This is a genomic window from Mesoflavibacter zeaxanthinifaciens subsp. sabulilitoris (assembly GCF_014191595.1).
GTDB lineage: Bacteria > Bacteroidota > Bacteroidia > Flavobacteriales > Flavobacteriaceae > Mesoflavibacter > Mesoflavibacter zeaxanthinifaciens.
This window is the reverse complement of sequence record NZ_JACHWV010000004.1, coordinates 115,344-230,686: the sequence shown is the minus strand read 5'-3', so window position 1 is coordinate 230,686 and position 115,343 is coordinate 115,344. Positions and strand designations below refer to the sequence as shown.

The window sequence follows — 115,343 nt, the reverse complement described above, 5'->3', positions numbered from 1 at the left end:
GTTGTCTTTCAGCATAATTTAATCCAGGATTAAATACGCCTTGACCATTTTCGTCTAACTTATAAGTAGCTAAAGCGCCTTCGCCAAAAGTCTCTCTAATTTTAGATCTTGAGGCATCCAAACCAACATTAACTACAGCTTTTAACTCAGGTAAAAAAGGCATAGTGTAATCAAACTCTATGTTTCCTAAAAATCTAAATGCTTTTTCAGGTCTTTCACGTTGCTCAAGTAACGCTAGAGGATTGTATTGTCCATCAATTAAATTAGGGTTTGTAGCGTTTAAGTTAGTATAAAACCCGTTAAATATACCTGAAGTGTTATAAATTGGTTTTGTTGGGTCAAATACTAATGCGCCACCTAAAGCACCACCAGCATCTGTTGCATTTTTCTCTGCCCAAGTTAATTTAGCGTTTGTATCAATTTTTAAATTATCGTCTAAAAGTTGAGGTGATAATTTAAATGAAGCGCTAAATCTTTCGTAATCATCTGTTCTTACAACACCTTGTGCGTTGTTGTAACCTATTGAAGCTCTAAAAGGAGTGTTTTCTCCTAAATTAGCTCTAGCAGAAAAGTTAGTGTTAGATGTAAATGCTGTTCTAGTTATAGCATCTCTCCAGTTAGTGTCATAAATAGCTCTATCTCCATCAGGAGTATTTAAGATATAACTAATAGGTTCGTTTGTTGTAACAGAACCAACTGGTACACCAAGACTGCCTACTAAATCTGGATGATACTCTTGTATAAATCTTACATAACTATCACTATCCATCATATCTATACCTTCTCCAGCGCTACTAGCAGTTACTGTAGTAGAGAAGTTAAATTGTGGTGCTCCAGAAGTTCCTCTTTTTGTAGTAATAATAATTACACCGTTAGAGGCACGAGAACCGTAAATTGCTGTAGCAGATGCATCTTTTAATATCGTGAAGCTTTCTACATCATTAGGATTTACTAATGATAAAGGGTTACTTACACCTGCTGGGTTTTGACTACCTACAGGAATTCCATCTATCACAATTAATGGACTACTATCTGCATTTAAAGAGGCTCCACCTCTAATTCTAATATTAGGAGCAGAATCTGGTGATCCACCACTATCTGTAATTCTTACACCTGCTGCTTTACCTTGAAGTAATTGATCCGTAGATTGAATGGCTCCTTTGTTAAAATCGTCAGAAGAAACCACATCTACAGATCCAGTTAAATCTTCCTTTTTAACACTACCATATCCAATAATTACAACCTCTTCTAGTTGGGCTGAATCTTCAACTAAAGCTACGTCAATTCTTGCTTGACCTGTGTAAGCGACTTCTTGTGTAAGAAAACCTACATAAGAAAAAACTAAAACGTCACCGTTACTAGCCTGTAAGTTATAATTACCGTCAAAATCCGTGACTGTACCTTTAGTTGTGTTTTTTATTAAAACATTAACTGTTGGTAAGGGTAATGAAGTTGCTTGCTCTGTAACTGTACCAGTCACAGTACTCTGTGCCATCATTAAGGATGGGATAAGAATAAAAACAAACAATAACCCTTTAAAAATTGTTTTCATACAATTGCTATTAAATTATTTTATTAGTCTATTTTTTAAGTATATTTTTACTTCTCGTTATAAAACTATGTAAAATTTATGTTAAATTGACGTAACTCCTTTGTTAACAGGTTACTCAAACGTTTTCGTGTTGAAAACTTTTGGTTATTTGACAAAATAGACCATAAAATTTTGCAAAAATCACATTTAGAGCGTGTTTTAAATTGCATCTTCTTAATTTAGAGTAGATAATTTATAAAATTCTCAATACAAAAACAACTAAAACAAATTGATTAACAGTATCTAAGATGAAAAAAAAGGTAACATTAAAGCAAATAGCTAAAGAATTAGATGTATCTATATCTACAGTGTCTAAAGCATTAAAAAACAGTATTGAGATAAGTGAGGATACAAGACAAAAAGTGCAAGCTTTTGCTAAACTCTACAATTATAGACCTAATAATATTGCTTTAAGTTTAAAAAATAGAAAAACAAAAACTATAGGTATAATTATACCAGAGATTGTTCATCACTTTTTCTCCAAAGTAATAAGCGGTATAGAAAAAGAAGCATTAAGTAGAGGTTATAATGTTATTGTTGGTTTGTCTAACGAGTCTTTTTCTAACGAAGTAATAAATATGGAGATGTTGGCTAATGGAAGTATAGATGGATTTATACTTTCTGTGTCAAAAGAAACAATGTTACTTCAAGATTACCATCATTTAACTGAAACTATTAATCAAGGTATGCCAGTAGTGATGTTTGATCGTGTGATAAATGAAATTAATTGTGATAAAGTAATCGTAGATGATTTTGAAGGCGCAGTAAAAGCTACTAATAAACTTATTGAAAATGGTTGTAAAAAGATTGGTTTAATTACAACAAAGGATTATATAAATGTTGGAAAATTAAGAACCCAAGGGTATTTAAAAGCGTTAGAAGATCATCAGATTTTTCCAGAACCAGACTTTATCTTAAAAGTAGATGACGAAAAACTTTCAGAAGAAAATCTTGAAAGTTTGGAGAAAGAAATAGAAAGCTTTTTTAAAGCAAACAAAAATCTAGATGGAATAGTTGCAGTTAACGAAATCTATGCAATTACTGCAATGAAAGTTGCTAGAAAGTTAAAAATAAAAATACCTGAAAGTCTTCAAGTAATTGGTTTTACAGATGGTGTATTGTCCAAGCACGCTGTGCCAAGTCTAACGACAGTTAGTCAGCACGCAAGCCAAATGGGAGAAAAAGCAGCAGAACTTTTAATTAATAATCTAGAGAGAGAAGACGAAGAAGAGGTATACGAAACCTTTACAATTCAAACAGATTTAATAGAACGAGAATCTACAAAATAAGATTTTTAACATATAATCTTAAAATGTTTTTTATCTTTACGGCAATCAAAACTTATATTTTTACTTCTCACCTTTAAGTTTTGATAGGTTTTTTCAGCTTATCAAATAGTATAAATTTAATAATACTATAAATGAAAAAACAGAAGTTAGGATTTTGGGAAATCTGGAACATGAGTTTTGGTTTTCTTGGGATTCAATTTGGATTTGCCTTACAAGGCGGATTTATGTCTAGAATATTTCAAACACTAGGAGCAAGTAAAGACGAAATCCCTTTGCTTTGGATTGCAGCACCATTAACAGGGTTAATAGTACAGCCAATTGTAGGGTATTTAAGTGATAAGACTTGGCATCCAAAATTAGGAAGACGTAGACCTTACTTTTTAATAGGAGCAATACTAAGCTCTTTAGCATTATTTTTTGTGCCATATTCTCCTGCGCTTTGGGTAGCAGCTGGTTTTTTATGGGTTTTAGATGCCTCAATTAATGTGTCTATGGAACCATTTAGAGCTTTAGTTGCAGATAAATTACCAAATTCACAAAGATCTTATGGTTTTGTAGTACAAACATTAATAATTGGTATTGGTACTTGGATAGCTAGTAACTTACCTTGGATGGTATCTCAATTTGGTGTTAGTGACTCTGCAGATTCTGGTGTAATAACAGATACTGTAAAAGTTGCTTTTGCTATCGGAGCTTTTGTTTTTCTACTAAGCGTATTATATACCATTTTTACAACTTCAGAATATCCTCCAGAAGATATGGAAGAATTTGAGCGCGAAAAAGCTCAAAAAAGCAACTTTATAAAAGACATAACAAACAATATTGGAAGTATGCCAACCACCATGAAAAAACTTGGAGTTATTCAATTCTTTTCTTGGTTTGCATTTTTTACCATGTGGAGTTTAGCTAATCCTGCACTTACAGAACATGTGTTTCATACTCCAGCACCTATAGAAACTGCTTTTGATATGGCAGACAGTGCACAAAAACTAGCTTTTGATACTGCAAACACAGCATTTCAAAAATCTTCAAATTTAGTAGGTTCTGCAATGGGTATTTATGGCTTGTCATCTATGGCGTTTGCTTTACTACTAACTTTTTATACTTCCAAAAGAAGAATTAATAGAAAATTTGTACACATGGGTTCTTTAATATTAGGAGGTATAGGTTTTTTAATGATGAATATAGCAACTCCTGAAACCCTAAAATATTGCTTTATTCTTATAGGTTTTGCATGGGGAAGTATTCTTTCAATGCCATATGCTATGTTATCTAGTAGTGTAGACCCTAAGAAAATGGGAGTAATCATGGGGATATTTAACATGTTTATTGTAATTCCTCAAATTATTGCCGCACTTGGTGGTATTAATTTTATCTCTGGATTATTAGGTGAAGAAGCAATAAATGCTATGACAGTTGCAGGTATAAGTTTAGTTATAGCTGGACTTTGCAATCTGTTAATTACAAACAAAAATGCAATTACATATCAAATAGAAGAGAATTAAAATGAATAAAAAAGGCTTCATATTCGATTTAGATGGTGTTATCGTAGACACAGCAAAATATCACTTTTTAGCTTGGCAAAAACTAGCAAAAAGTATCGGTATTGATTTTTCGCACGAACAAAACGAACAACTTAAAGGTGTAAGTAGAGTTAAATCTCTTGAAAAAATCTTAGCATGGGGAAATAAAACTATTTCCGAAGACAAATTTAATGCCTTAATGGCATCAAAAAATGATGATTATTTAAGCTTTATAGCAAAAATGAATCACGAGGAAATTCTTCCCGATGTACCAAAAGTTTTAAACTATTTAAAAACACAAAATCAACCTATTTCTTTAGGATCGGCAAGTAAAAACGCACGTCAAATTCTTGAAAAGGTAGATTTACTAAATCAGTTTGATGCAATCGTAGATGGTAATGACGTAAGTAAAGCAAAACCAGATCCAGAAGTATTTTTAATTGCAGCAAAATTATTAAACGTAAACCCAAAAGATTGTATTGTTTTTGAAGATTCGGTTGCAGGTGTTCAAGCTGCAAATACAGCAAATATGATTTCTATAGGTATAGGGGAAGAAAACGTATTACATGAAGCAGATTATGTCTTTTCAAATTTTACCGAAATAGACACTGCATTTATAGATAAATTAATAAAAAGATAAATTATTCATTAACAATGAATCAAGATTATATACAACCAAACAATTGGTCAATTATAGAAGAAGGATTTGACGTAGATCGCGTAAAATCTTCAGAAAGTTTATTTAGCATCGGTAATGGCGCAATGGGTCAACGTGCTAATTTTGAAGAGCAATACTCAGGACCAACCTTTCAAGGTAGTTATATTGCTGGCGTGTATTATCCAGATAAAACTCGTGTTGGTTGGTGGAAAAACGGATATCCAGAATACTTCGCTAAAGTACTTAACGCACCTAGTTGGATTGGTATTAACGTGACAATTAATGGAGAAGTTTTAGACCTTTATAAAGCAAAAAATGTAGACAACTTTCGTAGAGAATTAAATATGAAAGAAGGCTGGCTATCTAGAAGTTTTGAGGCAACACTTCAAAATGATTTAAAGGTAGAAGTCAACATCGTTCGTTTTTTAAGTTTAGATTTAGATGAAGTTGGTGCAATAAAATTCAACATAAAACCATTAAACGGAAGCGCAGCTATTCAGTTTCAACCATGTATAGATAGCGGTATTACTAACGAAGATTCTAATTGGGATGATAAGTTTTGGAATACCACAAATGTTGAAGTTATAAACGATCAAGCATTTATAGAAGCGCATACCATGAAAACTAATTTTCATACCTGCACCTTTATGCAGTCTCACGCGTTTATAAATGATGAAAAGCAAGATATTGCGCCAGAAGCAACTTCAACAGAACAAACAATTGCATTTTCATATAATGTAAAAGTTGATCAAAATCAAACTGCAAGTTTAGTAAAGTTTGGTGGTTATACCGTAGATAGAAATTATGAGAAGGATCAATTAATTCAGGCAGCAAAAACAGCATTGTCAAAAGCTAACACAAAAGGTTTTGATTCACTTTTAGAAGACCAAAAACAAGCTTGGGCAGAGATTTGGAAGATGTCAGATATTACTATAGATGGTGATGTAAAAGCACAACAAGGTATTAGATTTAATATTTTTCAGCTTAACCAAACCTATTTAGGGAAAGACTCTAGATTAAACATTGGTCCAAAAGGGTTTACTGGCGAAAAATATGGTGGTAGTACCTATTGGGATACAGAAGCGTATTGTATACCGTTTTACATGGCAACCAAAGATCAAAAAGTAGCTCGTAACTTATTGCAATACCGTTATAATCATTTAGAAAAAGCTATAGAAAACGCTCAAAAATTAGGGTTTAAAAATGGTGCTGCGCTTTATCCAATGGTAACCATGAATGGTGAAGAATGTCACAACGAATGGGAAATTACCTTTGAAGAAATACATCGTAATGGTGCAATTGCTTTTGCCATATTTAATTATTACCGTTATACAGGCGATTATAGCTACATTCCAGAAATGGGATTAGAAGTACTTATTGGTATAGCTAGATTCTGGCAACAACGTGCAACATTTTCTTCAGACAAAAATAAATACGTTATTTTAGGAGTTACTGGTCCAAACGAATACGAAAACAATGTAAACAATAACTGGTACACTAATTATATAGCAAAATGGTGTATAGATTATGCTTTACAAAATATTGAAAAAGTAAAAGAAGAATTTACTTCAGATTATAACAGGATCATGGATAAAGTTTCTTTATCTCCTAAAGAAATGGAAACTTGGCAAGACGTTGCAAACAACATGTATTTTCCTTATTCAGATAAACATAATGTTTACCTGCAACAAGATGGCTTTTTAGATAAAGAATTAATCACGGTTGAAGATTTAGAAAAATCACAAAGACCAATTAATCAAAAATGGAGTTGGGATCGTATTTTACGTTCTCCTTATATCAAACAAGCAGATACATTACAAGGATTTTACTTCTTCGAAGATCATTTTACAGATGAAGAATTAAAACGTCATTTTGATTTTTACGAGCCATTTACAGTACACGAAAGCTCACTATCGCCATGTGTGCATAGTATTCAGGCAGCAAAATTAAATCAAATGGAGCAAGCTTATGCGTTTTATTTACGAACATCACGTTTAGATCTTGACGATTATAATAAAGAAGTAGAAGAAGGGTTACATATTACCAGTATGGCTGGTACATGGATGAGTATAGTTGAAGGTTTTGGAGGTATGCGAGTTAAAGACAATAAACTTCATTTTGAACCAAAAATCCCAAAAGAATGGGATGCATATTCATTTAAAGTAAACTTTAGAGATACAATTGTTAAGGTTACTATTTCTCAAAATGAGTCTAATTTTGAATTAATCTCAGGACAACCTTTAGATATAATAGTAAACAATCAAGCTAAAACTGTACAATAAACATCATTATTAATACATCAAAACAAATGAAATTACTAAAACCATTAATCATATTACTTTGTCTTTCTGTAAGCGTTGTAACTGCGCAACAGTTAACATCACCTAATGGCGAGTTAACCATGCAATTTTCACTTCAGGAAGACGGAACACCAACTTACAAATTACAATACAAAAATCAAGAAGTTATAAAAGAAAGTCGTTTAGGGTTTCATCTTAAAAACGATAAAAAATCATTGTTAGATGATTTTAAAGTTACAGATACTAGTACATCTACTTTTAAAGATACATGGCAACCGGTTTGGGGAGAAGTTAAAGAGATAACTAATCATTACAATCAGTTAAAAGTAACTTTAACACAAAATGAAACAGACCGAATTATGGTTGTTAATTTTAGGTTGTTTGATGATGGTTTAGGGTTTAGATACGAGTTTCCTACGCAAAAAAACTTAGTGTACTTTACCATAAAAGAAGAACGTACACAATTTGCAATGACAGGAGATCATACTGCATTTTGGATTCCTGGTGATTATGACACGCAAGAGTACGATTATACAAAATCAAAACTTTCAGAAATTAGAGGCTTATTTGATAAAGCAGTAACAGGTAACGCCTCTCAAGAACAGTTTTCTAAAACAGGTGTACAAACAGCTTTAATGATGAAAACCGATAAAGGTCTATACATCAATTTACATGAAGCTGCTTTAATTAATTACTCTTGTTTATCATTAGATCTAGATGATAAAAACTTTATTTTTAATTCACACTTAACACCAGATGCTAGAGGCGATAAAGGTTATTTACAGTCACCAACAAAAACACCTTGGCGTACAATAATAGTAAGTGATGATGCTAGAGATATTTTAGCCTCAAAACTAACCTTAAACTTAAACGAACCTTGCGCAATAGAAGACACATCTTGGATTAAACCAGTAAAATATATTGGTGTTTGGTGGGAAATGATTACAGGTAAAAGCTCTTGGTCATACACCAACGATTTGCCATCAGTAAAATTAGGTGAGACCGATTTTACAAAAGTGAAACCAAACGGAACTCACGCAGCAAACAATAAAAACGTAAAGCGTTATATAGACTTTGCAGCAAAACATGGTTTTGATGGTGTTTTAGTTGAAGGTTGGAATGAAGGTTGGGAAGATTGGTTTGGTCAATCTAAAGACTATGTATTTGATTTTGTAACACCTTACCCAGATTTTGATGTAGAAGAAATTCATGCTTACGCAAAATCTAAAGGCGTAAAAATGATCATGCATCATGAAACGTCTTCGTCTGTAAGAAATTACGAGCGTCACATGGATGAAGCATACCAGTTTATGAAAGATAACGGTTACGATGCTGTAAAAAGTGGTTACGTAGGTAATATTTTACCTCGTGGCGAGCATCATTATAGCCAATGGATTGTTAATCACTATCAATATGCTATAGAAAAAGCTGCAGAATATGAAGTTATGGTTAACGCACACGAAGCGGTTAGACCAACAGGTATTTGCAGAACATATCCTAACTTAATTGGTAATGAGTCTGCAAGAGGAACCGAGTTTCAGGCATTTGGTGGCTCTAAACCAAACCACGTTACCATTCTACCGTTTACACGTTTAATTGGTGGACCAATGGATTATACTCCAGGTATTTTCGAGATGGATATTAGCAAACTAAATCCTGATAATAATTCGCACGTAAATAGTACCATTGCAAACCAATTAGCTTTATATGTAACCATGTATAGCCCATTACAAATGGCTGCAGATTTACCAGAGCATTATGAGCAGTTTATGGATGCGTTTCAATTTATAAAAGATGTTGCAATAGACTGGGACGAGAGTATTTATATAGAAGCAGAACCAGGAGATTATTTAACTGTAGCACGTAAAGAAAAAGGGTCTAATAATTGGTTTGTGGGTAATGTAAATGGTAATAATCCAAGAAAATCTACAATTAAATTAGACTTTTTAGACAAGGACAAAACATATACTGCAACAATTTATGCAGATGCAAAAGATGCACATTATAAAACAAATCCTCAGGCTTATAAAATTTCAACTAAAAAGGTAACTAGTAAGTCAAAAATTTCTCAGTTATCTGTTCCTGGTGGTGGATATGCAATTAGTATTATAGAAAATAAATAAGATGAAATTAACTAAAAACATAGTGCTGTTTTTTGCAATGCTAACATTATTTTTTTCATGTAAAAATGAAGAAGACGAAGCATTAAATACTAAAACCGAAACAGTAACAGAAATTAAAAATGAAGTAAACCGTGTAGAGCCGCCACATTGGTGGGTTGGTTTTAAAGAGACATCACTTCAGTTATTGGTTCATCATCCAAATATTTCAAAAGCAACACCAAGTATATCTTATGCTGGTGTTGCTATTAAAAAAGTTAATAAAGCAGATAGCCCAAATTATCTATTTATTGATTTAGAAATTTCAGAAATAGCAAAATCAGGACAGTTTAATATTAATTTTAAATTTGAAGATGGTACTAAATTAGTACAAACCTATCAACTAAAAGACAGAGACAAAGCAGTAGACCAATTTGTTGGTTTTGATAGTAGTGATGCTATTTATTTAATCACGCCAGACCGTTTTTCTAACGGTAATCCAAATAATGATAGTATAAAAGGTCTAAACGAGCAAGATGTAGATAGAAGTCACGACTACAAACGTCATGGTGGTGATATAACTGGGATTACTAATCATTTAGATTACATTAGCGATATGGGCTTTACACAAGTTTGGTCTTGTCCACTGCTAACAAACGATATGGAAAATGGCTCATATCATGGATATGCAATTACAGATTATTATCAAGTAGATCCTCGTTTTGGGACTATGGAAGAGTACATTAATCTATCTCAAAAAGCTAGAGAAAAAGGTATGGGAATGATTATGGATCAAGTCGCAAATCATTGCGGAGTTTCTCATTGGTGGATGAAAGATTTACCGTTTAAAGATTGGGTCAATCAGCAATCTAAATTTGAAAAAAGAGAACCTTTAAATAATTCTAATCACAGACGTACCGTTAACCAAGATTTATACGCATCAAATCAAGATAAAAATGAAATGACCGAAGGTTGGTTTGTCCCAACAATGCCAGATTTAAACCAGCGTAATCCTTTTATGGCTAAATACATTACGCAAAATAGCATTTGGTGGATCGAAACTTTAAAGCTTAGCGGAATTAGACAAGATACCTATCCATATCCTGACAAAGATTTTATGTCTAGTTGGGCAAAACAAATAATGACAGAGTATCCTAACTTTAGTATTGTTGGAGAAGAGTGGAGTTATAATCCATTACTTATTGGGTATTGGCAAGCAGGACATAAAAATAAAGATGGCTACAATGGGCATTTAAAATCGACAATGGATTTTGCAATGAACCAAAATATTGTAGACGCTTTAAATCAAGACGAAGCTTGGGATCGTGGTTTGATTAAAATGTACGAAGGATTAGCTAACGATTTTAGTTATACATCACCAAAAGACATCATGATCTTTTTAGATAATCATGATAAAAGTAGAGTTTTTACTCAGTTTAATGGTGATATAACAAAAACTAAAACAGCATTAAGTTACATGTTAACCTTACCAAGAATACCTCAAATCTATTACGGAACAGAAATTTTAATGGACGATTTTGAAAAACCTGGTGATCATGGATTAATTCGTACAGATTTTCCTGGCGGTTGGCAAGATGATGCTGTAAATGCGTTTACAGGTAAAGGGTTAACAGAAGAGCAATTAGATATGCAACGCTATATAAAAACATTACTTAATTATAGAAAAGAAAGTAATGCCATACATAATGGTAAAACCATACATTTTGCACCATTTAATGGGACTTACTTTTTATTTAGAATTGCAGAAGATGAAACCGTAGTTCATATCATTAATAAAAACGAAAATCCAATAACAATAGACTTAAACCGTTATAACGAAGTTGGATTAAAAGGAAAGACGTTAACCAATATCGTTTCTGGTCAAACTATAATTTGGGAAGACACAATTCAACTTGATAAAAAAGGAAGCTTAATACTAACAACTAAAAAATGAAAAATATAGTTGTCATATATTTTTTAACGCTATTTGTATGTTTTTCTTGTAAAAAGGAAAACGAAAATCCTATTTTAGGAGAAGAAGTTGTGACCTTTAAAATCAACAAACTTCCAGAAAACCATAATTTTGAAGAAGACATTTTTATTTCAGGAGATTTTGAAGGTTGGTCTGGCGGAAAAGACCAATTTAAGTTGAATAAAAAAAATGAAATTTACAGTATTTCTATTCCTAAATACAGAGAGCAAATCAACTTTAAATTTACTAAAGGAAATTGGGAGTCTGTAGAGTGTCAATTAGACGGAAACCCAATAGAAAATAGAACTTATAGTTTTGACGGTAAAGACGAAACTGTAAACGTTGAAATTGTTAACTGGAAAACAGGAGAAATTACTGAAAGCCCTTCAACCGCATCAAAAAATGTATCCATTTTTGAAGACAATTTCTTAATGCCTCAATTAGATAGACAACGTACTATTAGAGTTTATTTACCGCCAAATTATCATAATTCAGAAGATAATTATCCTGTACTCTATATGCATGATGGTCAAAATGTATTTGATAAAAAAACATCATACAGTGGAGAATGGCAAGTAGATGAAACTTTAGATAAATTATACGAAGAAAAAGGCTTTAGTATAATCGTAGTAGCAATAGATAATGGAGGAGAAAAACGTTTAAATGAATACTCTCCTTGGAATCATCAAAAATTTGGTAAAGGTCAAGGTATGGACTATGCAAAATTTATAGTCAATACACTTAAACCAAAAATAGATAAAACTTACAGAACAAAAGCCGATAAAAACAATACAGCAATTATAGGGTCGTCTATGGGCGGATTAATTTCACACTATACAGCTTTACAATATTCAGATGTTTTTGGTAAAGCAGGCGTGTTTTCACCTTCGTTTTGGTATTCAGAAGAAGTTTTTGATTTCAGTAAAGAGCATTCAAATATTAAAGATTTAAGACTATACTTTTTAGCTGGCGGAAAAGAAGGAGGTAATCCAACTTTTGAAGGTATTAGCAAAACCGCAAAAGATATGGACATTATGATTGAGCTTTTAAAATCAGGAGGATTTCCTGCTCAAAATATTAATTCTAAAATAGAACCAGAAGGTAAACACAACGAAAAACTTTGGAAAAATAGCTTTGAAGAAGCTATAACTTGGTTATTCAAACTATAAAACAAATAAATAATACATATGAAAAAAATATTCCTATTAGTTGTAATAACTATGTTTTTTGCTTGTAAAGAAGAGCAAAAACAATCTATAGCAACAACGAATCAAGAAGACACATTTAAACCTATTACAGAAGAAGATATAGAAAGCGGAATTATTTACGAAGTCAATATACGTCAATACTCACCAGAAGGCACATTTAATGCGTTTACTAAAGATATACCTGTTTTAAAAGATTTAGGTGTAAAAGTGATTTGGGTAATGCCAATAAATCCAATCTCTAAAGTTAAAAGAAAGGCTACAGATGGTCAATTTACTAGCGATATTGAAGATGAAAAAGAACGCGAAAAATATTTAGGTAGTTACTATTCTGTATCAGATTATAAAGCCATAAATCCAGAGTTTGGTAATCTAGAAGATTTTAAAAATTTAGTAGATACTGCACATGATAATGGAATTTATGTAATTGTAGATTGGGTACCAAATCATACAGGTTGGGATCATCCATGGATTACTGCTCATCCAGATTGGTACACTCAAAACGATAAAGGAGAAATTATAGATCCAATCAATCCTGAAACAGGTGAATCTTGGGGATGGACTGATGTTGCCGATTTAAATTATGATAATACGGAGATGCGTAAAGAAATGATTAACGATCTAAAATATTGGTTAACCGAAGCTAATATTGATGGTTACCGTATGGATGTTGCGCACAAAGTGCCACAAGATTTCTTTGAAGAAGTGACTAAAGAATTAAAGCAAATAAAACCTGTTTTTATGCTTGCAGAAGCAGAACAACCAGCATTGTTAGAAAAGGCATTTGACATGCAGTATGCTTGGGAAGGACATCATTTATTAAATGAACTAGCTAAAGGAGAAAAAAATGCTGACGATTTTCAAGCGTATATTAAAAAGCAAGATACAGTGTTGCAAGACGATGATATCAACATGAACTTTGTAACTAATCACGACGAAAATTCTTGGTCAGGAACTTTAAGAGAACGTATGCCAAATAATAAAGAGCTATTTACAGCTTTAATTTATACCATGCCTGGTATGCCTTTAATTTATTCTGGGCAAGAGTATGATTTAGATCACAGATTATTGTTTTTTGAAAAAGATAGCATCCCTAAAACTAAAGGAGATTACTTTACGTTATTACAACGTTTAGGCGAATTAAAAAATACGAATTTAGCCTTAAATGGAGGTAAAGACGCAGCTGCTTACAATGCAATAGACGCAGGACCAAGTGTGATTGCATTTAGCAGAACAAAAGATGATGATGAGGTTATTTTTGTTGCAAACATTTCAGATGAAAGTATTAAAACAAACGTACCTCAAAAAGGAAGTTATTTAGATTACATTGCTAATCAACCAACCCAATTAAAAGGCGATGCAATTGAGTTAGCACCAAACACATACAAAATTTATGTAAAGCAATAGTTTTACACTATTTATTTGAATTTTAAAAAGCGCCTTTTTAGGCGCTTTTTTTATAAAGGAAAGATAGATTTAGGAATGGCATGAAAACCAGTTTTATTAATCTCGTTTTCTATCGTAATAACCTCTACTAATTTAGAGGTTTGTACCGTAAATTGTTTTGGGTAGGTATCTGCATCTATAATAACGTTTTCTACACCGTCAACTCTTAAAGCAGCGTTTTTAATTAACTCTAAATCTTCAAGTTGTTTTGCATTGGTTTCAAATACTTTCCCATGGTTACCAGGGATAACGTTTTCTGATATTAAACTCATGATAATTGTTTTAGATTGGCTAGTTAGCTAACCATTTATTAAGTATCATAAAGTTACAAAATGTTAAAATACACTATTCCTAATTATTTTAACATTTGCGTTAAAATGCTGTTATATTTTAATGTTTTTGATAGTTTTTAGGTTGAAAATTTCACCAATAATAAATAGAAATACGATAGAATATTCAATACCAATTAACCACAAGTTTTCGGTATTATCTTTATTTGCATATGCTAGGTAACTTAACACGATAACTAAGCTCCAGACTATTACATATTTGTAGTTAGAAAACACCGAAAGAAGTACCAACGTAGCTAAATACCATGGATGAACGGTAGTGCTTAATAAAAAATAAACTGTCAAGCCTAAAAGCATGTTAACTATTAATTGTTGCATATTATTTACTTTTCTAAACAAAGCTAAAGACCAAACAATTATAAAAATTAAAAAAGCTAAGCATTTACCAATAATAGCAATTTGATTATATCCAGATATACTGTACCCAATAGCTCTTGCTATGTAATAGATACTAGCATTAAATTCAAAATTATTAAACCAAAGCGCTGTTGTTTTAGAATAATTTGTAATAAAATCTGAACTTATAAAGGGTGAAAATAATAATAGTACAGTAATACCAATAACAGCATAAAAACCAATTAAGGATTTTAAGTTGTGGTGTTTTAAAAACCATTTTATAAAAAATGGTAATAATAAAACAGGTATTAATTTAGTTGAAATTGCAAATGCAAAACATAAAGCAGACCAAAACCATTTGCCTTTATGAAGAAGGTAAAGACTAAATATGATAAAAAATATCATAATGCTTTCAAAATGCAAATTACCAGTTAATTCAATAATAATTAAAGGATTTAACGCATATATAAAAATAGAATTTTCTGGAAGTTGAAAAGCTCTTAATAATTTTCTTCCATAAAATATCACTCCAATATCAGCAAGGATAATACATATGCGCATTCCAATTATAGAACTTAGTATACTGCTTCCCGGAAACCAATTACCAAGCACAAAAAACAACTGATTAATAGGCGGATAATTACTGTTGTTACCTTGACTAAGCCAGCCCATACCATCGTAAAGTTGTTGTTGGTTGGACATTTGTTGTGCTAAGTTTTGATTAACAATTTCGGTAGCAGAATATAGGTAAGGATTGATACCTAATTGATTGAGATATCCATCCCAAATAAAGCGATAAAAATCTTGAGATAGATTTGGAGTTGCTAATAAAAACACAAGCCGGCATAAAATGGCTGCTACAAGTAAAAACTTAAACTTACCACTAGTTATTTGTATTAATTTATAACTTACTATAAATAAAGCTACATAAAGCGTTATAAGCTTAATATAGTCTGTCCGTGCTAAATTGTAGGCAAAACTAAAATAGAATAATAAACAAGCAAACGTAAGAAGTATTGAAATCTTATTTAGTTTGAAAAATGTTGTATTTATTTGCATTACTCAAATATAGCTAATAAAGCTGTAAAGTAAGCTTTATAGTAGGTTTAGGACTTGTTGTTGGCAAGTACATGCGTTAGCGATAGTAATGGTTAGCTTTTGGCGAGGCTTGCATCGAGCCAAAACTAGTAATGGATAGCGCGACCACTTGTGGTAACGCCCAAAAAATCTAAGCTTTTGACGTTAAAGACTTAAAGAATACAAATCCAAAACCAATTGTAAGCATTAAGTGGAAAGGGAATAATCCAAAATCACCACCTTGATCACCAACTATGAATGCGCTGTACATTCCGAAAGCGAAATAAAGCATTAAAAGACCTTCAAAAACAACGTTAATACTAATGTTTTTGCGTAAATATTTATTGCCTTTCCAACTATCTTTAAGTGAACTAATGTTGAATTTTGGTGTACGTACAAACTCGCTTCGTTTACCAATATGTCCTTCTAAAACTGCAATAGAATTATGTAAAGAAAAGCCCATTGCGATAGAGAAAAACGTAAAGAACATACCAATATATTTGATAAAATCTTTAAACGTGTTACCATGACTACGTTTGTACATAATCCAATAACAAACAAAAAAGATAATTGTGCTCATCACAAAAAAGCTCATAATGTAAAAGTATGGTCTTAAATGTGCGTATTCGTTTTTAATGTAAAGCATTGGTATACTTAAAATACCAACAATTAATACGTTTAAAAACATGGTACTGTTTAATAAGTGTAAAATACCGTGTAATTTGGTTTTAGCAGAAATATTCTTGCTAGTTAAAACGCGCCAAAGCATTTTTCTAAAGTTTTCTGCGCCACCTTTATTCCATCTAAATTGTTGTGATCTTGCTGCACTGATAACTACAGGTAATTCGGCTGGTGTTTCGACATCTTCTAGATATTTAAATTCCCAGTTTTTAAGCTGTGCACGGTAACTTAAATCTAAATCTTCAGTAAGTGTATCGCCTTCCCAATTTCCTGCATCAATAATACAATCTTTACGCCATACGCCAGCAGTACCATTAAAGTTGATAAAATGACCTTTACTATTACGTCCAACTTGCTCTAATGTAAAATGTGCATCTAAAGCAAATGCTTGTATTTTTGTTAATGTTGAATAATCACGGTTGATATGAGCCCAACGTGTTTGTACAACACCAATTTTATCATTTTTAAAATATGGGATTGTTTTTTGTAACCAATCGTGTTCTGGTAAGAAATCGGCATCAAAAATGGCAATAAATTCTCCTTTTGCAATTTCTAATCCTTCTTTTAATGCGCCAGCTTTAAACCCTTGTCTGTTGGTTCTGGTAATATGTTTGATGTCTAATCCTGTTGCTGCAAGCTTTTCTACGTGTGCTTTGGTTGTAATTACGGTTTCGTCTGTAGAATCGTCTAAAACTTGAATTTCTAACTTGTCCTTTGGATAATCTATTAAAGCAATGTTGTCTAATAATCTGTCCATAACATACAACTCGTTAAATACAGGAAGTTGTATGGTAACGTAAGGTACTTCTTCTGGATTATTTAAATTGAATTTTGGACACTTATCTTTTTTACGTTGAGCTGCTAAATAATTAAACATTAAGTTTAATTGCGCTAACGCGTACATGAATATTAAAATTAGCGAAATGCTGTAAATAACTATTAATGTGGTTTCTAAAATCACTATTTAAAACTATATTTGAAAATCCAGGACAAAATTTTTATGCCTGCAAATATACTACCTTTTATGGTTCCTGAAACTTTTGAGACACCAATTCTATTTCTGTAGTTTACAGGTACTTCTGTATAACTAAGTTTTTGCTTTAATGCTTTTAACTGCATTTCTACTGTCCAACCGTACGTTTTGTCAACCATATTAAGGGCTAACAGCTTTTCGTACTTAATAGCTCTAAAGGGACCAAGGTCTGTAAATTTAGCCTTAAAAAAAAGTGACATTAATTTGGTTGCTAGCCAATTTCCGAAGATTTGTTGAGGTGTCATAGCACCATCTTCTCTTAATTCTTTAACACGACTACCAATAACTAAGTCAATATTATCTTCAATAATAGGAGCAATTATTTTAGTAAGTTCTTCTGGATAATCACTATAGTCACCATCTAAAAATACAATAATATCAGGTTTAGATTTTTGCTTAGAGATGTAGTCCATTCCTTTTAAACACGCATAACCATAACCTTTTCTGTTTTCAGTTAATACGGTTGCACCTGCATGTTTTGCATTAACTTCTGTAAGGTCTGTAGAATTGTTGCTAACTACAATAACTTCTTCTACTAAAGAAGGAATGTCTTGTATAACATTTGCAATTGAGTCTTGCTCGTTAAAAGCAGGAATAATGACTTTTATTTTGGGCATTTAGGCATTTAATCTTAGCGCAAAAATACAATTGTTTTTGGATTATTTGTTATTTATTAAATCCATTAAATCTACATCGTTTCCAAGAAGGATTTCGTTAGGGTTAATACGACCTTTCATGCTGTCGTTTTCTAATTTTAAAACACCTCTTGGGCAAACAGCACTGCAAATACCACATCCAACGCAGCTTGATCGTACAATGTTTTCGCCTTTTTGTGCATAAGCACGGACATCAATTCCCATTTCGCAATAGGTAGAGCAATTTCCACAAGAAATACATTGCCCACCGTTGGTAGTAATTCTGAATTTTGAAAATAAACGTTGCTGAAATCCTAATATTGCCGCCATAGGACAACCAAATCTACACCAAACACGACTGCCAAAAATAGGGTAGAAGCCTGTACCAATAACACCAGAAAATATAGAACCGATTAAAAATCCGTAGCTTTTTCTTAAACTTTCAGATTTAAATAAAAATAACGAATTGTCTTTACTAAAATAGTGCAAAGCAAATAACGCCATGATAATTACAAAGTAGCCAATAGCACCATATTTAGCGTCTTTTGCTAGTTCATTTCTTTTAAAAATCATTGTACCTGCAAAAATGATAGTTAAAAAAGAAGCAACAAAAATTAAAAACGACGATTTTGTAAGCCAATATTTGCTGGTATCATTACCCAAATAACTGTGTATTACAGCTGTAGTCATAAGTACAACAAATACTAAAACCGAGTGAATTACCCAACGCTCTACCTTCCAAGCAAATTGAGATTTGTCGCTTAATTGTCTAAAGCTATCACCAGCTGTTTCGGCTAATCCACCACAACCACAAACCCAAGAACAGTACCAACGTTTACCGTATTTGTAGGTTAAAATTGGCGTGATAATAAATATTGAAACAATCCCAAAAATTAGCATAGCTAATCCAATATTTCCAGCGCTTATAAAAGCTTTAATACGGTAACTTTCAAAATTATAATAATTAAGAGGCCAAATATTTTTTAAATCGTAGTACGGTAAATCACTGTTCATCACGTACATAAATTCAGGAATTAAAAAGGCAAAAGCCAATTGAAAAAACATAACCGAAATAGTCCTGATTTGCTCATAGCGATTGTGTCTATATTTTAAAATGAATTTATAGCCAAAGACCAAAATCGCAACCGTGTACAACGTACCATAAACAAACCATTGGCTGGCGTTTCTTCCGCTTAAAAGCTGACTTAACAGATCAAAAAGCGCTACTAAACCTGTGTTTTCTTCACCTTTTTGCCCTAAACCTAAATATTGCGGATAAAAATAAAGTACGATGTAAAATAAGGTTAAAACAACACCAATTAACCAACCAATTAGTCCTCTAGCGGATAAAGATTTAAACCAAACACCATCATTTTTTATGCCTTTAGATTTGTCTAAATACAAGCTGTTAGAAAACCAAATAGCGCCAACAAACATTAGGCTTAAAGCGATAGTTAGAGTAATTGCTTTATTAGGAAATTGAACGTTAAATAAAGCTAAAGCCAAAATGAACAAACCAAGTATACAAACTGCTGAAGCTGTTTTTTGAGTTTTTGTTAATCCATAAGAATTAGCCAAAGACATGCTGTAATTTAATTTTAAGCTCATGTTAGTTAGTTTGTAAAGTGTTATTATAGCTTGCTTTTATCTCGTTTTCAAATCGCTTATAGAATTCTGGATCAAAATTGGCTACTTCTAAATGATTAATCACATAGTCTAAATCGCGTTTTTCGGTGAGCCATTTGTCAAAAACTTCGTGTCGCATTCTTATGCCAAAGGTATTGATGCCTAAGAACTCGTTAGTGTCTCTGTGATAAGCTATGGTCATACATTTGGTGTCGTCTTCATGTTTCCAATGAAAATGAGCTTCGTAATCCGGTTTTCCTTTTTTACCATGAACCCAACCATAGGTTTGGTATTCAATATCTAAAAATTTTGCGCTGTTAAACCAATGTCCTGGCTTATATTCTAGTTTATTGCCGCAAATAGTTTGCGCTAAAGTTTCGCCCATCATGCGACCTGTGTACCAAACTGCTTCAATTGGTCTGCGGTTACCTATAGCCTCACGTTGTTCGGCACAGTCACCGATTGCATACACATCTTTAATGTTAGTTTCTAAAAACCGATTGACTAAAACGCCTTTATTGGTTTCAATATTGCTTTCTTTTAAAAATGAAATATTTGGTGTTACACCTGCAGTTAAGCCTACAAAATCACAAGGAATTTCTTCGCCAGTTTCTTCAATGATGATGGATTTTACTTTTCCATTTTCACCCGAAATGATTTCTTTTAAATTAGTTGAAAGTCTTAAATCTATATGATGATTTTTAATGTGTCTGTTTATCATTTGGCTTTCGCCTTCAGGTAAAACGCTATTCCAAAAACTGCTTTCGCGAACTAAAAATGTTACCGGAATATTTCTGGAATTTAGCATTTCTGCCAATTCAATACCAATTAATCCACCACCAACAATGACGGCACGTTTACAAACTTTATTGTTTGGTGCGTAGATTTCAAGATTTTCTAAATCTTGCTTGCTGTATAAGCCTTGTACACCTTTTAGGTCTTCACCTGGCCAACCAAACTTGTTAGGTTTGCTACCTGTTGCGATGACTAATTTGTCATAACTCATTTGATCGCTTTCAGCAAAATGAAGTGTTTTATTGTCGGTATCAATATTATTAACATAACCTTTTTTTAAGTCAATATTGTTTTTCTTCCAAAACCAATTTTCATAAGGTTGTGTGTGTTCAAACTTCATGTGTCCCATATATACATACATAAGCGCAGTACGAGAGAAAAAATAATCGCTTTCAGCAGATATAATGGTGATTTTTTTATCAGATAATTTTCTAATGTGTCTTGCTAAAGTCACGCCAGATATACCATTACCTATTATGGCTATGTGTTCCATACAATTAGTTTAGTTAGGCTTTAAGTCGAAGCATTTGTTAAAACCTTAATTACATTATTCAACTTTGTTTAAATTTATAAATAAATTAACAGTTATGAAGCACTTTTCACTTTTGTGTATGGTCTTATTATTGGTTTCGTGTAGTATGACTTTGCCTAAAACAGAAAAAATTAATGGTGTAAGTTTTGTGGCGTCTCGCGATAGTATTTCAGAAAAACATACCAAACCAGTTCTAAATTTAAATGCTAATTATGCTGCGATTATGCCTTTTGGATTTGTTAAAAGTTTAGAGCATCCAGAAATTATTTATAATACCGATAGACAATGGTTTGGCGAAACTGATAAAGGTGTAAAGCAGTACGTTAAAACACTTAAAAAACAACAAATTAAAGTAATGATAAAGCCTCAAATTTGGGTTTGGCGTGGCGAATTTACAGGTTTTATAAAAATGAATACTGAAGAAGAATGGCAAGAACTAGAACAGACTTATGAAAACTTTATTTTAGATTTTGCAAAAGTAGCCGAAGACATCAACGCCGAAATGTTTTGTATTGGTACAGAACTTGAAAATTTTGTATCACATAGACCAAAGTTTTGGACGCAATTAATTAAAAAAATTAGAACCATTTACAAAGGTAAACTTACATATGCAGCCAATTGGAACGAGTTTACAAAAACACCATTTTGGTCAGATTTAGACTACGTTGGAATAGACGCGTATTTTCCTGTAAGTGATTTAAAAACACCAACTGTAGAAGATTGTTTGCAAGGTTGGAATGCGCATTTACCAGATATTAAAAATGTACAAAAAAACACAAAAAAGCCTATTTTGTTTACTGAATTTGGTTACCGTAGTTTTGATTTTTCTGGAAAAAAACCATGGTTAACCGGTAATTATGAAGCAACTCCAAATCTAGAAGCGCAAGTAAATACCACAAATGCTTTATTTAAAACCTTTTGGGAAGAAGATTGGTTTGCTGGTGGATTTGTTTGGAAGTGGTTTCATAATTACGAGCAATCTGGCGGCGCAAAAGACAATATGTTTACACCACAAAACAAACCTACAGAAGAAATTATTAGACAGTATTATAAAAAATAATCTATGAGAACATTAGTTATTGGAGATATACATGGCGGATTAAAAGCGCTAATTCAACTATTAGAACGTGCAAATGTAATAGAAGAAGATCGTCTTATATTTTTAGGAGATTACGTAGATGGTTGGAGCGAATCTGCTCAAGTCATTCAATATTTAATAGCATTGTCTAAAACTAATACTTGTATTTTTATAAAAGGAAATCATGACGCTTGGTGCGAAGATTGGCTTAGAGAAAACTTGATTAATCAATCTTGGTATCAACATGGCGGAAAAGAAACTATTGAGAGTTATAAAGCTTTTTCCGATGAAGAAAAGCAGCAACATTTACAGTTTTTTGAAGCAATGCAAATGTATCACTTAGATGAACATGATAGGCTGTTTATTCATGCAGGATTTACATCTGTTCATGGTGTTGAAAGAGAATACCAAATTGAGAATTTTTATTACGATCGTACACTTTGGGAAATGGCAATAACCATGGATAAACGCATTGAAAAACACTCAGAATTATACCCAAACCGATTAAAACACTACACTGAAATTTTTATTGGTCATACACCAACTATCAGGTTTTCTCAAGATCAACCAATGCATGCTGTTAATATCTGGAATGTAGATACTGGCGCAGCACTTACAGGTAAGTTGTCGGCAATAGATTTGGATACAAAACAGGTGTTTCAAAGTGATGAAGTTTACAAAATGTATCCTAACGAATCTGGAAGAAATACTAATCCATATCGTTTAATTAAAAGAAAAAAATAATTACCCAATATTTTCTTTATAATATTCGTGTAATTCACTAGCAGAAGCGCCAAACCACTTTTTTAAATATATCATCCAAAAATGATATTGAAGTTTAAACACACCATGTTTTTTATATAACCTTGAAGAGGTAATTATAGGTGAATTAATTACAGTAAATTGATTGCAATCATATAACTGACTTATAAAAATATTGTCTTCGTAAATAATATAAGACTCATCAAAACCACCAATTTTATTAAACAATGCTTTTGAAACAAATAAACTTTGGTCGCCGCCACGACACGCTTTAAAATTAAATTTTGTAAACCAACCAGCCAAAAGTAACCACCAATGGTTACTATCAAATTTTAATCTAAAACAACCTGCGTAGTTACCCTTTTGTATTTCATTTAAAATGAATTGATCAAAGTGTTCAGGAGGAAAAGAATCGGCATGTAAAAAATATAATATAGTTCCTGTTGCAGCTTTTGCGCCAACATTCATCTGTTTGGCGCGTCCTTTTTTAGAATTCAGTAAGATAATTTTTATTCTATCTTCAGCGTCAGTTCGAGTGAAATTTTCTGTTGAAAATTTTGTATCGAGAACTTTTCTAGCATCTCGATTCAATTCTTCATTACAATCAGAACCACTTGATGTGACGTTAATCATTTTCTTAACTATTTCAACCGAATTATCAGTGCTTCCGCCATCAACAACAATAAGTTCTAATTGGGTTTTTTGTTTAGCGTTTTCAATAAGGTGTTGAAGCAATTTGCCAATGTGTTCTGCTTCATTTAACATAGGAATTATGATAGAAATTCTATTCATTTAAATTCCAATTATAATCTTTGTAGTTAATTTTTGCGTCTTTAGAAATTGTAGGTGAAGTGTATAGATTTATAAAATCAATAACAGTTCCGTTAGTTTCAAAATCTTTGCTAAACCACTTGAAAATTTTAGAGAGTTTTAATTGATTTTTAGTGATTTCATTTTTAGTGTTATCCGCCAGAAATGCTTTAGTAGCTTTAGTTAATTGAGCATCTAAAGTATTTGCTTTAAAAGCTTTGTTTTGAAGTTTTGGACAAGAAATTGATGCGCAAACAATAGCAAAATGAATTCGAGGCTCGTTCATTTTTCTTAGAATATCATGTTCAATTTCATCTAAATTATAACTGAGATTTGCAGTTTTCCATAATCGCTGTTTCCAAGGATTTTTTATGTCTTTGATAGATTTTATTGGGTAATGACGCACAATTAAATCTACAGTCAACGCATTGTATAGATTAATCCAGTAGGCTAATTTTTCATTTTTAGTAGCGCTATCTGAAGGCGTATTTTTAGATAAATATGATATGTAGTCTCTAAGTTTTACAGAATCTTTTTTGAAAGACTTGTAATTTACTTCTCCAGATTCTGAAACATGTTTAGATAATAATTCTGACCATAATTTATGATCTAAATCTTGAGAAAAACCAAAAAACGTCCAACTAAAAATAAATAGATAAATAAAGTGTTTCATAATAGTTTTTTATTTTTTAGTTAAACGTTTTTAATGGTTAAATGTCGATTATCGACTAGCAGCATCCGCCACCATCGTAATGGAAGGTAGATTCACTAATAAAAATATCATCTCTACCAAGACTAGCTAAAGCACCAGCAGTTTTATCGCAAATTGCCAATGGTTGGTTTTTTAATAAAACGTGACCAGCTTTATCGTCAAAATAATCGTCTTCACCATAATAAATAGCTGCTTTACCTGTGAAAATGCAAGGTCCATCTGTAGGCATTGGATCTTTTATAGCGGCAACTTCTATAGATTCTATATAGATTAGCTCGTCTGTTGGGTAATGTTTTGGATCTAAAATACGGTATGGTTTTCTGGCTCTAATTTCGATAGTTCCAAAACCAGCATCGGTTAAAGCTTTTACATACTCAGCAATTGGTAAACTACCGCTTAAACAAAGTGCGCGTAATCTTTCGTCGTTGCGTAACGTATCATTCATTGGTTGCTCGCAAGTTGGATCACTCATCACTAAACGACCATGAAGTTTTAAAACACGGTACATTTCGTCTATTGCTTTCTTTAATTCTTCAGCTTTAAAAATATTGAATAAGCAGTTTTGCGCTGCAACATCAATGCTGTTATCTTCAACAGGTAAGTTTAAAGCATCACCTTTTTTAAGGTCTACAAATTCACTTTTAAACCAAGGGTTTTGTGCTTCGGCTTCTTTAAAATTTTTACGTGAAGCGTCTAACATTTCATCTACAACATCTACACCAATAACACCGTTTTTTTGACGAGAAAAATAGGCGAATTGCAGTAACTCCATTCCGCCACCAACACCAACGTAAAGTATTTTTGGGCTGTTAGTTAAATCTCGAGGATGAACGGTTGATCCGCAACCGTAATTCATCTCTTGCATGATTTTTGGGATTTTTAATCCTGGTAATTCCCAAATAGGATTTGTAGTACAACATAAGCCAACATCTGGTGTTAGTGCAGCTTCTTTGTAAACGTCTTTTGTGGTGTTTAAGTAACTCATAATCTATTTTCCTGCGTAGGCAGGATTTTTTTTAATTGTTAATATCTTTTAAACGTTCATTTTGTCTTGATACAAAACGAACCAAAAAATCATATTGAAATGAGGAATTTTTTATTCCTTTTAGAGGAATAAAAACCTAAAATTAAATCTAAATTTTCTCCAAGGTTTCAAAAATTATTAACGATTTAATTTTAATATTCTGCATTTCAAAACTCAATGTTAAACATTGAATAGGATTAGACTTTTTATCAAAAAAAAGTTATCCCAATATTTTAAGTTTTCTATCTTTTATCTTCAGTATTCAGTGTCAGTTTTGAATGCAAACTTTCTGCTAAATACTACCAACTATTAAAGTGTTTCTATTAATTCTTTAAAGATTGTAATCATATCAGGTTCGGCTTTATTTGCCATAGCTATGATTTCTTGTATATCTACTGGTTTTAGATTGTCAGGATCACATTCGTCTGTCAACACAGAAACAGCAGCAGCTTTTAAATTTAAGTGATTAGCGACTATAATTTCTGGAACGGTACTCATCCCAACAGCATCTGCACCAATTAATTTTAGCATTCTGTATTCTGCACGAGTTTCTAATTGCGGACCAACAACACTAGCGTAAACACCTTCGTGTAAAGTTATGTTGTTACGCTTAGCAATGTCTTTAATTTTAGCGTTAATTTCTAGATTGTAAGGTGCACTCATATCTGCAAAACGCTCGCCAAGTGCTTCTACACCTTGAAAAGCTAAAGGCGAACTACCTTGTAAGTTAATATGATCGTCGATTAGCATAAGTTCGCCTTTTTTAAAATCTAAATTTATAGCTCCAGCAGCGTTAGAAACTAACAAAGTGTTTATACCTAATTTTTCCATCACTCTAACAGGATAAGTTACATCTTGTAAGGTGTACCCTTCGTAAATATGAAAACGACCTTGCATGACAATTACTTTTTTGCCTGCTAGTTTGCCAAAAATTAATTTGCCTTTATGAAACTCGACTGTAGCAGTAGGGAAGTGCGGAATATGATTATAACTTACTTCTGCAATGGTTTCTAGATGACTTGGTAATTGTCCTAAACCAGTGCCTAAAATAATCCCTATTTCTGGTTGTTCAAATCCTTTATCTTTTAAATAATCTACAGTTTTATTAATGTATTTTATCATGGTTTAATTAATGCTTTTAAATCGTTATATTTTTCTATGTCTTCGTAAATGTCAATATCGTTTAAGGTCTCTAACAAAAATACATTTTCTTGCTCTAAATTGTCTAAAGTTTCTTTTAAAACGCTACTTGTTCCCCAATTTTTATTTTGAAATAATTTAGCGTATAATTCCTTCATTCCTAATAAATAATAACCGCCATCTTCGGCAGGTCCAAGCACGACATCATTGTTGTCTAACGCATCAAACGCTTGGTTAATGTGTTCTGGTTTTAAGTCGTAAAGATCGCTGCCAACTATGATTATTTTTTTATAATCATTTTCAAAACCGTGTTTAAAGGCATTTGCCATTCTTTGACCTAAATCATTACCGTGTTGTTGGTGTTTTTGGTAAATAGAGTTATCCCAAACGTCGTTTTCTCTAATTTTTACAGAATAATAGACAGCTTTATCGCAGTTTAATGGTCTCAACACACTTTCGGTATGTTCTAATAATTTTTTATATATCGCTAAAGCGGAAGGATTGCCAATAGTTTTAGCTAATCTAGTTTTTACCTTTCCTAATTCTGGATTACGTGTGAATGTTATGATGAGATTTTTCTGATTCATTTAAAATACTTTTTCACCTTTAGTTAACCATTTAGACCAATTTTTGTCGTAAACATGTACTTTTTCGGTTGCTTTTTCATTTAAATCAAAAACTGAAAAATTGTTATTTTTCCATTCAAAAATACCACCATACAAATTGAAAACATTGGTGTAGCCTTCATCTTTTAATTGCTGAGCAATTTTTGCAGATCGTACACCAATAGAGCAATACACGACAATCATTTCGTTTTTATCAGAAATAAGTTGAGTTGTTTTTTCTATGTCGAAATTTTCAAAATCTACAAATACAGCATCTTTTAGATGACTTACTTTATATTCTTCAAAACTTCTAGCGTCCAAAATTTTAGCTTTGGTTTTTGGCATAGCTAACTCTTGTACACTAATGTAAGGTATATCAGAACGATTGTGTTTTTTCAATACATCATTTAAAGTTTTTTGTCCAAAACTTTGAACTCCTATTAAGGTAAATATGTATAAAAAAACTACCTTCATTTTAAGCTACAGTACCTTGACAACTACTTCCTGCACCAGCAGTACAACCATAACAATGTTGAGAAATTATGATATCTCTGTTTTGTAAAACTTCTTCATTATAGTTGCTAATATGTTTGGTTTTACTAGCGACTTTTAAATCTAGCATTTGATTAAAATCGCAGTCGTATAAATAACCATCCCAACTTACAGATAGTGTATTTGTGCACATTACATTTGCTACAGCCGAAGGATTAAATGCATCTACTAAAGCGTACATGTAATCTTCATAATTTTCACTAGCAATTAGGAAATCTAAAAAGCGGCTAATAGGTAAATTAGTGATTGCAAATAAATTATGGAATTGAATACCAAAATCTTCAAGCAAAGCCTTTTTAAAATCTTTTTCCATCGCAGCTTGATTAGCCGGTAAGAAAGCGCCAGATGGATTATAAACTAAATCTAATTTTAGATTGCTGTCTGGCATACCATATCCAACAGCATTTAAATCTTTTAGAGCTTGTATGGATTGGTCAAAAACACCTTCGCCACGTTGTTTATCTGTTTTTCCTCTTGTCCAGTGTGGCATTGACGATACTACATGTACGTTATGTTTTTTAAAGAAGCCTGGTAAGTCGTGATATTTTTTGTTAGCACGAATAATAGTAAGGTTAGATCGAACTATAAAGTCTTTTACACCAGCTTTAGAAGCTTCTTCTACAAACCATCTAAAATTAGGATTCATTTCTGGTGCGCCACCAGTAAGGTCTAAAGTATGTGCACCAGTAGATTTTATAACGTCTAAGCATTGTTGCATAGTTTCTTTCGTCATAATTTCCTTTCGATCTGGTCCTGCGTCTACATGACAATGCTCGCAAACTTGATTACACATATATCCTACATTAATTTGTAAGATTTCTAAAGGTTTTGGTTTAAGGGGGAATTGATTGCTTTCTGCAATTTTATCTTTAAAAGTGGGTAATTCGCCATTAGCAAAGATACCATTAGACAAAATTTCTAACTGTTTATTTGTATTTGCTAATTCACTATCGCGTTTATGTAAAGATTGGGTTTTTAATTTAGACATAAATTAACCTTCTAATTTATTTACTTTATTCATCATTTGTACACCATGCACTAAAGATGCGCCACCACGAATTGCGCCTGCAACATGTAAGGCTTCCATCATTTCTTCTTTAGTGATTCCGCGTTGTAAACCGTCTCCAGTGTATGCATCAATACAATATGGACATTGAATTGTGTGAGCAACAGCTAAAGCGATTAAAGATTTTTCTCTTTCAGATAATGCGCCTTCTTGAAAAACGGTATTGTAATAATCGAAAAATTTTGAACCAAGCTCTTCGTTCCAGTCAGAGATTTTTCCAAATTTTCTTAAATCGGCAGGATCATAGTAAGTTTTTGACATAATTGGTGTTTGTATTTAGTTACGTAAAAAGTGAAATTACAGTTTTATGTCGAAAAAAATATTGGCTTATTACATTTTTTTTAAAAGAAGATTGTAAAAACCAAAAAACCCGAACAATTTGTTCGGGTTTTTAGTGGTGGTGCCTCCAGGAATCGAACCAGGGACACAAGGATTTTCAGTCCTTTGCTCTACCAACTGAGCTAAGGCACCAGTTGCATTATTGCGGATGCAAATATATATTCATTTTTAAAACTGACAAAACAAAAAATGGAAAAAATAAAATTTGTTTTAAAACTTTCATTGTTTGAATGTGTATTTGTCTCTAATTCAATATTATAAATAAATTAAGAAAATTTATGATTCGGTTTTGTAAATTTGGCACTTTTGGTAATTGTATGAACTTAATTATTGACGTAGGAAATACTAGTATAAAGCTTGCTGTTTTTGAAGAAGAAAAACTTTTGATAAAAAAGGTTGTTTTGGAAGAAGGATTGATTGAAGCAGTAAATAATCTGAATAAAGATTATAAAAATATAAAACATGTAATAGTATCTTCTGTAGGGAATTTGGGAGAAGACATAAAAGCGTATTTAACTAAAAATCATCAGGTTTTATATCTTTCACATCAAACCAAAATTCCTTTTAAAAATTTATATGCAACACCAAATACATTAGGTATTGATAGAATAGCATTAATAGCAGGTGCTGTAAATCAATTTCCTGATAAAAACGTATTAGTTATAGATGCTGGTACATGTATAACGTACGATTTTATTAATTCTAAAAATGAATATTTAGGTGGTGCTATTTCGCCAGGATTAAGAATGCGTTACAAGGCTTTACATAATCAAACAGCCAAATTACCGTTATTAGATACTGAAGCGATTGAAAGTATTATAGGTAATACAACCAAAACATCAATTAATAGCGGTGTTGTTAATGGATTAACTGTAGAAATTGATGGAATAATAGCTCAATACAAAGAAAAATTTAGTGATTTAACAATAATTTTAACAGGCGGAGATGCTAATTTTTTGTCTAAACAATTAAAAAGTAGCATATTTGCCAACTCAAATTTCTTGCTGGAAGGCTTGAATTTTATTTTACTCAACAACATAAGCGAATGATAAAAAAACTTTTAATAGTTTTTATTGCATTAATAGCAATTCAAAGTAAAGCACAACAAGGAGGCGGATCTCCATATTCTTTTTATGGAATAGGAAGTTTGAAGTTTAAAGGATCTGTAGAGAATAGAAGTATGGGAGGAATGGCTGTCTATAAAGACAGTATACATATTAACTTTACAAATCCAGCAACTTTTGGAGATAATAATATTGCTAGTTTTAAAAATGAAAGTAGACCTGTAAAGTATACAGTTGGAGGAAGCCACTCTGCATCAACATTAAAATCAAATTCTAGTAGTGATAAATCTAATACAACATCTTTTGATTATTTAGCACTTTCTGTGCCTATAAATAAGTTTGGTTTTGGCTTTGGACTTTTACCTTACAGCTCTGTAGGTTATAAATTAAACAACTTTTTAGATAATGGTAATCCAGAAGCTAGATATGAAGGAAGCGGAGGCGTTAACAAAGTATTTTTATCTACAGGATATCAATTAACAGAATCCTTAAGTATTGGTGCAAATGCAGATTATAACTTTGGTAATATAGAAAACTCAACGCTTGTTTACGGATATAACACAGAAGGAGATTTATTATCATATCACTCTAAAGAAACAAACTCTTCTAGCTTAAGCGGTTTAAGTTTTAATTTTGGATTGCATTTTAGAGAGATGATTTCAGATAAACTAGAAATACAATCTTCTTTTACTTATGCGCCAGAGTCTAATTTAACATCAAAAAACGAAAGACTATTTTCTACAGTAACAATAAATTTTGATGATGGTACCGAAACTTTTATAAATCAATTTGATGCAGACTTAGAAGCAAATAATTTAGATGAAACAACATTAACGTTACCATCTAAGTATAGTATTGGCGTTGGTTTAGGACAGCCACGTAAATGGTTTGCAGGTATAGAATATACAGCACAACAAACTAGTAAATTTAACAATCCACTTTACGCAAACACAGGTACGACTTTTGAAGACGCATCAAAACTATCTATCGGTGGATTTTACATACCAGAGTATAATGCGTTTTCAAGTTACTGGAAGAAAACAGTTTACAGAGCAGGATTGCGATTTGAAAATACTGGTTTAAATATCAATAATCAAACTATAAACGAGTTTGGCATGTCTTTTGGAGTAGGATTACCAGTAGGAACACCAAGAACACCATTTTCTAATGCAAATATAGGGTTAGAGTTTGGAAGACGAGGGACAACAGATGCTAACTTAATAAAAGAAAACTTTGTTAATATCAATATAAGCTTATCGTTAAACGATTGGTGGTTCCAAAAAAGAAAATACAACTAAAACAAGATAAAAATTAATAATTATGAAAACTAAGATTACATTACTAATCGCGCTATTTTTTAGTTTAAGCTTTGGTTTTTCTCAAAACGAACAAGAGTGTGGTACAAAATTATCTTTAATGGCAGAAGCTGCTAAAGCTAAAAACTATGAAGCTGCATATGCGCCATTTAAATGGTTAAGAGAAAACTGCCCAAAGTATAATCTTGCTATTTATCAATACGGAGAGAAAATTTTAGAAAATTTTGTTGAAACTAAAGAAGATAAAAAAACTTACATCTTAGAATTAACAGAGATGTGGAATGATAGAGTTCAATACTTCCCAAGTAAAACTGAAGCGGGTAAAGTAATGGTAGACGCATGTCTTCTTAAGTACGACAATAAAGAAGCTTTAGGTTTATCTACTCAGCAATTATATGATTGTTTTGATAACGCTTACAAAACAGATAAAGAAAACTTTACTAGTACAAAAGGTCTTTATTTATACTTTAAGTTAGCTGTAGATTTATATGATGCAGGAAGTATGACAGCACAACAGTTATTTGATAAGTACGACGACGTTGCAGAAAAAATAGAATACGAAGTAGAGGATAACACTAACAAGTTAAACAAGTTATTAGCTAAAAAAGATGCTGGTACTGCTTTATCTAAGAGAGAAGCTAAGTATGAAAAATATCATGGTCAAATGATTGATGCTTTTGGTAAAGTAGCAGATGGTATAGACTCTCAATTAGGTAAAAGAGCAAATTGTGATAATTTAATACCGCTTTATACTAAAAACTTTGATGCTAATAAAGATAATGCAGAATGGTTACAAAGAGCATTAAATAAAATGTATCAAAAAGAGTGTACAGATGACCCATTATTCATTAAAATTGTTAATAGAAAATATGAGTTATCTCCAGATGCAGATACAGCATACTACTTATACTTAAAAACAGGAGAAGAAAGATATTTAACAGAGTCTTTAAACTTACAAACAGATCCGTTTAAAAAGTCTAAGTTAGTTAAGAAGATTGCATTAGGTCTTAAGAAAAGAGGTAGCTTTGGTAAAGCAAGACAATACTTCCAAGAAGCATTAAGTCTAAATCCATCAGATAAAACACCTCATATCTATATAGCTTCTATGTATGCTAGTAGTGCAAATAGCTGTGGTGATACAACTTTTAATAAGCAAGCTGTATTCTGGTTAGCTGCTCAAGAGGCTTCAAAAGCAGGTAGTGCTGGAGCTAAATATGCAGAGAGTTATAATGCAAAAGCACCTTCTAAATCTCAGATTTTTAACGAAGGTAACCAAGGTCAGACTATAAAAATTGGATGTTGGATTGGTAGAAGTGTAACAGTACCAAGCTTATAATGCAAAATCAAAACTTACATATCATAAAAAACTCAGTCATAGCATTTGCTATGACTTTGTTTTTTGCATGTAAAGGCAATTTAAAGGACATTAAAAAAATGGATATGTCTGCTAACGAGCCTGTAGGTATTTCAGATAGTATTAATGTAAAATATACAGATTCTGGTCGTTTAGCAGCTAATTTAATAAGTCCAAAAATGTACGATTATAGTAATCGTAATTTTTCCTATAGCGAATTTCCTGATGGAATTTTACTTTACTTATACGATAAGCAAAATCAAAGAACAACAATTATTTCAGATTATGCTATTGTTTATAACGAAACAGATTTAATAGATTTAAGAGGTAATGTTGTTGCTGCAACTCCAGAAAAAGATACACTTTATGCAGAGCAATTATATTACGACCAAACCAAACAATGGTTATTTACAAACTTACCTGTTACCTTTAAATCTAAAGATTACGTAACTAATGGCGAAGGTTTTGACTCTGATAGAGATTTTAATAAAGCCGAAGTTTTAGGAGTTACCGGTCAATTTGCAGTTACAGAATAATTGTAGCACCTTTTACTTTTTTAGTATCTTTACAGCCTAAATTATAATTCATTACATGAAATTATTTAAATTATTTCAATACGCATATATCGTATTTGCAGTATTGTTTGTTTATGATGCGTTTGCAGAATACAATAGTACAGGACAAGTAAAATACCTTTCATTATTTTTAGCGGCTTTAGCCGTATTTATGTTCTTTTTTAGAAAGAAATTCAACAATAAATTTGATAACAATAAATAATGGTAACTTCAATAATAATTATTGTTTGTTCATTATTGCTATCGGCTTTTTTTTCGGGTATGGAGATTGCTTATGTGTCTTCAAACAAAATTCATATAGAAATTGAAAAAAAGCAAGAAGGGTTTTTAGCGCAAATACTAACAAAAATTACTGCTAAACCTTCAAAATTTATCGCAACTATGCTTATTGGTAATAATATAGCATTAGTTATTTATGGGTTGTTTATGGGCGATTTGTTGGTGCAATGGTTTCAAAGCTTTTTACCTTCAGAAAGCGGATTAGTAACCTATTTGTTAACCGATTTAAACTTGCTGACCCAAACCATAATTTCAACATTAATTATATTGTTTACTGCAGAGTTTCTTCCAAAAGTATTCTTTCAGATTTATGCTAATTCACTATTAAAAATACTAGCATTTCCAGCGTATTTGTTCTATGTGCTATTTACTTTTATTTCAGATTTTGTGATTTGGATTAGTGATGTGGTACTAAAAAAATTCTTCAAAACAGAAGGCGATCAAGTTCAACTAGCTTTTACAAAAGTAGAATTAGGTAACTATATTAGTGAGCAAATGGAAAGCGTAGAAGAACATGAAGAAATTGATACCGAAATTCAAATTTTTCAAAATGCTTTAGAGTTTTCCGAAGTAAAAGCACGCGAAGTTATGGTACCTCGTACCGAAATTACAGCGCTAGAACTTCATGATTCTGTAGACGATTTAAGCAAATTATTTACAGAAACAGGCTATTCTAAAATTTTAATTTATAAAGAAACTATAGACGAAATTTTAGGTTACGTCCATTCTTTCGATTTATTCAAAAAGCCAAAAAATATAGGCTCTATGATTATGCCTATAGAGCTGGTTCCAGAAACCATGCTTATAAAAGACATCTTAAACGTACTTATCAAAAAAAGAAAAAGTATAGCAGTTGTGGTGGATGAGTACGGTGGTACATCTGGTATTATGACTGTAGAAGATATTGTAGAAGAATTATTTGGAGAGATAGAAGACGAGCATGATAGCGTAGATTTAATTGAAGAACAAAAAGACGAAGATAATTTTGTGTTTTCAGCAAGATTAGAAGTAGACTACATTAACGAAACCTATAAAATAGACTTGCCAGAAGGTGAGAATTATGAAACTTTAGGCGGTTTAATTGTAGACTTTACAGAAGAAATTCCGCAACAAGACGAAATCGTAACTATTGACAATTTCGAATTCAAAATATTAGAAGTATCCAATACAAAAATAGATTTAGTAGCCTTAAAAATTAAAGAAGAAGATTAGCTTCAACTACATGAAAATCTTGATAATAGCTGCTTAATTTATTATTTGATTATTTATTATAAAAAGTACTTTTATTATTGAATAGAAAATGGTATTTTCGCCCACTATATTTCATAAAATTTATCATAGAAAATGGCAATTTTAAATAAAATAAGACAGAAAACAGTTGTATTAATTTTGGTTATCGCGTTAGCCTTATTCGCATTTATTTTATCAAGTTTATTTGATAACAAAGATGCATTATTTGGTAAATCTCAAGACGTAGTTGCAACCATTAACGGTAAAGACATAAGCAGAGTAGAGTTTATGAGTCTTGTAGAACAGCAACAACAACAAATGGGTGCAAACGCAACTTCAACTCAGGTAATGAACCGTGTATTTGATGCTAAAGTTAGAGAAGCTGTTATGGAAGGTCAGTTTGAAAAGTTAGGACTATCTATAGAAACTGATCAAATGAGAGATATTTTAAAAAATGCATTATCTACAAGCCCAGAATTTTTAAATGAAGCAGGTATATTTGATGAGTCTAAATTAAAAGTTTACATAGATAACTTAAAATCTACATCAGCTCAAGCATACCAAAACTGGGTAAATTATGAGCAGCAATTAGCAGTAGGAGCATTACAAACAGATTACTTTAACATGGTTAAAGCTGGTGCAACTGCAACTTTAGCAGAAGGAGAGTTAGATCATAAATTAGCTAATGATAAAGTAGATATTAAATATGTGCAAGTACCTTATAGTTCTATAGCAGATAGTACTGTTAAAGTATCAAAATCTGAAATTAAAGATTACATTTCTAAGCATAAAAAATCTTACGAGACAGAAGCTAGTAGAAGTTTTCAATATGTATTCTTTAAAGAAGAAGCATCTGCTGAAGACGAAAAGAATATCCAAAATAGTTTAAAAGAATTATTAAACGATAGAGAAGTTTACGATGAAAATGCAGAAGACAAAAAACGTACAGAAATTGGTTTTATAAACACAAAAGATGTAGAAGATTTTGTTAATGCAAATTCTGACGATATAAAATATAACGATAGATTTTTAAAGAAGTCTGCTTTACCAGAAACTATTGCAGATACAATTTTTAACCAAGAGATTGGCTTTATCTATGGACCATACAAAGAAGGTAACTACTATAAATTATCAAAACTAGTAGATAGAACTACTTTACCAGACTCAGCAAAAACAAGACACATTTTAATACCATTTATAGGAGCTTCAAGAGCGCCAGCAGATGCTAAACCAAAAGCAGAAGCAGAAGCTTTAGCAGATAGCTTATTAACAGTTTTAAAATCAGATAAATCTAAATTTTCTGAGTTTGTTACAGAATATTCTACAGACCAAGGAAGTGTAAACAACGAAGGTCGTTACGACTGGTTTGCTTACGACAGAATGGTGCCAGAATTTAGAGACTTTGCTTTTGAAGGTAAAACAGGAGATTTAGGTGTAGTAGAAACTGCATTTGGATTACATATCATTGAAGTTGAAGGTCAAAAAGGATCTTCGGATATGGTGAAAGTAGCAACTATAGCTAGAAAAATTGAACCATCAGAAGATACTAACGACAAAATATTTAGAGATGCTTCTACATTTGAAGTAAACTTAGAAAATGCAGACTTTGCAACATTAGCTAAAGAGTCTAGTTATGATGTAAGACCAATGACAGCTAAAGAATTAGACGAAAGTATACCTGGTATAGGTAACCAAAGACAAATTGTACGTTGGGCTTTTGAAGAAGGAACAGATGTAGGGGACTACAAACGTTTTACAGTTTCTGGAGGTATAGTTATTGCACAATTAACTTCAAAATCTGAAGCAGGGTTAATGAGCGTAGAAGATGCGTCTGTAACAGCTTTACCAGAGATTAGAAAAGAAAAGAAAGCTAAGTTAATCATGGATAGAGTAAGCGCAACTACTTTAGAAGAGTTTGCAAAAGCAGAAAATCAAAATGTAAGAAGCTCTGTAGCTATCAACATGAAAAACCCAACAATTTCTGGTGCTGGTAATGAGCCAATGGTTGTTGGTACAGCATTTGGATTAAATGAAGGAGAAACTTCTGGTTTAGTAAAAGGAAATACAGGTGTATTTATGGTACAAACAACTAAAAAGACACCAGCAACAGAGTTAGAAAACTATCAGCCTTTTGCAAATCAAGTAAGTACACAAAAATTAAATTCTGTACAAAACAGATTGTACAATGCTTTAAAAGAAGCAGCTGAAATTGAAGATAACCGTGCTAACACAGTACAGTAATTTTTAAATAAAAATACTATAAAAAAGCCTCTTGAAAATCAAGAGGCTTTTTTTGTGTCCGTTCTCAGCATTAAAATAAAATTATAATACCATATCAGTATAGCTTAAAATGGTATCAAACCCTTTGCTTTTAAAATACTCAGTTGGATTGTTTTTTGAAGCCACTAAAACAAAATCTCCGCCCCAAGCACCAAGACTTTTTATACTTCCTCCAAAATTTTCAAAAAGTAATTGCTTTATTGGTGTTTGATTGGTTACAGAAGCAATAATCTGTTCATGTTGGTCTATTAACGATTGAAACTTCTCTAAAGTCTCACAAATTATAATTTGTTCTGTAATTGCATTTATTTTAGAAATGGTTGTTTCTAAATTGTTTCTATTAGCTTTGTAATGTGCAATACCATCTCTACTATTTTGTTTTTTATTTAAGTGAACAAAATATAGATTATTTTTAAAATTAGGATTAAAATTTAAAGTTTCAATAACTCTTTTTTTATCATTTAATTGATAAGTTAAAGCTAAGTCTTCTTGTGCGCACGCAATGTCGTAACCACTACCGCCAAACGTTAATTCTAGTAATTTATAAGCATCAACATTAGCCCAGTTAGCGATATTATTAATTAAAGTTGAAGATGTGCCTAATCCCCAATTTTTAGGAAATTCTAATACAGTTGAAACTTTAAAACCTTCATATTTTAAAAAATCAGGATTTAACTGTTTTACAGCCGTTATAATTTGTAATAATCGATCTGAGATTTCAGGATTAGTTGTGTTTTCAATTGAAACAGTTTCATTTTGAAATGAAAATTTTGCACTAAACCAAACGTTTTTATTATGGTCTAAGCTGTTCCATGTTAGTTTATTTTTTACTTCTTTTTCAACATGAAGTGATTGTCCAAATACAGTAGGAACAGCTAATGCTTTTGCATCATCAAGCACCACATATTCTGCGGTTAGTAATAATTTTCCGTGACTGTAATAGGTCTGCATATTTTTTTCGTTATCTATTATTAAGCTGTGTTGATTGGTGGCTGAGCGTAGTCGAAGCCACTTTTTGAAATGACTTTCATTTTTACATTCAGCTAATTCAGGTAGCTTTTCAAAATTTCTATTTATTAAGGCTGTTTTTTTATTTCTACTCCAACCCTGAATTTGCTTTTCACGATTAAAAGCATCATCAATTCTGTCAAATTCTTCTAAAAATACTAGTTTAACTGGTAATCTTTTTTTAGTGTGATTAGCACCTTGTCCATTGTTGTGTTCGTTTAATCTTTGTTCAATATTAATCGTACTTCCTGTGTAAAAGGAACCATCTGAGCATTCTAATATGTAAACAAATCCATTTGGCATTATCTATTGTGACTTCGACTACGCTCAGTCACCGATTTTTATCCTCTTAATTTTTCAATCTGTTCTACAACAGCGCTATGCGAAACAGTGTTGTTTTTAAAATGATTGATTATAGTTTCTTTTTCTTGTGGTGTTGCTTCAAATTGATTTAAAATATTCATTAAATGCATTTTCATGTGTCCTTCTTGAATACCTGTTGTTGTCAAGCTTCTTAAAGCAGCAAAGTTTTGCGCTAAACCTGCAACTGCTACAATTTGCATAAGTTGCTTTGCAGTAGGATGATCTAACAAATTTAAAGCCAGTTTTACTAAAGGATGTAGACTTGTTAATCCGCCAACAGTACCTAAAGCTAACGGAATTTCCATCCAAAATGTAAATACACCATTTTCAACTTTAGCATGTGTTAAACTAGAGTATCGACCATCTTTTGATGCGTAAGCATGTACACCAGCTTCTACAGCTCTAAAATCGTTACCTGTAGCCAAAACAACCGCATCAATACCATTCATTATACCTTTATTGTGTGTTACAGCTCGGTAAGGTTCGATTTCGGCAATCTTTACAGCTTGTACAAACTTTTCGGCAAAGGTGTTTGGGTCAATATCTTTTTCGGACAAATCTTCAACTTTGCAACTTACTTCAGCTCTAACTAAACATTCAGGAACGTAGTTAGATAAAATACTCATCACAATTTCTACAGGTTCTGCAAGTTGTGTTTCAGCTTCGGTTTTAAATGTTTTTGCAAACTGTTCTAAACACGAATTAATAAAGTTTGCACCCATTGCATCTAACGTTTCAAAAGTTGCATGCAATTGGTAGTAATTATCTAAATCTGTAGTTTTATCTATAAGTTGAATGTCTAAAATACCGCCACCACGTTTTTCCATGTTTTTGGTAATTGGCTTGGCATCTGTAATTAATTTCGACTTTATTTCATCAAAAAAAGAGGTTAAAGCTTCCTTTTTACCTTTATACATAAAATGAACTTGGCCAATTTTTGTTGTGCTAATCACCTTCGTTTTAAATCCGCCACGCGTTTGCCAAAATTTTGCAGCTTTACTTGCAGCTGCGACTACAGAGCTTTCCTCGATAGCCATAGGAATAGTGTAAATTTTGTCGTTAATCACAAAATTAGGAGCAACGCCAAAAGGCAAGTAAAAGTTAGTTAAGGTATTTTCTATAAACTCGTCGTGTAACTGTTGGAGTTTTTCGTCAGAGTTCCAATATTGCTTTAAAGCTTGTTTAATAGAGTCGTTTTTAGAAAAATGATGAGTTACTAACCAATCAATTTTTTCGGTTTTTGATAGTTTAGAAAATCCAGAAACTAATGCTGCCATGTAATTAAATTTAGAAATGCAAAGATACTATACTGAAGTTAACATTTTAAGTTTGGTGTAAAAATTGATGTTATTGATGTTTTTAAAGATAGTTTAAGCTGAATTTACTGTTAATATTTACGGTTTTTTGGCTAATTTTTAGTAAACTTGACATCCTTTTATTAAATATTTAATTTTAGATGAAAATATTCAAAATTCTTTCCCTTTTTTTAGTTTTAGCAACATCTGCTTTAACCGCTCAAAACAAGCAAATTACATTAGAAGAGATTTGGAACGGTACCTTTAGAACAGAAGGTTTACAAGCGTTACACTCTATGAAAAACGGTCAACAATATTCCGTTTTAAATTTTGATAGAGCCAATCGTGCAACAACTATAGATATTTACGATTATAAAACGTTAGAAAAGACTAAAACTTTAGTAAGTTCTGCAGATATAGATGCTATACCTTACTTTACAGATTATACGTTTAGTGAAGATGAAAGCAAAGTGCTTTTAGCTACAGAAGAAGAGTCTATTTTTAGACGATCTACTTTAGGTAAATATTTTGTTTTTGATACAGAAACAGGAAAAACAACTTTAGTAACCGAAGACAAAATACAAGAACCAACATTTTCTCCAGATGGGACAAAAATAGCTTTTGGTTTAAACAATAACTTGTATGTAAAAGATTTAAATTCTGGTAAAATTACTCAGTTTACTACAGATGGCGAAAAAAATAAAATCATCAACGGAATTACCGATTGGGTTTATGAAGAAGAATTTAGTTTTGTTCGCGCTTTCGATTGGAATGCAGATAGCAACAAAATAGCATTTATCAGATTTGACGAAACTGATGTTCCAGAATTTTCGATGGATGTTTATGGTGAAGATTTATACCCAACACAATCGGTGTTTAAATACCCTAAAGCAGGAGAGAAAAACGCAGAAGTGTCGCTTCATATTTATGATTTAAAAACAAATAAAGCTGAAGAAGTTAAAGTGAATAAAGCGTATAACGATTTTTATATTCCACGTATTAAATGGACCAACAATCCAGATATTTTAAGTGCGCAATACATGAATCGTCACCAAAACGAATTAGACCTTTGGTTTATCAATGCAAAGAAAAATCAATCTGAAATTGTTTTAGCTGAAACGGATAAAGCATACATAGATGTGACATTTGATTTAACATTTTTAGAAGATGATAGCTTTATTTGGACAAGCGAAAAAGATGGATATAACCACATTTATCACTATGATAAAAACGGAAAGTTAATCAACCAAGTTACCAAAGGAAATTGGGAAGTAACCAGTTACTACGGTTATGATAATAAAACAGGTAGAATTTTTTACCAATCTGTAGAAAACGGAAGTATTAACAGAGATGTTTATGCTATAAAATTAAACGGAACTAAAAAGCGAAGATTAACAGATAAAACAGGAACAAACAATGCAGATTTTAGTGCAAATTTCACCTATTTTATCAATACATTTTCAAATGCATCAACGCCATATTTATATACTTTAAATGACGCAAAATCTGGTAAGGTTTTAAAAGTTATTAAAGATAATAGCGATTTAAAAAATCAATTAACAGATTATCAATTATCAGAAAAAGAATTTTCTACAATAAATGTAAATGGTAATGACTTAAACATGTGGATGATTAAACCTGCAAATTTTGATGCTTCAAAACAATATCCATTGTTCATGTTTCAATACTCAGGACCAGGATCGCAACAAGTAGCTAACCGTTGGAACAGTGCTAACGATTATTGGTATCAACTATTAGCTCAACAAGGTTATATAGTTGCATGTGTTGACGGAAGAGGAACAGGATTAAAAGGAGCAGATTTTAAAAAAGTAACTCAAAAGGAATTAGGAAAATACGAAGTTGAAGACCAAATAGACGCTGCAAAATTATTAGGTCAAAGAAATTATATTGATGCGTCAAGAATAGGAATTTGGGGCTGGTCTTATGGTGGTTTTATGTCAAGTAACGCCTTATTTAAAGGTAATGATGTCTTTAAAATGGCAATAGCAGTAGCACCAGTAACTAGCTGGCGTTATTACGACTCTATTTATACAGAACGTTACATGACAACACCACAAGAAAACCCAAGTGGTTATGACGAAAACTCACCAATTAACCATGTAGAAAAATTAAAAGGCGACTTTTTATTAATTCACGGATCAGGAGACGATAATGTACATGTACAAAATACAATGCGTATGGTAGAAGCGTTAGTACAAGCTAATAAACAGTTTGAATTAATGATTTACCCTGATAAAAATCATGGTATTTATGGCGGTAATACAAGATTACAGTTATATACTAAAATGACAAACTTTATAAATCGTACATTAGGCGATAAACTTTAAATAAAAACTAACTAAATTATACATTATGGAATTTAAATTTGGAGGTTCAGAAACCAATCAAAAGACTGTTTTAGGTCATCCTTCAGGGCTATTTGTCTTGTTTTTTACTGAAATGTGGGAACGTTTTTCTTATTACGGAATGCGTGCGCTTTTAGTGCTTTTTTTAGTGTCATCATTACTAGAAGAAGGTTGGGGCTGGGAAAGAAGTGATGCATTAGTATTATATGCATGGTATACTGGATTAGTTTATTTAACACCAATTATTGGAGGTTTTTTAGCAGATAAAATTTTTGGATATAGAAAAGCAGTTGTCCTTGGTGCATTTATAATGACGTTAGGTCATGCAAGTATGGCTTTAGAAGGTATGTCTAATATATTTTTCTATTTAGGTTTATTATGTTTAATATTAGGTAATGGGTTATTTAAACCAAATATTTCTTCTATAGTAGGTCAATTATATAAAGGAAATGGTAAAGAAAAAGATGCAGGATATACTATTTTTTATATGGGTATTAATGCAGGTGCATTTTTAGGAATTTTATTATGTGGTTATATTGGTGAAAAAGTTGGATGGCACTATGGTTTTGGATTAGCTGGGATATTTATGTTCTTAGGAATGTTACAATTTTATTTTGCACAATCAATATTTGGAAACATAGGTTTGTCTCCTAAACAAACTCAAGATTTAGATGACTCTGTAGAAGATACCATTGAAGAAATAGGTGAAAATATAGAAGATGTGGCAGATGAAGCTGAAAACTCTAAAGTGGTAAGAGATAGAATTACAGTTATTGGAATTTTTGCTGTATTTACAATCTTCTTCTGGTGGGCATTTGAACAAGCAGGAGGATCAATGACTATTTTTGCAGCAGATTATACAGATAGAGCTTTAGAAGGTAGCGCTGCAAATACATTTAAAATTGTAAATACAATTATTACATTAGTACCAATGGTAGTAATAACTTGGGTATTAATAATGCTATTTAAACAAACTTTCGGAAAATATTCTATGTCTAATGTGTGGCTAGGTTTAAGCTTTTTAATTATTTGGGGGATTGTAATTTGGATGCTTAAAAAAGAATTCTCTTCTGATGCAACAGAAGTGCCAGCATCTTGGTTTTCAGTTTTAAATTCATTATTCATTATATTATTTGCTCCATTGTTTTCAAAGGTTTGGGAAAGTAAATTTAACCCATCAGGACCTATAAAATTTGCATTAGGTTTAGTATTGTTAGGTATTGGTTTTGCTGTTTTATCTTATGGTGCATCCGCAATTCCTGAAGGAGCAAAATCAGCTTCAGTAAGCTTAATGTTTTTAGTTGTAGCTTATTTATTTCATACGTTGGGAGAGTTATGTATTTCGCCAGTAGGTTTGTCTTATGTAAGTAAGTTAGCTCCTTTAAAATTAGTTGGATTGATGTTTGGTATATGGTTTATAGCAAACTTTATAGCAAACTTTTTAGGAGGTATTACAGGAAGTTATATAGATCAAATTTCTGAAGAGTATGGACTGTCAACATTCTTTTTAATATTTACAGTAATTCCTATCGCAGCAGCTGTTATATTGGTTGTTATTAATCCAATGATGAAGCGAATGATGCACGGTGTAAAATAATTATAAGTAATTAATATAAAAAAAGCGTCTCAATTTAGAGGCGCTTTTATTTTTTGTAAATTTGGAATACATTTTGCGACTACAATTAAAAACAATATATATGAAAACTTTTTTTATAGCCTTTACAATGCTTTTTGCATTAAATATTACCGCACAAGAAATTAATTGGATGTCTTTAGAAGAGGCTTTAGAGGCACAAAAAACTGCTCCTAAAAAAATATTTATAGATGCCTACACTGTTTGGTGTGGACCATGCAAAATGCTAGATCGTAACACATTTAAAAATGAAGACGTTGTAAAGTATATTAACAAAAATTACTACGCAGTCAAATTTAATGCTCAAGGAGATGAAGAGGTAACTTATAAAGGAAAAACATATTCTAATCCTGGTTATGACCCTGCAAAAGCAAAAACAAGAAACGCTAATCATCAGTTATCTCGTGTTTTTGGTATAAGAGCATTTCCTACATTAGTGTTTTTAGATGAACAATCTAATGTGTTAGCTCCAATTGTAGGATATAAAGATGCTCAAGGCTTAGAATTGTACTTAAAAATGTTTGCACAGAATGATCATAAGGACATGAAAACTCAAGAAGATTTCAACGCATATTATGAGAATTTTAAATTTCAGTTCAAAAAATAAAAGTATTTAATCAATTATAAAAGCTCCCGTTTTTCCTGTTTGGTAAAACGGGATTTTTTGTTTTAAGCAAGTAGTTTTCCAACGTAAAATATAAGATTTATAATTACTTCCATCTGCAATAATAGCAATAGGCTGTATGCTGTCTATTAATCGATTTAAGTTAATTTTTGGCGATTGCGTAAGTAATACATAATCAATTTTTAAATTTATTACTGGATATACACCTAAACTATCAATAACTAAAAGTGTTTGGTTTTTTATATTGAAAATGGGCTGTATAGGTTTTGGTCTTTCAATGTTTAAATTATTTTTAACAGCAAAAGTTCTTGGGATTGTATTTGTTTCAACACTTTCAAGATTAGAATACAATTGAAGCTTTTTATCAACTTTTTCACCAATTATGGTGTATTTACTTTTATGAAAAATATATAATTTTTCACCTTTATTTTGACTTGTATTAAAGATGAAATTTGCTTGAAAACCAATAATTAATGCTAAGGAATAGAATACCCATTTCGCTTTTCGGTTAAAATAAAATTGATAGATCGTGAAAATTAATAAGTAACTTATAATCACCTGAAAAACATTGAAAGAAATGTCTTGAAATAAAAAGCTTTCTTGTCGTGCAATCCATTCAAAAAAAGTGTTCATCATTCTTATAACAAAAGAAAAAATATCGGCTATAAACTCAGGTAACAAATCAATCAAAGCTAGCGTAATAACTAATAGACCTAAGCCTAATATAATCCCTAAAACCGGAATAACCACCAAGTTAGATAACCAAAACAAGCTTGGAAATTGATGAAAATAATACAGGCTTATTGGTATGATTCCAAATTGAGCAGATACAGTAACTGTAAGTGTTTTCCAAAGTAAGTTAAGTAATTTGTTTTTTGGTTTTAGTAAAGGTTCTATGATGGGCTGAATGCTTACTATAGCAAAAACAGCCGCATAACTTAACTGAAAACCTACATCAAAAATGAAGCTAGGTTTAATTAATAAAAGGACAAAAATTGAAGTCGCTAGTGTGTTGTAAATATTTGATGTTCGTTTTAAATTTAAACCAATAGCAACAATGCTAAACATAGTTGTGGCGCGTACAATTGAAGCAGAACTACCAGCAATTATAGCATAGCTCCAAAGCAATAATAAAATAACAATTGTTTTTATAAAATAACCGTGTTTGATACGTTCTAAAGGTTTTAAAACAAAACTTAAAATAAGTAAAATAATACCAACATGTAAACCGGAAACCGCCAAAATATGTATTGCGCCTGCATTAGTGTAACTGTCGTAAAGATCTTTGTCAATACCTTGACGTTGCCCTAAAATTAGAGCATTAATTATAGATAATTCGTCTTTAGTAAAATTGTAGTTTTTTAGCTTTTTATTGATAAGCTGTCTAAAGCTGGCGGCATGACCACGTTGTGTATTTGTGTCATTATTTAAAAGGAAAAGCTCTGAATCTTTACTGTATAATTGATAAAAAACCTGTTGATTTTTTAGATAGTTTTTATAGCTAAACTGATCAGGATTTAATGGTGATTTTATATCATTTATTTCGGTTTTAGTTACATAAATATCATCAACTTTCAATGTATTTGTAGTAGAATCTTTTTCAATATTTAATAATGCTTTACCGTTGGTGTTTTGATAGTCTACTTTCAAAATTTCAATATAATAACGGTCGCTAAAAGCATTTGGTTTTAAAAATTCTTTAACTTGAAAAGTGATTAATTGTGGTTGTTGATTTTCTTCTTTAAAATGAAAAAAATGAGATTTTTCTAAAAGACTTTTATTGATCGTAGAGACAAAAATGCCTAAAATAATACAAGTTAAAATTGCTGAAAAACCAAACCAAACTGTATTGTTGTATTTATCTTTAAAAATGAAATAAACTCCAGCTGTAATTATAAAACTAGCGATGAGAATTACTAATGCATAATTAATTTCTATCAGAAAAAATTCTGATAAAAGGATGCCAAAAATCAACCCGATGGTTAGTCTTACTATGCTGAATTTGAGAAGCTTCACTTCTCTAATATAGCAAATAATTGATTATTCGTTCTGTGTTTTAAAGATTATTTTAAGTTTTAGAAAGAATTATAATACACGACGCGCTTGTACAAAAGCAAAATACCAGTATTTTTCAGATAGTAAAGATCTAATAACACCACGACTTGTGCTAGCATGGATAAACTCTACACGACCTAAACGCGCAGAAGTAACCAAACCAACATGATTAACTTGTCTGCTATTTCTTTTAGTAGCAAAAAATAGCAAATCGCCTTCTTTTACTTCTTTTAAATCTACCCAATCTCCATAAGTAGATAGCTGACTTGTGGTACGCGGTAAGTTAATGTCTTCTTCAGAAAAAGCAGTATACATCAAACCAGAACAATCCATTCCTTTTTTTGTAGTACCGCCATATTTGTATCTAACACCTTCGTAAGTGCTTGCGTTTTCAATGATTTTTTCGATTAATGCATTGTCAATTTCTTCTACAATAACTTCAGTTGAAGTTGTTGCCTTTTTAGTAGTTGCTCTAGTAGAAGGTTTACGTACTTCTGGTGTTTTAGTGTTTTTTTCTTCCTCTTTTTTTGTAACAATAATAGGTCTGTTTTTAGAGCCACCACAAGAAAAAATGGTAAGTAGTAATAAAATTAAAGCAGATCTTTTCATTAAAAGGCTAATCATTTAAAGACTCAAATATAAGAGTTGCTGTTTTTAAACTGGCACCTTTTCCTCCTAATTTTTTTTCTAAATCGTAATAATCAATAAAAAACTTAGTACGCTCGTATTCATCTAAAATTAGATCTAATTCTTTTTTTAGACGTTTTTTATTAAAATCATTTTGAATAAGTTCAGTAACAGCTTCTTTTTCTAAAATAAGATTGACTAAGCTTATAAAATCAAGGTTTACAACACGTTTCCCTATTTGGTAAGAAATCCAACTACCTTTATAACAAACCACTTGAGGTACTTTAAAAAGTGCTGTTTCTAAAGTTGCAGTACCCGAAGTTACTAACGCAGCTGTAGATAAGCTTAGTAAATCATACGTTTTGTTATTTATAAAGTTAACATTGTCTTGCTTTATAAACTGCTTGTAGAAGTCGTAATCTTGTCCTGGTGCGCCAGCAATTACAAACTGATAATCTTCATAATCATTAACAAGACTTAGCATAACCGAAAGCATTTTTGTGATTTCTTGTTTACGGCTACCAGGTAATAATGCAATAATTGGTTTATCACTTAAATTGTGTGTTTTTCTAAATTCTGAATCATCAATTTGTGTTCGGTTAGAAATAGCATCAATTAAAGGATGACCTACAAAATGAACAGGAAAATTATGTTTCTTTTCATAAAAATCTTTTTCAAAAGGAAGGATCACATACATTTGATCTACATCCCGTTTTATGTCTTTAATTCTGCCTTCTTTCCAAGCCCAAATTTGTGGTGAGATGTAATAGTGTGTTTTAAAACCTTTTACTTTTGCCCATTTGGCAATACGTAGGTTAAACCCAGGATAATCAATAAAAATGATGGCGTCTGGATTGTAATTTTCAATATCTTTTTTACAAAACGACAAGTTTTTGGCAATGGTGCGTAAGTTCATCACTACTTCTACAAATCCCATAAAAGCTAATTCTTTGTAGTGCTTAACTAAAGTGCCTCCAACTGTTTCCATCAAATCTCCACCCCAAAATCTAAAGTCTGCATTTGCATCTACTTTTTGTAAAGATTTCATAAGGTTAGAGCCATGTAAATCTCCAGAAGCTTCACCCGAAATAATATAGTATTTCATTTATTAAATATATTAAAACTTAATCGTTTAATTGCCAAGTATTAAGTTGCTGCATGTAATGGTGCGCAGTCAAATCAAATTGTACAGGGACTACAGATACATATCCTTCTTTTAAAGCCCATTCATCTGTATCACTTCCATTATCGTAATTTACAAATTTTCCTGTAAGCCAATAATAATCTTTTCCTTGCGGTGTTTTTCGTTTATCAAACTTCTCTTTCCAATTGGCTCTAGCTTGTCTACATACTTTAATGCCTTTTATGTCTTTTTCTTCTAAATCAGGAATGTTAACATTCAAAATAACACCTTCAGCAATACCATGTTTTAAAGCGTTTTTTGTGATGCGTTTTACGTATTTTTTTGAGGCTTCAAAATTGGCTTCCCAATTATAATTTAAATTAGAAAATCCTATTGCTGGTATACCTTCTATACCTGCTTCAATCGCTGCACTCATCGTGCCAGAATAAATAACATTAATAGAACTGTTTGAACCATGATTAATCCCAGAAACACATAAGTCTGGCTTGCGGTCTAATACCTCGTTTACAGCTATTTTTACACAATCTGCAGGTGTGCCAGAACAACTGTATTTTAGTGTTTTTTCACCTTTTTTAGAGACCTTATCTAAGTGTAATGTGTTGTTAATAGTAATAGCATGTCCCATACCACTTTGTGGACTATCTGGTGCGACAACAACCACATCGCCTAAAGTTTCCATAACTTCTATTAAAGCCAGAATACCTGGAGCTGTAATTCCATCATCATTAGTCACTAAAATTAAAGGTTTTTTACTCATAATTAGATTTGTTTTTCCCTATTGCTAAAATACATAAAAACTTCTGTAACCGCCTAATTTATTCAGTTTAACAAAAAATTAGTGCAAATAGATTTTATTGGCATAGTTTTTTCTTTACTTTAGTAGAAATTTCCCAATAAATAAGAAGAAAATGAGAAGGAATTATAATATTTTGCTACTAGTTTTAGTGCTTGCATTTGGATCTTGTAGCTTTACCACTAAGGTAGACGATAACCCAGATAAAGATAAATTATTAATTCAAATAATAACTTTGGCATTAGATCAGCTTCACTTTGAGCCAAAGACTGTAGATGATGCATTTTCAAAAGAAATATTTGAAGATTATTTAGAGCAAGTAGATCCTTTAAAACGTTATTTTTTGAAGTCAGATATTGATGATTTTAAAAAATACGAAACTGAAATTGATGACCAATTAAAAGCTTATGATATTTCATTCTTCAACGCAGTACACGAAAGGTTAATTAAGCGTCAAGAAGAAGCAAAAGCCTATTATAAAGAGATTTTAGAAAAACCTTTTGATTTTTCTAAGGATGAAGAATATAATGCAGATTATGAGAATTTAGAGTATTCAAAAAACAAAAAACAGCTTAAAGAAAGATGGAGACAACAATTAAAGTTTAATACATTATCAAATTATGAAACTTTAATTGAGCAACAAGAAAATGACGAAGCTAAAGAAGATAATACAGAAGCACCAAAGTCTTTAACCGAACTTGAAGAAGAGGCTAGAAACGAAACCTTAAAAGCGCTTGATAATTACTTTACAGACTATATAGAAGATATGGAGCGTAAAGATTGGTTTGCAATGTATGTAAACACAATAGTAGAAGAGTATGACCCGCATACATCTTACATGGCGCCAGTAGATAAAGATCGTTTTGATCAACAGATGTCGGGTAAACTTGAAGGAATTGGAGCAAGATTACAAAAGAAAATGGATTACATTAAGATTGTCGAGTTAATCTCTGGTGGACCAGCTTGGAGAGATGGACTGATTGAAGTAGGCGATGTGATTTTAAAAGTACGTCAAGGTGACGAAAAAGAAGCAGTAAGTATTGTAGGAATGCGTATTGATGATGCTATTAAACTAATAAAAGGACCAAAAGGAACAGATGTTGTTTTAACCATGAAAAAGGTTGATGGTACCATCGAAGATATAAAAGTGACAAGAGATTTAGTAGAGTTAGAAGAAACCTACGCAAAGTCTTCAATTGTTAAAAAAGATGATAGAATTTACGGTGTAATAAACTTGCCAAAATTCTATGTAGATTTTAATGATTATAAAGAGCGAAATGCTGCTTCAGATATAAAACTTGAAATTGAGCGTTTAAAAGAGCAAGGTATTGAAGGTTTAGTTTTAGACTTAAGAAACAATGGTGGTGGATCTTTAAAAACCGTAGTTGATATGGCTGGTTTATTTATAGAAGATGGGCCAATTGTTCAAGTAAGAGAAACAGGATCTCAAAAAGAAGTATTAAAAGATACCGATAGAAGTATAACTTGGGACGGACCATTAGTAATTATGGTAAATGAGTTGTCTGCTTCAGCATCAGAAATTTTAGCAGCTGCAATGCAAGACTATAAAAGAGCTATTATAATTGGTAGTAAACAAACCTACGGAAAAGGTACTGTACAAAACGTATTAGACCTTAACAGAATGGTGCGTAATAGTTCTCACGGAGATTTAGGTGCTTTAAAATTAACAAGACAAAAGTTTTACCGTATTAACGGTGGATCAACACAATTAGAAGGTGTTAAAAGCGATATAGCAGTTCCAGACAGATACAGTTTTATTGATATTGGCGAACGTGATCAAGAAAACCCTTTACCATGGGATAAAATTACACCAGTAGATTATGATGTTTGGGATAGTTATTTTGATTACGATGCAACTATTTCAAAAAGTAAGCAGCGTATGGCAAATAACGAACAGCTTAAACTTATAGAACAAAGTGCTATATGGGCTAAAAAGCAAATGGACGATAATACATATTCATTAAACTATAAAAAATATAAAGAAGAGTTAAAGCTTAACGAAGAGCAAGCTAAGCAGTTTGATGCTATTTCAGATTACAAAACTAATCTAACGTTTAACTCTTTACCATACGAACAAAAAATGTTTGAACAAGACACTGTACTAAAGCAAAAACGCGAAAGATGGCATGAAAATTTAAGTAAAGATGTTTATGTAGAAGAAGCTTTAAACGTGTTAGACGACTTAAATAGTACTTACCGTATTAACAAAGTAGCTACAATAAAAGATTAATAATCAATGAGTAAAAACTCTAGCTCATTATCTCAACTAGCGCTTCAAAAGTTTATAAAAAACTTTTGGGGCGTTTTTAGTTTGATATACATTGGCTTAGTTGGTATAATCTCGGTTTTTGCATATGTCTTTGCGCCAGATAGTTCGCAAAACGCTAATCAAATGCATGTCTCTATTCACTCTAAATCACCTGGTTTTTCGGTAGATATGCTAACTATTCCTTCAGAAGTAGATAATGATCAAAATTGGTTTGATATTATTTTTTTTGGAAAGAAAAACACAAACACCGAAATACCTATTTCAAATTATAAATTAGAAGGTAATCAGCTAACTTATACCGAGTATGTTTCTGATGGATTGCAAGGTGAAACAAAAACCATAAATGCTAATTTTATCACAGATAATTCCACAAAACAATTCATAAAAAAAAGAACATTTTATTTAGGAACAGATAAATACGGAAGGGATTTATTAAGTAGGCTTTTGGTTGGTGCACGTATTTCGTTCTTTATAGGTTTTGTAGCTGTATTTATTTCGTTAGTAATAGGTGTTTTTATGGGAAGTATTGCTGGCTACTATGGTGGTAAAATCGACGCAGCAATTATGTGGATTATTAACGTAACATGGTCAATACCTACATTATTATTGGTAATTGCTATAACCTTAGCTTTAGGTAAAGGGTTTTGGCAAGTATTTATAGCAGTAGGCTTAACCATGTGGGTAGAAGTAGCAAGAGTAGTAAGAGGTCAAATTATTAGTGCAAAAGAAATGCAATACGTTACTGCAGCAAAAGCGTTAGGATTTAATGATTTTAGGATTATAGCCAAGCATATTTTACCCAATATTTTAGCACCGGTAATAGTGATTTGTGCAGCTAATTTTGCAGCAGCAATTTTAATAGAATCAGGTCTTAGTTTTTTAGGTATTGGTGCACAACCGCCAATGTCAAGTTGGGGAGCAATGATAAAAGATCATTACAATTATATTATTTTAGGTAAGCCTTACTTGGCAATTTTACCAGGACTTTGCATCATGTTTTTGGTTATGGCTTTTATGCTTGTTGGTAATGCTTTACGAGATGCTTTAGATGTTAAAGTCTAATTAATTTCTTCATTAATTGTCTATTATACTAATTAAACATCTATAGTTTTTATAATAACTAAAGTGTAATAGTTGTAAGTTATTTTATTTTTTAACGACAATCAATTATTAATTAATTTAATATAAGTTAATTAAGTAGTCTTTTGCAAGATTGTACTATTTAGGTAACTCATAGGTGTTATTATATATTGTCAACTAAATTAGTTATATTAAGAAGTATAGGTAATACAATAAATATTGTACATACCTTTGTAGTTTAAAAATATGAGAAGTTATAATAAAGACCTCAATATTTTTTAATTTTGCACAAATAAAATTATATGCTAAAAACTATAGACACAAGTATTACTTTCCCTTTTTCTGTAAAAATTGGTTTTAATAAATTATTAAACCAGTACGATGCTTTGTCTAAAAGTGAAAATGAAATTATAGCTAAAAAAGCTAAATCTATATTAGAAATTGCAGAACAAAACCCGATTCTAAAAGAAGGTTTTACAGATTATTCTATACTTTCTGAATATCAAAAAGAAGTTAAAATTATACTTCAAGATGTTTTTAGTGAAGTCTTAACTTTAAACGAAATAAAGTTTGCAACAATACCATTACAAAACATAGTTTTATCCTCTTCGCAACGTTTTAAAAATATAGTTAAAGAAGCTGGAGAAGAATTTGATTTGGTAATAAAAAACATGCCAGATGATGATTTGTATATTTTTGGATGTACAATAATTATAAGCATGTACTATGGCTATAAATTAAATTTTAAACGTCCTATTTATTACGATATACCTGATGGTAATGGAATTTTAAGAACTTATAAAGTCCTTTATAACGCAGATTTTATAGAGATTTTACCTACAAAAGATGCTCCAGAATTTACTAAAGCAGATTATGAAGAGTTATTAGATAATTTTGATAATATAGATCTATGGAAAGAAAAATTTCCGCCAAATAGTTATCAATTTAAAGGATTTGTAGTATCAAGTATGTTTGATGTAACAGACGACCAGTCTATATCAAACATAAAATCAACTTTGATTCAAATAAATAAAAGAGAGAAGAAGACGTTTATAGAAAATTTTGAAAATGTTTTTCAAAGACTATTTAATAGTAACAATATAAAAGTTGGTTTTTCAATATTTACACAAGAAGACAATTCGCTTACTCGAGCCTATCAAAGTAATATAAAAAGTTTTTTATTAAACCATCAAGAAACAATTCACTGTAAAGATGCACTTTGTATGTTTTCTTATGATAAGTTAATAAAAGATAAAAATTATTACACAATCTCTGATGTAGAAAAATTGTATCAATTAACACAAGGTAAAGAGCCACAACTTAAAGCTTTGCACGAGCAAGGTATAGAAAGTGCTATTTTTGCTCCAATAGCAGAAGATGGACAGCTGTTAGCTATTTTAGAATTAGTGTCTAATCAAAAAGGAGAGTTAAACAGTATTAACGCAAATAAGTTAATAGATGTAATGCCTTTTATACTTACAGCTGTTAAACGCGCAAAAGAAGAGGAAGAAAACGAAATAGAAGCCATCATACAAAGAGAATGCACATCTATACATCCAAGTGTAAGATGGAAGTTTGAAGAAGCAGCAAGATTATTTAAAAAAGAACAAGAAGAAGGTAAACGTAACCCAAACTTTAAACGTATTAGTTTTGATAAAGTTTATCCATTATTTGGGCAAATTGATGTAAAAGGATCATCAAAAGAAAGAAATGAAGCAACACTAAAAGACCTTCAATTACAACTTAAACTCGTAAAAAATATAATTGAAAAAGCTTCAACGCTAGAAGATTTAATAATTTACCAACAAATTAAGTTTAAGATTGATCAATTTGAAGACCATTTAAAGCAACAGTTTAAAGTAGATACAGAGCAAAAATTAACACAGTTTTTTAATAAAGAAATAGAGCCTATATTTAGATTTCAACTAAATAAACAACAACAATTAAAGGAAGATATAGAAGACTACTTTAATAAGATAGACGATACTTTAAAAGTTATTTATTTTTATCGCAAAAACTTTGATGATACCATTAGCTTAATCAACAAAAACATGGCGTCTATCATAGATAGAAAGCAAATTGAAGCTCAAAGCATGTATCCTCACTTTTTTGAGCGTTTTAAAACTGATGGTGTAGAACATAACATGTACATTGGCGAGTCAATTACAAAGGAAAATTCTTTTAACGAAATTTATCTTTATAACCTAAGGTTATGGCAAATGCAGGTCATGTGCGAGATGGAAAATACATACTACAACCATCAACATCAATATCCAAAAGCTTTAGACGTAGCATCAATGATATTGGTGTTTAACCAACCGTTATCTATTCGTTTTAGAACAGATGAAAAGCATTTTGATGTAGATGGTACATACAATGCAAGATATGAAGTAGTAAAAAAGCGAGTGGATAAAGCTAATATAAAAGGTACTGACGAGAGAATTACCCAAAAAGGAAAGTTAACAATTGTATACTCTCAAAAAGAAGATGAAAAAGAATATTTACAATACGTTAAGTTTTTACAAGCAAAAAAACGTTTAGCAAATAATTTAGAAATATTAGAGTTAGATGATTTGCAAGGTGTTACTGGTTTAAAAGCAATACGAGTAGATATTCTTTATAACGATAAAGCAGAAGATGTTTACTTTACTTATAAAGATATGCTTAAAGATAAAAAGTAGATTTTTTAACTTTAAGCATATCTGATTTAATAACAAAAGTTGTGTCTAAAACGTCTTCTATGTTAGTTCCAGGATTGTTCTTTACAGCAATTCCAAAAGCAATTAAAGACGTAATAATTCCGATCATAAATACAGTATAAGTTATACGTAGTAATCTATATTTTCTCTCTAACACTTTACCTAAAAAATATAAGTCTTTAGTAAGGGATTTATAAACGTAGTTTTTATCTTTTAAAAGCTCTTCTATAGCCCATTCGTATTCTTTCAAATCCATTTTATGGAAGTTACCAAAAAAGGTTAAGTTTACTTCTTTATTAGCGACATCTTCTTTGGTAAATTCTCCACTAGTAACGTTAGGACGAGTAGCTATTATCGACATTACCATAGAAATCACACTGAAAACAGTAAAAATCACTGTAGGCCAAGTCAGGTAAGGATTAGTATCTAATTTAGAAATTAAATTAGCCAAAACTACCGATATGATAATGGCATTTACAGACAGCAAAATATTAGCTTTTGTATCTGCAATGTCACTTAATTTAATATGGTTTCTTAAAGCAACTCTATAAAATGTTTGTATACCTCGTTCTGGGCTTTCGTTTTTATATTGTGCTTTATATTTTGCCTTAATTTTTTCCTTTTTAATTTTTCTTTTGTGCTTCTTTTTAGTTTTAATAAGCTTAGCAAGATTTTTCTCTTTTCTTGGTTGCCAATTCTTTAAAGCATAATCTGTATAAAATCGATGCTTTTTTGATAGCATTTTTATGTTTTCATCAAGCCATTCGCTAGGAGTAAATGTAGCGATACCATTAATTTCAAGCTCTTTTCTTAAAAATTCACTTGCTTCATTAAAATATTTTTTTCCAAAATGAGACGCATCTGCATCACGTAAAATTTTATCAAGCTCAGTTTTAGGTTCGTTAGCTACTTTTGTAGCCATTATGCAGTCTTTTACGCTATCAATTACCTTTTGATCAGCACCTTCTTTTTTTAGAAAATCTTCTGCAATTTTGGCGCTTTCATCTTCATGATCATCCCTAGTTTTGGTGTAACCAGTGTCATGTAATAATGCTGCTAGCATCAAAATTTCAGCATCATTAACATTAATTTCAGAATTTTCAATTATTTCTTTTGTACTTTTAAAAACACGCTTTGTATGTGTATGATTGTGATAAACTATCGTATCCGGTAGTTCATTTTTAAAAAGTTCAAATACAAAGGATTCTGTTTTTTCAACAAGCTTAGTCATTTATAATTTTTTTAAACTAACCTAAAATAACCAAAAATTAACCGTAAATACTATTTATGTCAAAAAATAACATAATTCTAACGTTTTTTATTACATTTTTAATAGCTAGTTGTGCTTCTTACAAAGCACAATATAAAGAAGAAGATAATAAAATTCAACAACTTCCTGATAAACCAATAGATAAGATTTTTTATCTTATAGGAGATGCAGGTAAGTCGCCAATTAATGGCTATTCTAAAGGATTAAAAGCTTTTAAAAGTTTTATTAAAAATAAAAATACTAAAAATACTTATGCAATATTTTTAGGAGATAATATATATCCTGCAGGTTTACCTGATGAGGATGATGAAGACTATTCTGAAGCTAAAAACAACCTACAAGCACAAGTTAATAGTTTAGATGGTTTTGAAGGAGATGTGGTTTTTATTCCTGGTAATCATGATTGGTATGCAGATGGAGTAAAAGGAGTAAAAAGACAAGAAAAGTTTATAGAAGATGCACTAGGTAAAAACACTTTTCAACCAGAAAATGGTTGTCCGTTAGAAGATTATGATGTTGGCGAAAACACAAAGCTTATTATTATAGATACACAATGGTATTTGGAGAATTGGAATGATAATCCTACGATAAATGACAAGTGTGAAATAAAAACAAGAAAACGTTTCTTTTTAGAACTAGAAGGCGAATTTAAAAAAGCTCAAAATAAACGTGTCATTGTTGCAATGCACCATCCAATGTATACCAACGGTACTCATGGTGGATTTTACGAAAAATCAAAGCACTTATACCCAACGCAAAGCAAAATTCCTGTTCCTATCCTAGCGTCGTTTTTAGTACAAGTAAGAACGCAAGGTGGTGTATCTATACAAGATCGTTATAACGAAAGGTATAACGAGTTAATGAGTCGTGTAGAAACCTTAGCTTTAGAGTATGATAATATTGTTTTTGCATCAGGACATGAACATACATTGCAATACATAGAAAACGATGGTATTAAACAAATTGTTTCTGGTTCTGGAGCAAAAGAATCTGGTGCAGCATTAAGTAGAAATGGTTTGTTTGCATACGGTAGGCAAGGTTTTGCAACATTAACGGTTTATAAAGACGGAGAAGCTTGGGTTAGCTATTATGGCGAAGAAAATGAAAATCCTAAACTATTATTTACGCATCAAGTTTTTGAACAACGCGAACAAGAATTTGATATTTCGACTTTACCAGATAATTTCCCTCAAACTATAAAAGCATCAGTTTACACAAAAGAAGAAACTGATAAATCTGGCGTTTATGAAGCCTTTTTTGGAGAGCGTTATCGTGATTTATATAGCACAAAAATAGATGTGCCAGTTGCAACATTAGATACACTTTATGGAGGTTTAGAAATAGTAAGAGAAGGTGGCGGACATCAAACAAGATCCATAAGATTAAAAACCAAAGATGGAAGAGAATTAAATATGCGTGCATTGCGTAAAAGCGCAACGCAATACTTGCAAACAGTTTTATTTAAAGATAATTATCTAGAAGATGACTTTGATAAAACAACTGTAGAAAATTTAATTTTAGATTTCTACACAGCAGCTCATCCGTATGCATTTTTAGCAGTACCAGACTTGGCAGATGCAGCAGATGTATATCATACAAATCCAAAATTATATTATATACCAAAACATAAATATCTTGGAGATTATAATAAAAATTACGGAGGCGAATTATATATGATTGAAGAACGTCCAGAAGAAAACTACACAAACGAACGTAATTTTGGATATGCAGATGATATAGAAAGTACACATGATATTATAGAGAAAATAAGAGATGACGAAAAATATAAAATTGACGAAAACTCTTATGTAAGAGCAAGGTTGTTTGATATGTTAATTGGTGATTGGGATAGACATCAAGACCAATGGAGATGGGCGCAATTTGATCAACCTAATGGAGACAAGCTATTTAAACCAATACCAAGAGATAGAGACCAAGTGTTTTCTAATTTTGACGGAGCAATACTAGATGTAACGCGTTTTCTGTCTGGCGCATCTAAGCAACTACAAGTTTACGACGATAAGTTAAAAGATGTAAAATGGATGAATAGTGCTGGCGTTAAATTAGATAAGGTTTTAATACAACAATCAGATAAAGACGTTTGGTTAAAACAAGCTAAATTTATTCAAGAAAATGTAACAGATCAAGTTATAGAAAAAGCCTTTTCAAAATTACCAGAAGCCTCTAAAAAAGAATCTTTAGCTGAAATTAAAAAGTTTTTAAAAGGTAGAAGAGATAACCTTAAAGATATAGCAGAACGTTACTATAAATATTTAAATGAATTGGTCATCTTAACAGGAACCGATAAAGACGATTTTATAGAAATTAACCGTATTGCAGATAATAAAACAAAAGTCACCATTTGGAGAAATAAAGACGGAGAAAAAGCAGACGTTATCGTAGATAGAGTTTTTGATAAATCGATAACAAAAGAGCTATGGATTTATGCACTTGATGATGATGATATCATTGAAGTAAAAGGAAAAGCCAATAATCTAATTTTTACACGTATTATTGGTGGACAAAATAACGATAAGTACATTATAAAAAATGGTAGACGCGTTCATGTCTACGATCACAAAACTAAGCCAAATGAAATTGTTGAAAATAAAGGTGCAAAAATAAGCTTAACAGATATCTACAATAATAACCTTTTCGACTTTCAACGTAATATTGTAAAGTCAAATATATTAGCGCCAAGTATAGGTTACAATCCGGATGATGGTATTTTATTAGGTCTTCAAGATACGTACACAGTTAAAGGTTTTAGCAGAAATCCTTATACGCAAAGACATAAATTTAAAGCAGGATATTACTTTGCAACAAGTGGTTTTAGTCTAGATTATAGAGGAGATTTTGCAAACTTTACTAGCGAGTGGAATTTGCACATTACAGGTAAAGTAACTAGTGAGAATTTTACTAACAACTTTTTTGGTTATGGAAATGAAACAGTAAACCTTGATGACGATTTAGGTTTGGATTACAACCGTGTAAAAACAAGTACTTATGCGGCAAGTTTTGGTTTATCAAAACGAGGTAATTTTGGTAGTGACTATGGTGTAAGTATTCTTGCAGAAGCTATAGAAGTAGAAGAAACACCAGATAGATACATTGAGGTTTTACAACCACAAAACGCTTCAGAAGAATTTTATGGAAGAAGATATTTTGCTGGTGCACAAGGTGATTTTAAATATGAAAGTTTTGATAGTAAAATTACCCCAACAAGAGGTATGACCTTTAATATTTCTGCAGGAGCAAAAACAGAAATTGACAACAGTAAATATACATACGGTTTTATAGACAGTAATTTAGGGTTTTATAATGCCTTAACAACAAACAGAAAATTAGTGCTTAAAACAGATGTAAGAACACAAATACGTTTTGGAGACGATTTAGTGTTTTATCAAGCAGCTAATCTTGGTGGGCAAACAGGATTAAGAGGATTTAGATTACAACGTTTTACAGGACAACATAGTCTAGCCGGAAGCGCAGATGTACATTATAGATTAGGCTCTTTTAAAACTAAAACGTTACCATTGCAAATTGGACTTTTTGCAGGAGGAGACGTTGGTCGTGTATGGCTTAAAAATGACGAATCCGATAAGTGGCATAATGATTTTGGAGGCGGATTTACAATTGCTGCTGCCGAGACTATAGCGGGTACCTTTAATTTCTTTAATAGTGTAGAAGGTTGGAGATTTTCCTTTGGGTTTGGTTTAAGTTTTTAATCAATTTAAATGAAAAACTACTTAGTAAGCTTAATAAAATACATCTATAAATTAGAAGGTAAAATAGCCTTTTATCCAACATTTTATAGTGTTATTGGTCTCGCTATTTCATTTTTAACTTATGGTGCAGAAAATTTAGGGGTATCAGAGTATTTATACAAAAATATTCCGCAACTAATTATTAACAGTACAGACACTGCGCTAAATATTTTAACAACATTTATTGCTGGGCTAATATCTATAATGGTATTTAGCTTTTCCATGGTAATGGTGTTACTTAATCAGGCTTCAAGTAATTTTTCTCCAAGAGTATTACCAGGTTTAATTTCTAATAAGCGACATCAAAAAATATTAGGTATTTATAATGCTACTTTGCTGTATTGTATTTTTACTTTGGTACAAATAGAACCTAACCAAGAAAAATTTCAGCTTCCAGGATTTTCGGTGTTATTAGCAATTGGATTTATGACTGTTTGTTTAGGTGCTTTCATATATTTTATTCATTCAATTTCTGAAGAAATTCAAGTAAATAATATTATTTTAAACATATATAAAAAAGCTAAAAGTAGACTAGAAAAACTTATAGATTCTGAGAAAACTGATAATCTTAATTTCCCAGATTCAGAACAATGGAATTGTTACAAAACTAAAACTTCAGGCTATTTGCAAGATATTGTCTTAGGTGTTTTGTTAGATTTTGCAAAAGCGCATAATTGTAAATTTGAAGTATTACCTATTAAAGGTAATTTTGTTTTAGAAGATGAGATTCTTTTTAAATGCAATAAAAAGCTAAATGAAGAAGAATTAAAAAAAGTATATTCTTTGTTTAACTTTTCTAGTAGCCAGCGTATTGAAGAAAATTACGTTTTAGCTTTTAAACAAATGACAGAAATAGCTGTAAAATCTATGTCGCCTGGAATTAACGATCCAGGAACAGCGCTAATATGTATAGATTACTTAACACAATTATTTAATATTAGACTTTGTAAAAAGGATCAAATTATTTTATCACAAGAAGATATGGGTTGTATAAAGATTAATTCGGTAAGTTTTAAGTCGCTTTTATACTCTGTTATAACACCTATAAGAACTTACTCTAAACACGATATAGTTATTGTTTTAAAATTATTTTCTATGTTAGAATACGTATATCTTAACTCAAAAAACGAGGTGTATTCTAAAGCGATAAAAGAAGAAGCTAATTCTTTGTATAAAGATGCGAAGCAAGTTATTAAAAACGAAACTGATTTATCAAAATTAGAAACGGCTTTCTTAAAGTTTTAATACATAAATATTATTATCCTCTTTACCAGAATCTTCATCTGTAATAATCACGGTATTGTTATCTTTAAAACAAATACCTTCTTTTTGAGAGTCGTGCTTAAAATCTACAGTTTCAACCTTTCCTTCAAAAAAGTTGTCGTCTTCAAAGTCTGTTAATTTCCATAATTTATCATGGTTAAGTAATACAACAGTTTTTCCGTCATCACTAATATCTGCAGACGTTATTTTGTTGTGTTTTCCATCTAAATTATATTCTGTAACAAGTTTTGCTACATGTGTGCCTAGCGTATTCGGAACTTTTAAAACTTTAAAATTTTTGGTTTCTTTAGTAAAAATGTAAAAGTTGTTATTTAACAAAAAGAAAGACTCAAAATCTTCAGATTTAACATTTTTTGGTAAGGTAAAATGAATAGTATCTGCTGTAGCTTTATCTTTTACCGAATTTATATCTTCAATTTTATAAATAAAAAAATGCTCTCTTTTTCTGTTGTTGTTTCCAAAATCACCGATATATAGATTTCCGTCGTCATCACTAGTAAGATCTTCCCAGTCTTCATTTCTAATGTTGCTTACATCTATATCTCTAACAATATTTCCTTTGTAGTCCATACCATACACATTGTTTTTGTTACCAGCATCTTCAATAGTCCAAACAATATTTGTGTGGTTAACTATTTCTGCAGCAGAAGCTTCTTTTAAATCGCTATCAATGGACCCAACAACAGTAAGTTTTCCGCTTTGACAAGACATAAAAAGTAATATTAAAAAGACAGCAGGTTTTAACTTAAAAATCATAAATTGTAATTTATTAAATGAGAATAAAAATATAAGTATTGTAGTATTTAAATTAAAAAATAGACTCATAAAAAAATTATAAATTAATGAAAAGCACCTTAAAAGTGGGACACAGAGGCGCAAAAGGATATATATCAGAAAACACACTACCTTCAATTAAAAAAGCATTAGAATTGGGAGTAGATGGAATAGAAATAGATGTGCATCTATGTGCGTCTGGAGAGTTAGTGGTGTTTCATGATTTTACTTTAGATAGAATGACTAATGGTACAGGAGAGTTAGGTAAACAAACGCTTAACCAATTACAAGCATTAAAAATTGATGGTCAATATAAAATACCAACATTAATTGAGGTTTTAGATCTGATAAACGGAAGTTGCTTACTTAATATAGAATTAAAAGGAGAGAAAACAGCACAACCAACTGTTAACCTGTTGCATAAATATTTTGCAAAAGGTAATTGGTCTTACAATAATATTTTAATAAGCAGTTTTCAAAGAAAAGAACTAGAAACTGTTTACGCTATAGATAAGAAAATGCCTTTAGGAGTGTTAACCAAAGCAAGTGTAAATGCCTCTATACGTTTTGCAAAAACAATAGAAGCAGTTGCAATCCATCCTAATTTTGCACTTTTAAGTAAAAATAACGTAAAAGAGGCTCAAGACGAAGGTTTTAAAGTTAATGCATGGACTGTTAATGATTACGAGTCTATTGAGCGTATAAAGTCTTACGGTGTTGATGCTATAATAAGTGATTACCCAGATAGAATATGAAGTATTTTGATGTAATAATAGTTGGTGGTGGCGCAGCAGGTTTTTTTGCGGCTATTAACATAGCAGAACAATATCCAGACGTAACTGTAGCTATTTTAGAAAAAAGTAAAGAAGTACTGTCTAAAGTAAAAGTCTCTGGTGGTGGACGTTGTAATGTAACGCATGCAGAGTTTATTCCTCAAGAATTAGTAAAAAACTACCCAAGAGGAGAAAAAGAATTACTAGGACCATTCCATTCTTTTATGACAGGAGATACTATGGAATGGTTCGAAAAAAAAGGCGTGCCACTTAAAATAGAAGAAGATGGGCGCATTTTTCCAGAGTCTAACAGTTCTCAAACTATCATAGATTGCTTTCTTTACGAAGCAAAAAAACTTGGTGTTGAGGTTATTAAACAACAAGTTGTAACAAATTTTAATAAAGATGAATATTGGCATGTCAATACCAAAACAGACTTATATTCTTGCGAAAAATTAATAATAGCAACAGGTAGTAGTGCTAAGATTTGGACAGAATTAAATAAGCTTGGACATAATATTGTACAACCAGTTCCTTCATTATTTACGTTTAATATTAACGATTCTAGAATAAAAGAAATACCAGGTGTTGTTGCTCAAAATGTAACTGTAAAAGTGTTAGGAGCTAATCTTGAGACTAATGGACCGTTGTTGATTACACATTGGGGAATGAGTGCTCCTGCTATACTAAAATTATCAGCTTTTGGTGCTGTAGAATTAGCTAAAAAGCAATATGATTTTCAAATTGAAATTAATTTTATTAACCAAGATTACGACGATGCTTTATCAACATTAAAACAAATAAAAATAGATCTTGCCAAAAAGGTTGTTGTTAATCACGCAATGTTTGATTTGCCAAAACGTTTATGGAATCAATTAGTTTTAGCTGCACAAATAAGCGCTGAAGCAAGATGGGCAGATATAAATAAATATCAATTAGAGCAATTGTCAAATCAGTTAACAAAAGCAATGTTTAATGTAAAAGGTAAAAGTACTTTTAAAGAAGAGTTTGTGACAGCTGGCGGAATAGACCTAAAAGAAGTAAACTTTAAAAACTACCAAAGTAAGCTTTTTGAAAACTTATATTTTGCGGGAGAAGTCATTAATGTAGACGCAATTACTGGCGGATTTAATTTTCAAAACGCATGGACAGGCGCCTATATATTATCTAAAAATCTTTTTTAAATATGAAAACATATTTAGCCTTTTTAAAAGGTATTAATGTTGGTGGTCATCATAAAATATTAATGAAAGATCTTAGGGATTTGTTAAATAACCTAGGATTTAAGGATGTTAAAACGTATATCCAAAGTGGTAATGTGATTTTTAAGACAGAAATAAAAGATAAAACAGTTGTAGAAAAACAAATAACTACTGCAATTAAAAATAAATACAACTATAACATACAAGTAATTGTAAAACAGCCCAAAGACGTACAGGCTATTTTAGATAACTCGCCATTTATACAAGAGAAAACGCAAGAGAGTTATTTTTTTATATTAAAAAACTCTCCATCAGGAAAAAGTATTGATCAAATACAATCAATAAGTTATCCAAATGAAGAGTTTTTTGTAACAAGTAAAGTTGTTTATCTTTATTGTAATGCTGGATACGGAAGAGCAAAATGTAATAATACTTTTTTTGAAAAAAAGTTAAATGTAATTGCTACTGCACGTAACTACAAAACCTTAAATAAAGTTTTAGAAATTAGTAAGGATAATTAGTGTTTTCTAACACAATCCCAAGCCATTTCTGTAACTTGCTTAATTTCTTTTTCTGATAATTCTATTGCACCCATTTCTTTAAGCTTTACAGCAGATGTAATACAACCAGAAGCTGTTTGCATTAATAATCTTAACTCTACATCGTTTCTAAGATGGTCTTCATCAATTCCTTTTTGAAAAAAATCTCTTAATCCAGCTGTGTATTCTCTAACAGCTTCAACTAATTCTTTTGGCATTAACGGTGGTACAGCAACAAACTCCATAAACTTAAAAGCTAATGGGTTGCCAATGTAATAGTTAAAAAGATTTAAGCAAATTGCTTCAAATTGAGTTTTAAAATCAGTATCAGGTAAATTAGCCATCAAAACAACACCATAGTCTTGGTTAATCATTTTGTAAATTTCCTCTAAGATTTCTTGTTTGTTGTCAAAATAGTGGTAAATAGTACCAACTGCAACATTAGCCTCTTTTGCTACTTGTGACATAGGTGTAGCATAAACACCTTGTTTTACCACCAATTCTAGCATGGTAAAAATTATTCGTTGTCTTTTATCCATTTGGATACAAAAAATTTGATAAGGTGAAAGAAGTTTTTGGTTAATTTTGGGAGTACTTCCACCTTAAGTTAGTTAATTAAACATTTAAATTTACACAAAGTGAATAAATAAATCAATTAATTAAATTGAATACCTATTCATTGTAAAACTACTAAAATTATAGAATAATAAAAACTATCTTTGTCAAAAAATAAATAATAAATGTTGATAGATCAGTTTTGTTTTTCATTAGATGTTAGTAAACTTAAGGAAGGAAGCGTGATTTGGGAATCTCCTAGTAATATTGCTTTAGTGAAATATTGGGGCAAAAAAGAGCATCAAATTCCAGAAAATACATCAATAAGTTTCACTTTAAATCAGTGTAAAACAATTACAGAATTAACATTTGTTAAGAAAAATTTAACAGAAGAATTTTCATTTGATGTTCTTTTGGACGATCAACCTAAGCCAGAATTCAAATCTAAAATAGCTACATTTTTCAAGCGTGTAGAAGATTATTTACCATTTTTAAAACATTATCATTTTGTTATAAATACAAAAAATACATTTCCTCATAGTTCGGGTATCGCTTCCTCAGCTTCAGGGATGAGTGCTTTAGCTTTATGCTTAATGGATGTCGAAAAATTACATAATCCACAAATGACACAAGATTACTTTAATAAAAAAGCGTCATTTTTAGCAAGATTAGGTTCTGGTAGCGCCAGCAGGAGTATTGAAGGACCAATTGTAGTTTGGGGTAATCATCCAGAAATTGAAGAAAGCAGCGATCTTTTTGGTGTTAAATATCCGTATAAAGTACATGATAATTTCAGCAATTTTAACGACACAATTTTACTTGTAGATAAAGGCGAGAAACAAGTAAGCAGTACTGTTGGTCATAATTTAATGCATAGACATCCATTTGCAAAAAATAGATTTATTCAAGCAGAAGAAAATATCTCTAAACTAAAATCTATTTTAGCATCAGGAGATTTAAACGCATTTATAGAGTTAGTAGAAAGTGAAGCGCTTACATTACACGCAATGATGATGACAAGTTTGCCTTACTTTATATTGATGAAACCAAATACACTTCAAATCATTAATAAAATTTGGCAATTTAGAAAAGAAACAGGTTTGCCAATTTGTTTTACATTAGATGCAGGAGCAAACGTTCATGTTTTGTATCCTTCAATAGAAGAAGAGAAAATATTAAAATTCATTAACACAGAGTTAGTTGCGTATTGCCAAAACGGTCATTATATTTGCGATAAAATTGGTTTTGGCGCTAAAAAGCAGTAAATTTATATAACCATTGCATTAATAGCTTATGAAAGGTCCCTTATTTTATTCTAAAATTTTACTTTTTGGTGAGTACGGTATCATCAAAGATTCTAAAGGATTATCGATACCATACAACTTCTATAACGGAGCGTTAAAAAAAGATAATAACTTGTCTAAAGAAGCTAAAGCATCTAACGAAAGTTTGAAGCGTTTTGCTGACTATTTATCCAATATTAATAAAGATTTAGTGGCTTTTGATATTGATGCACTAAATCAAGATATAGAGCAAGGTATGTTTTTTGACTCTTCAATACCACAAGGTTATGGAGTAGGAAGTAGTGGCGCTTTAGTGGCTGCTATCTATGATAAATATGCAGATGAAAAAATTACTGTTTTAGAAAATTTAACGAGAGATAAGCTATTAAAGTTGAAAGCTATTTTTTCTGAGATGGAATCTTTCTTTCACGGAAAATCTTCAGGATTAGATCCATTAAATAGCTACTTAAGCTTACCAATTCTTATAAACTCTAAAGAAAATATTGAAGCAACAGGCATACCAACTCAAAGTACAGATGGTAAAGGTGCTGTGTTTTTATTAGATTCTGGTGTTGTTGGTGAAACTGCACCAATGGTTTCTATTTTTATGGAAAACATGAAACAAGAAGGCTTTAGAAACATGCTTAAAGACCAATTTATAAAACATACTGATGCTTGTGTAGAAGACTTTTTAAAAGGAGATATTAAATCTCTGTTTAAAAATACAAAGCAATTATCTAAAGTCGTTTTTAATCATTTTAAACCAATGATTCCTGCACAATTCCATGAACTTTGGAAAAAAGGTTTAGAAACCAATGATTACTATTTAAAACTTTGCGGTTCTGGAGGTGGCGGTTATATTTTAGGATTTGCTCCAGATTTTAAAAAAGCAGAAGAAGCTTTAAAAGATTATAAATTAGAAGTGGTTTATAACTTCTAAAAATTATCACAAGCATAATTTACTTTAATTATATGCTGTCCAGAAAACAAAAACATGTGTTGCTTAAATTTTTCAGCATGTTTTCTGTGGTAAGAGGTTATAATATTTTAGTAATAATTGTAGCGCAATACTTAGCGTCCATTTTTATTTTTGCTCATAATAAACCAACAAAATCTGTTCTCTTAGATTTAAATTTATTAATGTTAGTTTTAGCATCTGCTGCTGTTATTGCTGGTGGATATATTATCAATAATTTTTACGATTCTGAAAAAGACTTAATCAATAGACCAAATAAATCTATGTTAGATAGGTTGGTTAGTCAAAATACAAAACTGTCCTTATATTTTGTGCTAAATTTTTCAGCAATAGTCATGGCTAGTTATGTGTCTTTTAAACCAGTCTTATTCTTTTCTGTTTATATATTTGGGATCTGGTTTTATTCTCATAAACTTAAAAAAATGCCAATAGTAGGCAATTTAGTATCTGCTATTTTAACAATAACGCCCTTTTTTGTCATTTTTGTGTATTACAAAAATTTTGATAATGTAATATTAATGCATGCATCATTTTTGTTCTTAATACTTTCAATAAGAGAACTTACCAAAGACTTAGAAAATATTAAAGGAGATTTAACGCTTAACTACAGAACAATTCCTATAGTTTATGGAGAGGCTACTTCAAAAAAAATGATTAGTGTTTTGGTTACGCTTACATTAATACCTTCATATTTTTTAATTACAAAGTATAATATTGGTAAGATGAATTTTTATTTCTATATCTGCGAAATCTTATTAATAGTCTATTTGTTTCTGCTCTGGAAATCTAAAACAAAGACCCATTACTTGTGGTTACACAATATCTTGAAATTCATTTTATTGGCAGGTGTTTTAAGTATTGTTTTAATAGACTATAATGTAGTTATAGAGCGTATTTTGTGAAAAATTCGTTGTAGCTTTGCAAAAAAATAAATTATGAGTAGACATCAAGGTGCAAATGATAAGAGAAAAAACTCTGGAAGAGGCAGAGGAAACTCTAAAAGCAAAACTTATGCAAGAGGTAACGCGCCAGTAAAACCTAAAAAGGTTTCTAAACAGGCGTCTTCAGATTCTGACTTAATCAGGTTAAATAAATACATAGCTAACGCAGGTATATGTTCTCGTCGTGAGGCCGATCAACATATAGCAATGGGGCTTGTGACTGTAAATGGTAGCATTGTTACCGAAATGGGTTACAAAGTAAAGTTAGATGATGAAGTGCGTTATGATGGAGCAAGAGTAAGTCCAGAAAAAAAAGCATACGTTTTATTAAATAAACCAAAGGGTTTTGCAACAACAACTAGTACAGATAAAGGTCGTACTGTTATGGATTTGGTTGCAAATGCAACAAGCTCTAGGATCAAGCCAATTGGTCGTTTAGGACGAAACTCAACAGGGTTATTATTATTTACAAACGATGAAAAAATTGTAAAAAAGTTTACAAATTCTAAAAATGGCGTATCAAGATTATTTCATGTAGAATTAGATAAAAACCTTAAGCTTGAAGATTTAAAGAAAATTCAAGAAGGATTTAAAGTAGATGATAAATTAATCACAGTAGAAGAGGTTAGTTATATTGATGGTTCTCCTAAAAAAGAAATAGGTATTAAAATTAAAAATACAGGTAATACAATTTTAAGAACCATTTTTGATCACCTTAAATACGATATTGTAAAAATAGACTGTGTTGCAATTGCGCATTTAACAAAAAAGGATATTCCTCGTGGTAATTGGAAGATCTTAACAGAACAAGAAGTAAATACTTTAAAAATGCTATAACAAAAAAGCCGACTTTTACAGTTGGCTTTTTTTATTTTTCTTTCTTAAATCCGTAGGTGTTTTGACCAATAAAATCTTTAGGAAATTGGTCGTCACCTTCAAAACCAATTTCAATAGTACCACTATCTTCTGGTACATAATTAGTTTTAAAAATATAATCCCATAAGCTTAAGCTAATTCCGTAGTTAATACCATGTCTACCTTCTGGTATAGTGTAAGCATGATGATAAAGATGCATTACAGGGTTATTAAAAATATATTTTAAAGGACCATAGGTTAGTTTTATGTTAGAATGGTTTAGGTGACCAATAGTAATTGCAATAAAATGAACGATATAAGCTTGTTCAGGTTCAAAACCACCAAGGATCATTACGCCAAAAACCTTTAAGGGTTTATATAAAACGTTTTCCATCCAATGGTAGCGTAAATGTGCCGCAAAACCCATTTCTTTTACGCTATGATGTACTTTATGGAAATTCCAAAGAAATTCATAACGATGAAGTAATACATGAGTAAACCATTGTACAAAATCTAAGATCAAAAAGAAAGCAAGTAGTTGTAACCAAGGAGACCAATTAGAAATATTTATCAAAGCTAGACTTTGAGTAGTTATATTAAATTCTCCAAAAAACAAACCAAGAACTTTATAAAACCCACTTATAACTATAGAGAAAACAAAAAAGTTAAAAAACATATAGAAAGCATCTAACCAAAAGTCTTTTCTAATAATAGCTTGGTTTTTTCTCCACGGGAAAACAATCTCTAATCCCCAAACAATTAAAGATATAAAGATTAGTCCCCAAAAATAATTTGTATACCAAGGGACTTCAAAAATTATAGATTTATAAGTCCAATTAACCGTTCCTAAAAAAGAGTTAATAAAAGTGTCTAAGTATTTTTCCATCTTTCAATTATGAAACCTAAATTTTAGTCGTGCAAAATACTAAATCTTACAGGTGTTTTTTGTAATTTTTGTTACAATTGAAAAAAAACAAAAAAAAGTTTTGCGTGTCAAAAAAAAAATTACATTTGTCACGCATTTAGCTGAACATTTTGAAAACTGTTTCTATGTTCGGGCTTTTGAAAATTAGGAAGTCATATTCAAAAGCAGCTTACAGATTAAGTGACCGAATTTTAAAGCTAACTTCCGCATTTACTTCAATTTATGCTAGTCAGCATCAGCTTGGCTTTGTGCCAACTTATGACTTAAAAATCCAAATTTGATAAAATTCTTATTATTTTTTTAACAGTAAATTTATACTGTTTTGGTGACTTTTTAGAAAATTTATAAAAAATAATAATGAAAACTAAATACATAGATTTAATAAGTCAAACTTTTGATTTTCCTCAAGAAGAGTTTGATTTAAAAAATAAAACATTACAATTTCATGACGTAGATTTAATGAAGTTGATTGAGGAATATGGTGCGCCATTAAAATTTACTTATCTACCTCAAATTTCTAATAATATCCAACGCGCAAAGCAGTGGTTTGCTAACGCGATAGATAAGCATAATTATAAAGGTAAATACAACTATTGTTATTGTACAAAAAGCTCTCACTTTAAACATGTTTTAAATGAAGCTTTAAAAAACGATATTCATATAGAAACATCTTCTGCATTTGATATAGATATTGTCGAAAATCTTAAAAAAGAAGGAAAAATTACTAATGATACCTTTGTTATTAGCAATGGTTTTAAACGTGAGCAGTACGTAACTAACATTGCTAGATTAATTAATAATGGTCATCATAATTGTATCCCTATAATTGATAATTACGAAGAGATTAATCTACTATCAGAAGAAATTAATGATAACTTTAAAGTAGGTATTAGAATTGCATCTGAAGAAGAGCCAAAATTTGAGTTTTATACCTCTCGTTTAGGTATAGGTTACAAAAATATTGTACCATTTTATAAAAACCAGATTAAAGATAATCCAAAAGTAGAGCTTAAAATGCTTCACTTTTTTATAAATACAGGTATAAGGGATAATGCGTATTACTGGAACGAATTAATCAAATGTTTACGTGTTTATGTTAGCTTAAAAAAGATATGTCCAACATTAGATAGTTTAAATATTGGCGGTGGATTTCCTATAAAAAACTCGTTAGCTTTTGAGTTTGATTACGAGTATATGATAGATGAAATTTTAAATCAAATACAAACCATTTGTGATTTAGAAGGTGTAGATGTGCCAAATATTTTTACAGAATTTGGAAGTTTTACCGTAGGTGAAAGCGGAGGAGCAATCTATCAAGTGTTGTATCAAAAACAACAAAATGATCGCGAAAAATGGAATATGATAAATTCGTCTTTCATAACAACATTACCAGACACATGGGCAATTAATAAAAGATTTATTATGCTGCCTATTAACCGTTGGCAAGATAGTTACGAGCGTGTATTGTTAGGCGGATTGACATGTGATAGTGACGATTATTACAATAGCGAGCAGCATATGAATGCAATATATCTACCAAAATATAACGTAGATAAACCATTATATATAGGCTTTTTTAATACAGGCGCTTACCAAGAAACCATAGGAGGTTTTGGAGGATTACAACACTGTTTAATACCAAGCCCAAAACATATCTTAATAGATAAAGATGATGATGGAAACATCAAAACACAATTATTTTCAGAACAACAAAAAAGTGAAGACTTACTTAAAATTTTAGGTTATGCAAACTAAAACGTATGCAGGAATTCCAGAAGAATTCTCAAAATTAGAAAAAGCAAAAGTAGTGTTAATACCTGTGCCTTATGACGGTACAAGTACTTGGCAAAAAGGAGCAGATAAAGGTCCGCAAGCCTTTTTAGATGCTTCTGAAAACATGGAATTATACGATATAGAAACTGATACAGAAGTGTATCAGCAAGGTGTGTTTTTGGCAGACGCTGTAACAGAAAACAGTAGTCCAGAAGCAATGGTAGATGCTGTACATCAAGCAACAAAAAGATATATTAAAAAAAATAAGTTTGTAACTATTTTTGGTGGTGAGCACTCGATATCTATTGGGACAATCCGTGCGTTTAACGAGATGTATCCAAACTTAACAGTGTTACAATTAGACGCGCATGCAGATTTACGTAAAGAATACGAAGGATCTAAATGTAATCATGCTTGTGCGGTTTACGAAGCAAGTCAAACTACTAATTTAATTCAAGTAGGAATTAGATCTATGGATGCTATTGAAAAAACAGTAATGGACGAAGAAAAAACATACTTCGCTCATGAAATGGTAGAAGATAGCACATGGATGGATAGTGCAATTGACCAAATGACAGATAACGTATTTATTACAATAGATTTAGATGTGTTCGATCCTTCAATTATGCCAAGTACAGGTACGCCAGAACCAGGTGGATTATTATGGTACGAAACCCTAGATTTTTTAAGACAAATATTTGAAGAAAAAAATGTAGTAGGATTTGATATCGTAGAGCTTTGTCCAAATAAAGATGAAAAATCTTCAGACTTTTTAGCAGCTAAACTATATTATAAAATGTTAAGCTATAAGTTTTTAGATGAAAATATAGACGACGAATACGATAATAATTACGACAACAAACAAAAAAATAACAGCACAAAATACAACGAAGACGATGAGTACTAAAGGACCAATTTCTCAATTTATTCAACATCATTATTTACACTTTAATTCTGCAGCTCTTGTAGATGCAGCAAAAGGATACGAAGCGCAATTAAACAACGGTGCAAAAATGTTAGTATCTCTTGCTGGTGCAATGAGTACTGCCGAATTAGGTAAAAGCTTTGCAGAGATGATCCGTCAAGACAAGGTTCAAATAATAAGCTGTACAGGTGCAAACCTTGAAGAAGATATTATGAATCTTGTAGCACATTCTCATTACAAACGTGTACCTAATTATCGTGATTTAACACCGCAAGACGAGTGGGATTTATTAGAAAAAGGATTAAACCGAGTAACAGATACTTGTATACCAGAAGAAGAAGCATTTAGAAGACTGCAACAGCATATTTATAAAATATGGAAAGATGCAGAAGCAAATGGAGAGCGTTATTTTCCGCATGAATATATGTACAAAATGTTACTTTCTGGTGTGTTAGAAGAGTATTACGAAATAGATTTAAAAGACTCTTGGATGTATGCAGCAGCAGAGAAAAATTTACCAATAGTTGTTCCTGGTTGGGAAGATAGTACTATGGGTAATATTTTTGCAAGCTACGTATTAAAAGGAGAGCTTAAAGCAAGTACAATAAAATCTGGTATAGAGTATATGACCTTTTTAGCAGATTGGTATACAGAAAATTCTCAAAACGGAATTGGTTTCTTTCAAATTGGTGGTGGTATTGCAGGAGATTTTCCTATTTGTGTTGTGCCAATGCTATATCAAGATATGGAGCGAACAGATACGCCATTTTGGAGTTATTTCTGTCAAATAAGCGATTCTACAACTAGTTATGGTTCTTATTCTGGAGCAGTACCAAACGAAAAAATTACTTGGGGAAAACTAGATATTAATACACCAAAGTTTATTGTAGAAAGTGACGCTACAATAGTAGCGCCATTAATCTTTGCATACCTTTTGGATTGGTAAAAATTTCCTATAACTTTAAAATATAAAAATACATACCCGAAAAAGTAAAATTATTCCATGAAAAAGCCTGACAACCTAAAACGTGTTATCGTAGACTTTAAAAAATTAACACCAGAAATCTTAAAGCTTTTAGTAGATAAGTATCCTGATGGATATGACGAGGATCATATTATCGAATTTAGAAATGCTAAAAATGAATTAGTAGAAGCTGTAGAAGTAACAACAGAAGACACTAAATATTTAGTAAAAGTAAGTACCAAGTTAGTACAAACTATGGAAAATTATGACGAAGATGATTACGAAGATTTTGATAGTGATGATCCAGAAGCAGTACAAGATCCAGATATAGAGCCTAGCGAAGAGCAGGACGAAGATTTTTAACAATGTATAAAGTTGTAGCTTATCAAATAGCTAGTAGTATAAACATTAAAGCTTGTAAACAGCAATTGTCTTGGCAATTGCTGTTTCAAGATAGTGACGAGCTATTTTACGAAATTGATCAACATTCATTTGTGTATGTTTTTCAATATGGTATGGTTAGTTTTTTTAATATGTCTGATAGTCAAATAACAGAAGTATTAAATACTTTAAAACCGCATACCAATAATTATTTCTTCGAAAAACTGTCTGAAGCAACAGAGGTTTTAATTAAGCCAAAAACATTAAAAGTCCAGTTTAATCACATAGAATTACCAACTCTTGATCAAGAAATGATAAGATTGGTAATGTTATACGCATCGCAAAGTGTAGCATTAGACAGATATTCTGAAATTACAGAAGAACTACTTGAGCAAACACATCAACATACATTATATCTAGAGAAAAAAGGAAAACTAGACATTTCAGGACATAAGCTAAAACGCTTCATAGGCAAGACGTTAAATATTAAAAACAAGATTTCTGAAAACTTATATATTTTTGATTCTCCAGAAATAACGTGGGAAAACGAGCAATTAAATAAATTAAATACAGATTTAAAACAGTCTTTTGACCTGCATGCACGTTATCGATTAATACATGAAAGAATCGAAATTATAAAAGAAAATCTAGAGCTTTTTAAAGATATAATGGACCATAGAGAAAGTAGTACTTTAGAGTGGATCATAATCATATTAATCGTAATAGAAGTATTTGATCTTTTTATAGCCAAATTTTGGTAACCTTATAAGATTTCACAAAGCGTACACAGTTCATCCTACCACACGTAATTACAAGGTATTGTAATACTAAAAGCAATCGGACTTGAGGTGGCAAATTTCCGAGCAAAATAAATCAAACTTAACTTTAATTATTTTTAAAATGAAGACAAAACTTATCGTTTCAGTTTTGGCATTAGTTGCTTATTTGTCAACAGCTTTTATAACGCCTTCAACGCAAAAAGCAATAAGCGGTACCTATGAAGGGACAGAAGAATTTAATTATGTGTTTACTGTAGAAGTAAAAGGCGAAAAGCAAACAATGAAATTTCAATATGTTTCAGAAGAAGTATTAGAAAATTATGATTTAGATACAGACGAATATATAGGTGAAGACTTTAAAATTACCTATCAAACATCAATAGAAGTTGTAGAAGACGAAGAAGGTAATGAAGAAGAAATAGAGGTGCTAACTATTACGGACTTGATGTTAAATCAGTAATTGTACAATCTATTTTAAAAAAAAAGACCGCTATTATACGCGGTCTTTTTTATTTTACTGTTCAACTTCTATAGTGTTATTTAAATGGTCAATGTAGCCAAGTAACTCGTCTTTACCTATATTTTTACTTGAAGACGTTACGAAGTAATTTGGCATGTCTTGCCAAGTTTCAAGAAGTATGTTTTTATAATCTTCTATATGTTTTTCTATAGCTTTTGGTTTAAGTTTGTCTGCTTTGGTAAACACAATAGAAAATGGTATACCGTTTAAGCCTAAGTATTCCATAAACTCTAAATCTATTGATTGAGGTTTGTGTCTAATGTCTACTAAAACAAAAGCGGTAATTAGTTGTCTTCGCTTCTCAAAATATTCAGTTATAAACTTCTGAAATACTTTTTTTGTACTTTTAGAAACGCGTGCATAACCGTAACCAGGTAAATCAACCAAAAACCAATTATCATTAATTAAAAAATGATTAATTAGTTGTGTTTTTCCTGGTCTTCCAGAGGTTTTAGCTAAGCTCTTTCTGTTGGTTAGCATATTAATTAAAGAAGACTTACCGACATTACTACGCCCAATAAAAGCGTATTCTGGTAGCTTATCTTTTGGGCATTTAGCAACATCAGAGTTGCTCATTACAAATGTAGCAGATTTAATATGCATTAGATTTATTTTTATTTCTGCAAAAAGGATAAATTAAAACTCACGCTTTTTTAACCAAGCATATAGAATTTCATTAAAAGTTTCTGGATGTTCCATCATTGCAGCATGACCACATTTGTCAATCCAAAATAGCTCTGAATCTGGTAAAAGACTGTTAAATTCGTCTGCAACTTCAGGTGGAGTTACAGTGTCATTTTTTCCCCAAATAATGCAAGTTGGTGTTTGCATTTTTGGTAAATCTTTTGCCATATTATGTCTTATAGCGCTTTTAGCAATAGCTAATGTTTTAATTAGTTTATTTCTGTCATTTACTGTTTCGTAAACTTCATCAACAATTTCTTTAGTTGCAACTTCAGGGTCATAAAACACATCTTGCGCTTTTTTCTTAATAACCTCATAGTCACTACGTTTTGTGTAGCCACTACCCATAGCGCTTTCATAAAGTCCTGAGCTACCAGTTATAACTAGAGCTTTAACTTTGTCAGGATATAATTTTGTATGATATAAACCAATATGTCCACCAAGAGAGTTTCCTAATAAAATAACATCTTCTAATCCTTTAAAATCTATAAATTCATGTAGATAGTTTGCAAAAGCCTTTACGTTTGTTTTAAGTAAAGACATTGTGTAAACAGGTAATTCTGGAATTATTATTTTATAACCTTTTGTACTAAAATAGGAGGTTACGGCGTCAAAGTTACTAAGTCCGCCCATAAGTCCATGAAGAATAATAATTGGTTGTCCTGTGCCAACTTCTATGTAATTAAACTTTCCTTCTTTTTTAAGTTTGTGCGTCATTAACAGTTAGTCATTTGCTTAGCAACAAATATAGGTATTTCATTTAAAACAAATCCTAATATAACTTTTTACTTCCAAAAATTAAGACACTTAAGATTTGTTTTTCTTTCCCACTTTTTGATAAGTTGTTTGTCTTACTATTTTCAATTATTTACACGCTTTTTAAATGTTAAAAAACCATAACTTATTAACAATGTGGTAAAATGTGGTAAAATGTGGTAAAATTTTCAATATATTTGATTTTTAAATATTAACCCAGTTTCAAACTGTTTTGAACTCATTTATAGGAACATACGAATGTAAAGTAGACGCCAAAGGAAGGCTAATGCTACCTGCTGCTCTAAAAAAGCAGATGGATGGTGTGTTGCAAAATGGGTTTGTGATTAAAAGAGCGGTGTTTCAAGAGTGTTTGGAATTGTATCCAATGACCGAATGGGATGCATTAATGCAGAAAATAAATAAGCTAAATCGATTCAAAAAAAAGAACAACGATTTTATTAGAAGGTTTACTGCTGGAGTAAAAATGGTAGATGTTGATGCAAACGGAAGGTTGTTAATACCAAAAGATTTAGTGGTTTTTGCTTCTATCTCTAAGGATATTGTAATGTCCTCTGCGGTTAATATTATTGAGATTTGGGATAAAACGAAGTATGAAAAAGCTATTGATGACGCAACTGTAGATTTTGCAGATTTAGCTGAAGAGGTAATGGGACAAGATGACGAAGATGGAATATCATAATCCAGTTTTATTAAAAGAAACCGTAGATGGTTTAGCGATTAAAGAAGATGGTATTTATGTAGATGTCACTTTTGGTGGTGGCGGACACAGTAAAGAGATCTTAAGTCGTTTAGGTGAAAAAGGAAGGCTTTACGCTTTTGATCAAGATAAAGACGCTCTTAAAAATAAAATAGACGATAGTCGCTTTACGCTAATCAATGAAAACTTTAGATACATAAAGAGATTTTTAAGGTTTTATGGTGTAAAAGAAGTAGACGGAATCTTAGGTGATTTTGGTGTGTCTTCTCATCAATTTGATGTGGCAGAACGTGGTTTTTCAACACGTTTTGAGGCAGATTTAGATATGAGGATGAATCAAAGTAATCAACTATCAGCCTATCATGTTGTTAATGAATATAGTCAGGAAGACTTACGTGATGTGTTGTTACAGTATGGCGAGTTAAGAGCTGCGCCAGCTATGGCAAGAGTGATTGTGGAAACAAGAATGAATGGTGAAATAAAAACATCAGAGCAGTTAAAGTTTGCTTTAAAAAAGTTTTTATCGCCAAAGCATGAAAATAAAATTTCAGCTCAAATCTATCAAGCGATTAGAATAGAGGTGAATCAAGAAATTGAAGCTTTAAAAGAGTTTTTAATGCAAACACCAGAGGTTTTAAAACCTGGCGGAAGATTAAGTCTAATTTCTTATCACTCTTTAGAAGATAGGTTGGTAAAACGCTTTATGCGAAACGGATTGTTTGAAGGCGAGCCAGAACGTGATGTGTTTGGAAGATTTGAAGTGCCTTTTAAGAAAGTAGGAAAATTAATAGTGCCAACAGCACAAGAGATAAAAGAAAATAATAGAGCTAGAAGTGCAAAACTTAGAATTGCAGAAAAACTATAAAAGTGAAAAAAAGCATCTATAGCATATTAAGAGGAACGTTTTTAGTTAGCGAAGACTCGTTTAAAAATTGGCGCATCATCTTGTTTATTTCTGTGTTGGCAATAATAATGATAGCAAGTTCGCATAGCGCAGATAAAAAAGTGTACGAGATAGCAAGACTTAATAACGAAGTAAAAGAATTGCGATCGGAACTTTACGACGGAAGAACAAGATTAATGCAGTTAAAAATGGAATCTTCTGTTGTAAAAAAAATGAAAGAAAAAGGTTTGGCGCCTTCTGTAATACCGCCAACCAAAATAATTGTAAAACCACAAAATTAAGTTCTCAATCGTGGCAGTTAACGAAAAGAACATATTAAACAGATTGTATTTTGTAGCGGGATGTATGTTCATCTTCGCTATTGCTGTTGTGGTTAAATTGTTAAGCATTCAATTTATTCAAGGCGATAAGTATAAGGCTTTAGTAGAAGAAAGCAATATAAAAGAAGTGTCTATTCCTGCTAACCGTGGTAACGTATACTCGGCAGACGGAAGTCTTTTAGCAACTTCAATTCCAAAATACGATATCAGGTTTGATGCCATTACGCCAACCGACAAACGTTTTAAAGAGTACTTAACACCTTTAAGTGAGGCGCTTTCAAAATACTCAGGTAAGTCAGTTTCTTATTATAAGAAAGAATTACAGAAAGCACGAGCTAACAAGAATAGGTATTATTTGTTAGCAAGAAATATTGGGTATTCAGAATATTTAAAATTTAGAAGCTTTCCATTGCTAGAATTAGGTCCGTACAAAGGTGGTTTAATTGTAGAACAGTATGTAAAACGCGAACATCCTTTAGGTGAAGTTGCGCAACGTACTATTGGTTACGAGCGTGTTGATGACGAAGGAAATATAACAAGAGCAGGAATAGATGGTGCTTTTGGAAGTGATTATTTAAGAGGAACAGACGGAAAGCGTATCAAGCAAAAAATAGGTAAAGGACAATGGAAGCCAATTACGGTTGATAATGAAGTTGAACCAAAAGATGGTTACGATGTCTACACAACTATAGATGTAAATATTCAAGATATCGCACATCATGCTTTGTTAGAGCAATTAGAAAAATACGAAGCAGAGCACGGAACTGTAGTAGTAATGGAAGTGAAAACAGGTGAGATTAGAGCCATTTCAAACCTTGGAAGAACATCAAAAAACACCTATTACGAAAAAAGAAATTACGCGGTTTACGAAGCGCATGAACCTGGTTCTACATTTAAATTAATGGCATTAATGGCTGCTTTAGAAGATAAAAAAGTAGATACATCAGATGTAATAGATACTGGTAATGGATATAAAGTGTTTTATGGTCGTGGTATAAAAGATTCTCATGGTTATGGTAAGATTTCTGCAGCAAGAGCTTTTGAAGTGTCATCAAACATAGGTTTAGCTACTATAGTAGATAAAGCATACGCAAAAAATCCAGAGCGCTTTTTAAATATTTTAAGTCAATGGAATTTAGATAAAAAGCTAAACATTTCAATTAAAGGTGAAGGAGAACCAATGATACCAAAACCTGGACATAAAAATTGGAGTAGAAATGCATTGCCATCATTGGCTTATGGGTATGGTTTAAAAATAACACCGTTGCAAACATTAACATTTTACAATGCTGTTGCTAATAATGGTGTAATGGTTAAGCCAAGATTTATTAGAGAGGTAAGAAATCTTGATGAAAAAATAGAAGTGTTCGAAAAAGAGATAATTAATGAGAAGATTTGCTCTGATCAGACACTTAAAAAAGCAAAAACCATGTTAGAAAATGTTGTAAAGCGTGGTACAGGTACATCATTGTATTCAGATTATTTCTCTATGGGCGGAAAGACAGGTACGGCTCGTACAGAGTATTGGCATAAGGACTGGTCCAAAAACCCACGATATATTTCGTCTTTTGCAGGGTATTTTCCAGCAGACAATCCTAAATACTCATGTATAGTTATCATTCATAAACCAAGTGTTAAAAAAGGATTTTATGGTGCAGATGTTTCTGGTCCTGTATTTAAAAAAATAGCTCAAAAAATATTTACTGACACACCAATTGTTGATGAGGTTGAAACTTTAGAAGTAAAAACTGCTAAAGTAGAAAAAGAGTATAAAACATATTACGATATAGCAAATAGGTATAAAACCATAATGCCTGATGTTAGAGGTTTGCCAATTATGGATGCTGTAGCGTTATTAGAAAATATGGGTTTGAAGGTAAAAGTTGAAGGAGTTGGAGTGGTAGAAAATCAATCCATTAGTAAAGGAACAAAAGTTAAGAAAAATCAAACAATAGTTTTAAAAGCATAGTGATTACATTAAAAGACATATTATACAAGGTAACTTTAGATACAGTTATTGGTAGTACAAATGTTATGGTGCGTAACATTCATTTTAATTCACGTAGTGTGGCAATTAATGATGTGTTTGTAGCTGTTAAAGGAACTGTTGTAGATGGGCATAACTATATAGATGCAGCTATAAGTCAAGGAGCAATTGCTGTTGTTTGCGAAGTGATTCCTGCAATAACAAAAAAAGAAGTAACCTATATTAAAGTAGATGACTCAAGTCGTGCTTTGGCAATAATGGCATCTAACTTTTATGGTAATCCTTCAGAAAACTTAAAGTTAGTAGGTGTAACAGGTACAAACGGAAAAACAACTATAGCTTCATTATTATACCAATTATTTAAAAAAGCCGGCTTTAAAGTAGGTTTATTATCTACTGTTAAAATCATGGTAGATAATAAAGAGTTTTCAGCAACGCATACAACGCCAGACTCATTAACTATCAACGCGTATTTAAAGCAAATGAATGATGAAGGTGTAGAGTTTTGTTTTATGGAAGTCAGCTCACACGGAATCGACCAAAACAGAACATTAGGCTTGAAGTTTGAAGGCGGAATTTTTACTAATCTGTCACACGATCATTTAGATTATCATAATTCTTTTGCAGAATACAGAGATGTTAAAAAACGCTTTTTTGATGAGTTGCCAAACACTGCTTTTGCATTAACAAATATCGATGACAAAAACGGAAGCATCATGCTTCAAAATACAAAAGCAAAACAGTATAGCTATGCCTTAAAAAGCTATGCAGATTATAAAGCTCAAATTTTAGAAAATCAATTTAACGGATTGTTGTTAAAGCTGAATGATAGCGAAGTTTGGGTGAGATTAATCGGCACATTTAACGCTTATAATATTTTGGCAATTTTCGCTTGCGCGGAATTATTAGGTCTTGAAAAAGATGAGTTATTAAGATTTATTAGCGAGTTAGAAAGTGTTAGCGGAAGATTTCAATTCTTGATTTCTGATGAAAAAATTACCGCAATTGTGGATTACGCGCATACACCAGATGCATTGCAAAATGTGTTAGAAACCATAAATGATATACGTACCAAAAACGAAAATTTAATTACAGTTGTAGGTTGTGGTGGGGATAGGGATAAAACCAAGCGACCAAAAATGGGACATATCGCTTCGGCTTTAAGTACAAAGGTAATTTTTACTAGTGATAATCCACGAACAGAAGTGCCAGAAAAGATTATTGATGACATTGAAAAAGGCGTAGAAGCTCAAAATTTTAAAAAAACAATGTCAATTGTAGATAGAAAACAAGCCATTAAAACAGCATGTCAATTAGCAAATCCTAATGATATCATTTTAATCGCTGGTAAAGGGCATGAAACTTATCAAGAGGTAAATGGCGTAAGAACAGATTTTGATGATTTCAAAATTGTAAAAGAATTTTTAAAACAGTTACAAAAATAGTGTTTGTTTAATAAAGTTTAAGCAGCAAAAAATAAATAAAGAATGTTATACTATTTATTCGAATTTTTAGAAGAACAATACCAAATGCCAGGTGCAAGTGTGTTTCAATTTATCACATTTAGAGCCGCTTTAGCTATCATTTTGTCGTTGTTGTTTTCTACTATTTTCGGAAAAAAAATAATCCTAATGCTTCAAAAAAAACAGGTTGGAGAATCGGTAAGAGATTTAGGTTTACAGGGACAAATGCAAAAAGCTGGTACACCAACCATGGGAGGAATTATTATCATTTTAGCGACGTTAATTCCTGTGTTGTTATTAGCAAGATTGGATAATATTTATGTAATCATGTTAATTGTTACAACCCTTTGGATGGGCGCAGTTGGTTTTACAGATGATTATATAAAAGTCTTTAAAAAAGACAAAGCAGGTTTAAGCGGTAAGTTTAAAGTAATGGGGCAAGTTGGTTTAGGGTTATTTGTTGGTGCTGTAATGTACTTTCATCCCGGAGTTACAATTAAACAAGAAAAAATTAACCCGCAATTTGAAACCGAAAAAATCACTCAAAATTCACCAAGAGAGTTCAATCCAGAAGAGCAATCGCTTTTAACAACTATACCATTTGTAAAAGACAATGAGTTTGATTACTCAAAATTAATTACATGGCTTGGCGATGATTATGCAAAGTACGCATGGTTAATTTTTATACCAATCGTAATTTTTATAATAACAGCAGTGTCTAACGGTGCAAATCTAACAGATGGTATAGATGGATTAGCAGCAGGAAGTAGTGCAATAATAGTTTTTGCGCTAGCCATTTTTGCGTTTATCTCTGGTAATATTGTCTTTTCAGATTATTTAAATGTCATGTACATACCACGATTGGGAGAGTTGGTAATTTTTACCTCTGCTTTTGTTGGAGCATTAATAGGATTTTTATGGTACAACACATATCCAGCTCAAGTGTTTATGGGCGATACAGGTAGTTTAACTATTGGTGGTGTCATTGCGGTAATAGCAATCGCTGTTCGTAAAGAATTATTAATTCCTGTGTTATGCGGAATTTTCTTCGCAGAATCTTTATCCGTAATCCTGCAAGTAAGCTGGTTTAAGTATACAAAAAAGAAATTTGGTGAAGGTAGACGCATATTTTTAATGTCGCCTTTACATCATCATTATCAAAAGAAAAACTATCACGAAAGTAAAATAGTAACACGATTTTGGATTGTCGGAATTTTTCTAGCAATTATTTCAATAGTTACACTGAAGTTGAGATAGAAAAATGAAACGATTAGTTGTATTAGGAGCAGGAGAAAGCGGTGTAGGAACAGCGCTTTTAGGAAAAGAAAAAGGCTATGAAGTTTTTGTTTCCGATAAGGGAAAAATAAAGGAAAAATATAAAGAAGTTCTTATACATAATGAGATTGAATGGGAAGATCAACAGCATACTGAAGCTAAAATTTTAAATGCAGATGTAGTTATGAAAAGTCCAGGAATACCAGATAAAGTGCCAATGGTAAAAGCACTTTTAGAGAAAGGTATTCCAGTAATTTCTGAAATAGAATTTGCTAGCCAGTTTACAAATGCAACAATAGTTGCAATAACTGGTAGTAATGGTAAGACAACGACATCTATGCTAACACATCATGTGTTAAAACAAGAACTTAATGTTGGGTTGGCTGGAAATATTGGCGACAGTTTTGCTAAGCAAGTTTTAGAGCATAATTATGATAATTATGTGCTAGAGATAAGTAGTTTTCAGTTAGATGGTTGTTTCAATTTTAAACCAAAAATTGCAGTAATAACCAATATTGTTCCGGATCATTTAGATCGTTACGATTACAAATTCGAAAACTATATCGCATCAAAATTCAGAATAGCTCAAAATCAAACTAAAGACGATTATTTGATTTATGATGCCGACGATGAAGTGATTTCAGAACATCTAAAAAAGTATCCAATTCAATCTACATTATTACCATTTTCACTAACAAAAAAAAATGAAAATGGAGCGTATTTGGACAACGAAAATATAATAATAACAATAAATAATAACAAGATAATTATGCCAGCAAAAAACATTGCCTTAGACGGTAAGCATAACACTAAAAATGCTATGGCGGCTTCAACCGTTTCGCATTTATTAAAAATTAGAAAACAAACTATTCGTGAAAGTTTAGAAAACTTTCAAGGTGTAGAACATCGATTAGAACAAGTGCTTAAAATTAATAAAGTGCAATACATTAACGACTCTAAAGCAACAAATGTTAATGCTACATATTTTGCTTTAGAAAGTATGGATGCGCCTACAGTTTGGATTGTTGGTGGTGTTGATAAAGGAAATGATTACACTGAGTTGTTTCCGTTTGTAAATGAAAAAGTAAAGGCAATCATTTGTTTAGGTGTTGATAATCAAAAGTTAATACAAAGCTTTGGTAATATGGTTGATGTTATTGTTGAAACTCAGTTTATGAGTGAAGCTGTAAAAATAGCCTACAAAATTGCTGAATCTGGAGATAACGTGTTATTGTCACCAGCTTGTGCAAGTTTTGATTTGTTTGAAAACTATGAAGAAAGAGGTAGACAATTTAAAGAAGCAGTAAGAAACTTGTAAAACAATTAAAAATATAAATGCAAAAAGCAATACTAAATAATATTAAAGGTGATAAGCTAATTTGGGCTATTGTAGCACTATTGGCTATATTTTCTTTTTTACCTGTGTATAGCGCTGCTAGTAATTTGGCATATGTTGGTGGTAGTGGTAATACATTTGCATTTTTAGTTAAGCATTTTATGCATTTGTTTTTAGGTTTTGCAATAATGTATGGTGTGCATAAATTGCCGTACCGTTACTTTAGAGGTTTATCCATGGTAATGATGCCTTTAGTGTTTGTACTACTAATAGTAACCATTTTACAGGGCACGACTATAGAAGGTGCAAATGCAAGTAGATGGATACGTATTCCGTTTATAAATATGTCTTTCCAGACATCAACATTAGCTTCGGTTGTGTTGATGGTTTACATAGCAAGATATTTATCAAAAATAAAAGATAAAACAATCACCTTTAAAGAATCTATTTTACCGTTATGGATTCCGTTGTTTATCGTTTTAGCATTGATATTACCATCAAACTTCTCTACAACAGCAATCATCTTTGTAATGTCAATGATGTTATTATTTTTAGGCGGTTACCCATTACGTTATTTGTTAGTGATGTGCGCAGCAGGTTTAGTAGGATTAACATTTTTTATTTTAATAGCAAAAGCCTTTCCAGAAGCAATGCCAAACCGTGTTGATACCTGGATGAGTAGAATTGAAAATTTTGCAAACGGAGAAGATACAGAAGAAGATTATCAAATTGAAAAAGCTAAAATAGCAATTGCTTCTGGAGGTGTTGTTGGTTTAGGCTCTGGTAAGAGCATTCAGAAGAATTTTTTACCACAATCTTCATCAGATTTCATTTTCGCAATAATTATAGAAGAATACGGTTTGATTGGAGGATTGTTTTTAATGGTGATGTATCTCTGGTTACTTTTTAGAATTGTTATTGTATCACAAAAAGCAGATACCATATTTGGAAAATTAGTTGTGCTTGGTGTTGGATTACCAATTATATTTCAAGCAATGATCAATATGGCAGTAGCGGTAGAGCTTTTTCCGGTAACGGGACAAACACTACCATTAATTAGTAGCGGAGGAACAAGTATTTGGATGACTTGTATGGCAATAGGAATTATATTAAGTGTTAGCGCAAAACGTGAAGAAATAAAAGAAAAACAATCACAAGATGAAGGTGATAATCCTTTAGAAATTCTTTCAGAAACGATTTAAGGACAGTGAGTAAAAAAGAAAAAACATATAAAATCATTCTAAGTGGCGGTGGTACTGGTGGACACATATATCCAGCAGTAGCAATTGCTAATGAGCTTAAACAGCGTTATCCAGATGCTCAGTTTTTGTTTGTAGGTGCAAAAGACCGTATGGAAATGGAAAAAGTACCTCAAGCAGGATACGATATAAAAGGACTTTGGATTTCAGGTATACAAAGAAAATTAACACTTAAAAACCTTTCATTTCCTTTTAAATTGATTAGTAGTTTATGGAATGCTAGAAAAATTGTAAAGCAATTTAAACCAGATGTCGTTATAGGGACAGGTGGATTTGCTAGTGGACCATTATTACAAGTTGCTGCTTCAAAAGGAATACCTTGTTTAATACAAGAGCAAAACTCTTTTCCTGGTATAACCAATAAATTATTATCTAAAAAAGTAGATAAAATTTGTGTGGCTTACGATAATTTAGAGCGCTTTTTTCCTGCAGATAAAATTATTAAAACAGGTAATCCTGTAAGACAAGACTTATTAGATATTCCTTGCAAAAGAGAAGAAGCTATTAAGTATTTTGATTTAGTTGAAGGTAAAAAGACACTTCTGGTTTTAGGAGGAAGTTTAGGAGCTAAAGCAATAAACGAACTTATAGAACGCGAGCTAGATTATCTGCAAACTTTAAACCTACAAATCATTTGGCAATGCGGTAAGCTGTATTATCAAACATACAAACTGTATGGTCATACAAAGCATGTGCAAGTACATCAGTTTATAAATAATATGGACTATGCTTATGCAGCTGCAGATTTTATTATATCACGTGCAGGAGCAGGTTCTGTAAGTGAGTTATGTATCGTTGGTAAACCTGTAGTTTTTGTGCCTTCACCATACGTGGCAGAAGACCATCAAACTAAAAATGCAGATGCAATAGTTAGTAAAAATGCAGCGATAATGATTGCTCAAGAAGATTTAAAAGTAGACTTTAAAAACAAGTTTGGACAGTTAGTAGCTAACCCAGAAAAGCAAGAACAGTTTAGCAAAAACATTAAAAAATTAGCGTTAACAAACGCAACAAAAGATATAGTAGACGAAGTAGAAAAACTTCTAAATAAATAATGAATTTAAAAAATATACATAACATCTATTTTGTTGGCATCGGTGGTATCGGTATGTCTGCAATAGCTCGTTTTTTTAAATCACAAAATAAAAATGTTGCAGGTTATGATAAGACACAAACTGAAATTACTAATAGTTTAGAAGCTCTTAATATTTCTGTTCATTTTGAAGACGAAATAGGGTGTATAGAAAATTCATTTTTAAATAAAGACGAAACTTTAGTTGTTTATACACCTGCAATACCAAAAGATCATAAGCAGTTAAATTATTTTAAATCTAATGGTTTTAAAGTTTTAAAACGCTCAGAAATTTTAGGGGTTATTACAGAAAATACTTTTTGTTTAGCAGTTGCAGGTACGCACGGTAAAACAACAACAACAAGTATTTTAGGTCACTTGTTAAAATCTTGTGATGTTAAATTAACAGCGTTTTTAGGAGGAATAAGTGAAAATTATAACTCTAACTTAATTTTAAACGGAGATAAGGTGTCAGTTGTTGAAGCTGATGAATTTGATCGTTCGTTTTTAACTTTAAGTCCAGATATGGCTGCTGTCACTTCAATGGATGCAGATCATTTAGATATTTATGGTGATGCATCACAATTGCAAGAAACATTTAAGGATTTTACTAAAAAAATAAAACCAAACGGAAAGCTATTTGTAAAAAATGGTTTACCAATTAAAGGAATAACTTATGGTATTGAAGATGGTTCAGATTATTCCATTCAAAATATAAAAATAGAAAACGGGACGTATGTATTTGATGTCAAAACTCCAAATACAACAATTAAAAATATAGAGTTTAACCTACCTGGTAGACATAATTTGTCAAACGCTTTAGTTGCTCTGGCGATGTCTGTAGAATATGGTCTCCCTACCAAACAGCTCGCCAAAGCATTAGCATCTTACAAAGGAGTAAAGCGTAGATTTAGTTATCATATTAAAACCGATAAAATAGTGTTTATAGATGATTATGCACATCATCCTGAAGAGATAAATGCTGTACACCAAGCGGTAAGAGAGATGTATCCAGAAAAGAAAGTTTTGGCAGTATTTCAGCCACATTTGTTTTCTAGAACACAAGATTTTGCAACACAATTTGCTAAAAGCTTATCTCAGTTTGATCAAATTATATTGTTAGATATATATCCTGCAAGAGAGTTACCAATAGAAGGTGTAACCTCAAGTTGGCTGTTAAGTTTGATAGAAAATAGTAATAAAAAATTAGTTAATAAAGAAGATCTAATATCACAAATAAAGCAAAGTAACGCCGATGTAATTTTAACTATTGGCGCAGGAGATATAGGAGCTCAAGTCTTAAAAATAAAAGAAGCACTTTTAGAAAATGAAAATTAATTGGAATTACATAAAAATGATAGTTCTGCTAATTTTAGTTGTGTTTTTGTATGCCTTTTCTTCAGCAAGAAATTCAAAACGTTTAGTATCTCAACCTAATATTCAATTTATAGGCAATAAAAACCTGTTTATCACCCAAGAAGCTGTTAGTAAATTGTTAATACAAAATCAACAAGGTGTTACAAATGTGCCTAAAGAAACTTTAGATTTGAATGGTTTAGAGTCGACGCTAAATAAAAACCCAATTATCGAGTTTGCAGAAGTTTACGTAAATGTAGAAGGTAAGTTAACAGCAAAGGTTAAACAAAAAACACCTATAGCTAGAGTTTTAGGTAATAATAGTTATTATATAGATAGTAATGGTGGTGTTATGCCGCTTTCAAAAAATTATACAGAACGTGTTCCTTTTGTAACAGGTTTTGTAAAAAAAAGTAATCTAGATATTGTTTATAAAGTAGCAGATTACGTATTAAAAGATGAATTTTTAAAACAAAACGTGATAGAAATTCATCAAAATAAAAATAACAGCATAGACTTAAAATTAAGACAAACCAAATTTGTAGTGCATTTGGGGCAGATAAAACAATTAGAAAAAAAGATAAGTAATCTAAAAGCCTTTTACATAAAAGCTACAAAAGATAAAGTTTTAGATAAATACAGTAAAGTAAACTTGCAATTTGGCAACCAAGTTGTTTGTACAAAAGCATAAGTTATGGAGCAAAACATTGCAGTAGGGTTAGATATAGGAACTACTAAAATAGTAGCCATGATTGGTCGTAAAAACGAATATGGCAAAGTAGAAATTTTGGGTATAGGTAAATCCAAAAGCTTGGGTGTGCATCGAGGTGTTGTCAATAATATTACGCAAACCATACAATCTATACAAATAGCAATACAAGAGGCAGAAGCTGCAGCAGCTACAAAAATAGAAGGAGTAACTGTAGGTATAGCGGGACAGCATATTAGAAGTTTACAACATAGCGATTATATAACACGTCCAAATAGTGAGACTGTTATAGATGAAGATGATATAGAACGATTAATAAACCAAGTACATAAGTTGGTAATGCTTCCAGGAGAAGAAATAATCCATGTTTTACCTCAAGAATATAAAGTTGACGGTCAAGCCGAAATCAAAGAACCAATAGGTATGTATGGAGGTAGATTAGAAGCTAACTTTCATGTAGTAGTAGGTCAAGTGTCTTCTATAAGAAACATTGGTCGTTGTGTGCAAAGTGCAGATTTAAATTTAGAAGGCATCACCTTAGAGCCATTAGCAAGTGCTAATGCAGTGTTAAGTCAAGAAGAAAAAGAAGCAGGAGTAGCATTAATTGATATAGGAGGAGGAACAACAGATTTAGCCATTTTTAGAGATGGAATAATCCGTCACACAGCAGTTATACCTTTTGGAGGAAACGTAATTACAGAAGATATAAAAGAAGGCTGCTCTATCATAGAAAAGCAAGCCGAATTGCTGAAAATAAAATTTGGTAGTGCTTGGCCAGGAGAAAATAAGGATAATGAAATTGTTTCAATACCAGGATTAAGAGGACGTGAGCCAAAAGAAATCACCCTTAAAAATCTATCTAAAATTATCCATGCGCGTGTCGTAGAAATTATTGAGCAAGTATATGTCGAAATAAAAAACTACGGTCACGAAGAACAAAAAAAGAAACTAATTGCAGGTATCGTTTTAACAGGTGGAGGCAGCCAATTAAAACATTTAAAGCAGTTAGTAGAATATATTACAGGTATGGATACCAGAATTGGTTATCCAAATGAGCATTTAGCTGGCGATAGCGACGACGTAATAACAAGCCCACTATTTGCAACAGCAGTAGGTTTAGTAATGGATGGTTTAAAACGTCAAGACCGTAAAAAAGCAGAAGCTATTATTGAAGAAGAAATTCAAGCGGTAAAAGAAGAAAACGAAGAGAAGCCTGAAGAAGAACAAATAGAAGTGCCAAAAAAACAACGCAAGTCGTTTCTAGATAAGTTAACAGAAAAAGTAAAAGACTTTTTAGATAACGCAGAATAAGTAAAATGAATATACAGCGAAAGTACAGATTCGCTATTAAATAAGAATTGATCCAGTAAAAATAGAATTTATGAGCAACAACGAATTCGAAAGCATAGCATTTGATTTACCAAAAAATCAATCTAACGTCATTAAAGTAATTGGTGTTGGTGGCGGTGGTAGTAATGCCATTAACCACATGTTTCAGCAAGGAATAAAAGGTGTAGACTTTGTTATTTGTAATACAGATGCACAAGCACTACAAAGTAGCGGTGTACCAAACAAAATTCAGTTAGGTGTTAATTTAACAGAAGGATTAGGTGCAGGAGCAAATCCAAACGTTGGAGAGCAAGCAGCTGTAGAAAGTTTTGAAGACATCCAAATGATGTTAGATACCAATACAAAAATGGTATTTATCACAGCCGGAATGGGCGGAGGAACAGGAACAGGAGCAGCACCAATCATTGCAAAAATGGCTAAAGACTTAGACATTTTAACAGTTGGGATTGTGACAATGCCATTTCAATTTGAAGGAAAAATGCGTAATGAACAAGCTCAAATAGGTATAGAAAAATTACGTGCAGAAGTAGACTCGTTAGTAGTTATAAACAACAATAAATTACGTGAAGTTTACGGTAATTTAGGTTTTAAAGCAGGTTTTTCTAAAGCAGACGAGGTTTTAGCAACTGCAGCACGTGGTATAGCAGAAGTTATAACACATCACTATACACAAAACATTGACTTGCGTGATGCAAAAACGGTTTTAAGTAATAGTGGTACGGCAATTATGGGATCTGCAGCAGCTTCTGGTCAAAACCGTGCACACGAAGCCATTTCTAAAGCATTAGATTCGCCATTACTTAACGATAATAAAATCACAGGAGCCAAAAACGTATTGTTGCTTATCGTTTCTGGAGCTCAAGAAATTACTATTGATGAGATTGGAGAAATTAACGACCACATTCAAAATGAAGCAGGTCATGGCGCTAACATTATTATGGGTGTTGGTGAAGACGAAAGCTTAGAAGAGTCTATTGCAGTTACAGTAATTGCAACAGGATTTGATGTAGAACAGCAAAACGAAATTTCTAATACCGAAGCAAAAAAAGTAATTCATGCATTAGAAGACGATCAGAGTATGGAGCAAGATTTAAGCAGAGAACAACCAAATCCTGCTATAATCTTACCAAATATTGAGTTAGAAGAGAAGAAGGAAGTTCCAGTTGTTAAGCATACTTTAGAAATAGAAGAAGAGGAAGAAGAAGCCAAACAGTCATTATCTTCTTTTGAAATGGATCAAGTAAAAAAACAAACTATAGAAGAGCGTGACTTAATACCTACAAGTGAGTTTATAAAAAACTTAGATGTAACTTATTACGAAGTAGATGTTAATCTAGACGAAAATCAAGAATTTAAGATTACCTCTACAGCAAAAAAAGAAGCGCCTAAACCAATAGAAGAAGAGCAAAACAAACAGCAAATTATGCTTAGTTTTGATATGCCTATTTCTGAAAAGGAACCTACATCTGCTCCAGTTACCGAAGAAGACGAAGGTCCAATAGTTATGGATCTATCAGACAATGTAACCGATTTAGAAGTAAATGATTTTGTAGAGGTTATTCCTGTTACTGAAAATACAGAGACAGGAGAAAAACGTTACGCTTTAGATGATTACGAAATAAAAGAATCTGCTATAAATCCAAAACCAGAAGTAAAGCAAGAAGAAATTGTTTTAGAAAAGAAAACAGTTGAGACTGATGCAGAATCAAAAGAAATTCAACCAGATGTAGAAGTAGACCCAATGAATACGCCAATTTCAGAACTACTAAAAAGTAGAGCAGAAGAGCGTAGAAAAAAAATGAAGAACTTTAATTATAAATTTAATACCTCTAAAATTGATGATATAGAGAAAGTACCAGCGTACAAGCGTCAAGGATTAGAGTTAGAAGATAGACAACATTCTTCAGATACAAATATTTCTAGAACTACATTAGGTGTAGATGATAATGATGATATTCAATTAAGAAATAACAATTCATTCTTACACGATAATGTAGATTAAGATTTTTAATTAATTCATTAATTATAACTATAGCCCGAAAAGTTCCCTCAAGCTTTTCGGGTTTTGTTTTTTAATATTAATAGTCACTTTTTAGTATCTTCGTACTCTTAAAAAAACAAATTAAAATGAGCTTATCAGCAAAAGTAATGACAGCCTTAAAAGAGGCTATGAAAAGTAAAGATCAAACCGCTTTAACCGCTTTAAGAGCAGTAAAATCTGCTATTCTTTTGGCACAAACAGAAACAGGATCAAAAGAAGAGTTAACAGAAGAGCAAGAACTTAAATTATTACAAAAACAAGTTAAGCAACGTAAAGATAGCGCAGCTGTTTATATCGATCAAGGTAGAGAAGATTTGGCTGAGCCAGAGTTAGCTGAAGCTAAAGTTATCGAGCAGTTTTTACCAGAAGCAATAAGTGAAGATGAGGTAGCAAAAATTGTAGAAGATATTATTGCAAAAACTGGTGCAGACGGTATGAAAGATATGGGTAAAGTTATGGGTATGGCAAGTAAAGAATTAGCAGGTAGAGCTGACGGTAAAACCATTTCTAATATTGTTAAAGCTAAATTAGCATAACTAAAAAAAGGCTGCGTAGCTCAATTGGATAGAGCACTGGATTTCGGCTCCAGCGGTTGTAGGTTCGACTCCTGTCGCAGTCACAAATTCATCAAAAAAGAAACCTATTTAGTTAATGTTGTTGCAATTATTACTTCAAACAAAACAACAAGAAGAGTTAGAAAGACAACTAATTTATGAATATATCATACCAATTGGTGTTGTTTTAATTGCAATTTTTATAGTGTATAAACTAGCTAGAGCATTTCAGTTTTTTTATGCTTCACGTTTTAAAAAACCACTGTTTAATCATGTGTATTTTAAACTAAAAAAGCTAACACCATTACAACTTTCTATTTTAAAAAACGAATATACTTTCTATAGAAAACTCTCACCAAAACATCAAGTTTATTTTGAGCATCGTGTAGCTACATTTTTAAAAGAAATAACCTTTATTGGAAAGCAAGAATTGCAAATTACAGAACAAATGAAGGTGATTATAGCTGCAACATCTTCACTGCTTAATTTTGGGTTTAGAAACTACAGGATTAAACTTCTTGATAAGGTTTTATTGTATCCTACAGCTTTTTATTCTAAACTTAATGAAAACATGCATAAAGGTGAGTTTAACCCATCTTATAAAGCAATTGTATTGTCTTGGGAAGATGTTTTACACGGTTACTCTATAGACAACGATAATTTTAATGTGGCAATACATGAATTTGTACATGCAATGCATTTGGATTGTTTAAATCAAAAAGGACTTAAAGCAGCTATTTTTATTAATGGGTTTTCTGATATTGCACATTTTATAGAAACAAATGAAGATTATAAAAATCGTCTAATAGAATCTGAATATTTTAGAGATTATGCTTATACCAATCAATTTGAGTTTTTGTCAGTCATTATAGAAACTTTTATTGAAACTCCAGGTGAGTTTAAAAGACAATTTCCTGAGTTGTATAGACTTGTAAAGCGTATGCTTAATTTCAATTTTGCTAATTATTAGTTTACTGACTTTTATCATAATTTTTAAGGGTTTTAAATTTTAAATTTATTGTAGAATTTAAAGCCTTAAATGATGAAAAAAAGAACACCAATTTCAGAAATAATGACAAAAAATGTCATCTCGTTAAAAACTAATGATGACTTAGAAAAAGCAGAAAGCTTATTTAAAAAAAACAATATTAGACATATTCCAGTAGTATCAGGAAAAGAGATTGTTGGTATGTTAAGCTATACCGATTTATTACGTATTAGTTTTGCAGACGCAATAGATGATTATGCAGAAGACGTAGATACTGTAGTATATAATATGTTTACAATAGAACAGGTAATGGCTAAGAAATTGATTACAGTTTCTAGTGATACAACCATAAAAGAGGTTGCAGAAATTTTAGCAAAAAAAGAATTTCATGCCTTACCAGTAGTAGATAACGAAATTTTAGTTGGCATAGTAACCACAACTGATTTGATTAAATATCTAATTAATCAGTACTAAAATTTGTTTAAGGGTTAAAAATGATAAAGGCTACCTATTGGTAGCCTTTATCTGTTTTTATGAGTTAGCTAAAGCTTTTAAATCTTTAATTGTTTCTATTTGGTTGTCACTTTTAAAGACATAACTACCAGCTACCAATGCATCTGCACCAGCATCTACTAATTGCTTTGCGTTTTTATTAGTTACACCACCGTCAATTTCAATCATAACGTTAGCGTTTTTATCTTTTATAAGCTGTTTTAGTTGTTTTACTTTGTTGTAAGTGTTTTCTATAAAGCTTTGTCCTCCAAAACCAGGATTAACACTCATGATTAACACTAAATCAATATCGTTAATAATATCTTCTAAAACATTTATGTTGGTATGAGGATTTAGAGCTACACCAGCTTTCATACCTTCTGCTTTAATAGCTTGAACTGTTCTGTGTAAATGTGTACAAGCTTCATAATGTACCGTTAATATATCACTTCCTAAATCTGAAAATGTTTTAATATATCTATCAGGATCTACAATCATTAAGTGTACATCAATAGTTTTTTTAGCGTGTTTAGATATGGCTTTTAAAACAGGCATTCCGTAAGAAATGTTTGGAACAAAAACACCATCCATTATATCTATATGAAACCAATCGGCTTCACTAGAATTAACCATTTCTATATCACGTTGTAAGTTGCCAAAATCTGCTGCTAGCAATGATGGCGCAATTAGTTTTGAAGACATTTTTTTATTTTATTGTGTTGTTGTTTTGGCAAAAATAGGTATAAAAAATGAACCCGAAGTAATCAGCTTCGGGTTCTTTCATCAATCAAAAAACGAACAGTTATGATTAACTGTTTGTTAGGGTAAAAAACGTACTTATTATCCTAAGTAAGTTTTTAATATTTTACTTCTAGACGTATGTTTTAATCTACGTATAGCTTTTTCTTTTATTTGTCTTACACGTTCTCTGGTAAGGTCAAAAGTTTCTCCAATTTCTTCTAATGTCATTGGATGTTGGTTACCTAAACCAAAGTAAAGTCTTATTACATCTGCTTCACGAGGTGTTAACGTTTCTAAAGCGCGTTCAATTTCTGTACGTAAAGATTCGTGTAATAATTCTCTATCTGGGTTTGGTGATTCGCCAGAGTTTAATACATCATATAGGTTAGAATCTTCACCTTCTACTAAAGGTGCATCCATACTTACGTGACGACCAGAGTTTTTCATAGACTCTTTAACATCGTTAATAGTCATGTCTAACTCTTTTGCAATTTCTTCTGCACTTGGTGGACGCTCGTGTGCTTGCTCTAAAAATGCAAAAGTTTTATTAATCTTGTTAATAGAACCAATTTTGTTTAAAGGTAAACGTACAATTCTAGATTGCTCTGCTAACGCTTGTAAAATAGATTGTCTAATCCACCATACAGCATAAGATATAAATTTAAAACCACGAGTTTCGTCAAAACGTTGAGCAGCTTTGATAAGACCTAAGTTACCTTCGTTAATTAAATCTGGTAATGTTAAACCTTGGTTTTGATATTGTTTAGCAACCGATACAACAAAACGTAAGTTAGCTTTAGTTAATTTTTCTAATGCTACTTGGTCTCCTGCTTTAATACGTTGTGCTAACTCTACCTCTTCATCTGCAGTAATAAGGTCTACCTTACCAATTTCTTGAAGATACTTGTCTAAAGAAGCAGTTTCTCTGTTAGTAACCTGCTTCGTAATTTTAAGTTGTCTCATCTAAAAATAGAGTGATTTATTTAATGTGAATAATTTGCTATCAATAGTTATACGTAAGACAATTACTTTTTGTTACAAAAAAGTTTAATTTTTTTTAAAATTAACTTGTTCTTATGTGTCCGTCACCAAAGACGTAGTATTTATTTGTAACTAATTGCTTTAATCCTAATGGACCACGATGGTGTAACTTATCTGTACTAATAGCAAGCTCTGCACCAACACCCATTTGCCCACCATCTGTAAATCGTGTAGAGGCATTATGGTATACAGCTGCACTATCTACTTGCTGCATGAATTTTTTAGCTAATTCTTTATCTTCTGTTATTATTGCTGCCGAGTGACCTCCAGAATATTTATTTATCATGTCGATAGCGTTATCTTCATTATTAACTTCTGCTAGCATAATTTTCATAGCTAAAAACTCTTCGTACCAAATGTTGTTATCTTTCACTTGGGTTTCATTTGGAAGAATTTCACTTACATTTTCATCTACTAAAATATCCACACCAAGTTTGTGTAACATGGTTTCTAACTCTTGAATTTTCTTTTCGTATTCAGGAATATTCTTATCGATTAATACTTTATCAAGTGCGTTACATCCTGAAATTTTATCGGTTTTGGCATTAACGATTACTTTTACGGCTTTTAACCAATCTGCATCTTCTGCAACGTATAAAAAGTTGTTACCTCTTCCGCTAATTAATACGGCGCAAGTAGCATTGTCTTTAACAAATTTAATTAAGCGTTCTCCACCACGCGGTACGATTAAATCTATTTTTTCTGATGGGTTTTTTAAGAAATCTTGAGTTTCTTCTCTTTTTAAATGTAATAATTTAATCCAGTCTTTTGATAATCCATTCTCTTCTAAAGCTTGATGCCAGCATTTTTCTAAAATAATATTACTGTTTACAGCTTCTTTACCACCTTTTAATAAGATTTTATTATTGGCTTTAAAGGCTAAAACAGCAGCTTCTATAGTTACATCTGGTCTAGACTCATAAATGATAAGAATAGTGCCAAACGGTGCTGTTTTGTTGGTGACTTTAAGTCCGCTATCTAAAGTTAAATCAGAAATAGTCTGTCCAACAGGATCTTCTTGATCTCTAACTTCTTGTATGGCTTTTATCATACCGTCAACCTTTGCGTTATCAACAACTAAACGGTCGTATAATGCTTGGTCTTCTTTATCAAAAGCGTCTAAATCTTTTTTATTTTCGGCTATAATTTGATGTCGTTCTTTATCAATAATAGTTATCATTGAATCTAGAACTTTATTTTTTATGTTTTTATCTAATAATTTCATTTTCAATTTTTTTTAGTGAATAAATTTTGTTCCTATTTCTTTATCGTCTACAATGTCTACAATTACATTTTCTCTTTTACCATTGGCGATGTAAGTCGGAATGTCTTTTTTAGCGGTTCCCTTGGCTATTTTTAATTTTGAAGCCATACCACCACGTCCTTCGCCTTCTTTTTTACCAGAAGCTTTTACATATTTTTCTACATTTTGATCAACGGTGACTTCTGTAATTTTTTCTGAATTTTCATCATCTGGATGACCGGTATATAATCCGTCTGTGTCAGATAAAATTATTAACCTATCTGCGTCTATTAATTCTGCAACTAAACTTGCTAACTCATCATTGTCAGAAAACATAGACATACTTAAAGAAACGGCGTCATCCTCATTAGCAATAGGAGTTACACCTTCTGCCAATAAACCTTGATAACAGTTTATCATGTTCTCACGATGCTTACCAGCATCAAAATCTCTTTTGGTTGCTAAAACTTGGGCGCATCGCATCCCATAATCATGAAAAATACTATAGTAATGACGCATTAAACGAGGTTGTCCTACAGAAGAATAAATTTGACGTCTTATAGCTTTATCTGTTGCTTTGATTTCGCCTAAGACTTCTTTTCCTGCAATTGCAGAACCAGATGAAACTAATACAACGTCAATATTTCTTTCATTTAAAACAGAAATTTGTCGTACTAATTCTCTTAAAACAGGTCCTAAAATTCGGTTATCTTTATTTGTAAGAACATTGGTTCCTACTTTTACTACAATTTTTTTAATATCGTCGTCCATTTTATTTGTCTTTACCTAATTCTACAGCTCTATCAAATGCAGCATATGCAGCATCTTGTATTAACTGTTTTACATTATTATCTTCCATACTATCTATTGCAGCTTGAGTTGTACCTCCTTTAGAAGCAACTCTATTTATCCAAGATTTTGGAGATAAATCTGACTGATTAAAAAGCTCTATTGCTCCTTCAAAAGTATTGCTTACTAAAATCTTAGAATCGTAATCTGAGAAGCCCATTTTTAATGCAGCTTCTAACATAGATTGCATAAAGTAGAATACATAGGCTGGTCCACTACCAGAAATTCCTGTAGAGGCATCGATAAATTTTTCTGTATTAACATGAATAGAAGTACCTGTAGTGTCTAGTAGGTTTCTAACCATGATTAACTCTACTTTACTAACAGCATCAGATTCTGTGTAAGACGTTACACCTTTACCAACTTTTGCTGGAAGGTTAGGCATTGCTCTTACAACTTTAATGGCGCCTAGTTGTTCTTTAATTGTATCTATTGTTACGCCAGCCATTAATGACACAATAATTTGTTGGTTGTTAATTTTTGGCTTCATTTCTTTAAATAAATCCTCGCTATGATATGGCTTTACAGCTACAAAAACGATATCTGCTTTTGGTAAACAATCGTCTAAATTATCATAAACATCAAAATGAGGTTCTTTACTTAAAGTTTCGATCTTTTTTGGATCAGTATCAAATATTTTAAGATTATGCTTACCTAAAAGTGGTGAGCTAGCCATACCTTCAGAGTATGTTAATCCCATATTTCCTGCTCCAATAACTAATACTTTCATGTTTTTTAAAGTGTTGGTTTTAAATATTATACACTTATTATTGCACAAGGACTGTACGGAACACCCGAAAAAAAGAATTAATTTTAAAAATTGTTATATGTGAAAATTATCTAAGTAAATATTGAAGGTTTCTCAATTATCGAGTAAAATCCTTAGTGTATTTTGAAAAATTAATAAAATTAAAAACTGACATAGTGTCGTAAAAATGAGGTTTTGTCAGTTTAAATTATAGTCTGTGCCAATTAATTACTTTAATATTAACTAGCGTGTTAACCAACCAGGTTTTCTAGCTGTTGCTATTGCATAAGGAGTTATCCAGAACAATGCAAATGTGTACATAATGCTATATGTAAATGCCCAAAACCCTTGTAATGATTTATATCTAGTAAAAAAGAACAGTAATGAGAATGATGAAATTATTAAAATACTAAATAGAGTAGTACCTAAAAATAATAAAGGATGAATCATTACAAAAAATAGCATGAATAAGACAAATGGATAACTTAGAAGTAAATTAGAAAATTGACTGATAAATAATAGTCTTGCTCCTAGTTTATTGTTTTTTCTAAAATTAGTAAATACGTATTTAGACATTTCTAGATTTTCTCTTACATTACTTCTAGACCATCTTATGAACATTTTATATAGTCCAGGATATTCTTCTGGAACATTAGTATAGGCAATAGCATTACGTTGAAATAGAACATTTTTTCCTTGTTTTAATATCATGTTTGTTAAAGCTCTATCTTCACCAATATCAGATGGTTTTCCCATAAATTTTTGGTTAATCCACTGTTCTAAGCACGCTAATACTGCATCTTTTTTGTATGCTGCTAGCGCACCAGGTGTACATAATACGGTGTTTAAGTTGCTTTCTGCAGATCTTACAAACTCAAAACTCATTACAAAACTAACATCTAGCATTTTAGGTATAATTCGTTTTTTATTGTTTAGTACTCTGATATTTCCTGCTACAGCAGCACAATTTTCATCTTTAGAAAATGGACTAACAAGGTTGCGCAATGTATCTTTAGTTACAATAGAGTCGCTATCAATTGTTACAAAAACGTCTCCTTTACCTAAATTGAAACCACGATATAGAGCATGCCTTTTTCCTTGGTTTTTTGGTTGCTTAAAAATTTCTAATTCATCTTTAAGCTCTTCTTTAGCTTTCTTAATCCATGACCAAGTATAGTCTAAGCTACCATCATCTATAGCTATTAATTGTAGTTTGTTTTTTGGATAATCACTTTTTGAAATGCTTATTAATGTATCATATACTTGTTTACCTTCGTTATATGCAGGAATGATTACTGTGCATGTTGGTAAACTTTGATCTTTAACAGATGCTATAGGTTTATATTTAAAATAGTTATAAGTGGTATATATGAAAAAAAACGCTTTGTATATAAATAATGAAGTAGCTATTATGAGAAAGCATAGACCCAATAAAGATTCTTTTCTATTATTATTGAATGTCTCTAAGTCTGCATAAAAAATAGAAAGTAAGTACAATCCAAAAGCAATAAATATAAACGAACTTATTAATATCGCTCTATTTTGAGTGTTTTCAGTTTTGGTTTTTGAAGTAGATAAAAGTTTTTTAATTGATTTGAAAAATTTGTTTTGGTTAAGTGTTGAGTTGTGCATAAATAAATGATTGTTTATCATATTTACGCCTTAATCTAAAGTGCAGACTTTGTTAAATTAATTTTTAAGAAAACTTTATAAAAAAACCTCGTAAAGAATTACGAGGTTTAATTTTTTAGTTTTTAAAAAAGAATTAGTCTTTTTTGTCATTTCTAGGTTTTCTGTCGTCACGTTTGTTGTTGCGTTCACGATTTCCACCTTTATTATTATCACGTTTAGGTCTGTCTTGCCAACCTTCTGGTTTTGGTAAAATAGCTTTACGAGATACTTTTTCTTTTCTTGTTCTTGGATCAACACCAAAGTATTTTACATCAAAAACGTCTCCCATGTTTACAACATCAGATACATTTTCTGTACGTTCCCAAGCTAATTCACTTACGTGTAATAAAACTTCGTTTCCTGGTGCTTCTGTATACTCTACAACAGCTCCAAAATCTAACATTTTAATTACTTTTACTTCGTAAATGCTGCCAACTTCTGGTTTAAATAACATCGCATCAATACGAGCTAATACAGCATCGATTCCTTCAGAACCAACTCCTAAGATTTCAACAATACCTTCTTCAGTAACAGGATCTTCATTTATAACAATAGTAGTTTCTGTTTCTTTTTGTAACTCTTGAATGTTCTTTCCGCCAGGTCCAATAAGTGCTCCGATAAATTCATTAGGAATACGTCTTGTTACCATTTTTGGTGCATGACCTTTAACATCTGCATTAGGTTCTGCAATAGTATCTGTTAATTTGCTTAAGATGTGTAAACGACCATCACGAGCTTGTTTTAGTGCATTTACTAAAATCTCATATGATAATCCTTTAACCTTTATATCCATTTGGCAAGCTGTAATACCATCTGCAGTACCAGTTACCTTAAAGTCCATATCTCCTAAGTGATCTTCATCACCTAAAATATCAGATAATACAGCGTATTTACCAGATTCTGTATCTGTAATTAATCCCATTGCAATACCAGAAACAGGTTTCTTTAATTTTACACCAGCATCCATAAGTGCCATAGTACCCGCACAAACTGTTGCCATAGAAGAAGAACCGTTAGATTCTAATACTTCTGATACTACACGTACTGTATATGGACAATCTTCTGGTACCATACCTTTTAAAGCACGTTGCGCTAAGTTACCATGTCCAACTTCACGTCTAGAAGTACCTCTAATTGGTCTTGCTTCACCTGTTGAAAATGGAGGGAAGTTATAGTGTAAATAGAAACGCTCTTCACCTTCAAAAGATGGCATGTCTATTTGATTAGCTTCTCTACTTGTTCCTAAAGTAACGGTTGCTAATGCTTGCGTTTCTCCACGAGTAAAGATAGAAGAACCATGTGTTGATGGTAAGTAATCTACCTCACACCAAATTGGTCTAATCTCTGTTGTTTTACGACCATCTAAACGTAATCCTTCGTTTAAAGTTAAGTCACGTACAGCAGCTTTTTCTGCTTTGCTGTAGTATTTAGAGATTAAATCACCGAAATCTTCAACTTCTTCTTCAGAGAATGAAGCGATTATTTCTTCTTTAATTTCGGCAAATGCAGCACCACGTTCGTGCTTAGAAGATCCTGCTTTTGCTACAGCGTATACTTTATCGTATGCCATATCGTGGATCTTTTTAGCTAAATCTTCGTCTGCTCTTTCTGGTTCGTATTCTCTGGTTTCTTTTTTACCAAAAGCTTCAGCTAATTTTGTTTGAGCTTCACACTGTATTTTAATAGCTTCGTGAGCAGCTTTGATAGCTTCTGTCATTTCTTCTTCAGAAATCTCATCCATTTCACCTTCTACCATCATTACAGAATCAGCAGATGCACCAATCATCATGTCGATATCAGATTCTGCTAATTGTGCTAATGTTGGGTTGATGATAAATTCTCCATTAATACGTCCAACTCTTACTTCTGAGATTGGAGTTTCAAAAGGAATGTCTGATAATTGTATAGCAGCAGATGCAGCTAAACCAGCCATAGCGTCTGGCATAACTTCTGGATCATGCGACATTAATTGAATCATTACCTGAGTTTCGCTGTGGTAATCTTTTGGGAATAATGGACGTAAAACACGGTCTACAAGACGCATAGTTAATACTTCTCCGTCGCTTGGTCTTGCTTCTCTTTTAAAGAAACCACCAGGGTAACGACCAGCAGCAGCAAATTTTTCTCTATAATCTACTGTTAACGGTAAGAAGTCTACGTCTGCAGCTTTATAGTTGGAAACAACTGTACATAATAACATACATTTTCCTGATTGCACAACAACAGAACCATGAGCCTGTTTTGCAAGTTTTCCGGTTTCGATAGATATTTCTCTACCGTCCCCAAGGTCAATGACCTCTTTGTAAGTTTTTGGAATCATAAATTTTTTAATTCTAATTAAACAATGGTCGTTGTGTTGTTGTGTAGTTGTTGTGTGACCAATGAAAAACTATAATTAGCTTCTTCAATTCCGATAGTTATACTCGTTCGAAAGCGAGTTATATAATGAAAAAAAGAGGCGCGAAGCCTCTTTTTAATTATTTTCTTAATCCTAATTCTTTCACTATTGCACGATATCTCATGATATCTTTTTTAGTTAAATAGTCTAAAAGCGCACGACGCTTACCTACCATTTTTACAAGAGAACGCTCTGAGTTAAAATCTTTACGATTCTTTTTTAAGTGTTCTGTTAAGTGGTTAATTCTGTAAGTGAATAATGCAATTTGTCCTTCTGCAGAACCAGTGTCGTTTGCTCCTTTACCGTGTTTTGCGAAGATTTCTTCTTTTTTTTCTTTTGATAAATACATGCTAATATTATTGTAAATGATTGTTATGTACACGAAAGGTTATCTTTCGAGCGGCAAATATAAGTATTTTTATTAAAACTATATATTTAAATGTATAAAACATCTAATTAGATATTTTTTTAATTTTTTTTGAGTTTATATCGAGTTTTTTTGATACTTAACTCTTAATGATGTAATTTTATGGCGCTATAAATCAATGTATTATGAACTTCGAAATCGAAAAGATCAAAAACGATCTTTTTGAAAATATCTTTAACCAAGCTAAAGAAGGGATTGCTATTGTTAGTTTAAGGGGAGAATGGGTAAAAGTTAATGCTAGTGTGCTAAATACTTTAGGTTATACTAAAGAAGAGCTTCATAGTATGACTTTTAAAGAAATTACCCATAAAGATGATCTTGATATAGATTTATCTAAGATGAAATCTTTGCTCTCAGGGACTATACCTAGCTATTCTATGAAAAAAAGATATTTTCATAAAGATGGTCGTGTAATTTGGGCTAGGCTAAGTGTGTCTTTAGTTAGAGATAATCTAGGTAAACCTCAATATTTTATTTCTCAAATATCAGATATAAGTCAAATGATAAAAAATGAGAATAAATTAAAATCAATGCTAGATATCGTAAAGATTCAAAATGAGCGTTTATCTGATTTTACAGAGATTATTACCCACAATTTAAAAACTCACGTATTTAATTTATCTACACTTGTAGATTTTATTGAAGAGGATATTCCTGAAATAAAGCCTAGAGAAGATTTTAAAATGCTTAAAGATTCTGTTACTAATTTAAATGATACCGTACTTCATTTAACAGAAATTTCTAAAATTAAAACAATTAAAGAAAATAAGTTAGATAATCTTAATTTATGCGAATACGTTAGCAAAACTATTTACAACGTAAGTGCTTTAGCTAAAAATATAGATTGTAAAATAGTAAACAAAGTTGAAGCTAATTGTGAAATAAAAGCTATACCCGCATATTTAGATAGTGTTATTCTTAATTTTTTGACAAATGCTATTAAGTATAGATCTAATGAAAGACCATTAGAAGTGACTATTGAAAATGAAATAAAAGGACAATTTAATATTTTAAAAATTAAAGATAATGGCTTAGGTATAGACTTGGATAAGTTTGGAGATAGTTTATTTAAACTTTATAAAACGTTTCATTATAACAAGGATGCAACTGGTGTTGGTTTATTTATAACAAAGAATCACGTAGAGTCTATGGGAGGAAAAATTGAAGTTGAAAGCCAGGTAGATAAAGGAACTACTTTTAAAATTTTCTTTAGAAAAGGATGAAATTAAATATATGATTTATAAAAAAAAAGACCTTTGTAAAAAGGTCTTTTTTTTATATTTTAAGCTCTTAACGGCTGATTAGTTATTAAGTCTATGTACTTATTAACTTTGTTTTTTAAATCTTTACGATGTGTAATAAAATCTAAGAAACCATGCTCTAATAAAAACTCTGAGGTTTGGAAGCCTTCTGGTAACTCTTGTCCTGTAGTATCACGTACAACACGTGGTCCAGCAAATCCTATTAAAGCACCTGGTTCTGCAATGTTTATATCTCCTAACATCGCAAAAGAAGCAGTAGTACCTCCAGTTGTTGGATCTGTACATAAAGAGATGTAAGGTAAACCAGCATCTGCAAGTTGTCCTAATTTAGCAGATGTTTTTGCTAATTGCATTAATGATAAAGCAGCTTCCATCATACGTGCACCACCAGATTTGGATATAATCATAAATGGAAGTTTTTTCTTTAATGCATAATCTGCAGCACGAGCAATTTTTTCTCCAACAACACTACCCATAGATCCTCCTATAAAAGCAAAATCCATACAAGCAATTACTAAATCTTTTCCTTTAGATTTACCAACAGCGCAACGTACAGCGTCTTTTAAATTTGTTTTCTTTTCAGCAGCTTTTAAGCGATCTGGATACTTTTTTGTGTCTTCAAATTTTAAAGGGTCTTTAGATGTTAGGTTAGCATCTAGCTCTTTAAACTTGTTATCATCAAATAAAATTTCAAAATATTCTTTACTTCCTATTCTTACGTGGTATCCATCCTCTGGACTTACATAGAAATTTTTCTCTAATTCTTTAGAGTCTACTATTTTACCAGTTGGAGACTTATACCATAAGCCTTTAGGAGTGTCTTTTTTTTGTTCTGTAGAGGTTTGTATACCTTTTTCTTTTCTTTTAAACCAAGCCATATTGATTTACGATTTTTATTTACGGTTTTAAAATTATGCTTGAAAAACCGGTTTTGCTATTAGTTAGTTTTTAAATAATCAAGCGTACAAAATTACAGTATTTATTATTTAATCTCAAAAAATTGAAATGTTTAACTGTTAATTTTAGACTTGTAAACATATAAAAAATCCTGCTTAACTAAATGGTTATAGTATATAAGCAGGATTTATTTGTTTTAAAATTTAACGTTTAAAGTGTATTTACGTTATTTAAATCTTCAAATGCTTGTTTAAGACGACTTACAAATGTTTGTTCCCCTTTACGTAGCCAAACACGTGGGTCATAGTGTTTTTTGTTAGGAGAATCTGGTCCATCAGGACTACCAATCTGAGATTTTAAATAATCTGCTTTTTCTCCCATATAATCCCTAACACCAGACATAAATGCATATTGCATATCTGTGTCTATATTCATTTTTATAACACCGTAACCTATAGCTTCTCTAATTTCTTCTAAAGTAGAACCTGATCCACCATGAAATACAAAGTCAATATGGTTGTGTGGTACATTATATTTTTCTGAAATATATTCTTGAGAATTTTTAAGAATTTTTGGAGTTAACTTTACATTTCCTGGTTTATAAACTCCATGAACATTTCCAAATGCAGCAGCAATAGTAAATTGATCACTTACTTTGCTTAACTCTTCATAAGCGTAAGCTACTTCTTCTGGTTGTGTGTATAGTTTAGACTCGTCTACATCACTATTGTCTACACCATCTTCTTCACCGCCTGTAATACCTAGTTCTATTTCTAAAGTCATTCCCATCTTGCTCATTCGCTCAAGATAAGTTTTACAGATTTCAATGTTTTCTTCTAAAGGCTCTTCACTTAAATCAATCATATGAGAGCTGTAAAGCGGTTTACCTGTTTCTTTAAAGTGTTGCTCACTAGCGTCTAACAATCCGTCAATCCAAGGTAATAATTTTTTTGCGCAGTGATCTGTATGTAAAATTACAGGAACACCATAAGCGTCTGCCATTTGGTGTACATGTTTTGCACCTGCAATACTACCAGCTATAGCAGCTTTTTGATCTTCGTTACTTAAACCTTTACCAGCGTTAAATTGAGCACCACCATTTGAGAATTGTATAATAACAGGAGCGTTTAATTCTGCTGCAGTTTCTAAAACACCGTTAATTGTATTAGATCCAATTACGTTAACAGCAGGTAATGCAAAGCCTTTTTCTTTAGCTAGTTTAAAAATTTCTTGAACTTCTTTTCCGGTTGCAACTCCAGGTTTAATGTTATGAGCCATTTTAATTTAATTTGTTGAATTAGTAATGTTTGTAAAAGTAAGGAAATTAGATGTTATTTTTAAGTTTTTAGGTACAAAACCACGCAAACGTTATCGCAAAATTAAGTCTGTTTAGAATGGATAATTTATACCAATATTATAGACTGCGTTAGAAAAGTTATAATCCTTAAACCATCTATTGCCTTCTGAATAAGCAGGATTATAGGTTTTAAATCCGATGTCACCACGTAGTACAAAAAAGCCAAAATCGTACCTTAATCCAAAACCAGAACCAACAGCTATGTCTTTTAAAGAGTCAAATCCAGAAAACGTTGCACGGTCGTCTTCAATATCATCAAAAACGTTCCAAATGTTTCCTGCATCTACAAATAAAGCGCCGTTTAAATCACCAAATAGGTTAAAACGTTGTTCTGCGCTAAGAGCAATTTTAAAGTTAGCTTCATTAAACTCGTTTGTAGTATTTAAACTTCCTGGTCCTAAGTTATATGCTGTCCAAGCTCTGTTGTCATTGGCGCCACCTGCAAAGAAACTTTTAGAGAATGGTATGTTGGTCGAATTTCCGTATGGTATTGCAATACCTACAAAACTTCTTACTGCAAAAACATTTTTGTACCCTAGACGCCAATGCTTGATATAATCAAATTCGGTTTTTACGTATTGAGAAAAAGCTACATTAAAAAGCTCATATTTATCATTCTCATTTTTTTCTACACCAATTAAAGAAGATACTGTAGATAAGAAGTTACCTGCTAATTCTAGTTTAAGTCGTAATATAGAAAAATCTTCATCTAAAAGATTATCTCTTCTATCTTTTACGTAGTTAAAGTTAGTAGAGAAGATTAGGTTGTCTTCTGTTAATCTTATTTTTCTTTCGGCAATTGCATTTGCAGCTGTTAAATCGTCATTAGATAAGGTGTTGTTGTATGTTCCGTTTCTAATTTCATTTAAAAAATTATCTGCTTGTGTGGGTATGCCTAAGGTTTGGTTTGTTGCTATAAAACCACTGTTTTGAGCAATTTCATTTAAAGCATCAAAAGAGTTTTGATATACGTTAAAGTAGTTTGCGGTGTTTAGGTTTTTTACAAATTGAATATTAAAAAAATCTAATCTATTTGTAACTTTTTTACTAGGATACCATTGGTAGTTAAATATGCCAGTAAAGGTTTGTCTATCTAAACCAATATTGGTTTGGCTAGATGCCGAAAGAGAAATTTTTGTACTAGGAAACATGGATTTAGGAATGATCTTTTCGGTATTAATAGGAAAGAAAATCCTTGGAAAACTTAGTTTTAAATTGGCTCCAAGCTCATTAATATCAAAAAATTGATCATTACCATTATTTGCATCTTTTGAAGCACCAATAGAAGCAAATCCAGAAAGCTCTAACGTTTCTGCACCTCTAAACACATTTCTAATTAATAAACTTGGATTAAAAGAAAATCCTACAGTTTGTATGTTGCTTTGAAACGTTTCTGCACTAATACCTAACTCAAACTTTTTTAATGGTGTTAGATAAATATTTGCGGTTAGCGTAGTGTCTTGATTTTCTACATATTCAATATTTGGGTATTTAAATGTACGTAGATTACTTATTAATCTTGATGTTAATGGTCTTGCTTGGTCTTTAAAAATGGTGTTTGGCGAAATAAAAACAGCATTTGTAATAGCTTTAGGTTTGTATCTTAATTTACCAACGCTATATATATTGTAACCGTCATAATTTACAGAGTCTGTTAAAGTTGCATTTCTGTTTTTAAAAGAGCTATTGGTATAGATATTTACATCTTTTATGCTATAAATTTTAAAGGGTTCTCGTCTAGATTCGTCTTCTTCTCTTATTAAGCGGTTATCTATAACTGTTTCTAAAGTCATAGTGCTGTTGCCTCTTAAAGTATCAGATACATAGCGTACGTAATCTTGAGAAAAATGATAAACACCATTGTTGCGCATTAGATTGGTAATACGATCTTCTTCGCTATAAAGATAATTGTCTTTAAATTGTTTACCTGCTTTTATAAAGCTTTCATTTTTATGTTCTTCATAAATTTTTTTTACTGATGGGGATGCGATTGTTGCATATACTGTATCTAAAATAAAGGGACTTCCTGTTTCTATTTTATAGTCAATCGTTCCTCTTTTATTGTCTTTTCTATTTATTTTATAATCGGTTTTTACATTAAACCAACCGTTAGATTTATAATAGTTTTCGAGATTTTTTGTGGATTTTTTAGTTAACTCTTCATTGATTACTACTGGAGCTTCACCTGTATTTTTAATCCATTTATTAAAATTAGATTTGCTTTCTATAAGTTTATCTAATTGTTTTCTAGAAAGAAGTTTTGACTTGCGTTCCATTTTTTCTGGATTGTTGTAATACTTCTCCATTAAAATAGAATCTATATTAGGTCTAGCTATATTATAAATAAATAGGCGTAAAGGCGTTTTTATTAAAGGTATACGAGTGTTTGGTTTTTGTACAATAGTGTTAGAAATAGTGTCGTTTGCTATTTTTTCTCCATTTATAATTAAATTGTTTTCTGTTAAAAGATGCTGATTTTCGCCGACACGTTTAACCGAATTACAGCTGTCAAACAACGTAACAATTAATAAAAAAACGATTATTTTTGGTTGAAATGTTTTCAATGATGTTTTAAAAAGCTAAGCAATTTTAATCAAAAGTTGTGCCTCTTATTTAAGGTTAGTTCAAAAATACATTAAATATTGAATAAAGCTTAGGTGTAAATATCTAAACTCCTTTTTTTTCTGTTACTTTATAAAAAAATTAAGATAAAAGTGATTTCTAAAAATCAGATTAAAAATATAACGCGTTTACAGCAAAAAAAATATAGACAGCAAGAAGGTTTATTTATTGCTGAAGGCGTAAAAGTGATTAATGAGTTTTTAAATTCGACATTTAAATTAGTCGATTTATTTACCACCAAAACTTTTAATGTTGAAAACGAAACACTAATAACCGAAGCAGAACTAAAAAAAATTAGTGCTTTAAAAACACCAAACACTGCTTTGGCGGTTTTTAAAATCCCTAAACTATCCTTAATAGAAAGTAAAGGGTTGATAGTAGCTTTAGATGCTTTAAGAGATCCAGGAAATTTAGGAACTATAATTAGACTTTGCGATTGGTTTGGTGTAAAACAATTATTATGTAGTAAAGAAACTGTAGATTGTTTTAATCCAAAAGTCGTGCAAGCAACCATGGGAAGTTTAACACGGGTTAATGTGTTTTACATAGATTTAAATCATTATTTAGAAGAAACTAAACAGACTGTTTTTGGAGCTTTTATGGATGGTGAAAATGTTTACGCATCTAATTTACCAACCGAAGGTATTTTAGTATTAGGTAATGAAGCCAATGGTATTAGTCAATCTATTGAAAAACACGTAAATCAGCGCATTAGCATACCAAGATTTGGAGATTTGCAAGCAACAGAAAGCTTAAATGTAGCTACAGCAGGAGCTATTTTGTTAAGTGAGTTTAGAAGAAGTAATTAAATTTTTATTGAACTGTAAAATTAATAAAAACTCCGCGAGTTTGCATTTTGTTTATATTACTTGTCCAAGGACTATTTGGATCTTTATCTCTGATTAGTTCGTCATTTAAAGCAAAGACACCACGTATTGACGGTGTAAACTTAAAACGATCTAGGTAAAAATCTATACCAAACCCTAGCTCATAAAACTGTGCGTTTTTTTTCATTCTAAATTCTCCAGCAGAATTATCGTCAGGATTTTTTTCGTTGCTAGATAAGTTAATAGCTGTAGATATACCAGTTAGGATAAAAGGTTTTATATTATTAATCCTTTTAGTTGAAATTTTTAAAAGTAAAGGGAAATATACATAAGTAGATTTTACTTCTCGTAGTAAATCAGAATCAGACACTTCATCTTCAAAATTATCAAAGTAATTAGTAGGGTAGTTTAGGTTACGTTGAGATATTACTAAACCAGGCTCTAAACGCAAGTCAAAATGATCATTAATTCGTAAATTACCAATTAAACCTACATTAAAACCAACACTTCGTTCAGTTTGTATGTCGCCTAAATTGTTGTTATAATCAAATTTAAAGTCTAAATTATTAAAACCTAAATAATAGCCCCAACTTAAAGTAGATTTATCTACACTTTGTAGGTTTTGTACTTTTTCTTTTGAAAATAATTGGGCATTAGACGTTGTTATGCTTGATACAACAAAAAGTAAAGAAAAAATATATTTCATGTAAATTATTGTTTTGATGCTGTATAGATTGTTGCTACACCAAATGTTTGTGGTTTATCTTCCACATTAATAAACCCAATATTACGTAAAATATTGTTTAAAGCTTCACCATAAGGAAAAACAGAAGCACTTTCGCTTAAATATTTGTAAGCCGTTTTGTCTTTAGAAAATAGTCTGCCAATGCTTGGTAGGATAAATTTAGAATAAACTTTATACCCTTGTTTAAAAGGAAATTTAGTAGGTACAGAAGTTTCTAAAATTACAAAAGTACCACCAGGTTTTAATACGCGTAAGATGTCCTTTAAACCATTTTCTAAAGTTTCAAAATTTCTTACCCCAAAAGCAACAGTTATAGCATCAAAAGTGTTGTCTTCAAATGGCATGTTTTCAGAATCGCCAATAATCATTTTAACACGATTGTCTAACTGTTTAGCTTTGACTTTTTCTTTACCTACTTCTAACATTCCTGGACTAATGTCTAATCCAACAATTTCTTCTGCAGAAGTTTCGGCTAAATTTATAGCTAAATCACCTGTGCCTGTAGCGATATCTAAAATGGTTTTAGGTTGTTGTTTTTTTACTATTTCAACAACTCTTTTTCGCCATTTAATATCAATTCCAAAAGAAATAACACGGTTTAAACCATCATAATCTTTAGAGATTGTATCAAACATTTTTGTGACTTGTTCTTTCTTGCCTAAGTCACTATTTTTATAAGGATTTACTTTTGTCAAAACTAAATTTTTGGCAAAGATAACGCTTTACATATTCTCTTAAAACTTCAAAAGGATAATTATTTAAGGCTTAAATATTTAAAATATTTATCTTTGTACCCCATATTTTATACAATCTATGAAAATAATTATTGCAGGAGCAGGTGAAGTTGGATTTCATTTAGCAAAACTACTGTCTTACGAGTCTCAAGAAATTACTTTAATTGATACCGATAGAGAAAGCTTAACTTACGCAGATAACCATCTTGATATTAAGGTTATTAAAGGTGATGCAACATCTATTGCCATTTTAAAAGAATCTAGGGTAGAAGCATCAGATTTATTTATAGGTGTAACCGCTTCAGAAACTACAAATATTACAGCTTGTGTCCTTGCTAAGCAATTAGGAACAAAAAGAACAATTGCAAGAATTTCTAATACCGAGTTTATTAAGCATAAAGATGAAGTTGGTTTTACAAGATTTGGAATTGACGAGCTAATTTCTCCAGAAAGTTTAGCAGCATCAGAGATAGAATTACTTTTAAATCAATCGGCTTTTAAAGATAGTTACGAGTTTGAAGATGGTGCATTAACTATGGTGAGTTTAACGTTATCTAGAACAGCTAATTTTGTTGGTAAAACTGTAAAAGAGGCTGGTCAATTGTTTTCAGAAATTCATTTTGTACCTATAGCAATACAACGTTTTGGAACGCAATACACAATTATTCCTCGTGGCGATACCGAGTTTAGAGAAGGAGATAGCGTAGTATTTATTACTAGTGAAGGTGGAGATCAAGAATTGTGTAAAATGACAGGTAAAACTAATGCATCAATTAAAGATGTAATGATTCTTGGCGGTAGTAAAATAGGATTTAAAACCAGTAGAGATTTATCTGCAAATGGGTTTAATGTTAAGCTTATAGAAAACAATAAAGATAGTGCTTTTGACCTAGCAGATGAGCTACCAAAAGTATTAGTGATAAATGGAGACGGACGTAATGTAGAGTTGCTTGAAGAAGAAAATATTAACGATATGGATGCATTTATATCGGTAACTGGTAATTCTGAAACCAATATTATGTCTTGCTTAGTAGCTAAGTCTAAAGGTGTAAGAAAGACAATTGCTTTAGTAGAAAACATGGATTATTTTGAATTATCTCAATCCATAGGAATAGATACACTTATTAACAAAAAACTTCTAGCAGCCAACAACATATTTAGATATATACGTAAAGGAGAAGTAATAGCAATGACAAAACTAAACAACATGAATGCAGAGTTGTTAGAGTTTAAAGTCAAGCCAACATCAAAAATTTGTAATAAATTAATTAAAAATGTAGAGTTTCCTAGATCTGCAATTGTTGGTGGTGTTATTAGAAATGGAGAAGGGTTAATAGCCTTAGGAGGATTTAAAGTAAAAGAAGGAGATTACATTGTTGTTTGTTGTCTGCCAAGATCTATTAAAGAAGTAGAAAAATTATTCTTGTAATTACATGGGAAAGCGACTTCATCTTAACTATAAAATTATATTTTATTTTTTTGGGCTATTATTAGTTTTTAATGGTGGTTTTATGTTATTATCCTCTTTGGTAAGTTTGATTTATCAAGATGGAGTAACGTTACAAATTTTTCTTTCAGGAATTGTAACCTTAATTTTTGGTCTCTTTGGGATGTTACATCATCGTAACCATAATAAAGAGATGAATAAACGTGAAGGTTATATTGTAGTAGCTTTTGGTTGGGTTGTAATGTCTCTTTCTGGAGCAATACCCTATGTTGCAACTGGAGCAATACCTAACTTTACTAGCGCTTTTTTTGAAACTATGTCTGGTTTTACTACAACAGGAGCGTCTATTTTAAATGATATAGAAGTCGTACCAAAAGGTGTTTTGTTTTGGAGAAGCCTAACGCATTGGATAGGTGGTATGGGAATTATCGTTTTAGCAGTTGCAATTCTTCCTTTATTAGGAATTGGGGGAATGCAGTTGTTTGCTGCCGAAGCACCAGGACCAAGCGCAGACAAATTACATCCTCGTATTACAGACACAGCTAAAAGATTATGGCTAATTTATTTTGGATATACAGCAGCTGAAACGATTTTACTTAAGGTTGCAGGAATGAGCTTTTTTGATGCTATTAATCATTCAATGAGTACGCTTTCTACAGGAGGTTTTTCAACTAAAAATGCAAGTGTTGCCTATTGGAATGATAATCCTTTAATTCAATACATTATAATATTATTTATGTTCTTAGCAGGTACTAACTTTGTTTTAAGTTATTATGCATTTAAAGGAAAAGTGCAAAAGATAATTAAAGATGAAGAGTTTAAGCTGTATTTTAAATTTATAGCAGTTTTTACATTAGTTGCTTCTCTTTTAATTTATTTTAAAGCTGATATTTCAATGTCAAGTATATCTCATCCTCAAGTATTAGGAGAAGGAGAAAGTGCTTTTAGACATGCTTTATTTCAGGTGTTAACAGTTGTGACTACTACAGGTTTTATTAGTGCAGATTATTCTTTATGGACACCATTTTTAACAGTTATGTTTTTTGGTTTAATGTTCTTGGGTGGATCTGCAGGTAGTACTTCTGGAGGTGTTAAAGTAGTTCGCCATTTAGTAATGATAAAAAACGGTTTCTTAGAATTTAAAAGAACACTTCATCCTAATGCGATTTTGCCTGTTAGATATAACCGTAAATCGGTCTCTGGTATTATTGTATTTAACATCCTTGGATTTTTTATTCTTTACATGATTTCTTTCATTACAGGTGCATTAGG

General features: G+C 31.4%; 98 protein-coding genes and 2 tRNA genes (2 of these 100 cut by a window edge). 59 read left to right on the top strand and 41 right to left on the bottom strand.

Features of this window, described 5'->3' with window-relative positions:
• Positions 1 to 1,552, bottom strand: partial view of a SusC/RagA family TonB-linked outer membrane protein gene (locus FHS04_RS07555; protein WP_106679897.1) — the 5' portion only. 1,568 nt of this gene lie to the left of the window's left edge; only the first 1,552 of its 3,120 coding nucleotides appear in the window; the start codon lies at positions 1,550 to 1,552; the stop codon falls past the left edge of the window.
• A gap of 287 nt (positions 1,553 to 1,839) precedes the next feature.
• Between FHS04_RS07555 and FHS04_RS07550 the strand changes: the two genes are divergently transcribed.
• The 8 genes from FHS04_RS07550 to FHS04_RS07515 all read left to right on the top strand — a co-directional run bounded on the left by FHS04_RS07550 (position 1,840) and on the right by FHS04_RS07515 (position 14,044).
• The gene (locus tag FHS04_RS07550) at positions 1,840 to 2,880 is read left to right on the top strand and encodes a LacI family DNA-binding transcriptional regulator (protein ID WP_106679898.1); all 1,041 of its coding nucleotides are present in this window, start codon (positions 1,840 to 1,842) and stop codon (positions 2,878 to 2,880) included.
• Positions 2,881 to 3,011: 131 nt separating this feature from the next.
• A complete protein-coding gene (locus tag FHS04_RS07545) occupies positions 3,012 to 4,385 on the top strand; it encodes an MFS transporter (protein ID WP_106679900.1) in 1,374 nt (457 codons plus the stop codon).
• Between the two features lies 1 nt (position 4,386).
• Positions 4,387 to 5,043 carry a beta-phosphoglucomutase gene (gene pgmB / locus FHS04_RS07540; protein WP_106679902.1) on the top strand — a complete coding sequence of 219 codons (657 nt, stop codon included), beginning with the start codon at positions 4,387 to 4,389 and terminating at the stop codon, positions 5,041 to 5,043.
• 14 nt (positions 5,044 to 5,057) lie between these two features.
• Entirely contained in the window at positions 5,058 to 7,343 is a 2,286-nt protein-coding gene (locus FHS04_RS07535) for a glycoside hydrolase family 65 protein (RefSeq protein ID WP_106679903.1), read from the top strand.
• 26 nt (positions 7,344 to 7,369) lie between these two features.
• Positions 7,370 to 9,484, top strand: coding sequence for a glycoside hydrolase family 97 protein (locus FHS04_RS07530; RefSeq protein WP_106679905.1), 2,115 nt, complete (start codon positions 7,370 to 7,372; stop codon positions 9,482 to 9,484).
• 1 nt (position 9,485) lies between these two features.
• Entirely contained in the window at positions 9,486 to 11,414 is a 1,929-nt protein-coding gene (locus tag FHS04_RS07525; protein WP_181256133.1) for a glycoside hydrolase family 13 protein, read from the top strand.
• Entirely contained in the window at positions 11,411 to 12,601 is a 1,191-nt protein-coding gene (locus FHS04_RS14355) for an alpha/beta hydrolase-fold protein (protein ID WP_106679907.1), read from the top strand. Before FHS04_RS07525 ends, FHS04_RS14355 begins: the two co-directional genes overlap by 4 nt.
• A gap of 18 nt (positions 12,602 to 12,619) precedes the next feature.
• Complete coding sequence (locus tag FHS04_RS07515) at positions 12,620 to 14,044, top strand: alpha-amylase family glycosyl hydrolase (RefSeq protein WP_106679909.1); 1,425 nt, start codon at positions 12,620 to 12,622, stop codon at positions 14,042 to 14,044.
• Between the two features lie 50 nt (positions 14,045 to 14,094).
• On the opposite strand, the gene FHS04_RS07510 is transcribed toward FHS04_RS07515, so the two are convergent.
• From FHS04_RS07510 to FHS04_RS07485, 6 genes are all read right to left on the bottom strand, one after another.
• Positions 14,095 to 14,355, bottom strand: a complete 261-nt coding sequence (locus FHS04_RS07510) for a heavy-metal-associated domain-containing protein (protein ID WP_106679911.1) — start codon at positions 14,353 to 14,355, stop codon at positions 14,095 to 14,097.
• Positions 14,356 to 14,466: 111 nt separating this feature from the next.
• The gene (locus FHS04_RS07505; RefSeq protein WP_106679913.1) at positions 14,467 to 15,828 is read right to left on the bottom strand and encodes a glycosyltransferase family 87 protein; all 1,362 of its coding nucleotides are present in this window, start codon (positions 15,826 to 15,828) and stop codon (positions 14,467 to 14,469) included.
• Between the two features lie 169 nt (positions 15,829 to 15,997).
• On the bottom strand, positions 15,998 to 17,431 hold the full coding sequence (locus FHS04_RS07500) for a cellulose synthase family protein (protein WP_221184965.1): 1,434 nt from the start codon (positions 17,429 to 17,431) through the stop codon (positions 15,998 to 16,000).
• A 56-nt stretch (positions 17,432 to 17,487) separates the two neighbouring features.
• On the bottom strand, positions 17,488 to 18,177 hold the full coding sequence (locus tag FHS04_RS07495; protein WP_106679915.1) for a glycosyltransferase family 2 protein: 690 nt from the start codon (positions 18,175 to 18,177) through the stop codon (positions 17,488 to 17,490).
• A 42-nt stretch (positions 18,178 to 18,219) separates the two neighbouring features.
• Complete coding sequence (locus tag FHS04_RS07490) at positions 18,220 to 19,803, bottom strand: 4Fe-4S binding protein (RefSeq protein WP_106679917.1); 1,584 nt, start codon at positions 19,801 to 19,803, stop codon at positions 18,220 to 18,222.
• A 1-nt stretch (position 19,804) separates the two neighbouring features.
• On the bottom strand, positions 19,805 to 21,109 hold the full coding sequence (locus tag FHS04_RS07485) for an NAD(P)/FAD-dependent oxidoreductase (protein WP_106679919.1): 1,305 nt from the start codon (positions 21,107 to 21,109) through the stop codon (positions 19,805 to 19,807).
• 94 nt (positions 21,110 to 21,203) lie between these two features.
• Between FHS04_RS07485 and FHS04_RS07480 the strand changes: the two genes are divergently transcribed.
• Together FHS04_RS07480 and FHS04_RS07475 are read left to right on the top strand one after the other, a co-directional pair.
• Positions 21,204 to 22,208 carry a glycoside hydrolase family 113 gene (locus FHS04_RS07480; protein WP_106679921.1) on the top strand — a complete coding sequence of 335 codons (1,005 nt, stop codon included), beginning with the start codon at positions 21,204 to 21,206 and terminating at the stop codon, positions 22,206 to 22,208.
• Positions 22,209 to 22,211: 3 nt separating this feature from the next.
• Positions 22,212 to 22,970 (top strand): metallophosphoesterase family protein, encoded by a 759-nt coding sequence (locus tag FHS04_RS07475; RefSeq protein WP_106679923.1) that lies wholly within the window; start codon positions 22,212 to 22,214, stop codon positions 22,968 to 22,970.
• On the opposite strand, the gene FHS04_RS07470 is transcribed toward FHS04_RS07475, so the two are convergent.
• The 9 genes from FHS04_RS07470 to FHS04_RS07430 form a co-directional block, all read right to left on the bottom strand.
• Positions 22,971 to 23,780: a TIGR04283 family arsenosugar biosynthesis glycosyltransferase gene (locus tag FHS04_RS07470; RefSeq protein ID WP_106679925.1), complete on the bottom strand. Its 810-nt coding sequence runs from the start codon at positions 23,778 to 23,780 to the stop codon at positions 22,971 to 22,973.
• Positions 23,773 to 24,471, bottom strand: coding sequence for a DUF547 domain-containing protein (locus FHS04_RS07465; protein ID WP_106679927.1), 699 nt, complete (start codon positions 24,469 to 24,471; stop codon positions 23,773 to 23,775). The genes FHS04_RS07470 and FHS04_RS07465 overlap by 8 nt, the downstream gene beginning before the upstream one ends.
• A 55-nt stretch (positions 24,472 to 24,526) precedes the next feature.
• Complete coding sequence (arsM, locus tag FHS04_RS07460; protein ID WP_106679929.1) at positions 24,527 to 25,495, bottom strand: arsenosugar biosynthesis arsenite methyltransferase ArsM; 969 nt, start codon at positions 25,493 to 25,495, stop codon at positions 24,527 to 24,529.
• A 348-nt stretch (positions 25,496 to 25,843) separates the two neighbouring features.
• Positions 25,844 to 26,656, bottom strand: coding sequence for a purine-nucleoside phosphorylase (locus tag FHS04_RS07455; protein ID WP_106679931.1), 813 nt, complete (start codon positions 26,654 to 26,656; stop codon positions 25,844 to 25,846).
• Entirely contained in the window at positions 26,653 to 27,261 is a 609-nt protein-coding gene (locus FHS04_RS07450) for a TIGR04282 family arsenosugar biosynthesis glycosyltransferase (RefSeq protein WP_106679933.1), read from the bottom strand. The genes FHS04_RS07455 and FHS04_RS07450 overlap by 4 nt, the downstream gene beginning before the upstream one ends.
• Positions 27,262 to 27,753: a rhodanese-like domain-containing protein gene (locus FHS04_RS07445; protein ID WP_106679935.1), complete on the bottom strand. Its 492-nt coding sequence runs from the start codon at positions 27,751 to 27,753 to the stop codon at positions 27,262 to 27,264. It lies immediately after the preceding gene.
• Between the two features lies 1 nt (position 27,754).
• Positions 27,755 to 28,819: an arsenosugar biosynthesis radical SAM (seleno)protein ArsS gene (gene arsS / locus FHS04_RS07440; RefSeq protein ID WP_106679937.1), complete on the bottom strand. Its 1,065-nt coding sequence runs from the start codon at positions 28,817 to 28,819 to the stop codon at positions 27,755 to 27,757.
• Positions 28,820 to 28,822: 3 nt separating this feature from the next.
• Positions 28,823 to 29,158, bottom strand: coding sequence for an arsenosugar biosynthesis-associated peroxidase-like protein (locus FHS04_RS07435; RefSeq protein WP_106679939.1), 336 nt, complete (start codon positions 29,156 to 29,158; stop codon positions 28,823 to 28,825).
• A gap of 134 nt (positions 29,159 to 29,292) precedes the next feature.
• Positions 29,293 to 29,368: transfer RNA gene (locus FHS04_RS07430), tRNA-Phe, on the bottom strand.
• 185 nt (positions 29,369 to 29,553) lie between these two features.
• On the opposite strand from FHS04_RS07430, the gene FHS04_RS07425 reads away from it, so the two are divergent.
• The 7 genes from FHS04_RS07425 (at position 29,554) to FHS04_RS07395 (ending at position 37,295) form a co-directional block, all read left to right on the top strand.
• The gene (locus FHS04_RS07425; RefSeq protein ID WP_106679941.1) at positions 29,554 to 30,285 is read left to right on the top strand and encodes a type III pantothenate kinase; all 732 of its coding nucleotides are present in this window, start codon (positions 29,554 to 29,556) and stop codon (positions 30,283 to 30,285) included.
• The gene (locus FHS04_RS07420) at positions 30,282 to 31,598 is read left to right on the top strand and encodes a porin family protein (protein WP_106679943.1); all 1,317 of its coding nucleotides are present in this window, start codon (positions 30,282 to 30,284) and stop codon (positions 31,596 to 31,598) included. The genes FHS04_RS07425 and FHS04_RS07420 overlap by 4 nt, the downstream gene beginning before the upstream one ends.
• Positions 31,599 to 31,620: 22 nt before the next feature.
• The gene (locus FHS04_RS07415; protein WP_106679945.1) at positions 31,621 to 32,952 is read left to right on the top strand and encodes a hypothetical protein; all 1,332 of its coding nucleotides are present in this window, start codon (positions 31,621 to 31,623) and stop codon (positions 32,950 to 32,952) included.
• Entirely contained in the window at positions 32,952 to 33,506 is a 555-nt protein-coding gene (gene lptC / locus FHS04_RS07410) for an LPS export ABC transporter periplasmic protein LptC (RefSeq protein ID WP_106679947.1), read from the top strand. The genes FHS04_RS07415 and lptC overlap by 1 nt, the downstream gene beginning before the upstream one ends.
• Before the next feature lie 55 nt (positions 33,507 to 33,561).
• Positions 33,562 to 33,747 (top strand): hypothetical protein, encoded by a 186-nt coding sequence (locus FHS04_RS07405; RefSeq protein ID WP_027880983.1) that lies wholly within the window; start codon positions 33,562 to 33,564, stop codon positions 33,745 to 33,747.
• On the top strand, positions 33,747 to 35,036 hold the full coding sequence (locus tag FHS04_RS07400; protein ID WP_106679949.1) for a hemolysin family protein: 1,290 nt from the start codon (positions 33,747 to 33,749) through the stop codon (positions 35,034 to 35,036). The genes FHS04_RS07405 and FHS04_RS07400 overlap by 1 nt, the downstream gene beginning before the upstream one ends.
• 132 nt (positions 35,037 to 35,168) lie before the next feature.
• Entirely contained in the window at positions 35,169 to 37,295 is a 2,127-nt protein-coding gene (locus FHS04_RS07395) for a peptidylprolyl isomerase (protein WP_106679951.1), read from the top strand.
• 81 nt (positions 37,296 to 37,376) lie between these two features.
• Here the strand turns inward: FHS04_RS07395 and FHS04_RS07390 are convergent, their stop codons facing one another.
• Positions 37,377 to 38,645 (bottom strand): GYDIA family GHMP kinase, encoded by a 1,269-nt coding sequence (locus tag FHS04_RS07390; protein WP_106679953.1) that lies wholly within the window; start codon positions 38,643 to 38,645, stop codon positions 37,377 to 37,379.
• A 38-nt stretch (positions 38,646 to 38,683) separates the two neighbouring features.
• On the bottom strand, positions 38,684 to 39,982 hold the full coding sequence (locus tag FHS04_RS07385; RefSeq protein ID WP_106679955.1) for a hydroxymethylglutaryl-CoA reductase, degradative: 1,299 nt from the start codon (positions 39,980 to 39,982) through the stop codon (positions 38,684 to 38,686).
• A gap of 179 nt (positions 39,983 to 40,161) precedes the next feature.
• On the opposite strand from FHS04_RS07385, the gene FHS04_RS07380 reads away from it, so the two are divergent.
• From FHS04_RS07380 to FHS04_RS07370, 3 genes are all read left to right on the top strand, one after another.
• Positions 40,162 to 42,348: a S9 family peptidase gene (locus FHS04_RS07380; protein ID WP_106679957.1), complete on the top strand. Its 2,187-nt coding sequence runs from the start codon at positions 40,162 to 40,164 to the stop codon at positions 42,346 to 42,348.
• 25 nt (positions 42,349 to 42,373) lie between these two features.
• Complete coding sequence (locus FHS04_RS07375) at positions 42,374 to 43,963, top strand: peptide MFS transporter (RefSeq protein ID WP_106679959.1); 1,590 nt, start codon at positions 42,374 to 42,376, stop codon at positions 43,961 to 43,963.
• 100 nt (positions 43,964 to 44,063) lie between these two features.
• Complete coding sequence (locus tag FHS04_RS07370; protein ID WP_106679961.1) at positions 44,064 to 44,606, top strand: thioredoxin family protein; 543 nt, start codon at positions 44,064 to 44,066, stop codon at positions 44,604 to 44,606.
• Between the two features lie 6 nt (positions 44,607 to 44,612).
• Here FHS04_RS07370 and FHS04_RS07365 read toward each other — a convergent pair whose 3' ends face one another.
• The 4 genes from FHS04_RS07365 to surE all read right to left on the bottom strand — a co-directional run bounded on the left by FHS04_RS07365 (position 44,613) and on the right by surE (position 49,207).
• The gene (locus FHS04_RS07365; protein ID WP_221184964.1) at positions 44,613 to 46,598 is read right to left on the bottom strand and encodes a ComEC/Rec2 family competence protein; all 1,986 of its coding nucleotides are present in this window, start codon (positions 46,596 to 46,598) and stop codon (positions 44,613 to 44,615) included.
• Between the two features lie 111 nt (positions 46,599 to 46,709).
• Positions 46,710 to 47,288, bottom strand: a complete 579-nt coding sequence (locus tag FHS04_RS07360) for a C40 family peptidase (protein ID WP_106679965.1) — start codon at positions 47,286 to 47,288, stop codon at positions 46,710 to 46,712.
• Between the two features lie 7 nt (positions 47,289 to 47,295).
• Positions 47,296 to 48,411, bottom strand: a complete 1,116-nt coding sequence (gene lpxB, locus FHS04_RS07355) for a lipid-A-disaccharide synthase (RefSeq protein WP_106679967.1) — start codon at positions 48,409 to 48,411, stop codon at positions 47,296 to 47,298.
• 19 nt (positions 48,412 to 48,430) lie between these two features.
• Complete coding sequence (gene surE / locus FHS04_RS07350) at positions 48,431 to 49,207, bottom strand: 5'/3'-nucleotidase SurE (RefSeq protein ID WP_106679969.1); 777 nt, start codon at positions 49,205 to 49,207, stop codon at positions 48,431 to 48,433.
• Between the two features lie 151 nt (positions 49,208 to 49,358).
• Here surE and FHS04_RS07345 point away from each other — a divergent pair, with 151 nt between their 5' ends.
• From FHS04_RS07345 to FHS04_RS07335, 3 genes are all read left to right on the top strand, one after another.
• Positions 49,359 to 51,494: a carboxy terminal-processing peptidase gene (locus tag FHS04_RS07345; RefSeq protein ID WP_106679971.1), complete on the top strand. Its 2,136-nt coding sequence runs from the start codon at positions 49,359 to 49,361 to the stop codon at positions 51,492 to 51,494.
• A gap of 6 nt (positions 51,495 to 51,500) precedes the next feature.
• Complete coding sequence (locus FHS04_RS07340; RefSeq protein WP_106679973.1) at positions 51,501 to 52,595, top strand: ABC transporter permease; 1,095 nt, start codon at positions 51,501 to 51,503, stop codon at positions 52,593 to 52,595.
• Positions 52,596 to 52,915: 320 nt separating this feature from the next.
• Entirely contained in the window at positions 52,916 to 55,294 is a 2,379-nt protein-coding gene (locus FHS04_RS07335; protein WP_106679975.1) for a GAF domain-containing protein, read from the top strand.
• Here the strand turns inward: FHS04_RS07335 and FHS04_RS07330 are convergent.
• Positions 55,278 to 56,543, bottom strand: coding sequence for a Pycsar system effector family protein (locus FHS04_RS07330; protein WP_106679977.1), 1,266 nt, complete (start codon positions 56,541 to 56,543; stop codon positions 55,278 to 55,280). The genes FHS04_RS07335 and FHS04_RS07330 overlap by 17 nt on opposite strands.
• A 56-nt stretch (positions 56,544 to 56,599) precedes the next feature.
• On the opposite strand from FHS04_RS07330, the gene FHS04_RS07325 reads away from it, so the two are divergent.
• Together FHS04_RS07325 and FHS04_RS07320 are read left to right on the top strand one after the other, a co-directional pair.
• Positions 56,600 to 60,310, top strand: a complete 3,711-nt coding sequence (locus tag FHS04_RS07325; RefSeq protein ID WP_106679979.1) for a metallophosphoesterase — start codon at positions 56,600 to 56,602, stop codon at positions 60,308 to 60,310.
• A gap of 9 nt (positions 60,311 to 60,319) precedes the next feature.
• On the top strand, positions 60,320 to 61,594 hold the full coding sequence (locus FHS04_RS07320; protein ID WP_106679981.1) for a DUF2254 domain-containing protein: 1,275 nt from the start codon (positions 60,320 to 60,322) through the stop codon (positions 61,592 to 61,594).
• Here the strand turns inward: FHS04_RS07320 and FHS04_RS07315 are convergent.
• Entirely contained in the window at positions 61,583 to 62,389 is an 807-nt protein-coding gene (locus FHS04_RS07315) for a hypothetical protein (protein WP_106679983.1), read from the bottom strand. The genes FHS04_RS07320 and FHS04_RS07315 overlap by 12 nt on opposite strands.
• Positions 62,390 to 62,475: 86 nt before the next feature.
• On the opposite strand from FHS04_RS07315, the gene FHS04_RS07310 reads away from it, so the two are divergent.
• From FHS04_RS07310 to FHS04_RS07300, 3 genes are read left to right on the top strand one after another with little or no spacing between them, the layout of a single operon-like run.
• The gene (locus FHS04_RS07310; protein ID WP_106679985.1) at positions 62,476 to 63,162 is read left to right on the top strand and encodes a glycerophosphodiester phosphodiesterase; all 687 of its coding nucleotides are present in this window, start codon (positions 62,476 to 62,478) and stop codon (positions 63,160 to 63,162) included.
• The gene (locus FHS04_RS07305) at positions 63,159 to 64,364 is read left to right on the top strand and encodes a BaiN/RdsA family NAD(P)/FAD-dependent oxidoreductase (RefSeq protein WP_106679987.1); all 1,206 of its coding nucleotides are present in this window, start codon (positions 63,159 to 63,161) and stop codon (positions 64,362 to 64,364) included. The genes FHS04_RS07310 and FHS04_RS07305 overlap by 4 nt, the downstream gene beginning before the upstream one ends.
• Before the next feature lie 2 nt (positions 64,365 to 64,366).
• Positions 64,367 to 64,903, top strand: coding sequence for a DUF1697 domain-containing protein (locus FHS04_RS07300; RefSeq protein WP_106679989.1), 537 nt, complete (start codon positions 64,367 to 64,369; stop codon positions 64,901 to 64,903).
• Here the strand turns inward: FHS04_RS07300 and FHS04_RS07295 are convergent.
• Positions 64,900 to 65,460 carry a TetR/AcrR family transcriptional regulator gene (locus FHS04_RS07295; protein WP_051169897.1) on the bottom strand — a complete coding sequence of 187 codons (561 nt, stop codon included), beginning with the start codon at positions 65,458 to 65,460 and terminating at the stop codon, positions 64,900 to 64,902. The genes FHS04_RS07300 and FHS04_RS07295 overlap by 4 nt on opposite strands.
• A 201-nt stretch (positions 65,461 to 65,661) precedes the next feature.
• Here FHS04_RS07295 and FHS04_RS07290 point away from each other — a divergent pair, with 201 nt between their 5' ends.
• The 4 genes from FHS04_RS07290 to FHS04_RS07275 are packed head-to-tail and all read left to right on the top strand — an operon-like array spanning position 65,662 to position 69,513.
• Positions 65,662 to 66,741: a diphosphomevalonate/mevalonate 3,5-bisphosphate decarboxylase family protein gene (locus FHS04_RS07290; RefSeq protein WP_106679991.1), complete on the top strand. Its 1,080-nt coding sequence runs from the start codon at positions 65,662 to 65,664 to the stop codon at positions 66,739 to 66,741.
• 28 nt (positions 66,742 to 66,769) lie between these two features.
• Positions 66,770 to 67,699 (top strand): mevalonate kinase family protein, encoded by a 930-nt coding sequence (locus FHS04_RS07285; RefSeq protein WP_106679993.1) that lies wholly within the window; start codon positions 66,770 to 66,772, stop codon positions 67,697 to 67,699.
• Between the two features lie 32 nt (positions 67,700 to 67,731).
• Complete coding sequence (locus FHS04_RS07280) at positions 67,732 to 68,637, top strand: geranylgeranylglycerol-phosphate geranylgeranyltransferase (protein ID WP_106679995.1); 906 nt, start codon at positions 67,732 to 67,734, stop codon at positions 68,635 to 68,637.
• A gap of 33 nt (positions 68,638 to 68,670) precedes the next feature.
• Positions 68,671 to 69,513, top strand: a complete 843-nt coding sequence (locus FHS04_RS07275; protein ID WP_106679997.1) for a pseudouridine synthase — start codon at positions 68,671 to 68,673, stop codon at positions 69,511 to 69,513.
• A 31-nt stretch (positions 69,514 to 69,544) separates the two neighbouring features.
• Here FHS04_RS07275 and FHS04_RS07270 read toward each other — a convergent pair whose 3' ends face one another.
• On the bottom strand, positions 69,545 to 70,417 hold the full coding sequence (locus tag FHS04_RS07270; RefSeq protein WP_106679998.1) for a sterol desaturase family protein: 873 nt from the start codon (positions 70,415 to 70,417) through the stop codon (positions 69,545 to 69,547).
• 396 nt (positions 70,418 to 70,813) lie between these two features.
• Here FHS04_RS07270 and FHS04_RS07265 point away from each other — a divergent pair, with 396 nt between their 5' ends.
• The 6 genes from FHS04_RS07265 (at position 70,814) to FHS04_RS07240 (ending at position 75,738) form a co-directional block, all read left to right on the top strand.
• On the top strand, positions 70,814 to 72,211 hold the full coding sequence (locus tag FHS04_RS07265; RefSeq protein ID WP_027881010.1) for an arginine decarboxylase: 1,398 nt from the start codon (positions 70,814 to 70,816) through the stop codon (positions 72,209 to 72,211).
• On the top strand, positions 72,201 to 73,136 hold the full coding sequence (gene speB, locus FHS04_RS07260) for an agmatinase (protein WP_106680000.1): 936 nt from the start codon (positions 72,201 to 72,203) through the stop codon (positions 73,134 to 73,136). Before FHS04_RS07265 ends, speB begins: the two co-directional genes overlap by 11 nt.
• Positions 73,126 to 74,100, top strand: a complete 975-nt coding sequence (locus FHS04_RS07255; RefSeq protein ID WP_027881012.1) for a deoxyhypusine synthase family protein — start codon at positions 73,126 to 73,128, stop codon at positions 74,098 to 74,100. Before speB ends, FHS04_RS07255 begins: the two co-directional genes overlap by 11 nt.
• A 57-nt stretch (positions 74,101 to 74,157) precedes the next feature.
• A complete protein-coding gene (locus FHS04_RS07250) occupies positions 74,158 to 74,481 on the top strand; it encodes a hypothetical protein (RefSeq protein ID WP_027881013.1) in 324 nt (107 codons plus the stop codon).
• 2 nt (positions 74,482 to 74,483) lie between these two features.
• Complete coding sequence (locus FHS04_RS07245; protein WP_106680002.1) at positions 74,484 to 75,260, top strand: RMD1 family protein; 777 nt, start codon at positions 74,484 to 74,486, stop codon at positions 75,258 to 75,260.
• Between the two features lie 139 nt (positions 75,261 to 75,399).
• The gene (locus FHS04_RS07240; protein ID WP_106680004.1) at positions 75,400 to 75,738 is read left to right on the top strand and encodes a hypothetical protein; all 339 of its coding nucleotides are present in this window, start codon (positions 75,400 to 75,402) and stop codon (positions 75,736 to 75,738) included.
• Between the two features lie 54 nt (positions 75,739 to 75,792).
• Here the strand turns inward: FHS04_RS07240 and yihA are convergent, their stop codons facing one another.
• Together yihA and FHS04_RS07230 are read right to left on the bottom strand one after the other, a co-directional pair.
• Complete coding sequence (gene yihA / locus FHS04_RS07235) at positions 75,793 to 76,401, bottom strand: ribosome biogenesis GTP-binding protein YihA/YsxC (protein ID WP_106680006.1); 609 nt, start codon at positions 76,399 to 76,401, stop codon at positions 75,793 to 75,795.
• Between the two features lie 33 nt (positions 76,402 to 76,434).
• A complete protein-coding gene (locus FHS04_RS07230; protein WP_027881017.1) occupies positions 76,435 to 77,199 on the bottom strand; it encodes an alpha/beta fold hydrolase in 765 nt (254 codons plus the stop codon).
• Between the two features lie 271 nt (positions 77,200 to 77,470).
• Between FHS04_RS07230 and mraZ the strand changes: the two genes are divergently transcribed.
• The 17 genes from mraZ (at position 77,471) to FHS04_RS07145 (ending at position 95,044) form a co-directional block, all read left to right on the top strand.
• Positions 77,471 to 77,938, top strand: coding sequence for a division/cell wall cluster transcriptional repressor MraZ (mraZ, locus tag FHS04_RS07225; RefSeq protein WP_027881018.1), 468 nt, complete (start codon positions 77,471 to 77,473; stop codon positions 77,936 to 77,938).
• Positions 77,925 to 78,821: a 16S rRNA (cytosine(1402)-N(4))-methyltransferase RsmH gene (gene rsmH / locus FHS04_RS07220; RefSeq protein ID WP_106680008.1), complete on the top strand. Its 897-nt coding sequence runs from the start codon at positions 77,925 to 77,927 to the stop codon at positions 78,819 to 78,821. The genes mraZ and rsmH overlap by 14 nt, the downstream gene beginning before the upstream one ends.
• A 2-nt stretch (positions 78,822 to 78,823) precedes the next feature.
• Positions 78,824 to 79,141 (top strand): FtsL-like putative cell division protein, encoded by a 318-nt coding sequence (locus tag FHS04_RS07215; RefSeq protein ID WP_106680010.1) that lies wholly within the window; start codon positions 78,824 to 78,826, stop codon positions 79,139 to 79,141.
• 64 nt (positions 79,142 to 79,205) lie between these two features.
• Positions 79,206 to 81,149 (top strand): penicillin-binding protein, encoded by a 1,944-nt coding sequence (locus FHS04_RS07210; RefSeq protein WP_106680012.1) that lies wholly within the window; start codon positions 79,206 to 79,208, stop codon positions 81,147 to 81,149.
• The gene (locus tag FHS04_RS07205) at positions 81,149 to 82,612 is read left to right on the top strand and encodes a UDP-N-acetylmuramoyl-L-alanyl-D-glutamate--2,6-diaminopimelate ligase (RefSeq protein ID WP_106680014.1); all 1,464 of its coding nucleotides are present in this window, start codon (positions 81,149 to 81,151) and stop codon (positions 82,610 to 82,612) included. The genes FHS04_RS07210 and FHS04_RS07205 overlap by 1 nt, the downstream gene beginning before the upstream one ends.
• A gap of 42 nt (positions 82,613 to 82,654) precedes the next feature.
• Positions 82,655 to 83,887, top strand: a complete 1,233-nt coding sequence (gene mraY / locus FHS04_RS07200) for a phospho-N-acetylmuramoyl-pentapeptide-transferase (RefSeq protein WP_106680016.1) — start codon at positions 82,655 to 82,657, stop codon at positions 83,885 to 83,887.
• A gap of 4 nt (positions 83,888 to 83,891) precedes the next feature.
• Entirely contained in the window at positions 83,892 to 85,223 is a 1,332-nt protein-coding gene (gene murD / locus FHS04_RS07195; protein WP_106680018.1) for a UDP-N-acetylmuramoyl-L-alanine--D-glutamate ligase, read from the top strand.
• A 17-nt stretch (positions 85,224 to 85,240) separates the two neighbouring features.
• The gene (locus FHS04_RS07190; RefSeq protein WP_106680020.1) at positions 85,241 to 86,443 is read left to right on the top strand and encodes an FtsW/RodA/SpoVE family cell cycle protein; all 1,203 of its coding nucleotides are present in this window, start codon (positions 85,241 to 85,243) and stop codon (positions 86,441 to 86,443) included.
• A gap of 5 nt (positions 86,444 to 86,448) precedes the next feature.
• Positions 86,449 to 87,555 carry an undecaprenyldiphospho-muramoylpentapeptide beta-N-acetylglucosaminyltransferase gene (gene murG / locus FHS04_RS07185; RefSeq protein ID WP_106680022.1) on the top strand — a complete coding sequence of 369 codons (1,107 nt, stop codon included), beginning with the start codon at positions 86,449 to 86,451 and terminating at the stop codon, positions 87,553 to 87,555.
• Positions 87,555 to 88,910, top strand: coding sequence for a UDP-N-acetylmuramate--L-alanine ligase (gene murC, locus FHS04_RS07180; protein WP_106680024.1), 1,356 nt, complete (start codon positions 87,555 to 87,557; stop codon positions 88,908 to 88,910). Before murG ends, murC begins: the two co-directional genes overlap by 1 nt.
• Positions 88,911 to 88,926: 16 nt before the next feature.
• Positions 88,927 to 89,619 (top strand): cell division protein FtsQ/DivIB, encoded by a 693-nt coding sequence (locus FHS04_RS07175; protein WP_317044634.1) that lies wholly within the window; start codon positions 88,927 to 88,929, stop codon positions 89,617 to 89,619.
• 3 nt (positions 89,620 to 89,622) lie between these two features.
• Positions 89,623 to 90,948: a cell division protein FtsA gene (gene ftsA / locus FHS04_RS07170; protein WP_027881029.1), complete on the top strand. Its 1,326-nt coding sequence runs from the start codon at positions 89,623 to 89,625 to the stop codon at positions 90,946 to 90,948.
• A 70-nt stretch (positions 90,949 to 91,018) separates the two neighbouring features.
• The gene (gene ftsZ, locus FHS04_RS07165; RefSeq protein ID WP_106680026.1) at positions 91,019 to 92,989 is read left to right on the top strand and encodes a cell division protein FtsZ; all 1,971 of its coding nucleotides are present in this window, start codon (positions 91,019 to 91,021) and stop codon (positions 92,987 to 92,989) included.
• Positions 92,990 to 93,114: 125 nt separating this feature from the next.
• Positions 93,115 to 93,564, top strand: coding sequence for a GatB/YqeY domain-containing protein (locus FHS04_RS07160; RefSeq protein WP_027881031.1), 450 nt, complete (start codon positions 93,115 to 93,117; stop codon positions 93,562 to 93,564).
• Between the two features lie 9 nt (positions 93,565 to 93,573).
• Positions 93,574 to 93,647 (top strand) — tRNA-Arg (locus tag FHS04_RS07155).
• A gap of 32 nt (positions 93,648 to 93,679) precedes the next feature.
• Entirely contained in the window at positions 93,680 to 94,552 is an 873-nt protein-coding gene (locus FHS04_RS07150) for a zinc-dependent peptidase (RefSeq protein ID WP_051169899.1), read from the top strand.
• Between the two features lie 72 nt (positions 94,553 to 94,624).
• Positions 94,625 to 95,044, top strand: coding sequence for a CBS domain-containing protein (locus FHS04_RS07145; RefSeq protein ID WP_027881033.1), 420 nt, complete (start codon positions 94,625 to 94,627; stop codon positions 95,042 to 95,044).
• Between the two features lie 57 nt (positions 95,045 to 95,101).
• On the opposite strand, the gene rpe is transcribed toward FHS04_RS07145, so the two are convergent.
• The 8 genes from rpe to rpsO all read right to left on the bottom strand — a co-directional run bounded on the left by rpe (position 95,102) and on the right by rpsO (position 104,102).
• Positions 95,102 to 95,764, bottom strand: a complete 663-nt coding sequence (gene rpe, locus FHS04_RS07140; RefSeq protein WP_027881034.1) for a ribulose-phosphate 3-epimerase — start codon at positions 95,762 to 95,764, stop codon at positions 95,102 to 95,104.
• 138 nt (positions 95,765 to 95,902) lie between these two features.
• The gene (locus FHS04_RS07135; protein WP_013869172.1) at positions 95,903 to 96,766 is read right to left on the bottom strand and encodes a sigma-70 family RNA polymerase sigma factor; all 864 of its coding nucleotides are present in this window, start codon (positions 96,764 to 96,766) and stop codon (positions 95,903 to 95,905) included.
• Between the two features lie 100 nt (positions 96,767 to 96,866).
• Positions 96,867 to 98,069 (bottom strand): glutamate-5-semialdehyde dehydrogenase, encoded by a 1,203-nt coding sequence (locus FHS04_RS07130; RefSeq protein WP_106680028.1) that lies wholly within the window; start codon positions 98,067 to 98,069, stop codon positions 96,867 to 96,869.
• Positions 98,070 to 98,081: 12 nt separating this feature from the next.
• A complete protein-coding gene (proB, locus tag FHS04_RS07125; RefSeq protein WP_106680030.1) occupies positions 98,082 to 98,858 on the bottom strand; it encodes a glutamate 5-kinase in 777 nt (258 codons plus the stop codon).
• 1 nt (position 98,859) lies between these two features.
• Positions 98,860 to 99,693, bottom strand: coding sequence for a pyrroline-5-carboxylate reductase (gene proC, locus FHS04_RS07120; RefSeq protein ID WP_262497782.1), 834 nt, complete (start codon positions 99,691 to 99,693; stop codon positions 98,860 to 98,862).
• A gap of 234 nt (positions 99,694 to 99,927) precedes the next feature.
• Positions 99,928 to 101,337, bottom strand: coding sequence for a glycosyltransferase (locus tag FHS04_RS07115; protein WP_244906294.1), 1,410 nt, complete (start codon positions 101,335 to 101,337; stop codon positions 99,928 to 99,930).
• Between the two features lie 112 nt (positions 101,338 to 101,449).
• On the bottom strand, positions 101,450 to 103,675 hold the full coding sequence (locus FHS04_RS07110) for a polyribonucleotide nucleotidyltransferase (protein ID WP_106680034.1): 2,226 nt from the start codon (positions 103,673 to 103,675) through the stop codon (positions 101,450 to 101,452).
• 157 nt (positions 103,676 to 103,832) lie between these two features.
• Positions 103,833 to 104,102 (bottom strand): 30S ribosomal protein S15, encoded by a 270-nt coding sequence (gene rpsO, locus FHS04_RS07105; protein WP_027881040.1) that lies wholly within the window; start codon positions 104,100 to 104,102, stop codon positions 103,833 to 103,835.
• A gap of 203 nt (positions 104,103 to 104,305) precedes the next feature.
• On the opposite strand from rpsO, the gene FHS04_RS07100 reads away from it, so the two are divergent.
• The gene (locus FHS04_RS07100) at positions 104,306 to 105,403 is read left to right on the top strand and encodes a sensor histidine kinase (protein WP_106680036.1); all 1,098 of its coding nucleotides are present in this window, start codon (positions 104,306 to 104,308) and stop codon (positions 105,401 to 105,403) included.
• Positions 105,404 to 105,462: 59 nt separating this feature from the next.
• On the opposite strand, the gene accD is transcribed toward FHS04_RS07100, so the two are convergent.
• From accD to tamL, 3 genes are all read right to left on the bottom strand, one after another.
• Positions 105,463 to 106,320: an acetyl-CoA carboxylase, carboxyltransferase subunit beta gene (gene accD, locus FHS04_RS07095; protein WP_027881042.1), complete on the bottom strand. Its 858-nt coding sequence runs from the start codon at positions 106,318 to 106,320 to the stop codon at positions 105,463 to 105,465.
• A 229-nt stretch (positions 106,321 to 106,549) separates the two neighbouring features.
• A complete protein-coding gene (gene fbaA / locus FHS04_RS07090; protein ID WP_027881043.1) occupies positions 106,550 to 107,617 on the bottom strand; it encodes a class II fructose-bisphosphate aldolase in 1,068 nt (355 codons plus the stop codon).
• A 111-nt stretch (positions 107,618 to 107,728) separates the two neighbouring features.
• Complete coding sequence (gene tamL, locus FHS04_RS07085) at positions 107,729 to 110,260, bottom strand: translocation and assembly module lipoprotein TamL (RefSeq protein WP_106680038.1); 2,532 nt, start codon at positions 110,258 to 110,260, stop codon at positions 107,729 to 107,731.
• Positions 110,261 to 110,410: 150 nt separating this feature from the next.
• Between tamL and FHS04_RS07080 the strand changes: the two genes are divergently transcribed.
• The gene (locus tag FHS04_RS07080) at positions 110,411 to 111,127 is read left to right on the top strand and encodes a TrmH family RNA methyltransferase (RefSeq protein ID WP_106680040.1); all 717 of its coding nucleotides are present in this window, start codon (positions 110,411 to 110,413) and stop codon (positions 111,125 to 111,127) included.
• A gap of 4 nt (positions 111,128 to 111,131) precedes the next feature.
• On the opposite strand, the gene porT is transcribed toward FHS04_RS07080, so the two are convergent.
• Positions 111,132 to 111,851 (bottom strand): type IX secretion/gliding motility protein PorT/SprT, encoded by a 720-nt coding sequence (gene porT, locus FHS04_RS07075; RefSeq protein ID WP_106680042.1) that lies wholly within the window; start codon positions 111,849 to 111,851, stop codon positions 111,132 to 111,134.
• A gap of 5 nt (positions 111,852 to 111,856) precedes the next feature.
• A complete protein-coding gene (ubiE, locus tag FHS04_RS07070) occupies positions 111,857 to 112,585 on the bottom strand; it encodes a bifunctional demethylmenaquinone methyltransferase/2-methoxy-6-polyprenyl-1,4-benzoquinol methylase UbiE (protein WP_106680044.1) in 729 nt (242 codons plus the stop codon).
• Positions 112,586 to 112,703: 118 nt separating this feature from the next.
• Between ubiE and trkA the strand changes: the two genes are divergently transcribed.
• Both trkA and FHS04_RS07060 read left to right on the top strand, forming a co-directional pair.
• Entirely contained in the window at positions 112,704 to 114,053 is a 1,350-nt protein-coding gene (gene trkA / locus FHS04_RS07065; protein ID WP_027881048.1) for a Trk system potassium transporter TrkA, read from the top strand.
• Between the two features lie 4 nt (positions 114,054 to 114,057).
• A protein-coding gene (locus tag FHS04_RS07060) for a TrkH family potassium uptake protein (protein WP_106680045.1) crosses the window boundary here: on the top strand, positions 114,058 to 115,343 show its 5' portion. Its footprint extends 220 nt past the window's final position; 1,286 of the gene's 1,506 nt are visible here — the first part of the coding sequence; the start codon lies at positions 114,058 to 114,060; the stop codon falls past the right edge of the window.

What these genes read in the sequence shown, in the direction of transcription:
- FHS04_RS07415 (WP_106679945.1), top strand. Translation starts at nt 31,621, where the DNA reads ATGAAAACTAAGATTACATTACTAATCGCGCTATTTTTTAGTTTAAGC.
- FHS04_RS07505 (WP_106679913.1), bottom strand. Translation starts at nt 15,828, where the DNA reads ATGCAAATAAATACAACATTTTTCAAACTAAATAAGATTTCAATACTT.
- FHS04_RS07435 (WP_106679939.1), bottom strand. Translation starts at nt 29,158, where the DNA reads ATGTCAAAAACTTACTATGATCCTGCCGATTTAAGAAAATTTGGAAAA.
- FHS04_RS07240 (WP_106680004.1), top strand. Translation starts at nt 75,400, where the DNA reads ATGAAGACAAAACTTATCGTTTCAGTTTTGGCATTAGTTGCTTATTTG.
- FHS04_RS07160 (WP_027881031.1), top strand. Translation starts at nt 93,115, where the DNA reads ATGAGCTTATCAGCAAAAGTAATGACAGCCTTAAAAGAGGCTATGAAA.
- accD (WP_027881042.1), bottom strand. Translation starts at nt 106,320, where the DNA reads ATGGCTTGGTTTAAAAGAAAAGAAAAAGGTATACAAACCTCTACAGAA.
- FHS04_RS07550 (WP_106679898.1), top strand. Translation starts at nt 1,840, where the DNA reads ATGAAAAAAAAGGTAACATTAAAGCAAATAGCTAAAGAATTAGATGTA.
- FHS04_RS07385 (WP_106679955.1), bottom strand. Translation starts at nt 39,982, where the DNA reads ATGGCAGCATTAGTTTCTGGATTTTCTAAACTATCAAAAACCGAAAAA.
- FHS04_RS07295 (WP_051169897.1), bottom strand. Translation starts at nt 65,460, where the DNA reads ATGGATAAAAGACAACGAATAATTTTTACCATGCTAGAATTGGTGGTA.
- arsS (WP_106679937.1), bottom strand. Translation starts at nt 28,819, where the DNA reads ATGTCTAAATTAAAAACCCAATCTTTACATAAACGCGATAGTGAATTA.
- FHS04_RS07340 (WP_106679973.1), top strand. Translation starts at nt 51,501, where the DNA reads ATGAGTAAAAACTCTAGCTCATTATCTCAACTAGCGCTTCAAAAGTTT.
- FHS04_RS07190 (WP_106680020.1), top strand. Translation starts at nt 85,241, where the DNA reads ATGCAAAAAGCAATACTAAATAATATTAAAGGTGATAAGCTAATTTGG.
- FHS04_RS07335 (WP_106679975.1), top strand. Translation starts at nt 52,916, where the DNA reads ATGCTAAAAACTATAGACACAAGTATTACTTTCCCTTTTTCTGTAAAA.
- FHS04_RS07465 (WP_106679927.1), bottom strand. Translation starts at nt 24,471, where the DNA reads ATGAAACACTTTATTTATCTATTTATTTTTAGTTGGACGTTTTTTGGT.
- FHS04_RS07425 (WP_106679941.1), top strand. Translation starts at nt 29,554, where the DNA reads ATGAACTTAATTATTGACGTAGGAAATACTAGTATAAAGCTTGCTGTT.
- FHS04_RS07400 (WP_106679949.1), top strand. Translation starts at nt 33,747, where the DNA reads ATGGTAACTTCAATAATAATTATTGTTTGTTCATTATTGCTATCGGCT.
- FHS04_RS07230 (WP_027881017.1), bottom strand. Translation starts at nt 77,199, where the DNA reads ATGACGCACAAACTTAAAAAAGAAGGAAAGTTTAATTACATAGAAGTT.
- ftsZ (WP_106680026.1), top strand. Translation starts at nt 91,019, where the DNA reads ATGAGCAACAACGAATTCGAAAGCATAGCATTTGATTTACCAAAAAAT.
- FHS04_RS07255 (WP_027881012.1), top strand. Translation starts at nt 73,126, where the DNA reads ATGAGTACTAAAGGACCAATTTCTCAATTTATTCAACATCATTATTTA.
- FHS04_RS14355 (WP_106679907.1), top strand. Translation starts at nt 11,411, where the DNA reads ATGAAAAATATAGTTGTCATATATTTTTTAACGCTATTTGTATGTTTT.
- FHS04_RS07265 (WP_027881010.1), top strand. Translation starts at nt 70,814, where the DNA reads ATGAAAACTAAATACATAGATTTAATAAGTCAAACTTTTGATTTTCCT.
- rpsO (WP_027881040.1), bottom strand. Translation starts at nt 104,102, where the DNA reads ATGTATTTATCAAAAGAAAAAAAAGAAGAAATCTTCGCAAAACACGGT.
- FHS04_RS07130 (WP_106680028.1), bottom strand. Translation starts at nt 98,069, where the DNA reads ATGAAATTATTAGATAAAAACATAAAAAATAAAGTTCTAGATTCAATG.
- FHS04_RS07115 (WP_244906294.1), bottom strand. Translation starts at nt 101,337, where the DNA reads ATGATAAACAATCATTTATTTATGCACAACTCAACACTTAACCAAAAC.
- FHS04_RS07310 (WP_106679985.1), top strand. Translation starts at nt 62,476, where the DNA reads ATGAAAAGCACCTTAAAAGTGGGACACAGAGGCGCAAAAGGATATATA.
- FHS04_RS07280 (WP_106679995.1), top strand. Translation starts at nt 67,732, where the DNA reads ATGCTGTCCAGAAAACAAAAACATGTGTTGCTTAAATTTTTCAGCATG.
- FHS04_RS07535 (WP_106679903.1), top strand. Translation starts at nt 5,058, where the DNA reads ATGAATCAAGATTATATACAACCAAACAATTGGTCAATTATAGAAGAA.
- porT (WP_106680042.1), bottom strand. Translation starts at nt 111,851, where the DNA reads ATGAAATATATTTTTTCTTTACTTTTTGTTGTATCAAGCATAACAACG.
- FHS04_RS07300 (WP_106679989.1), top strand. Translation starts at nt 64,367, where the DNA reads ATGAAAACATATTTAGCCTTTTTAAAAGGTATTAATGTTGGTGGTCAT.
- FHS04_RS07480 (WP_106679921.1), top strand. Translation starts at nt 21,204, where the DNA reads ATGAAGCACTTTTCACTTTTGTGTATGGTCTTATTATTGGTTTCGTGT.
- mraY (WP_106680016.1), top strand. Translation starts at nt 82,655, where the DNA reads ATGTTATACTATTTATTCGAATTTTTAGAAGAACAATACCAAATGCCA.
- FHS04_RS07210 (WP_106680012.1), top strand. Translation starts at nt 79,206, where the DNA reads ATGTTCATCTTCGCTATTGCTGTTGTGGTTAAATTGTTAAGCATTCAA.
- FHS04_RS07135 (WP_013869172.1), bottom strand. Translation starts at nt 96,766, where the DNA reads ATGAGACAACTTAAAATTACGAAGCAGGTTACTAACAGAGAAACTGCT.
- FHS04_RS07420 (WP_106679943.1), top strand. Translation starts at nt 30,282, where the DNA reads ATGATAAAAAAACTTTTAATAGTTTTTATTGCATTAATAGCAATTCAA.
- FHS04_RS07325 (WP_106679979.1), top strand. Translation starts at nt 56,600, where the DNA reads ATGTCAAAAAATAACATAATTCTAACGTTTTTTATTACATTTTTAATA.
- speB (WP_106680000.1), top strand. Translation starts at nt 72,201, where the DNA reads ATGCAAACTAAAACGTATGCAGGAATTCCAGAAGAATTCTCAAAATTA.
- FHS04_RS07485 (WP_106679919.1), bottom strand. Translation starts at nt 21,109, where the DNA reads ATGGAACACATAGCCATAATAGGTAATGGTATATCTGGCGTGACTTTA.
- ftsA (WP_027881029.1), top strand. Translation starts at nt 89,623, where the DNA reads ATGGAGCAAAACATTGCAGTAGGGTTAGATATAGGAACTACTAAAATA.
- FHS04_RS07175 (WP_317044634.1), top strand. Translation starts at nt 88,927, where the DNA reads ATGATAGTTCTGCTAATTTTAGTTGTGTTTTTGTATGCCTTTTCTTCA.
- FHS04_RS07445 (WP_106679935.1), bottom strand. Translation starts at nt 27,753, where the DNA reads ATGAAGGTAGTTTTTTTATACATATTTACCTTAATAGGAGTTCAAAGT.
- FHS04_RS07100 (WP_106680036.1), top strand. Translation starts at nt 104,306, where the DNA reads ATGAACTTCGAAATCGAAAAGATCAAAAACGATCTTTTTGAAAATATC.
- murC (WP_106680024.1), top strand. Translation starts at nt 87,555, where the DNA reads ATGAATTTAAAAAATATACATAACATCTATTTTGTTGGCATCGGTGGT.
- FHS04_RS07270 (WP_106679998.1), bottom strand. Translation starts at nt 70,417, where the DNA reads ATGGAAAAATACTTAGACACTTTTATTAACTCTTTTTTAGGAACGGTT.
- proB (WP_106680030.1), bottom strand. Translation starts at nt 98,858, where the DNA reads ATGGACGACGATATTAAAAAAATTGTAGTAAAAGTAGGAACCAATGTT.
- FHS04_RS07395 (WP_106679951.1), top strand. Translation starts at nt 35,169, where the DNA reads ATGGCAATTTTAAATAAAATAAGACAGAAAACAGTTGTATTAATTTTG.
- FHS04_RS07375 (WP_106679959.1), top strand. Translation starts at nt 42,374, where the DNA reads ATGGAATTTAAATTTGGAGGTTCAGAAACCAATCAAAAGACTGTTTTA.
- FHS04_RS07515 (WP_106679909.1), top strand. Translation starts at nt 12,620, where the DNA reads ATGAAAAAAATATTCCTATTAGTTGTAATAACTATGTTTTTTGCTTGT.
- FHS04_RS07495 (WP_106679915.1), bottom strand. Translation starts at nt 18,177, where the DNA reads ATGCCCAAAATAAAAGTCATTATTCCTGCTTTTAACGAGCAAGACTCA.
- FHS04_RS07110 (WP_106680034.1), bottom strand. Translation starts at nt 103,675, where the DNA reads ATGATTCCAAAAACTTACAAAGAGGTCATTGACCTTGGGGACGGTAGA.
- fbaA (WP_027881043.1), bottom strand. Translation starts at nt 107,617, where the DNA reads ATGGCTCATAACATTAAACCTGGAGTTGCAACCGGAAAAGAAGTTCAA.
- FHS04_RS07450 (WP_106679933.1), bottom strand. Translation starts at nt 27,261, where the DNA reads ATGAATCAGAAAAATCTCATCATAACATTCACACGTAATCCAGAATTA.
- FHS04_RS07320 (WP_106679981.1), top strand. Translation starts at nt 60,320, where the DNA reads ATGAAAAACTACTTAGTAAGCTTAATAAAATACATCTATAAATTAGAA.
- FHS04_RS07530 (WP_106679905.1), top strand. Translation starts at nt 7,370, where the DNA reads ATGAAATTACTAAAACCATTAATCATATTACTTTGTCTTTCTGTAAGC.
- FHS04_RS07390 (WP_106679953.1), bottom strand. Translation starts at nt 38,645, where the DNA reads ATGCCAAATGGATTTGTTTACATATTAGAATGCTCAGATGGTTCCTTT.
- FHS04_RS07145 (WP_027881033.1), top strand. Translation starts at nt 94,625, where the DNA reads ATGAAAAAAAGAACACCAATTTCAGAAATAATGACAAAAAATGTCATC.
- surE (WP_106679969.1), bottom strand. Translation starts at nt 49,207, where the DNA reads ATGAGTAAAAAACCTTTAATTTTAGTGACTAATGATGATGGAATTACA.
- FHS04_RS07490 (WP_106679917.1), bottom strand. Translation starts at nt 19,803, where the DNA reads ATGAGCTTAAAATTAAATTACAGCATGTCTTTGGCTAATTCTTATGGA.
- FHS04_RS07545 (WP_106679900.1), top strand. Translation starts at nt 3,012, where the DNA reads ATGAAAAAACAGAAGTTAGGATTTTGGGAAATCTGGAACATGAGTTTT.
- FHS04_RS07245 (WP_106680002.1), top strand. Translation starts at nt 74,484, where the DNA reads ATGTATAAAGTTGTAGCTTATCAAATAGCTAGTAGTATAAACATTAAA.
- pgmB (WP_106679902.1), top strand. Translation starts at nt 4,387, where the DNA reads ATGAATAAAAAAGGCTTCATATTCGATTTAGATGGTGTTATCGTAGAC.
- FHS04_RS07150 (WP_051169899.1), top strand. Translation starts at nt 93,680, where the DNA reads ATGTTGTTGCAATTATTACTTCAAACAAAACAACAAGAAGAGTTAGAA.
- FHS04_RS07500 (WP_221184965.1), bottom strand. Translation starts at nt 17,431, where the DNA reads ATGTACGCGTTAGCGCAATTAAACTTAATGTTTAATTATTTAGCAGCT.
- rpe (WP_027881034.1), bottom strand. Translation starts at nt 95,764, where the DNA reads ATGTCTTCAAAACTAATTGCGCCATCATTGCTAGCAGCAGATTTTGGC.
- FHS04_RS07370 (WP_106679961.1), top strand. Translation starts at nt 44,064, where the DNA reads ATGAAAACTTTTTTTATAGCCTTTACAATGCTTTTTGCATTAAATATT.
- FHS04_RS07455 (WP_106679931.1), bottom strand. Translation starts at nt 26,656, where the DNA reads ATGATAAAATACATTAATAAAACTGTAGATTATTTAAAAGATAAAGGA.
- FHS04_RS07275 (WP_106679997.1), top strand. Translation starts at nt 68,671, where the DNA reads ATGAGTAGACATCAAGGTGCAAATGATAAGAGAAAAAACTCTGGAAGA.
- murD (WP_106680018.1), top strand. Translation starts at nt 83,892, where the DNA reads ATGAAACGATTAGTTGTATTAGGAGCAGGAGAAAGCGGTGTAGGAACA.
- FHS04_RS07315 (WP_106679983.1), bottom strand. Translation starts at nt 62,389, where the DNA reads ATGATTTTTAAGTTAAAACCTGCTGTCTTTTTAATATTACTTTTTATG.
- FHS04_RS07525 (WP_181256133.1), top strand. Translation starts at nt 9,486, where the DNA reads ATGAAATTAACTAAAAACATAGTGCTGTTTTTTGCAATGCTAACATTA.
- FHS04_RS07250 (WP_027881013.1), top strand. Translation starts at nt 74,158, where the DNA reads ATGAAAAAGCCTGACAACCTAAAACGTGTTATCGTAGACTTTAAAAAA.
- FHS04_RS07305 (WP_106679987.1), top strand. Translation starts at nt 63,159, where the DNA reads ATGAAGTATTTTGATGTAATAATAGTTGGTGGTGGCGCAGCAGGTTTT.
- rsmH (WP_106680008.1), top strand. Translation starts at nt 77,925, where the DNA reads ATGGAATATCATAATCCAGTTTTATTAAAAGAAACCGTAGATGGTTTA.
- FHS04_RS07405 (WP_027880983.1), top strand. Translation starts at nt 33,562, where the DNA reads ATGAAATTATTTAAATTATTTCAATACGCATATATCGTATTTGCAGTA.
- yihA (WP_106680006.1), bottom strand. Translation starts at nt 76,401, where the DNA reads ATGCATATTAAATCTGCTACATTTGTAATGAGCAACTCTGATGTTGCT.
- FHS04_RS07285 (WP_106679993.1), top strand. Translation starts at nt 66,770, where the DNA reads ATGAAAGGTCCCTTATTTTATTCTAAAATTTTACTTTTTGGTGAGTAC.
- FHS04_RS07330 (WP_106679977.1), bottom strand. Translation starts at nt 56,543, where the DNA reads ATGACTAAGCTTGTTGAAAAAACAGAATCCTTTGTATTTGAACTTTTT.
- FHS04_RS07290 (WP_106679991.1), top strand. Translation starts at nt 65,662, where the DNA reads ATGTTGATAGATCAGTTTTGTTTTTCATTAGATGTTAGTAAACTTAAG.
- FHS04_RS07470 (WP_106679925.1), bottom strand. Translation starts at nt 23,780, where the DNA reads ATGAATAGAATTTCTATCATAATTCCTATGTTAAATGAAGCAGAACAC.
- arsM (WP_106679929.1), bottom strand. Translation starts at nt 25,495, where the DNA reads ATGAGTTACTTAAACACCACAAAAGACGTTTACAAAGAAGCTGCACTA.
- FHS04_RS07380 (WP_106679957.1), top strand. Translation starts at nt 40,162, where the DNA reads ATGAAAATATTCAAAATTCTTTCCCTTTTTTTAGTTTTAGCAACATCT.
- FHS04_RS07360 (WP_106679965.1), bottom strand. Translation starts at nt 47,288, where the DNA reads ATGAAAAGATCTGCTTTAATTTTATTACTACTTACCATTTTTTCTTGT.
- FHS04_RS07510 (WP_106679911.1), bottom strand. Translation starts at nt 14,355, where the DNA reads ATGAGTTTAATATCAGAAAACGTTATCCCTGGTAACCATGGGAAAGTA.
- lptC (WP_106679947.1), top strand. Translation starts at nt 32,952, where the DNA reads ATGCAAAATCAAAACTTACATATCATAAAAAACTCAGTCATAGCATTT.
- trkA (WP_027881048.1), top strand. Translation starts at nt 112,704, where the DNA reads ATGAAAATAATTATTGCAGGAGCAGGTGAAGTTGGATTTCATTTAGCA.
- FHS04_RS07345 (WP_106679971.1), top strand. Translation starts at nt 49,359, where the DNA reads ATGAGAAGGAATTATAATATTTTGCTACTAGTTTTAGTGCTTGCATTT.
- FHS04_RS07475 (WP_106679923.1), top strand. Translation starts at nt 22,212, where the DNA reads ATGAGAACATTAGTTATTGGAGATATACATGGCGGATTAAAAGCGCTA.
- lpxB (WP_106679967.1), bottom strand. Translation starts at nt 48,411, where the DNA reads ATGAAATACTATATTATTTCGGGTGAAGCTTCTGGAGATTTACATGGC.